Consider the following 81,158-nt stretch of genomic DNA (forward strand, 5'->3'; position numbering starts at 1 on the left):
CTAGAGGGCCCCATGGTCGCCAAAAAGCAGAAGCCCGCCCCCGCCCCCGGCCATCCCGTCCTGCAATGGGCGATGGCGGCGCTGGGCTTGATCGTCACGGTCGGGGTCGTCGCCGCCATTCTGTGGGAGGCCATGCTGCCCGACCAGCCGCCCGCGCTCAGCGCCCGCATCCTGCGTGTCGAAACCACCCCGCTGGGCCATGTGGCCGAGGTCCAGGTCACCAACGCCGGGCTCGACACCGCCGCGGCCGTCGACATCGAGGGCCGTCTGGGGGCTGAAACCGCCACCGCCACCCTGGACTACGTCCCCGGCCGGGGCCACGCTGTCGCCTGGCTGCGCTTCGACGCCGACCCGCGCGCGGCGCAGGTCACGGTCAAGGGCTGGTCCGCGCCCTAGAGCGCCAGCCGCATCTCGCAGCGATCCAGCCCCGGCGAATAGCCGTCCGTCTCCACCGACGTCACGACAAACCCGAACCGCTCATAGAAGGCCGTCGTCTTCTGACTGGTGTCGCAGCGTAGGGCCGTCGCGCCCAGCGCCCGCGCCGCCTCGATCCGCGCCTGGGTCAGCGCCCGCCCCAGCCCCTGTTTGTGCAGCCCCTGATCCACCATGCCCCAGCACAGCGAGGCGGTGGCCCCGTCCGGCTCCAGCTCCACCCCGCCGCAGGCCACGACCCGTCCGTCCCGCTCGATCACGCGATAGGTCGTCGGGTCCATGGTCATCAGCCAGTCCTCGAACCCCGGCCGCTCCCCCACCGTGAAATAGGTCGGCGTATTGCTGTCGAACAGCGCCAGACAGGCGTCGCGGTCACGGGCTTCATAGGGGCGGTCGGCGGTCATGATCCTCAGCCTAGCCGCAACCGCCGCTTGACCCCAACCCCGACCGGCGTCAGGGTCGCGCCGTTCTCCGGGGGGTCGCAATCGAGCGGCTGAGATTGGCGTAGCCGCCTGACCCGTCGAACCTGATCCGGGTCATGCCGGCGAAGGGATGGGAATACGTCGGCTCCACGCCCCGCTTCGGCGCCCGGAGACCGTCCTCGCCTCACGCCGGCGGACCCTCTTGCGAAGGAAGAGGCCGCCATGAACGTGCACATCACCGAGACCCCGCTGGCTGACGCCAAGAAGCGCGTCGAGCAGGCGACCGGCGCCGTTCCCGTCGGCCCGCGCCCCGGCGGCCGCAAGGTCTATCAGGCGGGCGAACTGTATCCCGACCTGCGCGTCCCCTTCCGCGAGATCGCGGTCCACCCCTCGGCGAACGAGCCGCCGGTCACCGTCTATGACCCGTCCGGCCCCTATACCGACCCCGACGCCAGCATCGACATCAACCAGGGCCTGGCCCAGGTCATCGCCCCCGACTGGCGCCTGGCGCGCGGCGACATCGCGCCCGAGGCCAACCCGCGCGAGGTCAAACCCGAAGACAACGGCCACGCCAGCGGCAAGCACCTGGCCCCCGCCTTCGACACCGCCCGCCACCGCGTCTTCAAGGGCGTGCCCGGCCGCCCCGTCACCCAGCTGGAATACGCCCGCGCCGGCATAATCACCCCCGAAATGGAGTTCGTCGCCATCCGCGAGAACCTGCGTCGCGAGCAGGTGAAAAGCGCTAGTGAGCAAGGGGCGAGCAACGCCGGCCCGCTCACCTCTTCGCTCACTAGCACTCCTCACTCTTCCCCCCGCGACGGCGAATCCTTCGGCGCCGCCATCCCCGACTTCGTCACCCCCGAGTTCGTCCGGCAGGAGGTCGCCCGCGGCCGCGCCGTCATCCCCGCCAACATCAACCACCGCGAAGTCGAGCCGATGGCCATCGGCCGCAACTTCCTGGTCAAGATCAACGCCAACATCGGCAACTCGGCCGTCCTGTCCAACGTCGCGGACGAGGTGGACAAGCTGGTCTGGGCCACGCGCTGGGGCGCCGACACGGTCATGGACCTGTCGACCGGCCGCAACATCCACAACATCCGCGACTGGATCATCCGCAACAGCCCCGTCCCCATCGGCACCGTCCCCATCTATCAGGCGCTGGAAAAGGTCGGCGGCGTGGCCGAGGACCTGACGTGGGAGGTGTTCCGCGACACCCTGATCGAACAGGCGGAACAGGGCGTGGACTATTTCACCATCCACGCGGGCGTCCGCCTGCCCTTCGTGCCGCTGACCGCCAACCGCGTCACCGGCATCGTCTCGCGCGGCGGCTCGATCATGGCCAAGTGGTGCCTGGCCCACCACAAGGAAAGCTTCCTGTACGAGCATTTCGCCGACATCTGCGAGATCATGCGCGCCTATGACGTGTCATTCTCCCTCGGCGACGGCCTGCGCCCCGGCTCCATCGCCGACGCCAATGACGAGGCCCAGTTCGCCGAGCTGCGCACGTTAGGGGAGCTCACAAAGATCGCTTGGGATAAAGGCTGCCAGGTGATGATCGAGGGCCCCGGCCATGTGCCGATGCACAAGATCAAGCAGAACATGGACGAGCAGCTCAAGCACTGCCACGAGGCGCCCTTCTATACCCTGGGGCCGCTGACCACCGACATCGCGCCCGGCTATGACCACATCACCAGCGCCATCGGCGCGGCCATGATCGGCTGGTTCGGCACCGCCATGCTCTGCTACGTCACGCCCAAGGAGCACCTGGGCCTGCCCGACCGTCAGGACGTCAAGGACGGCGTCATCACCTACAAGATCGCCGCCCACGCCGCCGACCTGGCCAAGGGCCACCCCGCCGCCCGCCTGCGCGACGACGCCCTGTCCCGCGCCCGGTTCGAGTTCCGCTGGGAGGATCAGTTTAACCTCGGCCTCGACCCCGAAACCGCCCGCCAATACCACGACGAAACCCTGCCCAAGGAAGCCCACAAGACCGCCCACTTCTGCTCCATGTGCGGCCCCAAATTCTGCAGCATGAAGATCAGCCAGGACATCCGCCGGGATGCACGTGCGCAGAACGACGCGGGGGGCAGCCTGGACGCCGAGGCGGGCATGCAGGCCATGAGCGAGAAGTTCAGGGCTGGCGGCGGGGAGATCGAGGTGAAGGTGTAGCGTTGCCTAATCGATGCAGCCGTCGCGAGTATATAGCGGGACCAAGGTTTCCATATCTCGGAGTGGTCCTGAAGCAAACTCCGAAAGCGTAAAGATGGTCACCTCTACTGGTTGAGCCGAACCCCAGTCGAGACGGCTGCAGACGTCACGAACGATGTCACTTACCGCAAGTAAGTGACTGGTCTCGCAATCCAAAACTGCAACCAAGTCTACATCTCGGTGGGTGGCTTCGCTCTTGAAGAACGACCCCATCCCATAGAGGGAGTGGAGCGAATCAACCCTTGATAGTTCTAAGAGTCTCTCCTTCCTCATCAAACTTCTCATAGCTCCAAAAGTCTTTTCTATAGAGGCCGCCAGATATTTCGCCGGCGTTGTAAAGCCCGATTTTCTTCGATACGCAGAAGTCAAAAGCTTCTCTCGTATAACCATTCCATTTTCCGCCCACGAATATGATATTCGCATTCGGGAAATCTGAAACGATCCGCATCACCTGCTCCAAAGAAGCCGTATAGGTGTCGATACAAACCACAGTTAGGTGGTCACCAAATTTTGGACGGTCGATTTCAAACACGATGTCATCGTGCCGACTGGTGATAACGACCGCATCATTGGATTCGATGATCTTCTGGAGAAACATTATCCTCCCGAAAGAAACGCCGTAATCGTTTTCTCCGTTATTAACGGTCATGAAAATTCCTTCTCAAACATAGCTGGAAAAAGTGGATACTCGTCACGTCGATCATAGACATGATCCTCGTAGGACTCGGCATGGTTTACAAATCTGGCAAACGCTGATCTTTGGGGCGGATTCAGAAGTTTAATATTCGCCCTAATGCTGTTGATAATCTTTCTGTTATTTGGAAGTATCTTATCAAGACGACGAAGTTGCCACAGCGTATGCGCGTTAGACATCGGATTGTTCTTAGCAATGTCTGAGTTTGGCCCCAGCGTTTCCCAGGTCGCGTGATTTTCTGCCAAGAGTAGTCCAATCGCGGTCTTCAGCTCATCATTTGTCGAATAGACATCTTCTGATCCGTAGGCGCGAATTTTCGCCTCGTGCTGATCCTTCCAAGAGTGCAGTAACTCAACTGGAAACGTGCCTTCCGGCGCTTTGTCGATGTCGCGATGGCAGGTCGGGCAAAGCAATATTAGGTTTGCGTAAGTATCTGAACCAGGCTCCTTGCCGCCACGAGGGCCTGCTTTGGAGTGCGCAATGACGTGGGCCATTTCGCCCACGTTGTAAGCTTGATCGGGATTCGCAATGCGAGTGAGATCGGCACCGCAGCCCGGCCTTGAGCAGAAGCCTGCCGCCCTGCCCCACAACGTCTTGATGTCTGCTTCGGATATCGCCAACGATCAAATCCCGCATTAGTTGAGACAGCATATAGCGCAGCCACACGCCATGCCCACCCTCGTCCTCCTCGCCGGGCCGAACGGCGCCGGGAAGACCACCTTCATCAACGGCTTTCTGCGTGAGCGGGCCGAGGCGTTTCAGTTCGTCAATCCGGACGAGGTGGCGCGGCATCTGCCGCCCGGCCCCGGCCGCGATCTGGCCGCCGGGCGTCTGGTGCTGGAGCGGTTGGAGGCGCTGACCGCCGCCCGCGCGGACGTGGTGCTGGAAACCACCCTGGCCACGCGCACCCACGCCCGCCGCATCCGCGACTGGAAGGCGGCCGGGTATCGGATCGAGCTGGTCTATCTGCGCCTGCCCCCTCTTTCGTCATCCTCCGGCAAGCCGCGTAGCGGCGCAGACCGGGGGACCCAGCGGCGCGCGGGAGCGCGAACCTGTCAAAGGCGCGGTTGTGTCCGAGGGTCGCCTTCGGCGCCGCTGGGTCCCCCGATCTCCCCCCGCTTTCGCGGGGGTCGTCGGAGGATGACGAAAGAGGGGAAACTGCTAGATTGGGGACCGCGATGACCAAGTCGATCTTCGATCACGAAACCATCCTGAAGGCGGGCAAACGCGCCGCCGAGATGGCCAAACACGGCACCCGCGAAGAGAAGTCCGGAAAGTTCCTGCCGCCCCCCGGCTGGAAGGGGCATCTGGTCACCGGCGACGACGCCCGGCCCGCGCCCAAACGCAAGCGCGCCTGATCCTTCTCCCCTTGCGGGAGAACGCAGCCGAGCGGAGCGAGGTCGGATGAGGGGTTGCGCAGGCGGTTGATCGTGCGGGCCGGGGCGCGCCGAGGTTTTGGGCGGGGCGCGACCCCTCATCCGAGCGCCTTCGGCGCCCACCTTCTCCCGCAAGGGGAGAAGGAAAGAACGCCCTCTCCTTTCGTCATCCTCCGGCAAGCCGCGTAGCGGCGCAGACCGGGGGACCCAGCGGCGCCGAAGGCGACCCTCAGATACGACCGCGCCCTCGACAGTTTCGCGCTCCCGCGCGCCGCTGGGTCCCCCGGTCTCGCCCCCGCCTTCGCGGGGGCTCGCCGGAGGATGACGAAAGAAAGGCCCACGTCCCATCCTGACGTGCCGCGCGGCTAGCCTGTGGCGAGGCTCCGATCCCGGGGCGAGGGAGAGGACCATGGACGAGTATGAATCGCCCGTCGTCGAACAGGGCGTGTGGACGCGGCACGCGAACGGCGACGTCACCTATTATCCGCCCGGCGGCGCCCCGCCCGGACCGGACTATGTCGCGCCCGACGACGAACGGGGCGACGACGCCCCCCTGACCAACGAGGATTTCGTCGCCCGCGACCGCTGGGCCGAGGACCGCTGGCCCAAGGATCGCTGGCAAGGCCACGACGCCCATTTCCGCGAGCGTGAGCCGGCGCGGGGCGGCCATCGGCGCGCCTCGGACGCGACCTGGGCGCGGGCGCGGGAAGACTATCTGGCGGGGGATTCGGCTGAGATGGTGTGCGCCCGCTATGACCTGCGTGAGGGGACGCTGCGCCATCGCGCCAAGGTCGAGCGCTGGCGCCGCAGCGACCAGCCCGATCCCGAGCCCGTCGATCTGGACGCCGAGATCGAGGCGGGCCTGCCCGACTATGGCCAGATGGCGCGCCACGCCCTGGTGCGGATGAACCGCGCCGTGCTGCGCGGCCGGGCGACCGAGGCGGCGTCGTGGATGCGCCTGCACCAGCGGCTGCTGGCCCTGGCGACCCAGAGCGCGGATCAGGCGGACAAGGACGCCCAGGCGGCGGAAAAGGCGGCGGACAAGGCTGACGAACAGCGGCTGGACCACCTGAACCGCCTGGCGAAGAACATCGGCGACCTGGCCCGCGACGCCGCCGCCACCGACGTCGACGACCCGCGCCAGCGCCGCCTGATCGACCTGCGGCTGGAGAAGATCCAGCAGTTCCACGCCGTCCTCTTCCCCGACGCCCCGCCGCCGGTTTCAGACAAATCAGACGATTCAGACCCTGTTTTTTCGGGCGACAAAAGTCCTTCTCCCCTCGGGGGAGAAGGTGACTTGCGGAGCAAGGCGGATGAGGGGGCGGCCGGCCCCACGCCCGACATTTGACGATGTGAACGCGGACAAAGCCCCCTCATCCGAGCGCCTGCGGCGCCCACCTTCTCCCCCGAGGGGAGAAGGACGATGCGTCACGCCTTGGCCGCGATCTCCCTCAGGGCCTGTTCGAACACGGCCGCCGGCTGGCCGCCGCTGATCAGGTACTGGCCCTCGACCACCACGGCGGGGACCGAGTTGATGCCCCGCGCGCGCCACAGGGCCTGGGCCTCGCGCACCGCCTTGGCGTGGCGGTCGGACGCCAGTACCTCGGCCGCCTCGGCCCGGTCCAGGCCCGCCGCCTCGGCCGCCGCGGTCAGCACGCCGGCGTCGGTCAGGTTGCGGTTGTCGGTGAAGTGGGCGGTGAACAGGGCCTGTTTCAGGGCCTGCTGCCGGTCGGGATACGCCTCGCCCGCCCAGTGCAGCAGGCGGTGCGCGTCGAAGGTGTTCCAGATGCGGCTGTCCGGCCCCATCCGCATGTCAAAGCCGACCTCGGCCGCGCGCTGGCGGATCATCTCGCGGTTCTGGGCCGACTGTTCGGGGGTGGCGCCGTATTTGCGGCCGATATGCTCGACGATGCCCTCGCCCTGGGGCGCCATGTCGGGGTTCAGCTCGAACGGCTGGAAGGTGATGTCGGCGGCGATCCCCTCGGCCTTCAGCGTCTCCAGCGCGGTCGTCAGCCCGCCCAGCCCGACCACGCACCAGGGGCAGACCACGTCCGAGACGAAGTCGATCTTCAGCGGGGGGCGAGCGGGGCCAGAGTCGGAAGGGATGGCGGCGTCGGTCATGCGGGGGGCTCCTGTAACGGTCGCCCCCAGATGGGGAGGGCCCCCAATTGATGAAAGGCGGCGGGGCGAAAGGCGGGCGGACTCTCCGTCGAATCGTTGTCGCAGATCGCCCCACCCGCCCGTACGGTTTTGTAAGGATCAGCGTCATGAAACATTTCGCCGCCCTCGCCCTCTCCTTCGTTCTGGCCACCTCCGCCCTGGCCACCCCGCCCCAGACGCCCGGGGTCATCGACCAGCACGGCTTCCGCCTGGTGAACACCCAGCGCTCCGTGGCCTTCGGCGAGGCCCAGGCCGACGTCATCGCTCATGTCAGCGGCGTCTTCGGCGGCCCGCCCACGCTCAGCCAGGAGCAGTGCCGCACCGGCGCGCTGACCCAGGCGGACTGGGGCAAGGGGCTGAAGCTCAGCTTCCAGGACGGCAAGCTGGTCGGCTGGACCGCCGATCCCCGCCTGGAGGGCGCCTATACCAACCGCGCCGGGACCGTCTTCGGGCGCACTGTCGCCGCCCTGCGCGCCGCCAGCCCCGGCTTCATGCTGATGGACGCGGTCAAGGGCCGCGAGTTCGCCTTCGACGGCGTCTATGGCCGTGTGCTGCGGTCGGGTCAGGACGCGACCATCGACCTGCTGTGGGCCGGCGCGGGCTGCTACCGCCGCTGAGCCGCCGCCCGGGACGGGGTCAGGCCTGCTTCTTGCCCATCAGCGGCGTGAGCATGGAGTTGACCTCGTCCATCGAGCCGTGGGCCGAGGCGCTCTCCAGCGCGTCGGCCGCGGCCAGCAGGGCGCGGGCGCGGTCCGCCCGGGGGTCGTCCTCGGGCACCGCCTCCAGCCGGGGGCGCCAGCTCTCGATCTCGGCCAGCAGTTCGTCGAACCGGGCCTGATCCAGGGTGTCGCCCTGCTCCATCATGGCCATGGCCTCTTCCAGGGCCGCCTCAAAGGCCAGTCCGCTGTCTGTTCCGGGCATGGACGCTCTTCCCATTCTGCTCGCCCGGATGAAAGCGCGGCCGGGGGCGCCGGGTTCCGTCACACCGCCGTGGTGGACCCCCGCCCCGCGCCGGGCTAGGCGTGCCGCATCCTCGCCTTTCCGGAGCGGCCTCTGATGCGCATCCGCCTCGCCTTGCTGACCGCCGCCCTGCTGACGCTCGGCGCCTGTGACGGCCTGCCTCCCAGGGCGGGCGCGCCGGTGATCGCTGAGGTCGGCGCGACCTGCGCCGTGCCTGCCGACCTGCGCCCGGCCCGCCCCTATACGCCGCCCGCCGAGGACATCGTCCGCGACGTGCCGACCGCCTTCAACATGCTGGCCGTCAGCTGGTCGCCCCAGGCCTGCCGCAGCGGCAAGGACTATCCCGACGCCGACCACCAGTGCCGCGACAACCGCTTCGGCCTGACCCTGCACGGCCTGTGGCCCAACGGCGGCGGCGACCGTCACCCGCGCTACTGCGCCGCTCCCGGCCCGGCGATGCGGGTCCAGACCGTCCGCGCCCACTTCTGCATGACCCCCTCGCCCAGCCTGCAACAGCATGAATGGGCCGCCCACGGGACCTGCGGCTGGGACAGCCCCGAGGCCTATTTCGAACAGGCCGCGACGCTGTGGAACGGGCTGAACAAGCCGGATCTGGAGGCCATCCCGGCCGCGCGCCTGACCGCCGGCGCCATTCGCGACGCCTTCGTCGCCGCCAACCCGGGCCTGCCGCGCGAGGGCGTCTTCATCGCCACCACCGACGGCTGGTTCCGCGAGGCGCGCCTCTGCTACTCGGCCGACTACCGCCCCATGCGCTGCCCGCGCGGCCGCGGCGCCCCGGATCATGAGCGGCTGAAACTGGCCCCCAGGGGGACCGCCGCAACCTCGCATTAACCGACACGGCCCAGCCTGCGTCCAGCCTTCGGGGAGCGCCGCGATGTCGACCATCCAGACCCAGAGCTATCGCCGCCAGCGGGACCATTTCGAGCCGCAGGACACCGATCCGCAGGAGCAGCGCCGCCTGCGCGGCCTGCTGGAGCAGATCGACTACGCCGCCTTCGTCTCGAACCGCGAGGTGATCGGCCAGACCTTGTCGCGGGTCGATCCGTCGACCTTCCAGAAGCTGGCCGTCCTGACCGCGCAGTCCCGCGCCCGCTGGGCGGCCGAGGCTGTCCGGCTGGCAGAGTCGGGCGCGCCCGCCACGGCCGACCAGATCGCCCGCCTGACCGCAGCGCGCACCGCCTATGAGGAACTGGCCGAGGCCTATGAGGCCCTGCGCCGCATGGTCGAGCGCGGCTACCTGACCCTGCCCCAGCGTTAGGGCCTTCAGTTGAGCGGCTGCGGCCGCGTGGCGATGGGCGCGTTCGGATCGGCTGGCGTCGCCTCGGCCGGGGTCGGCGGCGGGCCCGCAGGCGCGGCCGGCACGATCACGACTTCGGGCGGGGGCGCCGCGACGGCCGCCGGGGGCGGCGCTGTCGGCGTGGTCGCCGCAGCGGAGGCCGGGCGCGCAGGCGCGGCTCTCGTCGGCGTGGGCCTCGTCGCCGTTCGGGGCGAGGGCGGCGCGACCGGGACCGCTACCGGCTGGGCAGGAGCCGGAACCGCCTCAACGGGCGCCGGGGCTAGCTTTGCCGCGGGAACGATGGTCACCGGCTCCGAGACGGGCGAGGCTACGACGGGCGCAGGGGCAGGCCCGGCTGGACGGGTCGCCATCCAGACACCCACGGCCACGACAGCCAGAACCGCCACGGCCGCTCCGGCGTACAGCGGCGTGCGCGAGGCCTTGGGCGCGGCGCGGGTCAGGACGCTGGCGGTGACGGGTTCTTCCGGCGCGATGACGGGCGCGGCCGCCGCGATCGGCGTAGTGGGCGCGACCTTCGGTTCGGCGACGACAGGCGCGTCTGGCAGGGGGCGCGGCCTGGGGTCGGGCAGGCGCCGGGCCATTGTGGGCGCTTCCACCGGCGCCTCGGCGGGGATCGCCGGCGGCTCGACCTTTGTCGGTGCGGCTTGCGGCGCGGCCTCCAGCGGCAGTGGGTCCAGCGACAATGGCGGCGTCGGACGCGGCGCTGTGGGAATGGCCGAGCCCTGCAGCACGCCTGCGCTCCGGCGCTGCGCGACAGGCTTCGGCGGCTCTGGCAGGGGCGGCAACGTCCCGCCTTTCGGCAATGGTCCGGCCCGGAAAACGGTGGCGGGCGGGCGGCCCCATTCGATGGGACGGCGCGCGAAAGGCTTGGGATCAGAGGGCGACGACATACAGACTCCCGCGCCGGACGGCGTGCTTCAGAAACGCGAAGGCGCCGAAGCTGGCGGCGAACTGGGTCCGTTTTTTGACGCCGTCACGCCTTCAACCGATAGCCCGTCCTGAAGATCCACCCGATCACCGCCAGGCACAGGAAGAAGAAGCCCAGGGTCGCCGCGATGCTGACCCCCACCCCCACGTCGCTGGTTCCGTAGAAGGCCCAGCGGAAGCCCGAGATCAGATAGACCACCGGATTGAACAGGGTCACCGTGCGCCATGCATCCGGCAGCATGTCGATCGAATAGAAGGCCCCGCCCAGGAAGCTGAGCGGCGTCACGATCAGCATGGGAATGAACTGCAACTGCTCAAAATTACCGGCCCACACCCCGATGATGAAGCCGAACAGGCTGAAGGTCACCGAGGTCAGGATCAGGAAGGCCATCATCCAGAACGGGTGCAGGATCTGCAGCGGCACGAAGAAGGCCGCCGTCGCCAGGATGATCAGACCCAGCGCCGCCGACTTGGTCGCGGCCGCCCCCACATAGGCCAGGACGATCTCCAGCGGACTGACCGGCGCGGACAGGATCTCGTAGATGGTGCCGGTGAATTTCGGGAAATAGATGCCGAAGCTGGCGTTGAAGATCGACTGGGTGAACAGGCTCATCATGATCAGGCCGGGCACGATGAAGGCGCCGTAGGGGACGCCGTCGATCTCGGTCATGCGGCTGCCGATGGCGCCGCCGAAGACCACGAAATACAGGGCCGTGGTGATGACCGGCGTCACCACCGACTGCCACAGGGTGCGCAGGGCGCGCGCCATTTCAAAGCGATAGATGGCCCATACGCCATGACCGTTGAAGCTCATCACGCGGCCTCCCCCTCGCGATGCACCAGGCCGACGAAGATATCCTCCAGCGAGCTTTGGCGCGTGCGCAGATCCTTGAAATTGACGCCCAGCGTCTCCAGCCGCCGCAGCAGCAGCGGCACGCCGGTGTCCTCGGCGTTGGCGTCGAAGCTGTAGGCCAGGTCGTGCCCGTCGTTGTCCAGCTCCAGCGCCCAGTCCTCCAGACCGGCCGGCACGGCGGACAGCGGCTCGACCAGGGACAGGGTCAGGGTCTTCTTGCCCAGCTTCTTCATCAGGGCGGTCTTCTCCTCGACCAGGATCAGCTCACCCTTCAGGATCACGCCCACGCGGTCGGCCATCTCCTCGGCTTCTTCGATGTAGTGGGTGGTCAGGATGATGGTCACGCCCTGCTCGCGCAGGCGGCGCACCAGCGCCCACATGTCGCGGCGCAGCTCGACGTCCACGCCCGCCGTCGGCTCGTCCAGGAACAGGATGTCGGGTTCGTGGCTCAACGCCTTGGCGATCATGACGCGGCGCTTCATCCCGCCGGACAGGGTCATGATTTTGGCGTCCTTCTTGTCCCACAGGGACAGGTCGCGCAGCACCCGCTCGATATGGCCGGGGTTCGGCGCCTTGCCGAACAGGCCGCGGCTGAAGCTGACCGTGCTCCATACCGTTTCAAAGGCGTCGGTGGTCAGTTCCTGCGGCACCAGGCCGATGCGTTCGCGCGCCTTCCGATAGTCGTTCTGGATGTCATGGCCGTCCGCCCGCACCGTGCCGGTCGAGGGCGTCACGATCCCGCAGACGATGCTGATCAGGGTGGTCTTGCCCGCGCCATTGGGGCCCAGCAGGGCGAAGATCTCGCCCTTGCGGATGGTCAGGTCCACGGCCTTCAGCGCCTGCTGGCCGGATTTGTAGGTCTTGGTCAGACCCTGAATTTCGATGACCGGCGCCATTCGCCCTCCCCATATCGCCCGGCTGGCCGCCCGGCCGGGGCGAGCGCGACGTCCGGTCGCAGGCCCCCAGATATGGTGCGCCGGGCGACCACTCAAGGTCGCCCGGCGAAGGATCGTTCAGGAATGCGCCTGCCGCTTACGGCTGGATGACGATCGGGGCCGTCGTCGGCGTCGGTGCGGCGGTCGTCGTCGGCGTCACCACCACCGTCGGGGTGGTCGGCTGATAGGGGCGCGGACCCGCGGGTTCAGCGTTCAGCGCGGCCGTGGCTGGCGCCGGCTCAGCGACAGGAGCCGCGACTCGCGCAGCCGGACGAGCGGCCGGCGCGGCGCGACGGGCGACCGGGGCCGCAACCGGAGCGGGGGCCGGGGCAACGGCCACCGGTGCGGCTTCGATCGGCGCCACCGGAGCGGCGACGGGCGGGGCGACCGGGGTCAGCGGCGCAATCAGCGGGGCGCTGGCGGCTTCCGGCTCGACCAGCGGCGTCGTGTTCTCGCCGCCCATCAGCATCGCCACTGCGGCGCCGCCCAGCACGATCGCCCCGATGGGCGCCAGGATCATCCAGGTGCGGACCTTGCCGCGCTTGCGGACAGCGGTCCGGGCATAAGCCGGAACGAAGGGGCGGTCGTCGGCGCGGATGGTGTCAGGCTCGTTGGTGTAGCTGATGGACATGAACTGTCTCCCGTAACATTGGTCACGAGAACAACCGTCCGCGAGCGCGGTTCCGCTAATTCAGCCCCTGCCCCGACAAGGGTCCGGTCTCGCCATGATTGGCCGTGGGACGCCTCTTTTCCGCCCCGGAAACGCCGGTCAGAACGTCTGGACCTCGGAGATCGACACAACTTCGGTCTTGATCGCGCCGCTGGAGTAGGTGCCGACCCAGATTTCATATCGTCCGGCCGTCGCCTTGAGCGGGACGGACGGATTGGCGTCCTCGCCACTGTCGTCATCGCAGTACCAGTCGCCGTTCGGACCGTTGACCACCAGGGTCACATCGGCGTTCGAGATGGCCGAGATCCGCAACGGCAACGTCCCCTGCCCGTCCCAGTACAGTCGCACGTCGGGCGCTTCCGAAATAAAGCCGGTGCAGCCGCTCTCGCGCGTGCTGGCGTCGATCGACCCGCCCGCCTGCAAGGCCACCAGATGCGGATCAGGGGTGAAACCGGGCGACAGTCGCACGTCGCCATAAAAGGCCGAGGCGTTGTAATCCTGCGCCGCTGCGGGGGTGGCGAGGGCCAACAGGATGGCGGCGGTGAAGATGGCGCGCATTGTCGAACGGTCTCCGGGGTCGTGATCGCGACCCGTTGCCGCCGACCCTCCGATCACAGTTACGCTTGCGCAACCGTTACAGGCAAGACGGCGGCAGCCGACTTGATTGACGCCGCGTCACACGGGCAAAGGCGCCACTGTCCGGGCGAAAGGCGGATCCGGGCGGATTCAGATTCCCCTCGCGGTTGACCCGGCCCCGCCCCTTGTCCATCACGGTCAGGGCGACACAAGTAACAGGAGCGGACGCGGCTATGGGTCTGGTGGCGAACATTCGGCGCGATCTCCGTTTCATCGGGGGGCTGCGGCGACTGCTGAACCGCATCAAGCCGATCGCCCTCGACAGCCCCGTTCTGGTTTGTGACGACTTCGAGGAAGCCGTCGACAAATTCGCCGACAACATCGCGGTGCAGGACGAGCATCGCAGCCTGACCTATCGCGAGCTGGACGCCCTGGCGAACCGCTTCGCCCACTGGGCCAAGGGGCGGAACCTTCGCCGCTCCGACACGGTCGCTCTGGTGATGCACAACCGGGCCGAATATCTGGCCGCGTGGCTGGGCTTCTCCAAGGTCGGGGTGGCCACGGCCCTGATCAACAACAATCTGGGCGGCGCGGCGCTGGCCCACTGCCTCAGCATCTCGGGCGCCTTCAACATCGTCTCGGACGAGGATTGCTGGCGTCAGGTCGAGGAGGCCCGCCCCCACGTCGACCGGAACCTGATGCTCTGGGTGCTGGGCCTGAACGCGGTCGATGAGTCCAACGACCGGCGCGGGCTGGACAGCCCGGTGCGCAGCGCCTCGTCCGTGCGCCCCGACCGGGGCATCCGCGAGGGCCTGACCAATCGGGACACGGCCCTGTTCATCTACACCTCGGGGACGACCGGCCTGCCCAAGGCGGCCCGCATCCCGCACTCCCGCGCCCGGACCTATATGCGCGCTTTCGCCGGGGCCACCGCCTCGACGCCCAAGGACGCGCTTTATAACTGCCTGCCCCTGTACCACTCGACCGGCGGCCTGGTCGGGGTCGGAGCGATCCTGCTGAACGGCGGCCGACTGATCATCCGGCGGCGCTTCTCGGCCAGCAATTTCTGGCCGGACGTCAAGGCGTCGGGCGCCACCATGTTCGTCTATATCGGCGAGCTGTGCCGCTATCTGGTCAACTGCCCCGAGAACGAGGACGAGCGGGCGCACAAGCTGCGGCTGGCGTTCGGCAACGGCCTGCGCCCCGATGTTTGGCCCGACTTCCAGAAGCGGTTCGCCATTCCGCAGATCCTGGAGTTCTATGGCTCGACCGAAGGCAATGTCTCGCTGTTCAATTTCGACGGCAAGGCGGGCTCGATCGGCCGGGTGCCCGGCTATCTGAAAAAGCAGATCAACATCCGCCTGATTGCGCTGGACCCCGAAACGGGCGAGCCGATCCGCGGGCCCAACGGTCTGGCCCGTCTGGTCTCGACCGGCGAGACGGGCGAGGCGATCGGCCAGATCGCCTCGGACATCCGTCATGACTTCTCGGGCTATGCCGACAAGAAGGCCTCGGAAAAGAAGATCCTGACCGACGTCTTCAAGAAGGGCGACCGCTGGTTCCGCACCGGCGACCTGATGCGTCAGGACCGCGACGGCTATCTGTATTTCATGGACCGGCTGGGCGACACCTTCCGCTGGAAGGGCGAGAACGTCTCGACCGCCGAGGTCGAGCAACGGCTGGCCGATGCGCCGGGCGTTCAGGAAGTCATCGCGTACGGCGTCCCGGTTCCCGGCCAGGACGGCAAGGCGGGCATGGTCGGGCTGGTGCTGGACGGCAAGTTCGACGCGGCGGCCTTCGCCGCCTGGACCGACGAACAACTGCCCTCCTATGCCCGCCCCCTGTTCGTTCGCCTGATGAAGGCGGCCCAGACGACCGGCACCTTCAAATACCGCAAGGTGGATCTGGTCGAGGACGGCTTTGATCCGGCCCGGGTCGACGGTCCGCTGTATGTCCGCGGCGGCAAGGCGGGCTATCAGAAGCTGACCGAGAAGGCCCTGAGCGGCATCCTGTCGGGCGAGGCGCGTCTCTAGAAGGGCGGGTGAACGCTGATTTCGCGGCTGCAACCGGCCCTTAATCATTAACCCCCAGACTGGGCGTCCTCTGACTTGCCAGGACGCCCGGCCCACCCATGTTCCAGATCATCGGCATCGTCGTGCTCTTCGCGATGGTCTTCGGCGGCTACACCATAGCCGGGGGCAAGATGGGGGTGATCCTTCACTCCCTCCCCTATGAGATGATGATGATCGGCGGCGCGGCGGTGGCGGCCCTGCTCATCTCCAATGCGCCATCGACGCTCAAGGGCGTGGCGGGCGGCTTCGGCAAGGTCTTCGCCGGATCGAAATGGAAGAAGCAGGACTACAAGGACCTGCTGTCGCTGCTGTTCCAGCTGACCAAGACGATGAAATCCAAGGGCGTCATCGCCCTGGAAAGCCACATTGAACGCCCGGCTGAATCCACCATTTTCCAGAAATACCCCAAGGTGCTGAAGGACCACTTCGCCACCGACTTCATCTGCGACACCCTGCGGATGATGACCATGAACCTCGAGGATCCGCACCAGATCGAGGACGCCATGGAAAAGCAGCTGGAAAAGCACCATCACGAGGCGCTGGAGCCGGCCCACGCCTTGCAGAACATGGCCGACGCCCTGCCCGCTCTGGGCATCGTCGCCGCCGTGCTGGGCGTCATCAAGACCATGGCCGCCATCACCGAGCCGCCGGAAGTCTTGGGCGGCATGATCGGGGGGGCCCTGGTCGGCACCTTCCTGGGCGTGTTCCTGGCCTATGGCCTGGTCGGCCCGCTGGCCACGCGCCTGACGGGCATCATCAATGGCGACGGCGCCTACTACAAGATCATCCAGTCGGTGCTGGTGGCCCACCTGCACGGCAACGCCGCCCAGATTTCGGTCGAGATCGGCCGGGGCGACATCCCCTCATCGGCCCAACCGTCCTTTATCGAGATGGAAGAGGCCCTGTCGGCCGCCCCCACCGACGCCTGATCGCGGACCGTTCACGACCCCTCACGGGAACGTCAGCGCCCCTGGCCGGTTGTCTCTCCGACCTGAAGGAGGGACGTGATGCGCACTATCCTCGCCGGGGCCTCGGCCCTGTTCGCCCTGTCGCTGGCCGGGTGCAGCCCGCCGGACAAGTCGGCCGACGAATCCATGCCCGCCGATGCGGCCGCGCCTTCGACCGACGGCATGGCTATGACGCCGTCTCCGACCGAGTCGACCACCACCGCCGGCCCCGCCATGACGCCGCCGCCCACGGTCGCCCCGGGCGAGCCGACGCCGGGTGAGCCCATGCCGGGATCGCCCCCACAGAATCCGCCGCCGACCCTGCCCGAGGACACCCCTCCAGGCGCTCCCCCGGCCTGATCCCTTTACAGGAGACTGAAATGACGCCTCGCCGGACCCTTTTCACGCCCGCCGCCCTCGCCCTGGGCGCCGCCCTGACGCTGGCGGCCTGCCAACAGCCTGACAGCAATCGCACCGAGGAAATGACGGCCGACGCCGCCGCCGACACCGCGGCCATCGCCGCCAACCAGGCCGCGGACAATGCGGCGGCGGCCTCGACGTCGGCGTCCCAGGCCGCCTCGGAAGCCGGCGCGGCGATCGATCAGACGGCCATGCCGCCCCAGCAGGCCCCGGCCTCGACGTCGGACACGGCCATGCCGCCGCCCGCCAATCCGCCGGCCCAGTAAAAACACCAGACGGAACGCGTTTTCCTTCGACGGATAACGATAGATCACGAATGCGTGAGAATTTCGCTTGCGCTTCTTCTCACGATCCCGTTATCTCCGGGCTGCGGGGGTTCATGATCCCGCACACCCTTCTGAAGGAAAAAAACTATGCGCATCACCGCTCTGATCGCCGCTTCGGCCGCTGCTCTGGCCCTGGCCGCTTGCCAACCCGCCGCCACCGACAAGGCTGAAGACGCCGCCGCCGACGCTTCGGCCGCTGCCGACACCGCCGCTGACGCTGCTGCGACCGCCGACGCCGCCGCCACCGACGCTGCTGCCGCCGCTGGCGAAGCTGCCGCCGTTGCCCCGGCTGCCGACGCTGCTGCCGCTCCGGCCGCTGACGCCGCTGCTGCTCCGGCCGCTCCGGCTGCTGCTCACTAAGACTTCGGTCTTTCACGACCTCCGGGTCGTGGAGCGAGAAAGGGGTCGCCTCCGGGCGGCCCCTTTTTTCATGCGCGCAAGCTGCTAGAGCCCCCGCCATGACCGCTTCTGATGACGCCTCTCCGCAACTGGTCTGGGCCGACGACGGTTCGCCCCGCTCGGGCCGCTTCGGCGACGTCTATTTTTCAAAGGACGACGGTCTGGCGGAAACCCGCGCCGTCTTCCTGCAGGGCTGCGGCCTGCCCGAGGCCTGGGCCGGACGCGACCGGTTCACCGTCGCCGAGCTGGGTTTCGGCACGGGCCTGAACATCATCGCCCTGATCGACCTGTGGCGGCGCCATCGCCCGGCCGGCGGAGAGTTGCATGTCTTTTCGGTCGAGGGGTTCCCCCTGACGGCGGACGACGCACGCCGCGCCCTGGCCGCCTGGCCGGAAGTGGCCGAAGTCGCCGAGGCTTTGCTGGCCGTCTGGCCCCCGTCCACACCCGGCTTTCATCGCATCGACCTGCCGACGTTCGGCGTCACCCTGGATCTGGTTATCGGCGAGGTTGAATGGGCGCTGTCGCAGTGGGACGGAGCGGCCGACGCCTGGTTCCTGGACGGCTTTTCGCCCGCGCTCAATCCCGCCATGTGGTCGCCGCAGGTGATGGCCCTGGTCGCCGCCCGCTCGGCGCCCGACGCCCGACTGGCCACCTTCACCGTCGCCGGCTTCGTGCGCCGGGCTTTGGCGGACCAAGGCTTCACCGTCGAGAAACGCCCCGGCCATGGCCGCAAGCGCGAGCGGCTTGAGGCGCGGCGCGGCGGCGCGCCCCGCCTTCTGCTTCGCCGCCGCATCGCCGTCGTGGGCGCAGGCATCGCGGGCGCCGCCGCCGTGCGCGCTCTGACCGCCGACGGCCATGAGGTGGTGCTGATCGAGCAGGACCGCCCCGGCGCCGGCGCCTCGGGCTTTCCCGCCTCGCTGGTGACGCCGCGCCTGGACGCAGGCGACGCCGTCATCGCCGGCCTGCATGCCCAGGCGCTGGAGCGTGCGGGGCGGCTTTATCGCGATGTGCCCGGCGCAATCGTGGCGCAGGGCGTTCTGCAACTGGAGCAGGCGCCGCGCGACGCCGCGCGATTCGCCAAGGTCGCAGCCCAGGATATCTGGACGGACGGCGCCATGACCACGCTGGACGCCGTCGCCTGCGCCGAACGACTGGGCGAGTCCGCACATACGGGCGGCCTGTTCATGCGCGATGCGCTGGCCATCCAGGCCGCGCCGGTGCTTCAGGCCTGGCTGGCGGGGACCGCAAGCCGTCTCTCCGCTGAGGTCGCCCGACTGGAACGCCTCGACGCCGGCTGGCGCCTGCTGGACGCACAGGACGCCCTCATCGCCGAGGTCGAGGTCGTGGTGATCGCCGCCGGATGGGGCTCGGCCGTGCTGGCCGATCTGGGCCTGTCCCCGGTTCGCGGTCAGGCCGACTGGGTCGAGGGCGTGACCGCCCAGCCCGTCGCTTGGGGCGGATACGCCGCGCCGACGCCATCCGGCCTGCTGTTCGGCGCCACCCACGACCGGGATCAGACCGACTGTGACCCGCGCCCGGAAGACAGCGAGCGCAATCGCCAGACCCTGCGCGCCCGCCTGCCCGATCTGGCCGCGCGGATCGACGGCGCGGTCGCCCACAGCCGGGCCGCCGTCCGCGCCACCACGCCCGACCGCCTGCCCCTGGCCGGACAGTTGCAGGACGGCCTGTTCGTGCTGACGGGCCTGGGCTCGCGCGGTTTCTGCTTGGCGCCGCTGCTGGGCGAGCATGTCGCGGCCATGATCTCCGCCGCGCCGTCGCCCCTGCCCCGCGATTTCGCCGACCGCCTGCGCCCGGATCGCCACATGCCCTTGCGCAACCAACGGTGAAGGTGGACGCTTAGCTGCAATACGCCCCCGGGAGACGACGATGCGCGCCACGACCCTGACCGCCCTTGCGGCCCTCACCCTGCCCCTGCTGGGCGCCTGCGCGGCCAGCGCGACCGGCGACGCTGCCGTTCCGGCCGAAAGCGCGCGCCAGTGCTTTTCCTCGTCCCAGGTGACTAATTTCCGCACCGGATCGGTCCAGACTGTCTATCTGCGCGCCGGCCGGGACGATGTATTCGAGCTTCAGTCCACCGGCTTCTGTCGCGACCTGGACACGGCCAACGCCATCGTCATCAGCCCTCTGTATTCCGGCGGCGACCGGCTATGCGGCGGCGATGACGCGGCCATCACCATCGGCGGCTCGCGCGACGCCCCGTGCCGCGTCCGCGTCATCAAGAAGCTGACGACCGAGGAAGTGGCCGCCTTGCCGGGCCGCGAACGCCCCTGATCCCGGCGACGGCTACGCCTTCTGGGCGTAGCCGAGGCGCTGGTTCAGCTTTTCGATCATGTCGGCGGCCGTGTCGGCGATGATCGAGCCGGGCGGATAGACGGCGGCCGCGCCCATGTCGATCAGCGGCTGCACATCGCCCGGCGGGATGACGCCGCCCACCACGATCATGATGTCCGGACGGCCCAGCTTCGCCAGCTCGGCCTTAAGCTCCGGCACTAGGGTCAGGTGACCGGCGGCAAGCGATGAGGCGCCCACGGCGTGGACGTTCTTTTCCACCGCATCGCGCGCGGCCTCGGCCGGGGTCTGGAACAGGGCGCCGGCGGTGATGTCGAAACCCAGATCGCCATAGGCGGTGGCGACGACCTTCTGGCCCCGGTCGTGGCCGTCCTGGCCCAGTTTGGCGATCAGGATACGCGGCGGCCCGCCGTCGTTCTCGATGAAGGTCGCGACCATGTCGCGGGCGCGGGCGACCTTGGGATCGCGCCCCGCCTCCCGGCCATAGACGCCCGAGACCGTCTTCACCGTGGCGACGTGGCGACCGAAGGCGGCCTCCAGCGCGTCCGAGATTTCCCCCACCGTGGCCTTGGCGCGAGCAGCATGAACCGCCAGCTCCAGCAGGTTGGCGTTCCCGCGCGCGCCGTTGGTCAACGCTTCCAGCGCGGCGTCGGTCGCGACCTGATCCCGCTCGGCGCGCAGGCGCTTCAGCTTGTCGATCTGGGCGCTAAGGACGGCGGCGTTGTCGACCTTGAGCATCGGAATGTCGTCGGGCGTATCGTTCAGATAGCGGTTCACTCCGACCACGGTCTGCTTGCCCGTGTCGATCCAGGCCTGGGTGCGGGCGGCCGATTCCTCGATCCGCAGCTTGGGGATGCCCGCCTCGATGGCCTGGGCCATGCCGCCCGCCGCTTCGACCTCGGCCATCAGGGCGCGGGCCTTGTTGGCCAGATCGTGGGTCAGGCGCTCGACGTAATAGCTGCCGCCCCACGGGTCGATGACGCGGGTCAGGCCCGTCTCCATCTGCAGCAGGATCTGGGTGTTGCGCGCGATCCGGGCCGAAAAATCGGTCGGCAGGGCCAACGCCTCGTCCAGGGCGTTGGTGTGCAGGCTCTGGGTCTGACCGCCCGCTGCCGCCATGGCCTCGACCATGGTGCGCGGCACATTGTTGAACACGTCCTGGGCCGCGAGGCTCCAGCCCGAGGTCTGGCAGTGGGCGCGCAGCGACAGCGAGCGCTGGTCCTTCGGCGCGAACTTCTGCATCACCTTTTCGGCCCACAACAGGCGGCCGGCGCGCATCTTGGCCACCTCCATGAAGTAGTTCATGCCGATGGCCCAGAAGAAGCTCAGACGCGGCGCGAACCGGTCCACGTCCATGCCCGCGTCGACGCCCGCCTTGATGTATTCCAGCCCGTCCGACAGCGTATAGGCCAGCTCGATATCGGCCGAGGCCCCCGCCTCCTGCATGTGATAGCCGGAGATGGAGATGGAGTTGAACTTCGGTGTCTCCTGCGCGGTCCAGGCGAAGATGTCCGAGATGATCCGCATGCTGGGCGCAGGCGGATAGATGTAGGTGTTGCGGACCATGAACTCCTTCAGAATGTCGTTCTGAATGGTCCCGGTCAGGGCCGCGTGCGGCACCCCCTGCTCTTCGGCCGCCACGACATAGAGGGCCAGGATCGGCAGCACGGCGCCGTTCATGGTCATCGACACCGACATTTGGTCCAGCGGAATGCCGTCAAACAGGGTCCGCATGTCCAGAATGCTGTCGATGGCCACGCCGGCCATGCCGACGTCGCCCTTTACCCGCGGATGGTCGCTGTCATAGCCCCGGTGGGTGGCCAGATCGAAGGCGATCGACAGCCCCTTCTGCCCCGCCGCCAGGTTCCGCCGATAAAAGGCGTTCGATTCCTCGGCGGTCGAGAAGCCCGCGTACTGCCGGATCGTCCACGGATTGCCCGCATACATGGTCGGATACGGCCCGCGCATATAGGGCGCGAAACCCGGCAGGCCGTGGATGGCGTCCAGACCCTCCAGCGCCTCGGGACCATAGGCGGTCTGGACCGTCAGGCCCTCAGGCGTCAGCCACGGGTCCCGGCTCGGGCCTGCGCCCGTCGTGGTCAGGTCGAGGTCGACCTTGGAGAAGTCGGGGAAGCTCATGGGTTGGCCTCCTCGGACGCGATTTCAAAGGGCGCAGCGAACCGCACGGGGGTCAGGGCGCCGTCGCGCACGGGAACATAGGCGGGCTCGGCCGTCTCGACCGGCGCCGGGCGCGGATCGGGATCGACATACCGGGTCACGCCGACCATCTGGCGCGCGCCGTCCTTCAGCGCCGCCTCCAGCTGGCCGCGCGCGCGTTCGACGCGCGGCTGGATCAGGCCGTGCTTCAGCGCCTCAACGACGCCTCCTTCGGATTCAATCCACTGGAACTCGGCCCAGCCGGCCTCGGCCAGATCGCGCGTGCGGGCGTCCAGAAACCAGGAGCCGGCGGCGGGATCATCGACGCGGCCGATGTTCGCCTCTTCCATCAGCACCAGCTGGGTGTTGCGGGCCTGACGCCGGGCGAAGGCGTCCGGGCGGCCCTCGGCCCGGGTGAAGCCGTCCAGCACCACCACATCCGCCCCGCCCACGGCCCCGGCGAAACCGGCGGCGGTCAGGCGCAGCAGGTTGGGCCACGGGTCGCGCGCCGCCAGCATCCGCCGCGACGAGCGCGCCTCAATGATCGCCGGGGTCTCATGCCCGAAGGCGCGGGACAGGCTGGCCCAGATCAGGCGCATCGCCCGCACCTTGGCCATGGCGTCGAAATATTCGGCGTCGACCGCCACGCCCAGCACCACGCCCTTCAGCGCCCGCTCGACGCTCAGCCCGGCCTCAACGGCGGCCTTTACATAGGCGACGGCGCTGGCGGCGGCGAAGGCCAGCTCCTGCCCCGCCGAACCGCCCGCTTCGTGCACGACCCGGCCCGACGCCATGAACAGGCGCGCCTCGGGATAGGCGCCGGCGTGCCAGCTGGCCGTCTCGGCCGCCTTGGCGATCAGCGCCTCGACCGGGATCGGCGCCTCGCCCGCCCCGGCGAAGGCCGAGATCGGATCCATGTGAAACTGCAGTTGCGCGCGCGGCGAACCCTTGGCCACCGCCGCCAGGGCGTTGGCCGCCACATGCCCGTCGAACCCGGCGTCCAGCGCCACCGGCGCCAGCTCCAGCGCCACGCCTTCCAGCGCGCGGGCCAGCGCCTCCGCATCACGCACCACCGCGCCCGACAGCAGCACCGAGGCCGCGCCGTTCTCCAGGTCCGTCAGCACCGCCGCATTGACCGCGTCCGCCGCCTCGCCCTCGACCAGGGTGCGCAGATCCCAGGCCCGACCCTCGGCGTCGCTGGGGCGGGGCGCGCGCAGCGGCGTCACCCCCGTCTGGTCGCCATACAGCGGCCGGACCACCAGACCGTCGGCGTCCAGATGCAACAGGCTTTCGATGGCGCGGCCCTTCAGCGCCTTCTCGGCCTGGGCGCGCCAGTCGGCCGGGCCGGGCCGGGCGAACAGATCGGACATGGGACCTCCGCTTCAGTGGCGGTCCTTTTGCGTCCCCCGGCCGCCCGCGTCCAGTATCGAACAGTCGTCAGGTCGTGGGCGAGGGGTCGATCGCCTTGTGCGGCTCCAGCCCACCCGACAGCAGGCAGGCCCAGATTTCCTCGGCCGTATCGGCGAACCGGAACAGCTCCACATCCCCCGGCGCGATGAAGCCGTTGTCCACCAGCGCCTCGAACCCGATCACCGAGCGCCAGAACGCCTCGTCCACCAGCACGACCGGGATGCGCGGCGCCTTGTCCGTCTGGCGCAGGGTCAGGATCTCGAACAACTCATCAAAGGTCCCGAACCCGCCGGGGAACACCACCAGCGCGTTGGCCCGCATCGCCAGATGCATCTTCCGCATCGCGAAATAGTGGAAGCGGAACGTCAGCTCCGGCGTCGAATAGGCGTTCGGCTCCTGCTCGTGCGGCAGGGTGATGTTGTAACCGATGGACGGCGCGCCGACCTCGGCCGCCCCCCGGTTGGCCGCCTCCATCACGCCCGGGCCGCCGCCGGTGGCGATGACGTTGTCGCGCACCTGCCCGCCGTTCAGCAAGGCCCCGCCCTCCTTCGACGCCAGCGCCCCGAACTGCCGCGCTGTCTCGTACCAGCGCGGGTGCAGACCCGGCCCGTCGGGGCGAATACGGGCGCTGCCGAACACCACGATGGTCGAGCGCACCCCCCACCGGCGCAGCGCCTCCTCGGTCTTGGCGTACTCCAGCAGGAAGCGCACCCCGCGCATGGAATCGCCCAGCAGGAAATCCTGATCCAGCGCCGCCATGCGATAGGAGGGCGAGGCCATCTGGGGGGCGTTCGGCTTGATGTCGTCAGTCATGATCTCAGCCTAGCGGCGCTGGCGATCAGAGGCGACACCTCCGCGCTATACGGCGCGCGCGTGCCGGGCCGCCGACGGACGCAATGTCGTGTCGAACGCCGCGCAGGCCACCCGCACGAACGGCTTGCCCGCCTCGGTCATGCGGATGCGTGCGCCCTCGTGGACCAGCAGGCCGTCCGCTTGAACCGGCGCCAGTCGCGCCAGCGCCTCGGCCAGGTCGGACGGCGTCCGGCCGTGCCGCGCGCAGACCGCGTCCAGATCGACCGCGAAGTCGCACATCAGCCGTTCGATGAGCTCGCCCCGGAACCGGTCCTCGTCGCTCAACGCCACGCCGCGCGCGATCGGCAGTCGCCCTTCGCTGACCGCTTCGCGCCAGTCGCGCTCGACCGTGATGTTCTGGACATAGCCGCCGGGCGTCTGGCCGATGGACGAGGCGCCCAAGCCGATCAGCACCGGCGCCTCATCGACGACATAGCCCTGGAAGTTGCGCCGCATCCGCCCCTCGCGCGCCGCGACCGCCAGCGGGTCGTCCGGCAGGGCGAAATGATCCAGACCGATGGCCTGATAGCCGGCTGCGACCAGTCGGTCGGACGCCGCACGGCTCTGTTCGAACCGCGCCTCGGCGCCCGGAAGTTCGGCCTCATTGATCAGCTTCTGGTGCGGCTTCATCCACGGCACATGAGCGTAGCCGAACAGGGCGATCCGTTCGGGCCGCAGTGTCAGGATCTGCTCCAGCGTCGCCAGCACCTGATCGACCCCCTGACGCGGCAGGCCGTACATCAGGTCCAGATTGACCGAGCCGACGCCCGCCTCGCGCAGCCAGCCGGTCGCCTGTTCGATCACCACGAACGGCTCGATCCGGTTCACCGCCTGCTGCACCTGCGGCGACAGGTCCTGCACCCCCAGACTGGCGCGGTTCAGGCCGTGGCGGGCGGCGGCGCGGACCCAGTCGCGGGTCAGGACGGCGGGGTCCAGTTCGGCCGCGATCTGATCCACCGCGCCCATGTCGAACGCCTGGCCCAGCGCGCCGAACAGCCGATCCAGATCGGCGGGCGACAGCATGTTGGGCGTGCCGCCGCCCAGATGCAGTGAACCGATGCCCAGCCGTCGCCCGGCGACATTGGCGACCATCGCCGCTTCCTTCGCCAGCAGCTCGACATAGTCGCTGATGGTCTGCGCCCGGTTCACCGCCCGGGTGTTGCAGCCGCAGTACCAGCACAGACGCTTGCAGAACGGCAGATGGACATACAGCGACACCGGCCGGTCCAGCGGCGCCTCAGCCATCCAGCCGGTCCAGGTCGCCGGGCCGACGGCGGGCGTGAACTGCGCCGCCGTCGGATAGCTGGTGTAGCGCGGGACGTTGGCGTCGTGCCGGGCGATCAGGGCCGCGACATCGGCGCCGTCCGGATCAGACGTCGGCATCGACCGGGTCCGGCTCGGACGCCCCGACGTCGCCTTCGTCGAACAGGCGGAACTCGTGCCACAGGCCGTTCAGCACGCCGAACCCCACCGCCAGGCCCAGACCCAGGATCCAGGAGAAATACCACATGGGACGATCCTTCTTTCTCGGGCTCAATACAGGTCGGGATTGGAGCGCAGCGCGCCGGTCGTCGAACGGCCCCACAGCACCCGATAGACCCAGGCGGTGTAGACTAGGATCAGCGGCAGGAAGATCGCCGTCACCACCAGCATGATGAACAGCGTCGTCTGGCTGGACGAGGCGTTCCAGACCGTCAGGCTGGACTGCGGATGGATCGAACTGGGCAGGATGAACGGGAACATCGACAGGCCGACTGTCGAGATGATCCCCACCGCCGACAGCGACGACCCGCCGAACGCCAGCGGCTCGCTGCGTCGCCACAGGCCCAGCAGCGCCGCCGCTGCGCCGAGGAAGCCCAGCACCGGCGCGATCAGCATCCACGGATAGCGGCCATAGTTGTCCAGCCAGGCGCCCGAGGCGGCCTCGACCGTCGTGCGCAGCGGGTTGGACACGCCGTTGACGTCCAGCGCGCCGGTGATGCGGAAGCCGATGTCGCCATAGGCCACGAACAAACCACCCGCCGCGAACAGCACCAGACTGAGCAGGCCCGCGATGGTCCCGTACAGACGGGCGCGGTCGGCGACCGGCCCCCGTTCGGCCTTCAGCCCCAGCCAGGCCGCGCCGTGCAGCACCAGCATGGCGACCGACAGCAGGCCGCACAGCAGGGCGAACGGCGAGAACAGGCCCAGCAGATGCCCCTCGTAGAAGGAGCGCAGGTCGCTATCCAGACGGAAGGGCGCGCCCAGCATGACGTTGCCCACGGCCACGCCGAACACCAGCGCCGGCACGAAGCCGCTGACGAACAGGCACCAGTCCCAGAAGGTCCGCCAATGGCCGTGCGGCCGCTTGGACCGGTATTTGAACGACACCGGCCGCAGGATCAGCGCCGCCAGCACCAGGAACATCGCCAGGTAGAAGCCGGAGAAACTGACCGCATAGACGAAGGGCCAGGCGGCGAAAATCGCGCCGCCGCCCAGGATGAACCACACCTGGTTCCCCTCCCAGGTGGCGCCGACAGTATTGATCACCATGCGGCGCTCTTCATCGGTCCTGGCGACGAAGGGCAGCAGGGCGCCGACGCCCAGATCGAACCCGTCGGTCAGGGCGAAGGCGATCAGCAGCACGCCCAGCAGGCCCCACCAGATCAGGCGAAGCGTGGCGAAGTCGAGAGGAAGTTCCATCTTCGTATGTCCTTGATCTGAGGGGTCAGGCGACGGCCGGGGCGCCTTCGGCGGCCAGCTGGGCGTCGGTTTCCTGTTCGGCGAACGGCCCCTTCTTGATGGCCCGCAGGATCAGCCCCACCTCGACCACGGCCAGGGCGCCGTAGAACAGGGTGAAGCCGATGATGGTGGTCCATAGCTGCGGCACGGTCAGGCTGGACGCGCCCAGGAAGGTCGGCAGGACGCCTTCCACGGCCCAGGGCTGACGCCCCACCTCGGCCAGCACCCAGCCGAACTCGATGGCGACCCACGGCAGGGGAATGGCCAGTACGGCCAGCCGCAGGAACCACCGCGTCTCGTGCTTACGCAGGGTGCACAGCACGAAGGCGGTGGCGAACAGCCCGATCATCAGGAAGCCGATCCCCGCCATGATCCGGAAGGTCCAGAACATCAGCGGCACGTTCGGCACTGTCGACCAGGCGGCCAGCTGGATCTGGTCCGGCGTGGCCAGGCGCGGATCCTCGACATAGCGCCGCAGCAGCAGGCCATAGCCCAGGTCGTTGCGGACCGGTTCGAACCGGGCGCGGGCGGCCACGTCGTTGGGATTGGCCTTCAGGTCCTCCAGCGCGTCATAGGCGACCACGCCGCGCTCGATCCGGTCCTCGGCCACCGCGACCAGCTCCAGTATGCCGATCACCGGCTTGTCGATGCTGCGGGTCGAGATCAGGCCCAGCACATAGGGAATCTTGACCTCATAATGGGTGTGCCGGTCCTTCAGGCTGGGGATGCCAAAGGCGGTCAGGCCGGCGGGCGCCGGCTCGGTGCGCCACATGGCCTCCAGCGCGGCCAGCTTCATTTTCTGGTTGTCGGTCAGGGCGTAGCCGCTCTCGTCGCCCAGCACGACGACCGACAGCGACGAGGCCAGACCAAAGGCCGCCGCCACGGTCATCGACCGCTTGGCGAAGCCCTTGTGCTTGCCCTTCAGCAGATAGAAGGCCGAAACCCCCAGCACGAAGACCGAGGCGCAGACATAGCCGGCCGACACCGTGTGCACGAATTTGGCCTGGGCCACCGGGTTGAACAGCACGGCCATGAAGTCCGTGACCTCCATCCGCATGGTGTCCGGATTGAAAGCGGCGCCGACCGGGTTCTGCATCCAGCCGTTGGCGATCAGGATCCACAGCGCCGACAGATTGGTGCCCAGCGCGACCATGAAGGTGACGAACAGGTGCGCGTGCGGCTTCAGCTTGTCCCAGCCGAAGAACATCAGCCCGACGAACGTCGCCTCCAGGAAGAAGGCCATCAGGCCCTCGATCGCCAGCGGGGCGCCGAAGATGTCGCCGACGTAGTGGGAATAGTAGGACCAGTTCATCCCGAACTGGAACTCCATGGTGATGCCGGTCGCGACGCCCAGGGCGAAATTGATCCCGAACAGCACGCCCCAGAACCGGGTGATGGTCCGCCAGATCGGCCGTCGGGTCATCACATAGATGCTCTCCATGATGACCAGCATGAAGGACAGGCCCAGCGTCAGGGGCACGAACAGGAAATGGTACAACGCCGTAAGCGCGAACTGCAGACGGGACAGGTCGACGACCGCCATGTCGATCATGGAATCAGGCTCCGATTGGCCGGGCCGTCACGACCGGGCCGTGCTGCGTTACGCGAAGCCTACACCCGCAACCTTGATTTCGATCAAAGCCTTCGGTCGCAGCGACATTTAGGCCCTTGTCCATGACCCTGAGCGGCGCCTAGACCCTTGTCGATGACCCCCAGCGGCGCCGCACCGATCGATCCCCGCCGATGGCTGGCCGAGACGACGCGCCCGCTGCCGGGCCGCGACGGCCAGGCGGCCGGTCTGCTGGCCATCGCCGACGCCGCGCCCGCCGTCGCCTTCGCCGCCGGTCTGGCCGGGGCCATCGCGCACCTGCCTGAAGGACTTGTCGCCATCCTGCCGTGGCTGGCGCTGGCCGTCGTCGCGCTGGCGGCGCGCGGCCTGCTGGCGTGGATGACGGCGGCGACGGGCGCGCGTGCGGCCGGGTCGGTCAAGGACGGCCTGCGCCGCCGCCTGCTGTTCGCCCTGTTCGACGGCCGCGCCGGACCAGGCGGCCTCAGCGCCGTGGTCGAGGGGGTCGAGGCGCTGGACGGCCATGTTTCGCGGTTCGAGCCCGCGCGCCGCGCCGCCGTGATCGCGCCCCTGCTGATCATCGCGGCCGCCGCCTTCGCCAGTCCGGTGGCGGCGGGCGTCATGCTGTTCACCCTGTTGCCCTTCGCCCTGGGCATGGGGCTGGCGGGGGTCGCGGCCGCGCGCGAAAGCCGCCGCCAGTTCCAGGCGCTGGAGCGGCTGTCCGGCCTGTTCCTGGACCGCATCCGCGCCCTGCCCGCCCTGCTGGCCTTCCAGGCCCAGGACCGCGCCGCCGCGCGTCTGGCCACGGCGTCGGACGATCTGGAGCGGCGCACCGCCCGCGTGCTGCGCGTCGCCTTCCTGTCCTCGGCGGTGCTGGAGTTCTTTTCGGCCCTGTCGGTCGCGCTGGTCGCGGTCTATTGCGGCTTCAACCTGCTGCGGCTGCTGCCCTTTCCCGTGCCCGAGCAACTGGACCTGGCCCGCGCCTTCTTCGTCCTGGCCCTGGCGCCCGAGGTCTATGCTCCGATGCGCCGGCTGGCCGCCGCCTATCATGACCGGCAGGCGGCCGAGGCCGCGGCCCCGTCGCTGGCCGCCGCGCTGAACACAGCCGCGCCCGTCCGCGTCGGCCTGGCTCCGGTCCTGACCCGCGCGCCCGCGATCCGGTTCCGCGCCGTCTCCATCGCCTATCGCCCCGACACGCCGGTTATCGCCGGGTTCGACCTGGCCATACCGCCCGGCGGTCTGGTCGCCCTGACCGGCCCCAGCGGCTCGGGCAAGAGCAGCCTGCTGCATCTGCTGCTGGGCCTCGCCCCGCTGACGGACGGCAAGGTGATGATCGACGACCTGCGCCTGTCACAGACCGGGCCGCTGGCCGGCGTCGTCGCCTGGGCCGGTCAGGCGCCGGTGGTCGTGCCCGGAACCCTGGCCGACAACATCGCCCTGGCCTGGCGCGAGGCGTCGTCTCATCAGGTCGTGCAGGCGGCGGTGCTGGCGGGCCTGTCCGGCGACCTGTCGCGCCCCATCGACGAGCGCGGCGGCGGCCTGTCGGGCGGCGAGCGGCGGCGGCTGGGCCTGGCCCGCGCCCTGCTGAAACCCGCGCCCATCCTGCTGCTGGACGAGCCGACGGCCAATCTGGACGCCGCGTCCGAGGCCGCCCTGCTGCCCGTCATCCGCCGCGCGGCCCAGGGGCGAACCACCCTGATCGCCACCCATTCCCCGGCCGTCATGGCCCTGGCCGACACCGTGGTGACGCTGTGAGCAGCGCCTTCGACGCCCTGCTGGCCCAGCAGCGCCGTCGCCAGCGCGACCGGCTGCTGGCCGCCGCCGTCCTGGGCGCCCTGGTGTCCGCCGCCGCCGTCTGCCTGCTGGGGCTGTCGGGCTGGTTCATCACCGGCGCGGCCATCGCGGGCGTGGCGGGCGGGGCGACGCTGCAGGCGTTCAACTATCTGGTCCCCAGCGCGGGCATCCGCTTCCTGGCCATCGTTCGCACCGCCGCGCGCTATGGCGAGCGGGTCACCGGCCACGAGGCGGCGCTCAAGGCGCTGGCCGCCCTGCGCCCCGCCCTGTTCCGCGCCATCGCCGCCGCCCCCGTCTCGCGTGCGCTCTCGTTGTCGGGCGGCGAGGCCTCGGCCCGGATGGTCCAGGATATCGACGCGGTCCAGACCCTGTTCGTCCGCCTGTCGGCGCCGTGGAGCGCGGGCGCGGGTCTGCTGGCCGCCCTGGTCCTGGCGTCCCTGGCGGGCGGGGTGGCGGCCCTGACCGTCGTCGCCGCCGTGATCGCGGCCGTCATCGCCGCCGCCCTGATCGCCGCGCGCCTGGCGGCCCCGGCCGGGCGCCGCACCCAGGTCGCCATGGGCGCGCTGAAAGATGATCTGAGCGCGCTTCAGGCCGCCGCGCCCGAACTGCGCGCCTATGGCTTGCAGGACTGGGCGGTCGAACGCGCCGCCGCGCGGGGCCGCGATCTGGACGACGCCGTCGCCGCCGGCGCCCGCGCGGGCGGCTGGATCGCCGCCTCGCAAAGCCTGCTGACCGGACTGGCTGTCGCCGGGGTGCTGGTCGCTGGCGTCGGCGCGCCCTTGCCGCTGGCGGCGCTGGCCGCGCTGGCCGCCGTCACGGCGGTCGAGGCGGGGGCCTCCCTGGCCAACGCCCTGCGCCAGAACGGTCAGGCGAAGGAGGCCGTGGCCCGCCTGTCGCCCCTGTTCGACGCCCCGCCCGCCCCGGCCCGCGCGGCGCCCGCCGACGCGACGATCCGGCTGGGCGATCTGCGCCTGTCGCCGCCCGCGCGGCTGGCCCTCGGCGGCCATTCGGGCGCGGGCAAGACGACCCTGATCGAACGGCTTCTGGCCCTGCGCGATGCGGTGGCGAATGAGGCGTCGCTGGGCGGTCATGATCTGACCGGCGTCGATCCCGCCGGCGCCCGCGCCCTGTTCGCCTATGCGTCGCAGGACATCCGCCTGCTGGCCGGGACGGTGCGCGACAACCTGGCCCTGGCCGACCCCGCTGTGACCGACGACGCGCTATGGACCGTGCTTGAAACCGTCGATCTGGCCGACCGCATCCGCGCCGACCCGCGCGGCCTGGACGCCTGGCTGGGCGAGAATGGCGACACCCTGTCGGGCGGCGAGCGCCGCCGCCTGAACCTGGCCCGCGCCCTGCTGCGTCCCGCGCCCTGGCTGGTGCTGGACGAACCGACCGAGGGGCTGGACGCGGCGACCGAAGCGCGCGTCCTAGCCGGCCTGTCCGCCCACCTGGCCCGATCGGCTCAGGGCCTCATCCTGATCAGCCATCGCCCCGCGCCGCTGGCCCTGTGCGATCGCCGGATCGAGGCGACGGGCGTGGCCGCAGACGGCCGGGTGACGCTGAGGTCGCTCTAGGCTTCGCCGTCCGCCAGCGCGCGTAATTGCTCGGGCCGCTCGACCCGCAGCTCGTTCATCGTCATCAGCCGCACCACGCCCTGGGTCTTCAGCTTGCCCAGCACGCGGCTGACCGTCTCGATGGTCAGGCCCAGATAGTCGGCGATCTCGGCCCGCGTCATCGGCAGGCGGATGATGTCGGCGGGCGTCGGCCGCGCCGGGTCGTGCGAGGGCAAATCCAGCAGGAAGGAGCACAGTCGCTCCATCGCCGTCTTGCGGCCCAGCAGCAGCATCTGGTTCTGCGCCGCCGCCAGTTCGTGCGTCGCCCGGTCCAGCAGCGCGCCTTCCAGCGCCGGACAGTCGCGGATCAGGGCGCGGTATTCCGGCCGGCGGAACCGGCACACGGTCGCCGCCTCGATCGCCTCGGCCGAAAAGGCATAGGCCTCGCCCGTCGCCAGCCCCAGGAAATCCCCCGCGAACAGGAAGCCGGTGATCTGGCGCCGCCCGTCCGGCAACAGCTTGAACACCCGGATCGAGCCCGAGGTGACGTTGAACACATGGCCCGCCGGCTCGCCCTCGCGGATCAGCGGCTCGCCCGGCGCCAGCGTTACCGCCTCGGCCAGGTCGGTCAGTCGGTGCAGATCCTTGTCCGGAATGCTGGCGCAGACGCTCAGCGACCGCGCCCCGCAACTGCCGCAGGCGCTCTCGCGGCGGCGCCCGGCGCAATCGGGCGGCAGGGATTTCAGCGCCAGCATGAAGCGGTTCCGATGAATGACCCCGCCAGCATGGGCCGGGCCGGCGGGGGCGACAAGTCTTCGTCTTGACGCAGGTCAAGGCGGCCACACGCCTGCCGCCGCATCGTGCCTTTCATGCCGTCATCCGCCCCGCGATGCTCAAGCCTGCGCGCCCTGTCCGTCGCCGAGGTCGACACGGCCTTTGTGCTGATGCGGCTGGACACCCCGGACCTGACGCTGGACGACTGGCGCGCCGCCGCCGTCCGCCCGGTGGCCGAAGGCCGGGTTCTGGCCGCCTGGGACGGCGCCTTGCTGAAAGGCCTGGCCTTTCACAGTCCGGCCATCGCGCCGGACGGCGAGACCCTGACCCGGATCGACCGGCTGATCGCCTTCGACATGATCGACCCGCGCGCGGTCGCCGACGCCATGGTCGCCGAACTGGCCCGGCGCGGCCTGGCCGGGGGGCGCGAGGGACTGGGCGTCGTCGCCCGCTGCGATCTGCCCGATCAGGCTGTGACCCTGGCCCTCAGCCACGGCGCCGGCAGTCTGCACCGCATCTTCTGACGCTTGATCTCGATCAAGGCGCACGGCGCGACCGGCCGCCACCGTGCAGGCATCAACAGGAGACATTCCCATGCCCGCCTCGGCCGTGCCCTTCATCATCGCCACCATCAGCTTCTTCAGCCTGTTCATGCTGACGCTGGGCGGCGCCTGGATCGCCACCTCGCGGGACGACGAATAGGTCAGAGCCGCAGATAGCGAAAAGGCCGGCTCTCACGAGCCGGCCTTTTTCATGCGCGACCGCCGCAAGCGACGATGGGACCGGATGTGCTGGAAGGAAATGGTGGACGCGGCAGGGATTGAACCTGCGACCCCCTCGATGTCAACGAGGTGCTCTCCCGCTGAGCTACGCGTCCGCCGAAACGGCCCCTCGGTGTCCGGGGGGCGGGAAGGCGCGGTCTATAACCCGGTCAGATCAGGGACTGCAAGGGCCTTGGCTCAAGGTTTTTCACCTCAGGCCGCGACCATCCGTTCGACTTCGCTAACCAGGTCGCGCAGGTGCACGGGCTTGGACAGGACCTTGGCTTGGGGCGAGGCCTGGGCGGCCGACAGGGCGACGGCGGCGAAGCCGGTGATGAACATGATGCGCAGGCCCGGCTGGCGCGCGGCGGCCACGCGGGCGACCTCGATCCCGTCGGCGCCGGGCATGACGATGTCGGTCAGCAGCAGGTCATAGGGGCCGTGCTCCAGCGCATCGATGGCGTCATCGCCATTCTCGCAGTCGATCACCTGATGGCCGGCGCGCTCCAGCGCCCGGGTCAGGAATCCCCGCAGGGAGTCGTCGTCTTCCGCCAGCAGGATACGCGCCATTTGCGTCCGGTCTTCCTTGTTCGAGACGCGACCCTAGGACCGGAAGCGTAAATCCGCAGTGAAAGCCGCCGTTCGCCCAGACGCTGTTCCGCGCTGCTCTTGTGGACAAAACAGGCTAAGCCGCCGTCATGAACGCGCCCACCGTCGATTCCGAGGAGCCGACCTTCCAGGTCGTGACGCCGTCCGGCGCGCCGACGCCGCTGGTGTTCGCCTCGCCGCATTCGGGCGACCGCTACCCCGGCGATATGGGCATGCGGGCCGACCTGCCTCTGCTCAGCCTGCGCAGCGCCGAGGACGCCCTGGTGGATCGTCTGGTCGCGGCCGGGTCGGACCATGGCGCGCCCCTGATCCGGGGGCGGATCGGCCGGGCCTATGTCGACCTGAACCGGTCGCCCGACGATCTGGATCCTCTGTTGTTCGAGGACGCGGCCGCCCTGCCGCCGCCGGGGCCCAAGGTGGCGGCCGGCTACGGCGTCCTGCCGCGCCTGACCGGCGACGGCCTGGCCCTGTACGACCGGCGACTGACCCTGGCCGAGGCGCAGCGGCGTCTGGCCCGCGTCCACCACCCCTATCACCACGCCCTGGCCCGGCAGATGCAGGCGGCGCACGCGCGCCACGGCCGGGCCATTCTGATCGACTGGCATTCGATGCCGTCGCGGGCGGCAGGCGGGCCGCGCGGGCCGGACGTGGTGCTGGGCGACCGGCACGGGGCGTCGTGCGGCGCGGCGCTCAGCCGCCGGCTGCGGGCCCTGTTCGAATCGCTGGGGCTGAAGGTGGCGCTGAACCGGCCCTACGCCGGCGGTTATTCGACCCAGTTGTGGGGCCGCCCCGCGGAGGGGTACGAGGCGATCCAGGTCGAACTGAGCCGGGCCCTGTATCTGGACGAGGCGACCCTGACCCCATCCGACGCCTTCGAGCGCCGACGCGCCGCCCTGACCCGTCTGATCGCCGCCCTGTGCGCGGACTTCGCAGGCTGATCACCGGCCAAAAAAAACCGCGCCCGAGGGCGCGGTATGAAAGTCTATAGGGAGGAAACGCCCAGGAAGGGCAAGACGCCCGGAGGCGTCGAAGATCAAGCTACGTTGCAGCGCACAAAATTTCAAGCGCTGATTTTCGACCCGCGATCACAGGCTGTTACGGAAATCCTGACTCTCGACACGGAAATGTAACCGCTTCCAGCGCACGATCCATTCGCATCCGCAACTATTCCTGCTGCAAGCGCTCAGTTCTGGTCCAGCAAGCGCCGCGACGCCCGGATCGCCAGCGCCGCCGGCGAGGCCATCTGCCGCCAGATCAGCAGGGCGAAGGCGGACACCACCCCCACCGCCAGCCAGACCGGTCCGAACAGCCAGCCCGCCGCCGCCAGGGCGAAATAATAGCCCCGCACCCCCTGGCTGAATCCGCTCAGCGCCGGATTCAGCACCTGGGCCACGGCCGAGCCATAGGCCATGCGGTCCGCCTCGACGTGGATTTCCGGCGCCGCGCCGATCAGGGCCAGGGTGTAGTTCATCTGGCGCAGCGACCAGATGAAATCCAGGAACCCCCGCGCCAGACACAGCAGCACCAGCGCCAGTTTCCCTTCCAGCAGCTTCATCGACACCTCTTCGGCGCCCAGGGCGGCGAACCCTTTCAACGCCGTGTCCCCGCCGAACAGGATCCCGGCGACGGCGGCGATCAGCAGCAGGTTGGTCGAGGCGAAGAACGAGGCCGAATTGATCGAATGGCCCATCAGCTGGCTGTCGATCAGCCGCACCTCGCGATGGGTCATAGCCCGCATCCAGGAATCGCGCACGATGGTCATGTCCGCGTTCAGCGAGCCGCCACGCCGCGCGATCAGGCCCAGAAGCGGCCCGTAACCCAGCCAGCACAGAATGAAGAGGCCCAGCGCGGCCCAGTCCATGATCGTCATGGCGACCCAGTGTCGCCATCAATGCGGCCGAGGCAAGTCCCGCTTGCCTGAAACCGGCGAGACGCCTATCACCGCGCCCTCCCCGTTTCGCAGTGCACAACGAGCGCATCATGAACCTCGACGCCATTCCGGTCGGCCCGAACGCACCCTGGGACGTCAACGTCGTCATCGAGATCCCGCAGGGCGGCCTGCCGGTGAAGTATGAGATGGACAAGGCGTCGGGCGCCCTGTTCGTCGACCGCTTCCTGCACACCGCCATGTACTATCCCGGCAACTACGGCTTTATCCCGCACACCCTGTCGGACGACGGCGATCCCTGCGACGTGATCGTGCTAAACCCGACGCCGGTGGTTCCGGGCTGCGTCATCCGCTCGCGCCCGATCGGCGTGCTGATGATGACCGACGAGGCCGGCGGCGACGAAAAGATCCTGGCCGTGCCGGTCGACAAGCTGAACCCCTATTACACCGACGTGGCCAGCTATCGTCAGCTGCCCGCCATCCTGATCGAGCAGATCGAGCATTTCTTCACCCGCTACAAGGATCTGGAGAAGGGCAAGTCGGTCACGGTCAAGGGCTGGGGCGACGCCGGCGAAGCCGCCGAACTGATCGCCGCCGGTATGCGCGCCCACCAGGCCAAGCTGGCCAAGGCCGCCGAAGCCGCCTGATCCGGCCGACTCGATGAAATTAAGGGCGGCCTCCGTGCGGAGGCCGCCCTTTTTCATGCCCGGCGCCCAGGCGCGGCCACTTGGCCCTTTTCCCCGCCGTCCGGTCCGCTATGTGTCCCTGCATGGCCGCCAGCGAGACCCCCGCCGAAATCTTCAAGCGCGCCCTGGCCCATGCCGCGCGCGCCCTGGCCGAGTCGGACGAGCTGGAGGTCCAGTTCGGCTCTGACGGGCCGCGCCTGTCGAACCACGTCCTGACCCTGCCCCACCCGCCGCGCGATCCGGCGGCGCCCGAAGGCGCGGCCCTGCGCGGTCAGGCGGACCGGTTGGCGCTGCGGCTGGCCAATCACGACGACCGGCTGGATGCCCGCTTGCGCCCCGCCGACACCCGCGCGGCCGAGGTTTATGACGCCGCCGAACAGGCCCGGGTCGAGGCCTGGGGCTCGCAGGCCCTGGCGGGCGTGCGCCAGAACCTGGACGCCGCCCTGCTGACCAGGCTGGAAAAGACCGGCGCCCTGCGCGCCGAGGCCGAACGCGTGCCCCTGGCCGAGGCCGTCGGCCTGCTGGTGCGCGAGCGGATCAGCGGCCGCAAGGCGCCCGACGGCGCCGGCTCGATGCTGGACCTCGTCCGCGCCGAGCTTGAGGGCAAGGCCGGCGCCCCGCTGGACGCCTTGGCCGCCGTGGCTGGCGATCAGGCCGCCTTCGCCGCCCGCTTCCGCGACGTGCTGGGCGCGCTGGACCTGGATCCCGGCGACGGGCGCGGCGACGACGCCAATGACGAACCGGGCGAGGACGAACCCGACCCCACCGAACCCGACGCCCCGGAAGAGGACCAGGACGAGGATCAGGACGGCGGCGAGGGCGGCCAGTCCATGGACGGTGCCACCGACGACCAGACCGCCGAACAGGAGCGCGAACGCCGCCCCGACGGCTCGCCGGTCGAACAGGACGGCGACGCCTCCGACGACGGCCCCGAAATGGAGGAAGGCGCCCAGCCCAACCGCCAGCAGACCCAGGACGACGGCCGCGCGGTCGACGCCTACCGCGTCTTCACCACCGCCTTTGACGAGGTGATCGACGCCGCCGACCTGTGCGATCCGGCCGAGCTGGACCGCCTGCGCGCCCTGCTGGACCAGCAGCTGGTTCAGCTGTCCAGCGTCGTCTCGCGCCTGGCCAACAAGCTGCAGCGCCGCCTTCTGGCCCAGCAGAACCGCAGCTGGATGTTCGACCTCGAAGAGGGGATGCTGGACACCGCCCGGCTGACCCGGATCATCACCGATCCGACCGCCCCCCTGTCGTTCAAGGCCGAGAGCGAAAGCCCGTTCCGCGACACGGTCGTGACCCTGTTGCTGGACAACTCCGGCTCCATGCGCGGGCGGCCGATCATGGTCGCGGCGGTCTGCGCCGACATCCTGGCCCGAACTCTGGAAAGGTGCGGCGTCAAGGTCGAGATCCTGGGCTTCACCACCCGCGCCTGGAAGGGCGGCCAGTCGCGCGAGGCGTGGATCAGCGCGGGTAAACCCGCCAATCCCGGCCGCCTGAACGACCTGCGCCACATCATCTACAAGGCCGCCGACGCGCCTTGGCGCCGGGCCAAGAAGAACCTCGGCCTGATGATGCGCGAGGGCCTTCTGAAAGAGAATATCGACGGCGAGGCCCTGACCTGGGCCTATGACCGGCTGCGTGGCCGCAGCGAGGCGCGGCGCATCCTGATGGTCATTTCCGACGGCTCGCCCGTTGATGACTCGACCCAGTCGGCCAACGCCGCCCTGTATCTGGACAAGCATCTGCGTCAGGTCATCGCCCGGATCGAGGACAATTCCGGCGTCGAGCTCAGCGCCATCGGCATCGGCCACGACGTGACCCGCTGGTATCGCCGCGCCGTCACCATCGTCGATGTCGAGCAACTGGCCGGCGTCATGGTCGAGCGGCTGGCCGAACTGTTTGACGCCGACGCCGCCTCGTCTCCGCCCGCGCGCCGCAAGCGCGCCGCCGCCTGAGCCATAAGCCCGCCATGACCCTGCGCCGCCTGCTGACCGCCCTGCTGACCCTGTCCTTGGCCGCCTGCGCCGGCGCCGGCCGCGTCTCCGAAACCTGGGCCCCGCGCGACGCCACCGGCTGGACGGCGGTCGGCGTCTCGACCCGCGCCGTGGGGCTGGGCCTGCCCGGCGGCGCGGTCCTGGCGCCCGGCGTTCGCTTCGCCGGCGGGCTGAATGTGGTGGTCGAGCCGACTTCCCCCTTCCGCAGCCTGTCGGACCTGAAACTGACCGGGAGCGACGGCTTCGTCACCGTCTCGGACACCGGCGACCTGGCGCTGGCGGCCCTGCGGCTGGACCGCAGCGGCCGGCTGGTCGGGCTGGACAATCCGCGCATCCGCCGCCTGACCGGAATGGACGGCCTGCCCATCACCGACAAGGTCCAGGGCGACGCCGAAGGCCTGATCCTGACCCCGACCGGCGACCTGCTGGTCAGTTTCGAGCGCGACCATCGCATCTGGACCTATGGCCCGCTGGCCGCCCTGACGACGCCGCGCCCCGTCGCCTCGCCCGACTACGCCTTCGCCCTCAATGACGGGATGGAGGGTATCGCGGCCGCGCCCGGCGGCTGGCGCGTGACCGGCGAGTCCGGCGGCGTCTGGGACTGCGCGCCTGCGGGCGGCTGCCTGACCGTCGTCGCCCCACCCGAGCCCCTGCTGCAAGACGGCGATTACCGCATCACCGGCATGGACCGCGACCCGGCGGGCGACGGCTGGTTCGTGGTCCAGCGCCGCTACACCCCACCCATCGACGCCCGCGCCCGCGTCCGCCGCATGGCCCCCGACGGCGCGCTGGGTCCCGTCCTGATCGAGCTGAAACTGCCGGGCACGACGGATAATTTCGAAGGCGTCGCCGCCGAAACCCGCGCGGGCAGAACGCGCCTCTACATCCTGTCCGACGACAATTTCAGCCCGGCCCAAAGGACGCTGCTGCTGGCGTTCGATCTGTACTGAAACTCTCCCTCCCCGTCCCGGGGAGGGTGGCTGAGGCCGCAGGCCGAAGCCGGGTGGGGGCGGCAGGGCTGAGCATCCGCCGCGCCCGATATCGCCTGGCCCTCCCCACCCGGTCGCTTCGCGACCACCCTCCCCATGAAGGGGAGGGAGAACCTGAGCCTAAACCCGCTCGCTGATCTTGATCGCGGCCCGGCAGCCCAGCTTGATGACCCCGCTCAGCAGCCGATAGGCCGGCGCCTCGCGGCTGCCGTGGGCGATGGCGTGGTCGTGGTGGGCCAGTTCTTCCTCGCGGAATTTCGTCAGTTCGGCGGCCAGTTCGGGATCGCGCTCGCGCACCTCCTCGATCTGGTCGGCATAGTGTTCCTCGATCACGCTCTCGACCGCCTCGGTGCAGGCGTGGGCCGCCTTCTCGCCGATCAGGGCTGTCCCCGCGCCCAGGGCCGTGGCCGCCAGCTTCCACAGCGGGATCATCGCCGTCGGCCGCACCCGGTGCTGGTTCAGCAGCGCCTCGAACCGCGCCAGATGCACCGCCTCGTGCCCCTCCATCTCGGTCAGGTCGCCGGCGATCTTCTCCTTGCCCTGACGCCCCTCCAGCACCGCGCGCTGGGCGCGATAGATGTGGACGGCCGCGAACTCGCCCGCATGATCGACCCGCAGCATCTCGGCCAGGCGCGCACGGCCCTGCCCGACGCCGGGGCGTGGCAGGGGGATGCGGCGAGCGTCAGTTGCGGGGGGCACGGGCGTCCTTGGGGCGTTTGGCGGCGAGCAGGCTGAACACGGCCAATGCCGCGGCGATCAGGGCGTTCCATCCTGCCATCGAAAGCCCCAGGAAGCGCCACGTCACCGCGTCGCACATGGCCACGCGCGGCGCCGGACCCGTGCCCAGCGCCAGCGACGTCAGGCTGTTCAGGTCGAAATCACCCGGCGCGGCCCCGGCGCAGGTCGCCGGCAGCTCCCACCACTTCATCTCGCCGCCCATGTGGAAGACGGCGGTGATCGCGCCCGTGGCGAAGACGGCGGCCAGCAGGAAGGAGGCGATGCGCGGCGTGCCCCGGCTGGCGCGGCTGAACACGGCCCAGAAGGTCGCGGCCCCGGCGATGGCGACGGCGGCCCAGTACACCTCGCGCTGCTTGAGGCACAGATTGCACGGGCTCAGGCCCGCAAACCGCTCGAACGCGTGCGCGGCCCCCAGCAGGGCCAGCGAGGCCGCCAGGGCGTAGGCGGTCCACCACCGCGTCAGGACTCGATACAGACCGATCATCGCCCCTTCTTAACCTTGGCCGGGCCGCCCGTCGACTACAGCAGCTTGATCGCGAAGAAGGCCCCGATCAGCACCGCCAGCCCCAGCACCGTGAACAGCGCCAGCCGCTTCTCGACGATCTCCAGCATCGGCGGCCCCCAGCGCTTCAGCACGAACGCGACCAGGAAGAACCGCCCCGCCCGCGTGATCACGCACAGGGCGATGAACAGCGCCAGGTTGAACTGGAAAATTCCCGAGGCGATGGTGATCAGCTTGAACGGGATCGGGGTCAGCCCCTTGATCAGGATCACCCACGCCCCGTGCTGCTGGAACAGCGCCTTGGACGTCTCGAACGTGTCCGCCTTGCCCAGGAAGGCCAGGATCGACATCCCGACCGGCTCCAGAAAATAACCGATGGCGTACCCCAGCAGCCCGCCCAGCACCGAAGCGACGGTGCAGACCATCGCATAGAAATAGGCCCGGTCAGGCCGCGCCAGCACCATGGGCGCCAGCATCACGTCCGGCGGAATCGGGAAGAACGAGCTTTCGGCGAACGAGACGACGGCCAGCGAGCGCGTCGCATGACGGTGGCGGGCCAGCGAAAAGACCCAGTCATAGAGCTTGCGCAGCATTCAGGCGTCCCGGTTGATCCCATCGCCTCTAGCAGGGCCTTGGCCGTTGCGCATCGGGCTTCGCGCCGGATGCGACATCGGGGGCGTTCGACGACAATGCTGTGAACCGGCCGCCTGCGGGTTGGCGAAACGGCCTCGGGTGACTAGGTTCCGCGCCAATCGGCGGCCCGGTCGCCTGCATAAACAATCTCAGGAGACGACCCATGACCGACGTCCAGACCGACGCCGCCCGGATCGATCAGGAAAACCCCCTCGGCGTCGACGGCTTCGAGTTCGTCGAATTCACCGGCCCCGAGCCCGAGGCCATGGTCGCCCGGCTGGAGCTGATGGGCTTCACCCGGACCCACGTGAACCCGCTGACCGGCGCGGTGCGCCTGAAACAGGGCGACATCACCATGCTGGTGAACCGCACGCCGTCGGGTCAGGCCGCCGATTTCGCCCGCGACCACGGCCCGTCGGCCAACGGCATGGCCTTCCGCGTCGCCGACGCGAAATCCGCGTATGAGGGCGCCCTGGCGCGTGGCGCGGTCAAGGCCGATGGCGTCAACGGCGGCGCTCTGGGGAACGACTATCCCTACATCCTGCAGGGCATCGGCGGTTCGCTGCTGTACGTCATCGACCAGTACGGCGAGCACGGCTCCCTCTACGACGCCTGGGACGAAATCGAGGGTTGGGAAGAGGCCGAGCGCAAGAACTCCATGGGCCTCGAGGTGCTGGACCACCTGACCCACAACGTCCGTCGCGGCCAGATGCGGACCTGGTCCGGCTTCTACAACTCGATCTTCAACTTCGAGGAACAGAAGTATTTCGACATCAAGGGCAAGGCGACCGGCCTGTTCTCGCAGGCGATGATCGCGCCCGACCGCGCCATCCGCATCCCCCTGAACGAGAGCCAGGACGACAACTCCCAGATCGAGGAATTCCTGCGTCGCTATAACGGCGAGGGCATCCAGCACATCGCCCTGACGACCGAGAACATCTTCGAGACCGTCGAGGCCATGAAGGCGCGCGGCGTCGACTTCCAGGACACGATCGAGACCTATTTCGAACTGATCGACAAGCGTCTGCCCAACCACGGCGAGGACGTGGAGCGGATGCGCAAGAACCGCATCCTGATCGACGGCTCGGACGAGGAAGGCCTGCTGCTGCAGATCTTCACCCAGGACACCTTTGGTCCGATCTTCTTCGAGATCATCCAGCGCAAGGGCAACGAGGGCTTCGGCAACGGAAACTTCCAGGCCCTGTTCGATTCCATCGAGCTGGACCAGATCCGTCGCGGCGTCATCAAGGTCGACGCCTGAATGAAGATGCGGCCGCCGCACTGGCTGCCCTGGCTGGGCCCGGTCGTCGCGGCGCTGGTCGGGGCGGGCATCGGCGAATACGGCCTGGGGGGCGGTTTCTGGACCGTCCTCCTCGCCGCGCTGGTCTGCGGCTTTGCGCCCATCGTCGCCTACCGCCTGTGGAAATGGTCTCACCACCGACGGTGACCCATCGTCCTTCTCCCCTCGGGGGAGAAGGTGGCTTGCGGAGCAAGACGGATGAGGGGGCCGCCAGCTTCAGGCTCGACTCCTACCCGTCTGCCCGCTGACAGAGCCCCCTCATCCGAGCGGCTCCGCCGCCCACCTTCTCCCCCGAGGGGAGAAGGGCTAGGTCGCCCCCCACATCCGCCCCCGATTTCCGTCGCCAATTCAGCGCCCGTCCCCCTTCCCGACGCAATCGGGCTTACCCCCCGCGCGGCGCGGCTATAGTGTCGCCCCCTCACGCATCCGCAGGGGGACGCCACATGAACCGCCTCACCAAAAGTGCACTATGTGCACTATGTGCACTGTGTTTTTTCGTCGGCACGGCTCACGCCCAGGCCCAGGACGCGCCCCGCTGGTCGCTGGCCATCCACGGCGGCGCGGGCGTCATCGAGCGCGACAGCCTGCCCCCTGAACAGGACGCCGCCTATCGCGCCGCGCTGACGGTCGCGCTGGACGCCGGGTCCGCCGTCCTGGCGGGCGGCGGCTCGGCCCTCGACGCGGTCCAGGCGGCGGTTCAGGTGATGGAGGACGATCCCCTGTTCAACGCCGGACGCGGCGCCGTCTTCACCGCCGAGGGCCGGAACGAGCTGGACGCCGCCGTCATGAACGGCGCCGATCTGACCGCCGGCTCGGTCGCGGGCCTGACCCGCACCCGTCACCCCGTCGCCGCCGCCCGCGCGGTGATGGAGCGCTCGCCCCACGTCATGTTGATCGGCCCCGGCGCCGACGCCTTCGCCGCCTCGGTCGGGCTGGAACAGGTCGATCCCGCCTTCTTCTTCACCGAGCGCCGCTGGCAGGGGCTGGAGACCGCGCTGCGTCAGCGGGACCTGCCGATCCCCGCTCGGCCCGTGGGGGCCGAGCCGGGCGCCATGGCCGCCCTGCCCGCCCCGCCGCTGAACGAGAAGAAGTTCGGCACCGTCGGCGCCGTCGCCCTGGACGCCCAGGGCCGCCTGGCCGCCGCCACCTCGACCGGCGGCATGACCGCCAAACGCTGGGGCCGGGTCGGCGACGTGCCGGTCATCGGCGCGGGCACCTATGCCTCACGAAACTGCGCGGTCTCGGCGACAGGCAGTGGCGAGTATTTCATTCGCGCCACCGTCGCTCGCGATATCTGCGCCATCATCGAAACCTCGACTTTTCCTGCCGTTCAGGGAGAGCCTTGCAAGGAAGTCCCCGCCGGGATGCATTGCCTTGCAGACACCGCGACTCCCATTGAGTGGCAGGCCGCTCGCGACGAAATCAGTGAGGTGAACGCGCTTGGGGGAGAAGGAGGCGTCATTGTCATCGGTCGCTCGGGCCAGCCTCATTTCGTGATGAACACCTCGGGCATGTATCGCGGCGCGGTGTCCAGCACAGCCCCCGCCCGCGTCGCCATCTACGCCGATGAAGAGAAGGCCCGATGAGCAAGGACCATCCCGGCGTCATCGCCCCGCCGCCGCTGATCTATCTGGGCTTCCTGCTGACGGGCTGGGTGATCGAGCGGTTCAGCGCAGAGCTGACGCTGGGCCTGGCGACCGACTGGCGGCGCGGCCTGGCGCTGGTGCTGATCGTCGGCGGCCTGTTGATCGACGGCGTGGCGGCCGGTCAGTTCCGTCGCCTGGGCACCCCGCCCGAGCCGTGGAAACCCACCACCGCCCTGGCCACCGGTGGCCTGTATCGCCTCAGCCGCAACCCGATCTATGTCGGCTTCGCCGTGACCTATCTGGGCTTCGCCGTGGCGATGGACAGCCCGGTCGCCCTGGCCCTGCTGATCCCGTGCCTGATCGTCGTCGACCGCTTCGTCATCGCGCGCGAGGAACGCTATCTGGAGGGCAGGTTCGGCGACGCCTTCCGCGCCTATCGCACAGGGGTCCGCCGATGGCTGTGAACGACGACGAACTGTCCGAAATGGCGATCGAGGAGCTGGACGCCGCCTGCGACATGACCTGGGACGAGGTCAGCCGGATCACCCCTTGGGGCGACGTCTTCACCGGCATCGCCCCCTCGGGCCGCGAGGTCGAGGTCGAGCGCCGCTACCTCTGGTCCAACGAACCCGGCGGCGGCGTGGTGATCGAGGTCGAGGTCCGCGATCCCCTCGCTCGTCAGGGGGCCGAGGCCAGCGCCCTGCTCAGCGCCCCGCCCGCCGGATGACTCCCGGCGAACGGCGTTAACCTTTTCCTTGCTCCGGGCTGGGGCTGAGGCATGATACCGGCGTTCCGGGAGGCTTCGATGGGCGTGTCCAACTATCCGGCCGATTTCAGCGCGGGCGCCGACCTGGCGCCGGTCGAGCCGACGCTGATGCTGGGTCTGCCGCCGCTGCTGCTCGCGTTGCTGCTGGTCGTCGCCCTGGGCTTCCTGGCGCTGGGCTGGGCCATCGGCCGCCTGCGCCCGACCGAGGAGGACACCGCCCCCGGCCTGTGGAAGGCCATCGACACCCCCCTGCAGACCGCCATGAAGGCCAACAGCGACCATCTGCCGGGCGCCGCGCGCACAGTGAAAAGCGTCATCGAGGCCCGGCTGGGGCCGGTGCTGACCCTGGCCGGCGGCCTGTCCGCCCCCCTGCATCAGATATCCGCCGCCCTGGGCGACGCTCACGCCGGCCATGGGCATGGCGGCCATGACCACGATGGGGGCCACGACGACCACGGACATGACGCCGACCACGACCACGGCCACCACGACGCTGCGCCCACGCACAACACTCCTCACCCCGCCCCAGGCGTCACGGTGATCCAGACCGGGTCGGTCCTGCTGGCCCCCGCGCCGCCTCCGCACAGGCCCCCGCCCGCCAAGCCCGCGCCGACGCCGGCCCAGCGCTTGGCCGTCCTGCGTCAGGCGGTCTCGGACCTGAACGACCACTGGTGCCGCAAGGACGAGCGGCTGGCCGACCTCCGCGCCGCCCGCCGCGCCCTCAACCGCTAACGCTGAACCGCTGACCCTGTTTCCAGATCGGCCGAAAACGCCTAAGCCGGACAAATGAAACTCGCCTCGCTCAAGCACGGCCGCGACGGCCGCCTAGTGGTCGTCTCCAACGACCTGAACTGGTTCACGGACGCCTTCCTGATCGCCCCCACATTGCAGGCGGCGCTGGACGACTGGGACCGCTGCGAGCCCCTGTTGCGGGCCTTGGCCGAAAGCCTGGAGCATGAGGGCGTGCCGCGCGGCCGCTTCCACGAACGCGACGCCGCCAGCCCCCTGCCCCGCGCTTATCAATGGGCCGACGGCTCGGCCTATGTGAACCACGTCGAGCTGGTCCGTAAGGCGCGCGGCGCCGAGATGCCCGAAACCTTCTGGACCGACCCGCTGATGTATCAGGGCGGCTCCGACTCCCTGCTGCCGCCGCGCGACCCGATCCCGCTGGCCGACGAGGCCTGGGGCTGCGACCTTGAGGCCGAGGTCGTCGTCGTCACCGGCGATGTGCCCCAGGGCGTGACGCGCGAAGAGGCGCTGTCGCACATCCGTCTGGTCGGCCTTGTCAACGACGTCTCCCTGCGCAACCTGATCCCCGGCGAACTGGCCAAGGGGTTCGGCTTCGTCCAGTCCAAGCCCGCCAGCGCCCTGTCTCCCGTGCTGGTCACGCCCGACGCCCTGGGCGACCGCTGGAAGGACGGAAAGCTGCACGGCGAACTGTCGGTCCAGCTGAACGGCCAGCCCTTCGGCCGGGCCGACGCCGGCGTCGACATGACCTTCGACTTCGGAACCCTGATCGCCCACCTGGCCAGGACCCGCACCCTGGGCGCCGGCTCGATCATCGGCTCGGGCACCGTGTCCAACCGCGACGCCGACGGCGGCCCGGGCAAGCCGGTGGCCGAGGGCGGCCTGGGCTATTCCTGCATCGCCGAGGTCCGCACCGTCGAAACCCTCCTGCGCGGCAAGCCCGAAACCGGCTTCCTCAAGCACGGCGACACCGTCCGCATCGAGATGCTGGACGACAAGCACCACACCCTCTTCGGCGCCATTGAGCAGGTGGTGCGGCTGACCTCGTAGCCCTCCCGTATTAGGCGTTCAGGATCTTCCCCGGATGCAACTACAAGGTTACAAGCCCCACAGGCGTGCTGACGCCAGGGGAGGACTGAATGCCGAAGACAAAAGGGCTACTCGCTTCGCTATGCGCCACGGCGGTCGCCACGCTGGCGCCCGCAGCAAGCGCACAGGACGTCTGGACCATCGAACGGCCGGGTCGCAATCAGGTTTCCGCCTCCACCATCTTCAACAGCGGGCACGTCATCGCCCTTCGTTGCAGCGGGCGTCAGCCTGAGGTTGTCGTGATCGGCCTGCCTCCGGCCACCCGTCCGGAAACGCTGCACGCCAGCAATTTCGCACGAACGATCGAGGTCATCGTCGACGGCCGCAAACTGCCCTCGTCGTTGTGGCTGGTTCCCTCCGACCGGACAGCCGCCTTCTTCACAAACCCTGCGGCGTTGGCGCGGGCTCTGCGAACCGGTCAGGAGCTCACGCTACGCATCGTGCCCGAAAGCGGACCGGCAACCCGGATCGTGTTGAAATTGCCCGATGATCGTCAGGGCATCGAAGCCATTTTCGGCGAATGCGGCATACCGCTCACCGATCCCAGAGACGAAGCGACAGACCTGTCGGCCGCTGCAAAGCCCGGCGACCGACCGCTGCTTCAATGGGCCTCGCCCCCTCGGGCCGAGTACCCGCCCGTGGCCCAGATGAACAACGCAACCGAAGGGCTTGCGGTTATTTCCTGCTTCGCCGCCCCGAACGGCAGACTCAGCGAATGCCGCGCCGATTACGCGGCGCCTGCCGGCTATGGCTTTGATGAGGCCGCGCTCACAAGCATGCGGCGCGCCCGGGTCACGCCTCACGAGGACACGTCCCCCCGCCCCGTCGCTTTCACCATGCGCTTCAGGCTGCAATAAGGGCCGTTGACCCGGCGCCGCGCATCGCTAGATTGCGCGCCTTCCGACGGACCTGTGCGGGTGTGGTGGAATTGGTAGACGCGCTGGATTCAAAATCCTGTTCCGAGAGGAGTGCCGGTTCGAGCCCGGCCACCCGCACCAGTCGTCAACTCATGTTGCGGCGCAGCAAATAGTTGACCTGCAGGGTTGCGGCAGCGCGTCGCAGGTCGCATCTGCACCCGATGTTCTCTACCGCTGACACGTCCCCCGTTCCGCCTTCGATCACCAAGGGGCCCGGCTTTCCGGAGTTCGTCTGTCTGATCGCCATGATGATGGCGATGAACGCTCTGGCCATCGACGCCATGCTGCCGGCCCTGCCGCAGATCGGCGAGGCTCTGGGTGTCGCGCACGACAATGACCGGCAGTGGATCATCACAGCCTATCTGCTGGGCTTCGGCGGGGCGCAGCTGATCTATGGGCCGCTGGCCGACCGGTACGGTCGCAAGCCGGTGCTGATGCTGGGCGTCGGCCTGTACGTCGCCTTCGCCGCGCTGGCGTCGGCGGCCAGCAGCTTTGACCTGTTGATCCTGTCGCGCATCGGCATGGGGATCGGCGCGGCGGCGACGCGGGTGCTGGCCGTATCCATCGTCCGCGACCGCTACAGCGGCCGAACCATGGCGCGGGTGATGTCGCTCAGCTTCCTGGTCTTCCTGGGTGTGCCGATTCTGGCTCCCACGATCGGCCAGCTGATCCTGCTGGTGGCGCCATGGCGCTGGATCTTCGGCGTGCTGGGCCTGTTCGGCGCGGGCGTGGCGCTGTGGGCGGCGATCCGCCTGCCCGAGACCCTGCATCCCGAGGATCGCCGTCCGATCCAGGCCAGCCGCATCGCCGCCGCCTTCGGCGAGGCGCTGAGCAGCCGTATCGGCATGGGCTACACCCTGGCCATGACGGCGATCACCGGGGCCCTGTTCGGCTTCATCAACTCGTCGCAGCAGATATTCTTCGATGTCTTCAAGGCGCCGCAGCTGTTCACGACTGTCTTCGCCCTGATCGCGGGGGGCATCGCCGTAGCGTCATTGCTGAACGCCCGCCTGGTCGAGAAGCTGGGCTCGCGGATGATCGGACATACGGCGTTGCTGGGCTTCATCGTCTTCGGCGTGATCCATGCCGTCATCGCCATCAGCGGACATGAAACGATCTGGACCTTCACCATCCTGCAGACGCTCAAGATGTTCTGCTTCGGCATGATCGCGGGCAATTTCGGCTCGATGGCGATGGAGCCGATGGGCCATATCGCGGGCACGGCCTCGTCGGCCCAGGGCTTTATCTCAACCATCGGCGGGGCCTTGGCGGGCTTCTATGTCGGCCAGCATTTCGACGGGACGACCGTACCCTTCAATATCGGCTTCGCCCTGTTCGGCCTGCTGGCGTTGGGTGCGGTGCTGGTCGCCGAGCGCGGTCGATTGTTCAAGGCCCACCACCTGCCGCCCGCATCGCGAACCAGGCCGTCAGTTGGTCGCTGATCCGTCCCGCCAGATCCGTCAGGTCTTGATCTTTCAGGCGCGAGGGGGCGTTGTCCCTCGAAACTGAAGGAACGCTCGATGATCCGCACCATGGCCGGCCTGGTTTCCGCCCTCGCCCTCACCGCCGCGCTCGGCGCTTGCGCGACTACCGGCGCGATGCCCGTCACGCCCGGGACGCCGCCCGTGACCGCGCCCGCCGACTATGTGCGCGATGTTCACTCCTATGCCCGGCCCGAGATCGCACGCGTCACCCACGTCGATCTGGACCTGACCACCGACTTCGCCGCCAAGACGGTGTCGGGCGCAGCGACCCTGACCGTCACGGCCCAACTCGGCGCGACCGAGATCATCCTGGACGCGCGCAACCTGGACATCCACACCGTCCGCGACCAGGCGGGCGTCCCGCTGCAGTTCGTGCTGGGCGATGACGACCCGATCATGGGCCAGCCGCTGACGGTGCGCTTCCCCGCCTTCGCCGCGGGCGAGACGCGCAAGATCCGCATCGACTACGCCAGCCGCCCGGACTCGGCGGCCCTGCAATGGCTGACCCCGGCCCAGACGGCGGGCGGCCAGAAGCCCTATATGTTCAGCCAGGGCCAGGCGATCCTGACCCGCACCTGGGTCCCGACCCAGGACAGCCCCGGCATCCGTCAGACCTACTCCGCCCGCATCGTCACGCCCGCCGATCTGAAGGCGGTGATGAGCGCCGAAATGCTGAGCCCCGAGGGCGAGGCCGCTGGCCCGAACCAGAAGGCCTGGCGGTTCAGGATGGACCTGCCGGTGCCGCCCTATCTGATCGCCATCGGCGTGGGCGACGTGGCCTTCGGCGCCATCGACGAGCGCACCGGCGTCTGGACCGAACCCAGGAACCTGGCCCGTGATGTGTGGGAGCTGGAGCCCACCGCCCGCATGGTCGATGAGGCTGAGAAGCTGTACGGCCCCTATCGCTGGGGCCGCTATGACCTGCTGGTCCTGCCGCCCGCATTCCCATTTGGCGGGATGGAGAATCCGCGCCTGACCTTCGCCACCCCGACCATCATCGCCGGCGACCGCTCGCTGGTGTCGCTGGTGGCGCACGAACTGGCGCACAGCTGGTCGGGCAATCTGGTGACCAACGCCACCTGGGACGATTTCTGGCTGAACGAGGGTTTCACCTCCTATTTCGAAAACCGGATCATGGAGGCGATCTACGGCCGTGAGCTGGCGGTCCAGGAACAGGCCCTGGCCTGGGACGGCCTGTTGAACGACATCAAGGACATGCCGTCGGCCGACACCCACCTGCACCTGAACCTGGCCGGCCGCGATCCCGACGACGGCATGAACAGCATCGCCTATGACAAGGGCGCCGCCCTGCTGCGCACCATCGAGGAGACAGCGGGCCGCGAACGGTTCGACGCCTGGCTGCGCGGCTATTTCGACCGCAACGCCTTCCGTCCGATGACCGACGAACGCTTCCTGGCCGATCTGCGTCAGCACCTGATCAAGGGCGACGCGGCGCTGGAATCTTCGCTTCAGCTGAACGCCTGGATCTATGGTCCCGGTATTCCGTCGAACGCCAAGGCGCCGGTGTCGAACGCCTTTGAGCCGGTCGATGCGGCGGCCCAGGCCTTCTATGTCGCCAAGGGCCCGGCCTCGGCCGTGCCGTGGAAGGACTGGAACACCCAGCAGCGCCAGCGCTTCCTCAGCTGGCGCCCCCAAGGCGGAACCTCGGCCGACTGGCTGACCCCGGCCCAGCTGGCCGATCTGGAATCGACCCTGAAGCTGAAGGACGAGGGTAACGCCGAACTGGTCTTCGCCTGGCTGCAGATCGCCGTGGCCCACCGCTATCAGCCCGCCGTGCCGACGCTGGAGCATTTCCTGAAGAGCCAGGGGCGCCGCAAATTCGTCCTGCCGCTGTTCGTCAGCCTGTGGGGCGAAGAGGCCTGGGGCCGCGATCTGGCCAAACGCATCTACGCCGAGGCCCGGCCGCTGTATCACCCGGTGACCTTCAACTCGGTCGACGCCGTGGTCGGTCGCCCCTGATCGGATCGTGAGGGCGGCGGCCTAGAGGTTCACCACCTCGACGCCGTCGTCCTTCACCAGCCGTTCGGCCAGGATCGCGCGGTGGCAACCCGCGTGGTCCGCCTCGAAGCACAACAGCGCCACGCGCTTTTCCTCGACCAACGTCTTGAGCCGCTGATACTCCGCCTCGGCCGCCGGTTCCGCCATGTGGTCGGCGTAGATGGCGCGCATCGTGGCGACGTCGCCCTTGCGCGCCGCGTCGCGCCCCGCCTTGGGCGTGCCCAGTGCGCGCAGATGCAGATAGTCGATCCCCTCGGCCTTCAGGCTTTCGCCCAGCACCGTCTTGGAAAAACCCGCTCGGCGCGACGCCGCCACAGCCCGCACATCGACCAGCAACTCGACCCCGGCCGTCTTCAGCCGGTCCAGCACCTGGCCTTGGGTTTCGCCTTCGTATCCGATGGTGAACAGCTTCATCCGGCCAGTATGGGCGCCGTCCGGGCTTGACGCCAAGCGCGACCATGCGCACCCCTGCGCCTCAAAGGGAGACCGCTCATGATCCGCCTTCGTTCCGTCGCCTGCGTTTCCGCCGCCCTGCTGCTGACCTCGGTCGCCGCTCCGGCCCTGGCGCAGAACCTGATCATCACGGGCGGGACCATCCACACCGGCGTCGACGGCGCAGCCCCGGCCGAGGTCGTGATCGTGCGCGACGGGCGCATCGCCTGGGTCGGCGCCGCCGCGAACGCACCCTCATCCCTAGGACTGCTCGTGGACCTGAAGGGCGCAACCCTGTTCCCCGGATTCACCGACGGCCACGCGCACCTGGACGGCATCGGCTGGCGCGAGATGACGCTGAACCTCGAAGGCGCCGCCTCGATCGTTGAGGCCATGGCGCGACTGACCGCTTGGGCCGAGGCGCACCCTGAAGGCGTCATCGTCGGCCGCGGCTGGATCGAGACCCACTGGCCCGAAGGTCGCTTCCTGACCCGTGACGACATCGACGCCGCCGCCCCGGGCCGTGTCGTCCTGCTCAGCCGCGCGGACGGCCATGCCCTGGCCGCCTCGTCCGCCGCGCTGGATGCGGTCGGAATCACCGGCGCCACCGTGGCGCCCGCCGGCGGCGATATCCTGAAGGACGCGAACGGCCGCCCCACCGGCCTGCTGGTCGACGCCGCCCAGGATCTGGTCGATCCCCTGATGCCCCAGGAGGACGAGGCCGCGACCCGCGCCGCCTATCAGGCGGGCTTCGGCGTCTATGCCCGTTACGGCTGGACCGGCCTGCATTTCATGAGCGCGCCGTGGAAGGACGTGCCGCTGCTGGAGGCGATGGCCGAGGCGGGCGAGGCGCCCTTGCGCGTTTATAACGGCATTTCGCCCGACGGGGCCCGCGCCCTGTTCGCGTCCGGCCCGCGCAGCGTCGCCGACGGCCGCGTCATCACCCGGGCGGTGAAACTCTATGCCGACGGCGCCCTGGGCTCGCGCGGCGCGGCGCTGTTCGAGCCCTATGCCGACCGGGCCGACACGACCGGCCTGATGCAGACGACCGAGGCGGACATCCTGCCCCTGTATGAAGGCGCGCTGCGCAGCGGCATCCAGATCGCCACCCACGCCATCGGCGATCGTGGCAACCACTCGGTCGCCGCCTGGTACGAACAGGCGATGCGCGACGTGCCCCGCAGCGAGTGGAAACTGGCCGACCCGCGCTGGCGCATCGAGCACGCCCAGATCCTGCGGCCCGCCGACTATCACTACTTCAACGACCTGCCGATCATCGCCTCGATGCAGCCCAGCCACGCCATCGGCGACCTGCATTTCGCCGCCGCCCGCCTGGGCGACGCGCGGCTGGACGGCGCCTATGCCTGGAAGACTCTGGTGGATCGCGACGTCATCGTGGTCGGCGGCTCGGACGCCCCGGTCGAGCGGGGCGACCCGCTGATCGAGTTCTACGCCGCCGTCGCCCGCCGCGACCTGAACGGTTTCCAGGGCCCCGACTGGCGCCCGCAGGAGGCCGTTTCGCGCGAGACGGCGTTGAAGATGTTCACCCTGTGGCCCGCCTACGCTTCGTTCCGCGAGGCCGAGCTGGGCACCATCGAGGTGGGCAAGCGCGCCGACTTCACCGCCTTCGACATCGATCTGATGACCGTCCCCGCCGCCGACATTCCCAAGGGGCAGGCGGTGCTGACCGTGGTGGACGGCGAGGTGGTCTGGCGCCGCCCGTAAGGCGAGCGATCTGGTCAACGTCTCCCGCCTGGCCTAGAAGCCCCGCAGAACTTCGTTCGGGGGGACGAAAGCCATATGCTGGCGCGGACGAAGACCATCCTGTTTCTGGGCGCCGACGCTGCCTATCTGCACGCGTTTCGCGGGGCGCTGATGCAGGATTTCCGCGCGCGAGGCTGGCGCGTGCTGGCCGTCGCCGCGCCGCTGGGCGGGTTCGATCCGGCCCGCTTCACCGACATGGAGGTCGAGTTTCACCCCTGGCCGCTGGGCAAGGCGACGCTGGACCCCTTGGCCGATATCGGCCCGGTATGGTCGCTGTGGAGACTGCTGCGACGCGAACGTCCCGACGTCCTGTTCGCTCACACGATCAAGGCGGTGATCTATGGTCTGATCCTGGCCCGGCTGGCGGGGGTCAGGCGGCGCACCGCCATGATTCCTGGCCTGGGCTACGCCTTCGCCGAGGGCGGCGGGATCAAGCAGAAGATCATCGGCCTGATAGGGCGGCTGGGCTATCGCGCGGCCCTGTCCGGCGCCCAGATGGTGGTGTTTCAGAACCCCGACGACCGCGACCTGCTGCGGGCGACCGGCGCCATGGCGGCCTCGACACCGACCGGCCTGGTCAACGGCTCGGGCGTGGACATGAGCCAGTATGCGCCCGGCCCCTGGCCCGACGGGCCGCCGCGCTTCGTCATGGTCGCCCGCCTGTTGCGCGACAAGGGCGTGCATGAGTTCGTCGAGGCCGCCCGCCGCGTCCGCGCCCACATCCCCGACGCCCGTTTCGTGCTGGTCGGTGGGACCGACGCCAACCCCGCCGCCGTGCCCCAGAGCCAGATCGACGCCTGGGTGGCCGAGGGCCTGATCGAGGCGCGCGGCCGCGTGCCCGACCCCCGCGCCGAATACGCCGCCGCCCATGTCGCCGTCCTGCCCTCCTATTACCGCGAGGGCTGTCCCCGCGTGAATCTGGAGGCGATGGCCATGGCCCGCCCCCTGATCACCACCGACTGGGTCGGTTGCCGCGAGACCGTCGTCGATGGGGTCAACGGCCTGATGATCCCCGTCCGCGACGCCCCCGCCCTGGCCGACGCCATGCTGACCCTGGCCCGCGACCTACCCCGCGCCCGCGCCATGGGCCAGGCCGGCCTGCAACTATGCCGCCAGCGGTTCGAGCTGGGCGCCGTCACCCGCGCGACGGTGGATTTGATCGAGGGCAAGACGGTATGAGCGACGCCGCCTCCGGCCGACTGTCGCGCCTGACCGCCCTGATCGCCGGCAACGGCCTGCGCGCGCGGTTGCTGCGCGGTGGTATGGGCAGCCTGATGGTTCGCGTGACCTCAATGGGACTGACGCTGCTGCTGGCCATGGTGCTGGCTCGCGCGCTGGGGGCCGAGGGCTACGGAACCTATGCCTATGTCTTCGCCCTGGTGTCATTGCTGGCGACGCCCGCCCAGCTGGGCCTGCCGACGCTGGTGGTTCGGGAAACGGCGAAGGCTGAGGCTGTCGGCGACCTGGGGTTGATCCGGGGCGTGTGGCGCTGGTCGGGTCGGCTGGCGGCGGGGCTGTCGCTGAGCCTCGCGCTCACGGGCGGCTTGGCGGCGCTGGTCTTCGTCGGGCGGATACCGGCGAACGATATGGCGACCTGGGCCTGGGGTCTGGTGCTGGTGCCGGTGATCGCAGCCGCCAATCTGAAGGGCGCGGCCCTCCAGGGTCTGGGCCGGGTTGTGCTGGGCCAACTGCAAGAGTTCATCCTGCGGCCCGGCCTGCACATCGCCTTGGTGCTGGCCGCCCTGCTGCTGGCCGGATCGCTGTCACCCGCGCGAGCCATGAGCCTGCACGTCGCCGCCGCCCTGGTCGGCCTGATTGTCACCCTGTGGCTGCTGCGCCGAGCGCGGCCGCAGGGTCTGTCCGCTTCGCCCATAGACACCACGCAGAAGCCCCGATGGCTCGCCACCACCCTGCCGCTGGCGGCGCTGGCTGGCATGCAGACGATCAACCTTCATCTGGGCGTGCTGATGATGGGGCCCCTGGCGACGGTCGAGGATGTCGGCGTCTATCGCATCGTCATGCAGGGCGGGACGCTGCTGGCGTTCGGCGGTCACGCCATCGCCCTAGCCGTCGCGCCGACTCTGGCCCGGCTGCATGCGCTGGGTGAGACGCGTCGCCTGCAAAAGGTCGCCGCCCTGTGCTCGGCCGCCGTGACCATCCTTACTGTGCCCATCGCCATCGTCTTCGTAGTGTGGGGCGATCGCGTGCTGGGCCTGGCCTTCGGATCTGAGTTCGCCCGGGGCCATACAGCGCTGGCGATCGTCGCCGTGGGCCGCGTCGTCCATGCCGCTTTCGGCAGCGTCTCGACCTTGCTGACCATGACCGGCCATGAGCGCGAGGCCAGCCGCGGCCTGGCCATCTCGGTCGTCGCCAACGCCGTGCTGAACCTGGCCCTGATCCCGAGCTATGGCCTGGCCGGAGCCGCGGTCGCCTCGGTGCTGACGCTGATGATCTGGAACCTGCTGCTGTGGCGTGACGCCCGGCGACTGGTCGGCGTCGATTCCAGCCTGTTCGGCCTCATCGCCCTCCGCACCAGGAATCAGACATGATCATCTATTGGGCCATGTTTGCGGTCGCCGGACTGGCGGCGCTGGCCGATTTTCGCCCCGACGTGGCGCGGCGCGCCGGCGGTGAGGCGGGGTGGCTGCTGACCTGGGTCGCGCTGACCCTTATCATCGGCTTCCGCTTCGAGGTGGGGCCCGACTGGGTCTCGTATCTGCGCATCCACAACTATGCGGCGCGCATCGATCTGGTTGACGCCATTGGGTACAGCGACCCCGGCTACAGCGTCGTCAACTGGATCTCCGCCCGGCTGGGCTGGGGCATCTATGGGGTGAACCTGTTCTGCGGCGCGGTGTTCTCCGCCGGGCTGATCGCCTTCTGCCGGACCCTGCCGCGCCCGGCCCTGGCGCTGGCCGTCGCCGTGCCGTCGCTCGTGATCGTGGCGGCCATGGGCTATTCGCGCCAGGGCACCGCCATCGGCCTGGCGTTGTTCGCCCTGATCGCCCTGTCGCGAAAGCGGCCGCTGCGGTTCGTGATGTGGATCCTGTTTGCGTCGCTGTTCCACCGATCGGCGGTGATCCTGCTGCCGCTGGTGGCCATGGTCACGGGGCGCGGCCGTATCTGGAGCATCGCCGGCATCGTCATCATGCTGGGCCTGCTCTATACGACCTGGATCGCGGATCGGGCGGACCTGTACGTCCAGCGCTATGTCGTGGCCCGCAACTATTCGTCGGAAGGCGCCCTGATCCGGGTGGTGATGAACGCCGCGCCGGCCATCCTCTTCCTGCTGCTACGCCGCCGCTTTGCGCTGGAGCCGCAAGTGGAGCGGTTGTGGACCTGGATGAGCCTGCTATCGCTGGTGACACTGGTGGCGCTGTGGGTGTCGCCCTCGACCACCATCGTCGACCGGGTGGCCCTGTATCTGGTGCCGATCCAGTTGTTCGTCTTCGCGTCCCTGCCCGGCGTGATCCGCAGCGAGCGCACGGCCGCCCTGCCGATCATCGCGGCCATCATCGGCGGCTACGGATTGGTGCTGGGCGTCTGGCTGACGATGGCCGAGAACGCCATCGCGTGGCTACCCTACCGGTTCGCCCCGTTCATCGGCTGACGCCGACCGAACGGCCGCTTCGGACAGCCCGATGACGGCTCGCAGCTTGCCGCTGGGACCGCGTGGCAGACGCCGGGCATAGGGAACGAAGCGCACCTCCATCCGACCTAACCGCGCTTCGATCTCCTGCCGCAGACGATCCAGGTGTTCGGGACGGAACTGGGTTGGATCGGGCACATAGCGGACCTCGACCGCATCGGCGCTGATCTGCGCGATTTGCCCTTCGACGATGCTGGAGGGCAGCGCCTTGAACACCGGCGTCAGCCGCCCGACCGGGCCGCGCTCGGGCGAAACGATATAGTCCTCGCGCCGGCCCGTGATCGACAGTAGCCGGCGGAAACCCGGCCGCTGCGTGGTGCGCCCGGCCATCACACCCGTGTCGCCGATGCGATAACGGATCAGCGGATAGGCGTGGGTCGAAAAGCCGGTGACCAGCAGTTCGCCGTCGTCGCCCGGCGCCACGGGTTCGTCCGTGCCGGGGCGCACCACCTCGATGATTCCCGTCGTCGGGAACAGCGCCAGTTCCCCCCCCTCGTCCTCGCAGGCGAAAGGCGCGCCCTCGGATGAGGCGTACTGGTTGCTGACCGGGCAACCAAAAGCCTCGGCGATCACCTCGCGCTGATGGTCTTCCAGCGTCTCGGCGGTCGGCATGACCAGCAGGGGCCGGATACGGCGCTCGTCATTGCGCAGCATGCGTCGCGCAATCAGGGCGATGGATGAAGGATAGCCGTCGATCCGCGCCGGCTGGAACCGCGCCAACGCCTCGATATAACGATCCAGGTTCGCCTCGTGCAGGTGATACGAGGACATCAGCATCTGCGACGCCGCGTAATTGTGGCGCCAGAAGACGCCGTTGCGCTCCGCCTCCGGAAAGATCGTGTGGCCACTGAAACGGACGTTGCGGTCGAAGGGGCCGACGCCGAACCAGCCATAGGCGCGTTCCAGAACGGCGGTGCGGCGGCGCATGTCTTCCAGCGTGACGCCCACGGCCAGCGGCGATCCCGTCGTGCCGCTGGTGTGCATGGGCACCAGATAGCCGGGCGCGGCCGAGGACCGGTAGTCCCCGGTATGACCCCGCAGGGCCGCCTTCTCCAGCACCGGCAAGCGGCGCAGATCATCAAGGCTGTTCAGGCTGTCGGCGCTGACCCTGGCCGCGGCGAAAGCGCGCCCGTGCGCCAGGCTGGTGCGCGCGGCATGTTCAACGAAGGCCCGCAGCAGGCGCAGTTGCAAGGCATCCGCCTCATCCGCGTCCAACCGTTCGGCGGCCGCCAGCTCCGCATCCCGCGCACTATTGCCAAACCCACGCCGCTCCATCCGGAACTGCAGGCCTTTCGCCGTCAACAGTCCGTTCTGAAGCGGGATGGGCAGGCGGCGATAGACGGCGTCAACGGCGGACATGGCGGCTTTCGACTATCGCGCGCCGGAACCGGCGACCAGCGTCCAGGCTGTGCGCAGGATGATCTGCAGGTCCAGCATCAGGGACAGGTTCTTCACATAGTACAGGTCATAGCTCAGCTTGACCCGGGTTTCCTCCAGGTCGCCGGCGTAGCCGGAGCGGACCTGGGCCCAGCCGCTGATGCCGGGGCGGACCATGTTGCGATAGGCGTAGGTCGGCATCTGGCGGACATAGGCCTCGTTCAGGGGCGTCCATTCCGGGCGCGGGCCGATCAGGCTCATGTCGCCCTTCAGCACGTTCCAGAGCTGTGGCAGCTCATCCAGGCGGTAGCGGCGCAGCGCGCGGCCCAGCGGCGTGACCCGGTCGTCGCCGGCGCTGGTCGTGCGCACCTCGTCGCCCGCGGGGCGCATGGAGCGGAATTTGTACATCCGGAACGGGCGGCCGCCGCGCCCGACGCGCTCCTGAACGAACAGCACCGGCCCGCCCATGTTGACGCGAACGGCCAGGGCCGTCGCCAGCACGATGGGCACGACCACCGGGGCGAAGAAGACCACCAGAGCGATGTCCATGATCCGCTTGCCGGTCTCGTACGAGGCGACGGTGCGGTCACCCAGATGCTCGACATGGAAATGCTCGACCGAGGTGCGGCCGCGCGCCTCCTCGATATATTCGGCGACGTGGCGGACCTGGGCGCCGGACAGCATGGCGCGCGACATGGCGGCCGACCATTCCGCGTCCAGCGGCGCATGCATCGGCAGCAGCACCAGATCATAGGCGCTCAGATCCTGATGCGGCGAGGTCACGACATCGCCCAGGGCCGCGACCGAGACGCCGCCGACCACGCCGCCCGAACCTGACCGGTCGACCGCCGCCACCGCGACCCGCAACCCCTTGGCCTGATGGCGCAGGGCCACGGCGATCAGGCCCAGCGTCAGTGAGGCGGCGAAGGCCACCGCCATGATCGAGCGCGAGAAGAAGACCCGCGACCCCAGGATGAACAGGGCCAGCGCCCCATGGAAGAAGAAGGCGGCGTTCCAGCTGCGCGCCAGCTTCAGCCGCACCTGGCCATGGGCGCGCCATGCGGCGGCCAGGACCGCCAGATTGCACAGCCAGTTCAGCGCCAGATGCAGGGTGCGTTCGGCGTCCAGCGGCTCGCCATCGCGCGTCAGCAGCAGGACATAGGTCACGGGCAGCAAGCCCAGCAGCAGACCCAGCACCAGCCCGTGCCACGCCGGCGCCTCGACCCGGACCCGGCCCATCGCAGGGGAAGCCGCGCGGTTCAGCGCGAGCCCCAGCGTGGCATCGTTGCTTGTATCCATGAAGTCCCCCGCGGGCTCCTTGCATCAAGCTTAACGACTTATCAACGCCATAAATAACGCTGGCATCCAAACCGGACCTTAACCTTGGGCGTTTAGGGAACGATGTTGCACCAAGGGCTCACTCATGCGTCACGCGGCTTCGAAACCTTCGACCACCCCTGACACGACGTCCCCCGAGACGGCGACGGGGGCCGTTCGCCCGGCGCCGCGCCCGGCCGAAACCGGCGATGCGCCCCATGCCTCCCCCGCCCGACAGCGCGAAAGCCTGGCCCGGCGGCTGATGGTCGAGAATGAGGTTCAGCGGCCATCGTCGATGAAGATCGCCACCCGCATCCTGATCCTGCTCGGCGCAATCGCCGCCTGTGCGGTCTTCTGGGGATCAGCCGCAGGGATCGTCGGCGAATTGTTCGCGCGCTGAGCTCGCTTGGATTTTACGGGAAATCCGCCTAGATAGTCGGCGCGCCGCGGGCATGATGTAGTGGTAGCCTGGCAGCTTCCCAAGCTGCTCGTGCGGGTTCGATTCCCGCTGCCCGCTCCACCCTTTTCGACAGGGTGAACGGACGACGGGGAAGCGGCGGCGCCCCTCCCCCGATATTCATCCCTACAACCGTTCGGCCAGGACGCCCTGGCGCGCCAGCGCGGCCTGCACGCTGTCCTCGCCCACCAGGTGACCGGCGCCCACGGCGATGAAGGCCGTGCCCGAACCGTCCAGCATGGTTTTGATCTGGCGGGCCCAGTCGGCGTTGCGGCGAACCAGCAGAGCGTCATAGACCGGCCCCCAGGTCTTCATCTCATCGACGATCTCCCGCTTCAGCACGGCGTCGTCGCCGTTGGCCCAGGCGTTGACGATCGCGTCCAGCTTGGCGGGGCCTTCGTCGAAATCGGTCAGGGTCTGGCGCAGGAAATCGGCCTGCACCGCATCCGGCAATCCGGCCAGGAAGCCCAGCTGCTGCTCGACCGTCTCCAGCCCCATCACCGGCTTGCCCGCCTCGACCGCTGCGGCCTTGAGCAGGGGGTCGACGCCGGAGGTCGGGCTGTAGCCGGCCTGCATGATGCCGGCCACGGTGACTTGCAGCGCCGCCATCCACGGCCGCAGGGGCTCGAACGCCGCTCCGGTGGCGCCCAGGCTGCGGGCGACAGCGTCCAGACGCGTCATGTCCTGGGCCGTCATCAGGGTGGACAGACCGCGCCCAGCCTCGGCCATTCCGTATTTCATCATCAGCGGCTGGACCGTCGCCGCCGAGGCTGCATCGACCTCCTTGATCTCCAGATACAGGGTGTCGCTGGCGCGCAGGGCCTGTTCGATCCGCGGCGTCCGCCATTGAGTCTCGGGCCGCATCATGTGGACGGTGCCGAACAGGTACAGGGTCGAGTCGGCGTCGCGCACGACCCACAGCGCCGGCCCTGCCTCGGCCTGTGGCGATGCGGCTGCGGCGGACTGAGCATGGGCGGCCGGGGCCGCGACCACGGCGTAAAGCGCCAGTCCGGCGGCGATGCCGGCCCCCAGCTTGCCGATGACACTGACCGCGCGCGCGGGATTCAAGACGAGTTTCATCATCAAGTCCTTTCGACTCGTGGAGAAGGTTACAGACTAAAAGGCGGAGGGGAGGCTGGTCAGTCTTCGGAGAAGATCGCTTCGATCGGCTTCTCGAACAGCCGCCCGATCTTGAAGGCCAGCGGTAATGAGGGGTCATAGCGTCCCGTCTCCAGCGCATTGACGGTCTGGCGCGAGACACCCAGCCGTTCGGCCAGATCGGCCTGGCTCCAGCTGCGATCGGCACGAAGGCTCTTGAGGTGGTTGTTCATCGCCCGCCCCTCACAGCCGTCGCAGCCACCAGACGCACCAGGCGACGGAATAGCCGATCAGCTCGCAGATCAGGACGAAATAGCCGCCGCCCAGGATCAGATGCTCCGGCGGCGCGGCCCGGATCGAGGCGGGCAGCACGTCGTGAACAAAGCCGAACGCGATGAGCACCGCGGCGGCCAAGCCCATGGCGCAGCTGCCGCCCCACCACCAGGCCCATTTGTGCGCCTCGCGCGCAGCCTCATCGATCTGCCCCCACCACCAGACGCCGGTCGCCAGGGCCACGGCCATGAAGGCGATGCTGACCCCGCCCATCCGCAGCAGGTCCGAACTGTCGACGTCGTGCAGCATCCCCATGGCGACACCGGCCAGGGCGCCCAGGATCAGGGTGGCCACCACTACGACGCCAAAGGCGACGGGTCCGGAGGTGCGGGGCAGAAATCTGGAGGGCATGAAAGGCGCTCGCGGCTAAATGACAATGACGCTTTACATCAGTCAAGGCCTTCGTGTCAAGCAACCTTTCCTTTGATCAGTCTCCGGCGGGCAGAAGCTCGGGGCGGCTCAGGGTGCGCGGCGACTGTTCGACAGCGGGCAGTTCGGGCAGATCCTTGCCCTCGTGGTCAACCTGCAGGTCCTCGAACCGCCGGGCCGAGACCATGACCTGGCTCTCCAACGAGCCGACGAACTGGTTGTATTTGCCGACGGCGGTCTCCAGCGCGCGGCCCACGGCGGCGGCGTGGCCGCCCATGACTGACAGGCGCTTGTAAAGCTCCTTGCCCAGCTTCGCGACGTCCTCGGCGTTCCGGGCCTGCTCCTCGGCGCGCCAGCCATAGGCGACCGCCTTGCACAGGGCGAACAATGTGGTCGGCGTCACGATGACGACGCGCGACGCCATGGCCTGAGTCATCAGGTCCGGCTCATGATCCAGGGCGGCGGCCAGGAAGGCGTCACCGGGCACGAACATGGCGACGAAGTCGGGGCTGGGCTTGAACTGGTCCTGATAGGCCTTGGACGACAGCTGGCGGACGTGGGTCTTCATGCTCGCGGCGGTGCGCAGCGACATGGCGCGGGCCTGCGCCTCCTCGTCACCGTCCGCCTCGTCGGCAAAGGCCAGCGACACCTTGGCGTCGATCACGAACATGCCGCCGCCCGGCAGTTTGACGACGAAGTCCGGCCGCTGCTGGCGCCCCTCTTCGGTGGCCGAGGAGTTCTGCTCCTCGAAATCGAAGCGACCCGCCATGCCGGCGGCCTCCAGCACATTCCGGCAGGTCTGCTCGCCCCAGCGGCCCCGGCGCCCGGTATTGCCCTTCAGCGCCTCGGTCAGGCGGCGCGCCTCGTCACGGGTGGCGGTCGAGGCGGCCATCAACAGCCCCAGTTGCTCCTTCAGCCCACCGGTCTCCTCGGCGCGGGCCTTTTCCAGTGCGGTGACATGGGCCTGGAACTGGCTCAGCGTCTCGGCGACGGGTTTCAGCTGCGCTTCCATCCGCTCACGCGCGACGCGGTCCTGGGCCTGGAAGGTCTCGGTCGCACGGGCCACCAGCTTGGTCGCCACCGCCTCGGCCGACTGCGCCGCCTGGGCTTTCAGGAATTCGCCCATGGCGTCGCGGCTCTCTTCCATCAGCGCCAGCCGATGGTCCGCCGTCGCCAGTTCGCCCCGCGTCCGCTGCCAGCCCATGAAGGCCCAGACAAAACCGCCCCCGGCGACAACCGCGACGACCAGCAGGATCAGTTCAAGCGTGTTCATGCTCCGTTCCTAGACGGAGTCGCGCCCTGTTGGAAGGTTCGCCTCTAGGCCGGCCGTCTGGCTCGCAGCGCCTGAACGATGGTGCCGTCGTCCAGCCAGTCCAGTTCGCCGCCGACCGGCACGCCGCGCGCCAGACTGGTCACTTCGACCCCGGCGGCCGACAGGCGTTCGGCCAGATAGTGGGCCGTGGTCTGGCCGTCGACGGTGGCGGGCAGGGCCAGAACGACCTCCCGCGCCTGGCCGCTCCCCCTCTCGCCGCCTTTGACGCGGCCGATCAGCTCGGCGATCCGCAGCTGTTCCGGCCCGACGCCGTCCAGCGCCGACAGCAGGCCGCCCAGCACATGGTATTTGCCACGAAAGGCGCCCGACCGCTCCATCGCCCACAGGGCGCCCGCTTCCTCGACCACGCAGATCAAGGCGTTGTCGCGCGCGCCGTCGGCACAGATGGAGCAGGGATCGCGCGTATCCGGCGCGCCGCAGACCGAACAGCTGACGACCTTCTCGGCCGTCTCGGCCAGGGACGCCGCCAGCGGGACCAGCAGTTGCTCGCGCCGTTTCAGCAGCGCCAGCGCCGCGCGCCGGGCCGAGCGCGGGCCCATGCCCGGCAGCTTGGCCAGCAGGCTGATGAGCCGTTCGATTTCCGGCCCGGCGGACGCAGCCATCAGAAGAGTTTCGGCATTCCCGGGATGTTCATCCCGGCCATCGGCCCGGCGGCCTCGCGCATCAGGGCGCTGTTGATTTCGTCCAGCTTGCGCTTGGCGTCCGCATGGGCCGCGACAATCAGATCGGCCAGGATCTCGGTCTCGCCGGGGACCATCAGGCTGTCGTCGATCTTCACCGACGTCACTTCGCCCGGCCCCTTGAGCGCCAGGGTCACCAGACCGCCGCCCGAGGTGCCCTCGGCGGTGGTTTCGGCCATTTTCGCCTGGGCGTCCTGCAGCTTTTGCTGCATCGCCTGGGCCTGCTGCATCAGGGCGTTGAGATCTTTCATGTGCCCTAGATAGGCCGAACGCCGCGCCCGCTCCAGACCCTGATCGACCTTGCCGACACCCGTCGTCATCATTTGCAACAGTTTTTGTGTCTGATGGGGTTGAACCGCACCAGAAATCTCCCATTTTGCAACATAATCAGTTGCTGTTTGATCTGGAGGATTTCCCATGGCCTTTGACGCCCTGCCCGCCCGCGATGTCGCGGTGTCCAAACCCGTTCTGGCCCAGCTGTTCACCGAGGCGCGGACCCGCAACGCCTGGTCGGACCGACCGGTGTCCGAGGCCCTGATCCGCCAGTTGTACGACCTGACCAAATTCGGCCCGACGGCGGTCAACATGACCCCCGCCCGCCTGGTCTTCGTGACGTCGCAGGCCGCCAAGGACCGCCTGATCCCGCTGATGAGCGAAGGCAATCAAGCCAAGACGCGCCAGGCGCCGGTCAACGTCATCATCGGCTATGACATCGACTTCCACGACACCCTGCCGCAGCTGTTCCCGCACGCGCCGGGCGCCCGCGACTGGTTCGCCGACGAGGCCGGCCGCCGGGAAGCCGCCTTTCGCAACTCATCGCTACAGGGCGGCTATCTGACGATTGCCGCGCGGGCCCTGGGCCTGGATGTTGGGCCGATGTCCGGCTTCGATACGGCCTCGGTGAAGGCCGAGTTCTTCCCCGAGGGGAACATCGAGCCGAACTTCATCATGAACATCGGCTACGGCACGGACGAGAACCTGTTCCCCCGTTCGCCTCGCCTCGACTTCGATCAGGCGGCGAAGATTCTCTAGTCCTCGTCGTCCACGTCGCCGTCGTCGGGGATGGCGGGCATTTCGACCGACGGCGCCAGCGTCTTGATCTCGCCCAGGGTCGCGCCGGGGAAGGCCGTCATGATCGACACGACAAAGGGGTCCGCCTCGATCGCCGCGCGGCGGGCGACGCGAGCCTTCTTTTCCTGTTCGATCAGGGTCTCGCCGCCGCCCTGGCCGTTGGCGGCGATCAGCCAGGTGCGGCCCGTCCAGTCCGTGAGCCGTCCGGCCAGCCGCCGCGCCAGATCGTGCGGCGCGCCCTGGGCGGGCTCATAGGTGATGGCGCCGGGTCGGAAGGCGACCGGCTTCACATAGCGTTCGACATCCAGTTGCAGCGTGATCTCGCGCTTCTGACCGATCAGGGCGACCACCGCCTCGAACGTCTGGGGATCGGGCAGGGCCGGTTGGGCGATGGGTCGGGCCGCCAGCGCCGCCGAAGCGCCGCCGCCGCCGCGCGGCGCGGCGGAACCACCCCCGCCCACCGGTGAACCGCCAGACTGGATCGCCTTCAGCGCCTCTTCCGGCCCGGGCAGGTCGGCGGCGTAGGCCAGCCGCACGATCGCCATCTCCACCGCATCGGCGGGATTGGGCGCGCGCCGCACCTCGTCCAGCGCCTTTAGCAGCATCTGCCAGGTGCGCGATAACGTCCCGGCCGAGATGGCCGCCCCCAGCGCCGCCAGCTTCTGCGCCTGATCATTCGGCAGGCGGGTCGCGTTCGGCCCCAGCATCTTGGCCACCGAGGCCGCGTGGCAATGCTCCAGCAGGTCGTTGGTCACCTGCACCGGATCGGCGCCATAGCCGTACAGGGTGCGGAAACTCTCCAGCGCCTCGGGCGTCTTGCCCGCCATCACCTGTTCGAACAGGGCGATGGTCTGGGTCCGGTCGGCCAGACCCAGCATGTCGCGAACGACCGTCGTCTGGACGATCTCGCCGCGCTCGCCCTGCACCAGCGCCTGATCCAGCAGCGACAGGCCGTCGCGCACCGATCCCTCGGCCGCGCGTGAGATAAGGGCCAGCGCCTCCTGCTCGATCTTCATCCCCTCGCGGTCGGCGACGCGCGACAGGTGCTCGACCAGAACCTCGGGCTCAACCCGGCGCAGATCAAAACGTTGGCAGCGGCTCAGGATCGTCACCGGCACCTTGCGGATCTCGGTGGTGGCGAAGATGAACTTCGCGTGGGGCGGCGGCTCTTCCAGCGTCTTCAGCAGGGCGTTGAACGCCTGCGTCGACAGCATGTGGACCTCGTCCAGCACATAGACCTTGTAGCGCGCATCAACCGGGGCGTAGCGGACGCTCTCGATGATGTCGCGGATGCCGTCGATGCCGGTGTGGGACGCGGCGTCCATCTCGACCACGTCCATGTGCTGGCCCGCCATGATGGCGGCGTCATGCTTGCCGTGGGCGGTCAGCTCCAGCGAGGGCCGGTCGATGACGTCGGTTTCGTTGTTCAGCGCCCGGGCCAGCAGGCGCGCCGTCGTCGTCTTGCCGACCCCCCGCACGCCGGTCAGCATGAAGGCGTGGGCGATCCGGCCGGTGGCGAAGGCGTTGGTCAGGGTGCGGACCATCGCCTCCTGACCGATCAGGTCCTCAAACGTACGCGGCCGATATTTGCGCGCCAGCACGGTGTAGGCGGCGCCGTCTTCGGCCGGGGCGGGCTCAGCCGCCGCCTGGGTCGGAACGGCCTTGGCGGGGGCAACGGGCTTCGTAGCGGGCTCGGACGCGACGACGGCTTCAGGCTCCGGCGCGGCAGGCGGCGCGCCGAACATGTCGTCGGTGTTGGGGTCGCGCTCCTCGACTTCGGGCGCGTCCTCCTCCCACGGGGGACCATCGAGACTCGGATCGGCGTCGCTCATGCCCCTGTCTTAACGCGAGAGGGCGCAACTGCGCACCCCCTCGCGACGCGCGCCTACAGATCGCTGGGGATTTGCCCGCCGTTATCGCGAATCTTCTGAATCACCTGCTGGTGCAGCCAGATGTTCATGGCCGCGCTGTCGGACTTGTCGCCCGTATAGCCCAGTTCGTCCGCCAACTGCTTGCGCTCGGCCAGCGAGCTCTCAAAGCCCAGCAGCTTCATCAGATCGACGATCGAGGTGCGCCAGTTCAGCTTCTGGTCCCGCTGATCATTCATGAAGTCCAGAATGCCGGCGACATCGACGTTCTCGATCGTCGGCGCAGGCTGGGCCGCAGGCGCGGCTGCCGGGGTCGCCGACGGCGCCGCCGGAGCCGGAGCTGCGGGGGTCGCGGGCGCGCTCTTCTTCTTGAAGATGCCGCCAAGGATATTGCCGAGGATGCTCATGGGTCGCTCCTGTGTCCGAAGCGACAGGAGCGGTCGAACCGGTGTGACGGTTCCGAATACAGGGAGCACAAACGCGCTCAGGCAGTCCGACACCGCGTGTCGGACGATAGCGCCCTGACAATAAAGGAGGTGGAGACCGCGACCCGAAGGTGAATTCGTTGTGGCTGCTGCCTTCCGGCCCTGACCAGATTGGCGAAGCCTTCGCCCGCGATCTCCGAGAGGGGATATGACCGTCCCGGCCGCCGGAATCAAGACTCGCCGTTGCACACGAGGGATTCCACCCGCATCGGCGTGGGGTTGTAGACGACGTGGATCACGCCGCAGCCGCCGTCCAGCACGTCATAGGGCGGCGGTCCGGGCAACAGGACGCGCCCCGCCTCCAGCCCCTGAACCATCGACGGCTGCACCAGAAGGCCGTGCAGCAGGTGTCCGTCCATCCACCAGGCGCGGGCGTAGCTGTCCATCGGATCGGAGCCGGTCGGCAGGACCAGGCTCTGCTCCAGACGTTCAATCGTCGGCTTGAACGCCTCGACCCACGAGGTGGGGGTCCACGGCGCCGGTTCGGTCAATGACTGGCTCATGAGGGCGGCGATAAGAGCGGAACGCATATGGGCCTATCCTGTCCGGCGGTGCTATCAGGCGTCATGGTTCTTTCTCCCGTCAACACCTTCGCCGGCAATCCGCTGGATCGCGCCGGTGACCTGCGCAACGACGCGGCCTGGCTGGCCGAGCAGGAGGCCAATCCCGAGGCGCTGGCCATGGTGCTGTGGGAAGGGAGCCCGCTGATTGAGGACGGTCCCGATGGCCCTCGTCTGGCCTGGCTGTCCTTGGCCCATGCGCGTGACATGGTTCCCGATCGTGACCTGTATCTGGGCCAGTGGAAGAACGCACCGGTGTTCGCCGTCGAGTTCGAAGGGTCCATCGATCCCGGCAGCGGCCCGCTCGCGGGTCTGGGCGTGTTTCATGACATGCGAACGGCGGCCAGCCTGCTGCCGGGACCCGAAGCGGCGATGGCAGGCGGGGCCAAGAGTCTGTTCGACTGGCGACGTCGGCACGGCTTCTGCGCCGCCTGCGGTCAGGCCAGCGAGACCGCGAGCGGCGGCTGGAAGCGGATCTGCCCCGCCTGCGCGACCGAACATTTCCCGCGCGTCGATCCTGTCACCATCATGCTGATCGTGCACAGGGGCCCGGAGGGCGAGCGCGCCCTGCTGGGCCGTCAGGCGGCCTGGCCCGAGGGCCGGATGTCGGCCCTCGCCGGTTTCCTGGAGCCCGGGGAATCGATCGAGGAAGCCTGCGCCCGCGAGGTGAAGGAAGAGGCCGGCCTGAACGTCACCGCGGTGCGCTATCATTCCAGCCAGCCCTGGCCCTTCCCGTCGCAACTGATGATCGGCCTGATCGCCCGGGTCGATTCCGACGACGCGCGCCCGGACCAGACGGAACTGGAATCCGTCGCCTGGCTGACCCGCGACGAGATGCGCGCCGTGCTGGCGGACACCCACGCCATCAAGCCGCCGCCGCCCATCGCCATCGCCCGCACCCTGATGCAGGCATGGGTGGACGACCAGGATCAGTCCAGCTTGTAGACCTTGGCCTGGCTCAGGCAGGTCGCGGCGCCGCAGGCGGTCATGCCCAGGGTGGCGCGAAAGCCCGCGCCCGGCTCCGCCTGGAAGGTTACGACCGGGGTATCGTCGTCCAGAATGTCCTGGCCCACCAGTTCGCCATCGGCGGTGGTCAGGCGGATATCCAGATCGCCGCACGATTCATCGCAAACGCCCACGATCATGTAGGAGCCGCCGGCCACCTCGAAATCCAGATCGCCCGTCGTGCCCTGCGCCAGCTGATGGCCACCGGCGACCTCTTCGGCCGGATCGATCTGGTGCTCGGTGCGAACGGCCTCCTCGACCTTGGCGAACAGGGCGTCCAGCAGCGCCTGACCGGCCAGTTGCGCCGGCTGGGCCGACGGGGCGGCCGACTGAGGCGCAACCGCCAGAGACAGGGCGGCAAGGGCGGCGGCGAAAACTGTGGTCATGGGACCCTCCAATCGTAGGAATCCCGTTTGGCACATCGCCGGATCGCAGGGGGAAACCGTGCGTCCAGCTTGCGACCAGTTGCGGTTCAGGCCAGCGCGCGCGCCGCCTCCAGATCGGCCGGATTGTCCACGGACAGGGGGGCGGTTTCGATGACGGCGGCCCAGATCTGCAGACCCATCTCCAGCGCCCGCAACTGCTCCAGCTTCTCGCGCTGCTCCAGCGGCGACGGGGCGGCGGCGCAGAATTGCATCAGCGCCTCGCGGCGATAGCCGTACAGGCCGATATGGCGCCACACCGGCCCGTCGCCGTACAGGGTCGAGCGGGTGAAATAGAGGGCGCGGCCGTGATCGACGCCCGGCGCCAGGCTCAGCACCGCCTTCACCACATCCGGGTTGCTTCGGTCCGACACGTCGCTTTCTGCCGCCACCAGGGTCGCGATGTCGCAGGCCGGTTCCCGTTCCAGCAGTTGGGCGCACGAGCGGGCCAGATCCGGATCGGCGAACGGCATGTCGCCCTGAAGATTGATGATCGCCTCGTGCACGCCCTCGGGGTCGATGGCCTCGACCGCCGCGCGGATGCGGTCCGAACCGCTGGGCAGGGCCGGATCGGTCAGCACCGCCTGGCCCCCCGCCGCCTGAACGGCCTCGACGATCTCGGGATCGCCTGCCGCCACGGCGACGCGGAAGCCGGACTTCATCGCCTGTTCCCAGGCCCGCACGATCATCGGCTTGCCGCCGATATCCGCCAGCGGCTTGCCCGGCAGACGGGTCGCGGCCATGCGAGCGGGTATCAATATCAACGGATTCATCGGCTTCTCGACGTCCTGCGACGCCCGGACGTGTCCGGGCCGGTTGCGAAGGTCGCGCTAGCGTGTAAGAGACGCCCACGCAAGGATACGCCCGAGCGCCGCCTGCGCGGCCAGGGCCTCAGAGACGGGATGCGACGACGCGATGAGCGGCGATCTGAAGTTGAACAAGATCATGGGCGCGGGCCTGGCGACGGCTTTCGTCATCCTGGTGGTCCAGCAGGTGTCTGGCGCGGTCTATCACACCAAGGCCCCTGAAAAGATGGGCTACTTCGTTGATGCGCCGGACGAGGCTGCGGCGGGCGCCGAAGTCGTTCTGCCGACCGACTGGGGCACGGTCCTGCCGGTCGCCGACGTGGCCGCCGGCCAGGCCGCCTTCGCGCGCTGCCAGGCCTGCCACACCGTCAACTCGGGCGGCGCGGACGGCATCGGTCCGAACCTGTTCGGCGTCGTTGGCGGCCCGGTCATGCACCGCGCGGGCTTCGCCTATTCGGACGCCATGTCCAAGCACAAGGCCGAGGCGCCGACCTGGGGCTATGACGAGCTGGATCATTTCCTGACCGCACCGGGCCGCTATGTTCCGGGCACCAAGATGTCGTTCGCCGGCATCCGCGACACCAACACCCGCACCAACCTGATCGCCTGGCTGCGCCAGCAAGGCTCGGGCGGTTACGCCGTTCCGGCGCCGGATCCCGCGCGCCAGCCGGGCGCCGTCGCGCCGGCCGAGGGTGCGGTTCCGGCCGAAGGCGCCGCCGCCACCGAAGCAGGCTCGGCTCCGGCTCCCGAAGCCGCCGCCCCGGCCACGACCGAAACGACCACGCCGTCGGCCGACCACTAGGACCTTCGGACATTCGATTATGGGAAGGGCGGCCTGCGGGCCGCCTTTTCTGTTTGGGGTTCAGCCGATGACGCGGCGGAACACCGGGGCGTCGAACCCGTCGGCGCGATAGCGGGCGTCGGCCTCGGCCAGATTTTCGACCGCCACGGCGCCGTGCGCGCCGCTGGCATGGATCAGGCGATTCGCATCCAGCATGACACCGGCATGCCCGCCCCACGGCTGCACCGCCGCCGCGCTCCAGACGATCAGATCGCCGCGCGCAGGCGTCCGGGTCGCCCGGCCCAGCAGCGCCTGCTGATGGGCATAGCGCGACCCGGCCAGGCCACAGGCATAGAGCGCCTGTTGCACCAGACCCGAACAGTCCGTCCCCTCGCCCGAACGCCCGCCCGGAACATGGGCCACGCCTGTCAGCCGTTCGGCCGCCGTGGCCAGGTCGGTGTCGAATTCGTTGAAGTCCGCCAGATCGGCGGCGGCGATCCAGCCCAGCCCCTCGACCTGAACCACGCCCTGACGGTCGGCCGTCCGACGCACCAGGGCGTTGAGGCTGAGCGTCGCCAGCGGGCGCCCGCCATCGGGCGTCGCGAACACCTCGGCCCGTGCGACCGTGATGCGATGTGTCGGCAGGGCGGTGGACGGGCCAAGGGCGGCGCGGCTGACCCAGCCGATCACGCCGTCGCGGCGCGCCCGGCCCCAGACGACGTCGCCTTGCGCGTCCAGCACGTCGAAAATCTCGCCAAAAACCAGTTGGTCGATCCGCTCGCCCTGCGGCGCATCGAGGATTTCAGTCATCGCCACGACGCAGCGCAGCGCCTCGGTCGCCCGATAGGCGTCGGCGCGCACAAGGCCTTCCACGGCCAGTTCGGCCAGGTCGGGCCGGGCCAGGGCGGCGCCGGGATCAATCAGGGCGAGGGCGTCGGACAAACGGCGTCTCGTGCGGTTGAGCCCACCGTCCTACGCCTGCGATCCCCAAGGGGGCGTTAACAGCCTTGGCTATTGGACGAAACGATCGCTCAGATAGCGGAACACCGCCCGCAAACCCTGCGCCTCGCCGCCCTCGGGCCAGCCCGGCCGGGTGCGCGGGTTCCAGGCGAAGATGTCCAGATGCGCCCAGGCGCCTGTGGTCGGCGCGAACTTCTGCAGGAACAGCGCCGCTGTCACCGACCCGGCCTGCGCCCAGGGCGCCGAATCGTTACGCACATCAGCGATCTCGCTGTCGATCGAGGCGCGGTAACCGGCCCACAGGGGCATGCGCCACAGCGGATCGCCCACCTCGCCCGCCGCCTTCAGCAGGCCGGCCGCCAGCGCCTCGTCATCGGTATACAGGGGCGGCAATTCCGGCCCCAGCGCCATGCGCGCGGCGCCGGTCAGGGTGGCGAAATCGATGGTCAGGTCCGGCGCATGCTCGCCAGCCCGCGTCAGGGCGTCGGCCAGGATCAAACGTCCCTCGGCGTCGGTATTGCCGATCTCGATGGTCAGGCCCTTGCGGCTGTTCAGGATGTCGCCCGGCCGGAAGGCGTCGGCCGACACCGCATTCTCGACCGCCGCCACGATCACCACCAGCCGCACGGGCAAGTCGGCCTGCATCACCAGCCGCCCCAGCGCCAGGGCGTGGGCCGAACCGCCCATGTCCTTCTTCATATTGCGCATGCCGGCAGCCGGTTTCAGGTCCAGCCCGCCGGTGTCGAACACCACCCCCTTGCCGACCAGTGCCACCAGCGGCAGTTCGGTCCGGTCCAGCTTCCAGCCGATCTCGATCAGGCGCGGCGCCCGATGCGGCGCGGCGGCGCGGCCGACGGCATGCACCGCAGGATAGTTCTCTTCCAGCAGGGCGTCGCCCGTCGTCACGGTGATATGGGCGCCGGCGCTCTCGGCGATCTCGCGGGCGATGGTCTCGATCTGCAGCGGCCCCATGTCGGCGGCCGGGGTATCGACCATTTCGCGCGCCAGGGCGCAGGCGGCGGCGATCCGCAGCGTCGCCGCCCCGTCCACGCCGTCCGGCGCGACCAGCCGCACCGCCTCGCGATCAGGCCGGGCCTTGTAGCGGTCGAAGCGATAGGCCCCCAGCACAAAGGCCTCGGCCACCCGCGCCGCCGCCTCGCCGTTCACGCCGTCCAGCCGGTACAGTCCCCCCGGCAGCCGCGCCGCCAATCCGCGCGCACTGGCCGGATCGAACCGTTCACCCGCCCCGAACAGCACTTCGGACAGCACCCCGTCCGCGTCCGGAACCAGCAGCACCTGCCCCGCCTTGCCGGTGAAGTCGTTGGCGCGGGTCCAGGCGGTCTCGGGCGCGCCGTCGCCCGCGATCACCACGCGCACAGGCACGGCGCCGCTGCTGTCGCGGGCCAGGATGTCGGGGTGCAGGGCGGACATGGCGACCTTTCCGGCCCTGTCGGACCGATTAACCAATGCTTGACGCAGACCGGCGACCCTGACGGCCACGAAATGGGCTCGCCAGAGACCGGTCCGGATACCTCCATGTCGCGCACGACCGCCTGCATCGCAACCACCGCCGCGATTCTGATGGGCCTGGCCGCGCCCGCACGAGCGGCCGATCCTGCGCCCGTCGCTACGCCGTCAGTTCGCCAGCCGGCCTCGGCCGAACAGCGCACGCTGTACGAACGGATGGACCCGCTGGCCCGCTCGGTCTTCTGGAGCACCGAGGTCGAGATCAATCCGGCCGACAGCATCGCCGGGGTCAAGCTGTCCCAGGCCCTGCGTGACCTGGGCCGTCACGATCAGGCCGCCGAGGCCGCCCAGCGCGTGCTGATCGCGGCACCCACCAACATCGACGCCCTGCTGGAGCTGGGCCGCGCCCACATCGCCCGGGGCCAGGCCTTCTATGGCGTCGCCCCACTGGAACAGGCCCGCGCCCAGGCGCCGAACGACTGGCGGCCGCTGTCCCTGCTGGGCGTCGCCTACAAACAGGTGCGCCGCGACGACGACGCCCGCGCCGCCTGGGCCGAGGGTCTGCGCGTCGCGCCCGACAATCCGACCCTGCTGACCAACGCCGCCATGGCCTTGGCCACCGACGGCAACGCGGCCGGGGCCGAAACCCTGCTGCGCCGCGCCGTGGCCCAGCCGGGCGCCACGCTGCAGACCCGTCAGAACCTGGCCCTGGTGCTGGGCCTGCAGGGCAAGACGGCCGAGGCCGAACAGATGCTGCGCCGCGACCTGCCGCCCGAACTGGCAGATCAGAACCTGGCCTGGCTGCGCGCGCGCACCACGCCCGGCCAGACCGCGGCCGTCGATGCGCCGCCCACCTCGCCCACCGCCCGCACCTGGTCGTCGTTGCAGGGCGGCTGAGCCCACCCTTCTCGCCGGGCGTCGAAACGCCTATCTTCATCCCATGATCGACGAGCTTTACAGCACGCGCATCCTGACGCTGGCGGCCAATCTGCCGCACAGCGGCCGCCTGCCTGCGCCGCTGGTCAGCGAAAAGGGGGGCACCGCCGAGCGCGTCGCCAAACTGTGCGGATCGAAAGCCATCGTCGATGTCGTGCTGGACGCCGACGGCCGAATCGCCGACTTCGCCCAGACGGTAAAGGCCTGCGCCCTGGGCCAGGCGGCGGCTGGCGTGCTGGGCGAGGCCGTCATCGGCGCCTCGATCCCCGAGCTTGAGGCCGCGCGCGACGCCATGCTGGCCATGCTGAAATCCGGCGGCGAGGGCCCGGCCGGGCGTTTCGAGAGCCTGCGCGTGCTGAAACAGGTCGCCGACTATCCCGCCCGCCACGCCTCGACCATGGTCGCCATCGAGGCGACGCTGGAGGCCGCGCGTCAGGCGCTGTCCAAACACCACAGCGACACACGAACTCGTCTCGCCGGCGCGGCCTGAGGGCCCGTCCGGTTGATCCCCCCGGCCATAGGGGGGATAAGCGGCCAACCCTCAACATGCCCCCGGCGAAGGGACGTATGTCTCTCTATGAACGCGGCGTGCGGCTGGCCCATCGGGGCTACAAGCTGACGCTGTCCCCCTTTTTCGGCCAGTCGTGCCGATATCTGCCGACCTGTTCGGACTATGGGCGCGACGCCCTGCTCCAGCACGGCCCGGTCAGGGGGGGATGGCTCACCGTGCGCCGGCTCTGTAAATGCCATCCCTTCGGTGGTTCGGGTTACGATCCCGTCCCGCCCCGCGAGACCGCCCCGCGAGACCGCCCCGGCGGCGAACGCGATAGAAAAGCCAAAGACGAAACGATGATCGAACTGAAATTTCCCGACGGCGCCGTGCGCCAGTACCCGGCCGGCTCGACGGGTCGCGACGTGGCCGCCGCCATCTCGCCCTCGCTGGCCAAGAAGGCGGCCTTGGTCGTCTGGAACGGCGAGCAGCGCGACCTCGACCGTGTCATCGACGGCGACGGCGATTTCCGTCTGCTGATGCGCGACGATCCCGAGGCGCTGGAGACCATCCGCCACGACGCCGCCCACGTTCTGGCCCAGGCGGTGCAGGAACTGTTCCCCGGCACCCAGGTCACCATCGGCCCGTCGATCGAGGACGGCTTCTATTACGACTTCGCCCGCGACGAACCCTTCTCGACCGAGGACTTCCCCAGGATCGAGAAGAAGATGGCCGAGATCATCGATCGCGGCGCCCCGCTGGAGCGTCAGGTCTGGGATCGCGACGAGGCCATCAGACATTTCGAGAGCGTCGGCGAAACCTACAAGGCCGAACTGATCCGCGACCTGCCGGGCACGGAGACGATCACCGTCTACAAGCAGGGCGACTGGGCCGACCTGTGCCGGGGACCGCACTTCCCGACCACGAAATTCGTCGGCAAGGCCTTCAAACTGACCAAGCTGGCCGGCGCCTACTGGCGCGGCGATTCCAGCCGCGCCCAGCTTCAGCGCATCTACGGCACCGCCTGGGCCTCGAAAGAGGATCTGGACGCCTATCTGCTGCGTATCGAAGAGGCCGAGAAGCGCGACCACCGCAAGCTGGGCCGCGCGATGGAGCTCTTCCACATGCAGGAAGAGGGCCGCGGCATGGTCTTCTGGCACCCCAAGGGCTGGGTGCTGTGGCAGGTGATTGAGGCCTATATGCGCCGCCGCCTGACGGCCGCCGGCTATGTCGAGGTCAAGACGCCCCAGGTTCTGGACCGCAAATTCTGGGAGGCCTCGGGCCACTGGGAAAAGTACCGCCCCAATATGTTCGTCTGCGAGACGGTCGAGGGCGAGACCCTGTCTCTCAAGCCGATGAACTGCCCCGGCCACGTCCAGATCTTCGACCACGGCCAGCGCTCGTATCGCGAACTGCCGCTGCGCATGGCCGAGTTCGGCGCCTGCCACCGCTATGAACCGTCCGGCTCCCTGCACGGTCTGATGCGGGTGCGCGGCTTTACGCAGGACGACGCCCACATCTTCTGCCGCGAGGACCAGATCGTCGACGAGACGCGCCGCTTCGTCGAACTGGCTCGCAGCGTCCACGGCGACCTGGGCATGGAGACGGCCTACATCAACCTGGCCACCCGCCCCGAAATCCGCGCCGGCTCGGACGAGTTCTGGGACAAGGCCGAGGCCATGCTGCTGGAAGCCTCGCGCGCGGCGGGTGTCGAGCCTGTCATCGCCGAGGGTGACGGCGCCTTCTACGCGCCCAAGCTGGACTTCATCGTCAAGGACGCCATCGGTCGTGAATGGACCTGCGGCACGCTGCAGCTGGACTATGTCCTGCCGGATCGCCTGGGCGCCGAATACGTCGGCGAGGACGGCCAGAAGCACCGCCCCGTCATGCTGCACCGGGCCATCCTGGGCAGCTTCGAGCGCTTCATCGGCATCATGATCGAGAACTACGCCGGGGCCTTCCCCCTGTGGCTGGCCCCGACGCAGGCGGTGGTGGCGACCATCACCTCCGACGCCTCGGACTACGCCGAAGAGGTCGCGGCCAAATTCCGCGCCGCGGGCCTGCGGGTCGAGACCGACCTGCGCAACGAGAAGATCAACTACAAGGTTCGCGAACACTCGGTCGGCAAGGTCCCCGCCATCGCCGTCGTCGGCCGCAACGAGGCCGAGGAAGGCAGGGTCGCCATCCGCCGCCTGGGCTCCCAGGCCCAGACCATCGTCACGGTAGAAGAAGCCATCGCCATGCTGACGGAAGAAGCCACCCCGCCGGATCTGCGGGGCTGATCAGGACGATGGGCTAGCAGTCGATATCGGTCGAATAGCCCATCGCTTCCACCCACGCCTTCAGGCGGGCGTAGTCGAATTCCAGGTCCTGGACCTTCGCCCCTCTTGGGAGCGGTGCTGAAATATGGGGATCGGCGCGTATACCCGTGCAGCAGAAGCAGACCTGAAACTCACCGATCACCCGGTCGCTGGCGTCGTAGTAGCGAACGAAGTGGTGTGGAATGAAGCAGGCGGCTGCGTAGCCCAGCTCGCGATCGTAGTTGGCCAGTCGCAGGGTGGCCTCGAATGCCGACCTTTGATCAGCGGTCAGCATTTGACCCTTCGGCCTGACATATTCGTCTGCGCCCGCCCTTACCTCGGCGAAGGGGCGCGCCACGAATAGCCTGACCGTCTTGGCTTCAGGATACGGCGTGACAGGCAGGGCCGAGATCAACTTCTGCTCGGCCCTTTCGACCGGCTCAGCCTCTCGCGAGGTGCGTTCCGCGGGCTGGCACGCCGCGACGGCCGCCAGCAGGACGATCAGAACCCATTTCCGCATCGGCTATCCTCACCCCTGAACGGCGCGACGCGCCTCCGCACGCACAGGTAGAGGGAGCCCCCGCCGAACAGTCAAGGTTCAGATGTGGATGGCGTGCCCCAAGGCCCTCAGGCTGGCCTCGTGGAAGGCTTCGCCCAGGGTTGGGTGGACGTGGATGGTGCCGGCGACATCTTCCAGCACCGCACCCATCTCCAGCATCTGGGCGAAGCTGTTGGACAGTTCGCTGACATGCTGGCCGACGGCCTGGATGCCCAGCAGGCGGTGATCCGATTTCGACGCCAGCACCCGCACGAAGCCGCCGTCCTCGCTCGCCTCGATCGCCAGCGCTCGGCCGATGGCGGCGAAGGGGAAGACGGCCTGGATAACGTCGTCGCGGCCCTGGACGTCCTGCGGCCCCAGACCGGCCGAGACGATCTCAGGCTCGGTGAAGCAGACGGCGGCGATGGTGGTCGGGTCGAACACGCGGTCGTGGCCCGCCAGGATTTCGGCCACCACCTCGCCCTGGGCGCTGCCCTTGTGCGCCAGCATCGGCTCGCCGGTCAGATCGCCGACGGCCCAGACGTTCTTCATCGAGGTGGCGCAGCGGTTGTCGATCTTCACGAACGGCCCGGCCATGGCCACGCCCATGTTCTCCAGACCCCAGCCCTTAGTGCGCGGGCGGCGGCCGACGGTGACCAGCACCTTGTCGGCGGCGATCTGGATCGGCTTGCCGTCCCTGGTCGTGACCGACAGCTTGCCCTTCTCGAAGCCCCCGGCGCGCGCACCGAGGTGCAACTCGACGCCGTGACGCTCCAGCCATTTGGCGACCGGGTCAGTCAGGGCCTTGTCATAGAGCGGCAGCAGGCGGTCGGCCATTTCCACGATGGCGACCTGGGCCCCCAGCTTGCGGAAGGCGATGCCCAGCTCCAGCCCGATATAGCCGCCGCCGACGACCACCAGCCTCTTCGGCACCTCCGGCAGGCTCAGCGCCTCGGTCGACGAAATCACGTCGCCGCCGAACGGCAGGAAGGGCAGTTCGACCGGCTCGGACCCGGTGGCCAGGATGACGTGTTCGGCGGTGATGACGATGTCGCCGTCGTCGGTCTTCACCGTGCAGGTCTTGGCGTCCGAGAACTCGGCCCAGCCCTTGATGACCTTGACCTTGGCCTTCTTCAGCAGGGCCGCGACCCCGGCGTTCAGCTTCCTGACGATGCCGTCCTTCCATTCGATCGTCTTGGACAGGTCGATGGCCGGGGCGGAAGCCGTGATGCCCAGCGTGCCGTCGCCGGCGGCCTTGGCCACCGTCTCATACTTGCCCGCCGCGTGGATGATGGCCTTGGACGGAATGCAGCCGACGTTCAGGCAGGTGCCGCCCAGCCCATCGCCCCCGTCCACCAGAATAGTCTCGAGGCCCAACTGGCCACAACGGATCCCCGCGACATAGCCGCCGGTCCCCGCGCCGATGATCAGGACTTTGGTCTTCAGGGTCTGGGTCATTCAGCTACATCAAGTTGGGGTTTCTTCGACTTTTTGAAACCAGCCTTAATTGCGAAGGCGCCAGCTACGGCGGCGAGGGTCGCCAGCGGACCGAGAATGGGATTGGCATTTGCGCCAAGGCTGACGGCAAGACCAATCATACCAGCCGCGATGATTGTCGAAGCAATCCAGACGCCTTTCCAGGATTGAACCAAGGCGCCCGCTAGAATGCTGGGAACGAGGCGTATTGGGTCCAGCAGGCAAGCTAGGAACACAATGAGGACGGTGTCCATCAGTTGCCCATCCACAACGTCGCCGGATGCTCCAGCAGGCCCTTGATGCGCTGCACGAAGACCGCCGCGTCATGCCCGTCGACGATCCGGTGATCGAAGCTGGACGACAGGTTCATCATCTTGCGCACGACCATCTGGCCGTCCTTGACCACCACGCGTTCGGCGATCTTGTTCGGGCCGACGATGGCGACCTCGGGGTGGTTGATGATCGGGGTATGGACCACGCCGCCCAGCGTCCCCAGCGAGGTGATGGTGATGGTCGAGCCGGACAGCTCTTCCCGCTTGGCGCTGCCGTCCTTGGCCGCGCCGGACACCCGCGCGATCTCCTGCGCCGTGTCATAGGGATCGCGCGCCTCGGCGTGGCGGACCACCGGCACCATCAGGCCGTTCGGCGTCTGGGCCGCGATGCCCAGATGCACGGCGGCGTGCGTCGTCAGCATCCCGGCCTCGTCGTCATAATGGCTGTTGATCGTCGGCTGGTCGCGCAGGGCCACCACGATCGCGCGGGCGATGAAGGGCAGGACGTTCAGCTTGGGCTGGTCCTTGGCCTTGGTCGCGTTCAGGTGCGCCCGCAGTTCTTCCAGCGCCGTCATGTCGATTTCCTCGACATAGGTGATGTGCGGGATGCGACGCACGCTCTCGGCCATCTTCTCCGCGATCTTGCGGCGCAGGCCGATGATGCGGGTCTCGGTCACGCGCTCGGCGCGGGCGTAGGTCGAACCGGTCAAGGCAGGCGTGCCGCCCGCGCTGCCGCCGCGCGCGACGAAGGCGTCCAGGTCGGCGTGCTCAATCCGGCCCGCCGGGCCTGATCCGGCGACATAGATCAGATCCACGCCCAGATCGCGGGCGCGGTTGCGCACGGCGGGTGAGGCCAGGGCACGCTCGCCCGGCTGGCGGCCGGTGACGGCGGGAACGGGGCGCTGAGAGCCCTCCCCCTTTATGGGGGAGGGTTGGGTGGGGGTGACGGCGGGAGATGCTTTCGCGGAAGCGTTCGATACGGACGCGGCATCACCCCCAACCCCGGCCCTTCCCCCATCAAGGGGGAAGGGAGAGGAGGCAGGAACGACATTGCCCTTGCCCTCGACCTTGAAGCTGACCAGCGGTCCGCCGACCGGGACCTGCTGTCCAGCCTCCCCGTGCAGGGCGACGACCACGCCCGCGACGGGGCTGGTGATCTCGACCGTGGCCTTGTCGGTCATGATGTCGGCGATGATCTGGTCTTCCTCGACCGCGTCACCGACCTTGACGTGCCAGCCGACCAGTTCGGCCTCGGCCGTGCCCTCGCCCACGTCGGGCAGTTTGAAAACGTGGTTGGCGCTACCTGAGCCCTCCCCCTTGATGGGGGAGGGCTCAGGTAGCGCCAACCACGTTTTCAAACTGCCC

The 81,158-nt window shown here is 68.8% G+C and carries 86 protein-coding genes, 3 tRNA genes, 1 other RNA gene and 1 riboswitch; of the genes, 45 read left to right on the forward strand and 45 right to left on the reverse strand.

Annotated features, from left to right (window positions below; all coding sequences use genetic code 11):
• Nucleotides 1-396, forward strand: a 396-nt coding sequence (locus tag EON91_RS00430) for a hypothetical protein (protein ID WP_292090835.1), incomplete at its 5' end; no start/stop codon positions are given.
• Here EON91_RS00430 and EON91_RS00435 read toward each other — a convergent pair.
• Nucleotides 393-836, reverse strand: coding sequence for a GNAT family N-acetyltransferase (locus EON91_RS00435; RefSeq protein ID WP_292090836.1), 444 nt, complete (start codon nt 834-836; stop codon nt 393-395). The genes EON91_RS00430 and EON91_RS00435 overlap by 4 nt on opposite strands.
• Nucleotides 837-894: 58 nt before the next feature.
• Nucleotides 895-1,002, forward strand: a riboswitch (TPP riboswitch).
• A gap of 74 nt (nt 1,003-1,076) precedes the next feature.
• Between EON91_RS00435 and thiC the strand changes: the two genes are divergently transcribed.
• Nucleotides 1,077-3,023, forward strand: a complete 1,947-nt coding sequence (gene thiC, locus EON91_RS00440) for a phosphomethylpyrimidine synthase ThiC (RefSeq protein ID WP_292090838.1) — start codon at nt 1,077-1,079, stop codon at nt 3,021-3,023.
• A 274-nt stretch (nt 3,024-3,297) separates the two neighbouring features.
• Here thiC and EON91_RS00445 read toward each other — a convergent pair whose 3' ends face one another.
• A complete protein-coding gene (locus EON91_RS00445; RefSeq protein ID WP_292090840.1) occupies nt 3,298-3,711 on the reverse strand; it encodes a hypothetical protein in 414 nt (137 codons plus the stop codon).
• Nucleotides 3,708-4,376 (reverse strand): HNH endonuclease signature motif containing protein, encoded by a 669-nt coding sequence (locus EON91_RS00450; protein WP_292090841.1) that lies wholly within the window; start codon nt 4,374-4,376, stop codon nt 3,708-3,710. The genes EON91_RS00445 and EON91_RS00450 overlap by 4 nt, the downstream gene beginning before the upstream one ends.
• Nucleotides 4,377-4,425: 49 nt before the next feature.
• Here EON91_RS00450 and EON91_RS00455 point away from each other — a divergent pair, with 49 nt between their 5' ends.
• The 3 genes from EON91_RS00455 to EON91_RS00465 all read left to right on the forward strand — a co-directional run bounded on the left by EON91_RS00455 (nt 4,426) and on the right by EON91_RS00465 (nt 6,480).
• Entirely contained in the window at nt 4,426-4,938 is a 513-nt protein-coding gene (locus tag EON91_RS00455; RefSeq protein WP_292090843.1) for a zeta toxin family protein, read from the forward strand.
• On the forward strand, nt 4,935-5,114 hold the full coding sequence (locus EON91_RS00460; RefSeq protein ID WP_292090844.1) for a hypothetical protein: 180 nt from the start codon (nt 4,935-4,937) through the stop codon (nt 5,112-5,114). Before EON91_RS00455 ends, EON91_RS00460 begins: the two co-directional genes overlap by 4 nt.
• A 427-nt stretch (nt 5,115-5,541) precedes the next feature.
• Nucleotides 5,542-6,480 (forward strand): hypothetical protein, encoded by a 939-nt coding sequence (locus tag EON91_RS00465; RefSeq protein WP_292090845.1) that lies wholly within the window; start codon nt 5,542-5,544, stop codon nt 6,478-6,480.
• An 80-nt stretch (nt 6,481-6,560) separates the two neighbouring features.
• Here the strand turns inward: EON91_RS00465 and EON91_RS00470 are convergent, their stop codons facing one another.
• On the reverse strand, nt 6,561-7,253 hold the full coding sequence (locus EON91_RS00470) for a DsbA family oxidoreductase (RefSeq protein ID WP_292090846.1): 693 nt from the start codon (nt 7,251-7,253) through the stop codon (nt 6,561-6,563).
• 146 nt (nt 7,254-7,399) lie between these two features.
• Between EON91_RS00470 and EON91_RS00475 the strand changes: the two genes are divergently transcribed.
• A complete protein-coding gene (locus tag EON91_RS00475) occupies nt 7,400-7,909 on the forward strand; it encodes a hypothetical protein (protein ID WP_292090847.1) in 510 nt (169 codons plus the stop codon).
• 19 nt (nt 7,910-7,928) lie between these two features.
• Here the strand turns inward: EON91_RS00475 and EON91_RS00480 are convergent, their stop codons facing one another.
• Complete coding sequence (locus EON91_RS00480; RefSeq protein WP_292090848.1) at nt 7,929-8,213, reverse strand: hypothetical protein; 285 nt, start codon at nt 8,211-8,213, stop codon at nt 7,929-7,931.
• A gap of 135 nt (nt 8,214-8,348) precedes the next feature.
• On the opposite strand from EON91_RS00480, the gene EON91_RS00485 reads away from it, so the two are divergent.
• Nucleotides 8,349-9,104 (forward strand): ribonuclease, encoded by a 756-nt coding sequence (locus tag EON91_RS00485; RefSeq protein ID WP_292090849.1) that lies wholly within the window; start codon nt 8,349-8,351, stop codon nt 9,102-9,104.
• Nucleotides 9,105-9,147: 43 nt separating this feature from the next.
• The gene (locus EON91_RS00490; RefSeq protein ID WP_292090850.1) at nt 9,148-9,531 is read left to right on the forward strand and encodes a hypothetical protein; all 384 of its coding nucleotides are present in this window, start codon (nt 9,148-9,150) and stop codon (nt 9,529-9,531) included.
• A 5-nt stretch (nt 9,532-9,536) separates the two neighbouring features.
• On the opposite strand, the gene EON91_RS00495 is transcribed toward EON91_RS00490, so the two are convergent.
• From EON91_RS00495 to EON91_RS00515, 5 genes are all read right to left on the reverse strand, one after another.
• Nucleotides 9,537-10,301 (reverse strand): hypothetical protein, encoded by a 765-nt coding sequence (locus tag EON91_RS00495; protein ID WP_292090852.1) that lies wholly within the window; start codon nt 10,299-10,301, stop codon nt 9,537-9,539.
• 242 nt (nt 10,302-10,543) lie between these two features.
• The gene (locus EON91_RS00500) at nt 10,544-11,311 is read right to left on the reverse strand and encodes an ABC transporter permease (RefSeq protein WP_292090855.1); all 768 of its coding nucleotides are present in this window, start codon (nt 11,309-11,311) and stop codon (nt 10,544-10,546) included.
• Nucleotides 11,311-12,246 (reverse strand): ABC transporter ATP-binding protein, encoded by a 936-nt coding sequence (locus EON91_RS00505; RefSeq protein ID WP_292090856.1) that lies wholly within the window; start codon nt 12,244-12,246, stop codon nt 11,311-11,313. Before EON91_RS00505 ends, EON91_RS00500 begins: the two co-directional genes overlap by 1 nt.
• 136 nt (nt 12,247-12,382) lie before the next feature.
• On the reverse strand, nt 12,383-12,916 hold the full coding sequence (locus tag EON91_RS00510; RefSeq protein ID WP_292090857.1) for a hypothetical protein: 534 nt from the start codon (nt 12,914-12,916) through the stop codon (nt 12,383-12,385).
• A gap of 138 nt (nt 12,917-13,054) precedes the next feature.
• Entirely contained in the window at nt 13,055-13,513 is a 459-nt protein-coding gene (locus tag EON91_RS00515) for a peptidase S1 (RefSeq protein ID WP_292090859.1), read from the reverse strand.
• Nucleotides 13,514-13,764: 251 nt separating this feature from the next.
• On the opposite strand from EON91_RS00515, the gene EON91_RS00520 reads away from it, so the two are divergent.
• The 7 genes from EON91_RS00520 (at nt 13,765) to EON91_RS00550 (ending at nt 19,987) form a co-directional block, all read left to right on the forward strand.
• Nucleotides 13,765-15,564, forward strand: a complete 1,800-nt coding sequence (locus tag EON91_RS00520; RefSeq protein ID WP_292090860.1) for a long-chain-acyl-CoA synthetase — start codon at nt 13,765-13,767, stop codon at nt 15,562-15,564.
• Between the two features lie 98 nt (nt 15,565-15,662).
• Nucleotides 15,663-16,532, forward strand: coding sequence for a flagellar motor stator protein MotA (gene motA / locus EON91_RS00525; RefSeq protein WP_292090861.1), 870 nt, complete (start codon nt 15,663-15,665; stop codon nt 16,530-16,532).
• A gap of 78 nt (nt 16,533-16,610) precedes the next feature.
• Nucleotides 16,611-16,910 carry a hypothetical protein gene (locus tag EON91_RS00530; protein ID WP_292090862.1) on the forward strand — a complete coding sequence of 100 codons (300 nt, stop codon included), beginning with the start codon at nt 16,611-16,613 and terminating at the stop codon, nt 16,908-16,910.
• A gap of 20 nt (nt 16,911-16,930) precedes the next feature.
• Entirely contained in the window at nt 16,931-17,236 is a 306-nt protein-coding gene (locus tag EON91_RS00535; protein ID WP_292090864.1) for a hypothetical protein, read from the forward strand.
• A 147-nt stretch (nt 17,237-17,383) separates the two neighbouring features.
• Nucleotides 17,384-17,656 (forward strand): hypothetical protein, encoded by a 273-nt coding sequence (locus tag EON91_RS00540; protein WP_292090865.1) that lies wholly within the window; start codon nt 17,384-17,386, stop codon nt 17,654-17,656.
• Between the two features lie 98 nt (nt 17,657-17,754).
• Nucleotides 17,755-19,542 carry an FAD-dependent 5-carboxymethylaminomethyl-2-thiouridine(34) oxidoreductase MnmC gene (gene mnmC, locus EON91_RS00545; protein ID WP_292090867.1) on the forward strand — a complete coding sequence of 596 codons (1,788 nt, stop codon included), beginning with the start codon at nt 17,755-17,757 and terminating at the stop codon, nt 19,540-19,542.
• Between the two features lie 40 nt (nt 19,543-19,582).
• A complete protein-coding gene (locus tag EON91_RS00550; protein ID WP_292090868.1) occupies nt 19,583-19,987 on the forward strand; it encodes a DUF6491 family protein in 405 nt (134 codons plus the stop codon).
• 12 nt (nt 19,988-19,999) lie between these two features.
• Here EON91_RS00550 and scpA read toward each other — a convergent pair whose 3' ends face one another.
• From scpA to EON91_RS00585, 7 genes are all read right to left on the reverse strand, one after another.
• Nucleotides 20,000-22,144, reverse strand: coding sequence for a methylmalonyl-CoA mutase (gene scpA / locus EON91_RS00555; protein WP_292090870.1), 2,145 nt, complete (start codon nt 22,142-22,144; stop codon nt 20,000-20,002).
• Nucleotides 22,141-23,532, reverse strand: a complete 1,392-nt coding sequence (locus tag EON91_RS00560; RefSeq protein WP_292090872.1) for a methylmalonyl-CoA mutase family protein — start codon at nt 23,530-23,532, stop codon at nt 22,141-22,143. Before EON91_RS00560 ends, scpA begins: the two co-directional genes overlap by 4 nt.
• Nucleotides 23,533-23,599: 67 nt before the next feature.
• Nucleotides 23,600-24,385, reverse strand: a complete 786-nt coding sequence (locus EON91_RS00565; RefSeq protein WP_292090873.1) for a TIGR00730 family Rossman fold protein — start codon at nt 24,383-24,385, stop codon at nt 23,600-23,602.
• 45 nt (nt 24,386-24,430) lie between these two features.
• Entirely contained in the window at nt 24,431-25,807 is a 1,377-nt protein-coding gene (gene hemN / locus EON91_RS00570) for an oxygen-independent coproporphyrinogen III oxidase (RefSeq protein WP_292090875.1), read from the reverse strand.
• A complete protein-coding gene (cydX, locus tag EON91_RS00575) occupies nt 25,794-25,934 on the reverse strand; it encodes a cytochrome bd-I oxidase subunit CydX (protein ID WP_292090877.1) in 141 nt (46 codons plus the stop codon). The genes hemN and cydX overlap by 14 nt, the downstream gene beginning before the upstream one ends.
• Nucleotides 25,935-25,957: 23 nt before the next feature.
• Nucleotides 25,958-27,106: a cytochrome d ubiquinol oxidase subunit II gene (gene cydB / locus EON91_RS00580; RefSeq protein ID WP_292090878.1), complete on the reverse strand. Its 1,149-nt coding sequence runs from the start codon at nt 27,104-27,106 to the stop codon at nt 25,958-25,960.
• 25 nt (nt 27,107-27,131) lie between these two features.
• Entirely contained in the window at nt 27,132-28,694 is a 1,563-nt protein-coding gene (locus EON91_RS00585) for a cytochrome ubiquinol oxidase subunit I (RefSeq protein WP_292090949.1), read from the reverse strand.
• 156 nt (nt 28,695-28,850) lie between these two features.
• Here EON91_RS00585 and cydD point away from each other — a divergent pair, with 156 nt between their 5' ends.
• Complete coding sequence (gene cydD, locus EON91_RS00590) at nt 28,851-30,467, forward strand: thiol reductant ABC exporter subunit CydD (protein WP_292090879.1); 1,617 nt, start codon at nt 28,851-28,853, stop codon at nt 30,465-30,467.
• Nucleotides 30,464-32,083: an ATP-binding cassette domain-containing protein gene (locus tag EON91_RS00595; RefSeq protein ID WP_292090880.1), complete on the forward strand. Its 1,620-nt coding sequence runs from the start codon at nt 30,464-30,466 to the stop codon at nt 32,081-32,083. The genes cydD and EON91_RS00595 overlap by 4 nt, the downstream gene beginning before the upstream one ends.
• On the opposite strand, the gene EON91_RS00600 is transcribed toward EON91_RS00595, so the two are convergent.
• Nucleotides 32,080-32,817 (reverse strand): helix-turn-helix domain-containing protein, encoded by a 738-nt coding sequence (locus EON91_RS00600; RefSeq protein WP_292090881.1) that lies wholly within the window; start codon nt 32,815-32,817, stop codon nt 32,080-32,082. The two genes, EON91_RS00595 and EON91_RS00600, sit on opposite strands and share 4 nt — an antisense overlap.
• Before the next feature lie 114 nt (nt 32,818-32,931).
• Between EON91_RS00600 and EON91_RS00605 the strand changes: the two genes are divergently transcribed.
• Nucleotides 32,932-33,360 carry a hypothetical protein gene (locus EON91_RS00605; RefSeq protein ID WP_292090883.1) on the forward strand — a complete coding sequence of 143 codons (429 nt, stop codon included), beginning with the start codon at nt 32,932-32,934 and terminating at the stop codon, nt 33,358-33,360.
• A 278-nt stretch (nt 33,361-33,638) separates the two neighbouring features.
• Here the strand turns inward: EON91_RS00605 and EON91_RS00610 are convergent.
• Together EON91_RS00610 and cpdR are read right to left on the reverse strand one after the other, a co-directional pair.
• Nucleotides 33,639-33,713: transfer RNA gene (locus EON91_RS00610), tRNA-Val, on the reverse strand.
• A gap of 97 nt (nt 33,714-33,810) precedes the next feature.
• Nucleotides 33,811-34,167 carry a cell cycle two-component system response regulator CpdR gene (gene cpdR, locus EON91_RS00615; RefSeq protein WP_292090884.1) on the reverse strand — a complete coding sequence of 119 codons (357 nt, stop codon included), beginning with the start codon at nt 34,165-34,167 and terminating at the stop codon, nt 33,811-33,813.
• 128 nt (nt 34,168-34,295) lie between these two features.
• Here cpdR and EON91_RS00620 point away from each other — a divergent pair, with 128 nt between their 5' ends.
• Nucleotides 34,296-35,144 (forward strand): N-formylglutamate amidohydrolase, encoded by an 849-nt coding sequence (locus tag EON91_RS00620; protein WP_292090885.1) that lies wholly within the window; start codon nt 34,296-34,298, stop codon nt 35,142-35,144.
• A 245-nt stretch (nt 35,145-35,389) separates the two neighbouring features.
• Here the strand turns inward: EON91_RS00620 and EON91_RS00625 are convergent, their stop codons facing one another.
• Complete coding sequence (locus tag EON91_RS00625; RefSeq protein WP_292090887.1) at nt 35,390-36,076, reverse strand: DUF599 family protein; 687 nt, start codon at nt 36,074-36,076, stop codon at nt 35,390-35,392.
• Nucleotides 36,077-36,186: 110 nt separating this feature from the next.
• On the opposite strand from EON91_RS00625, the gene ppa reads away from it, so the two are divergent.
• The 3 genes from ppa to EON91_RS00640 all read left to right on the forward strand — a co-directional run bounded on the left by ppa (nt 36,187) and on the right by EON91_RS00640 (nt 39,727).
• The gene (ppa, locus tag EON91_RS00630) at nt 36,187-36,741 is read left to right on the forward strand and encodes an inorganic diphosphatase (protein ID WP_292090888.1); all 555 of its coding nucleotides are present in this window, start codon (nt 36,187-36,189) and stop codon (nt 36,739-36,741) included.
• A 122-nt stretch (nt 36,742-36,863) separates the two neighbouring features.
• Nucleotides 36,864-38,738 (forward strand): cobaltochelatase subunit CobT, encoded by a 1,875-nt coding sequence (cobT, locus tag EON91_RS00635; RefSeq protein WP_292090890.1) that lies wholly within the window; start codon nt 36,864-36,866, stop codon nt 38,736-38,738.
• A 14-nt stretch (nt 38,739-38,752) separates the two neighbouring features.
• Entirely contained in the window at nt 38,753-39,727 is a 975-nt protein-coding gene (locus EON91_RS00640) for an esterase-like activity of phytase family protein (RefSeq protein WP_292090892.1), read from the forward strand.
• Between the two features lie 159 nt (nt 39,728-39,886).
• Here EON91_RS00640 and EON91_RS00645 read toward each other — a convergent pair whose 3' ends face one another.
• The 3 genes from EON91_RS00645 to EON91_RS00655 all read right to left on the reverse strand — a co-directional run bounded on the left by EON91_RS00645 (nt 39,887) and on the right by EON91_RS00655 (nt 41,599).
• Nucleotides 39,887-40,387: a demethoxyubiquinone hydroxylase family protein gene (locus EON91_RS00645; protein WP_292090950.1), complete on the reverse strand. Its 501-nt coding sequence runs from the start codon at nt 40,385-40,387 to the stop codon at nt 39,887-39,889.
• A gap of 61 nt (nt 40,388-40,448) precedes the next feature.
• Nucleotides 40,449-40,988: a disulfide bond formation protein B gene (locus EON91_RS00650; protein ID WP_292090894.1), complete on the reverse strand. Its 540-nt coding sequence runs from the start codon at nt 40,986-40,988 to the stop codon at nt 40,449-40,451.
• 35 nt (nt 40,989-41,023) lie between these two features.
• Nucleotides 41,024-41,599: a YqaA family protein gene (locus EON91_RS00655; protein ID WP_292090895.1), complete on the reverse strand. Its 576-nt coding sequence runs from the start codon at nt 41,597-41,599 to the stop codon at nt 41,024-41,026.
• A 203-nt stretch (nt 41,600-41,802) separates the two neighbouring features.
• On the opposite strand from EON91_RS00655, the gene hppD reads away from it, so the two are divergent.
• From hppD to EON91_RS00710, 11 genes are all read left to right on the forward strand, one after another.
• Nucleotides 41,803-42,900 (forward strand): 4-hydroxyphenylpyruvate dioxygenase, encoded by a 1,098-nt coding sequence (hppD, locus tag EON91_RS00660; RefSeq protein ID WP_292090897.1) that lies wholly within the window; start codon nt 41,803-41,805, stop codon nt 42,898-42,900.
• Nucleotides 42,901-43,086 (forward strand): hypothetical protein, encoded by a 186-nt coding sequence (locus EON91_RS00665; protein ID WP_292090898.1) that lies wholly within the window; start codon nt 42,901-42,903, stop codon nt 43,084-43,086.
• Nucleotides 43,087-43,382: 296 nt separating this feature from the next.
• Nucleotides 43,383-44,525 carry an isoaspartyl peptidase/L-asparaginase family protein gene (locus EON91_RS00670; protein ID WP_292090899.1) on the forward strand — a complete coding sequence of 381 codons (1,143 nt, stop codon included), beginning with the start codon at nt 43,383-43,385 and terminating at the stop codon, nt 44,523-44,525.
• Nucleotides 44,522-44,989 carry an isoprenylcysteine carboxylmethyltransferase family protein gene (locus EON91_RS00675; RefSeq protein WP_292090900.1) on the forward strand — a complete coding sequence of 156 codons (468 nt, stop codon included), beginning with the start codon at nt 44,522-44,524 and terminating at the stop codon, nt 44,987-44,989. The genes EON91_RS00670 and EON91_RS00675 overlap by 4 nt, the downstream gene beginning before the upstream one ends.
• Nucleotides 44,980-45,252 carry a hypothetical protein gene (locus EON91_RS00680; protein ID WP_292090901.1) on the forward strand — a complete coding sequence of 91 codons (273 nt, stop codon included), beginning with the start codon at nt 44,980-44,982 and terminating at the stop codon, nt 45,250-45,252. The genes EON91_RS00675 and EON91_RS00680 overlap by 10 nt, the downstream gene beginning before the upstream one ends.
• A gap of 78 nt (nt 45,253-45,330) precedes the next feature.
• Nucleotides 45,331-46,023, forward strand: coding sequence for a hypothetical protein (locus EON91_RS00685; RefSeq protein WP_292090902.1), 693 nt, complete (start codon nt 45,331-45,333; stop codon nt 46,021-46,023).
• Between the two features lie 54 nt (nt 46,024-46,077).
• Entirely contained in the window at nt 46,078-47,088 is a 1,011-nt protein-coding gene (locus tag EON91_RS00690; protein WP_292090903.1) for a fumarylacetoacetate hydrolase family protein, read from the forward strand.
• An 89-nt stretch (nt 47,089-47,177) separates the two neighbouring features.
• A complete protein-coding gene (locus tag EON91_RS00695; protein ID WP_292090904.1) occupies nt 47,178-47,984 on the forward strand; it encodes an energy transducer TonB in 807 nt (268 codons plus the stop codon).
• Between the two features lie 56 nt (nt 47,985-48,040).
• Nucleotides 48,041-48,125, forward strand: a tRNA-Leu gene (locus EON91_RS00700).
• An 80-nt stretch (nt 48,126-48,205) separates the two neighbouring features.
• Nucleotides 48,206-49,486 carry a multidrug effflux MFS transporter gene (locus tag EON91_RS00705; RefSeq protein WP_292090906.1) on the forward strand — a complete coding sequence of 427 codons (1,281 nt, stop codon included), beginning with the start codon at nt 48,206-48,208 and terminating at the stop codon, nt 49,484-49,486.
• A gap of 78 nt (nt 49,487-49,564) precedes the next feature.
• Complete coding sequence (locus tag EON91_RS00710; RefSeq protein ID WP_292090908.1) at nt 49,565-51,508, forward strand: M1 family metallopeptidase; 1,944 nt, start codon at nt 49,565-49,567, stop codon at nt 51,506-51,508.
• A gap of 21 nt (nt 51,509-51,529) precedes the next feature.
• On the opposite strand, the gene EON91_RS00715 is transcribed toward EON91_RS00710, so the two are convergent.
• Nucleotides 51,530-51,961 carry a DUF488 domain-containing protein gene (locus EON91_RS00715; protein WP_292090952.1) on the reverse strand — a complete coding sequence of 144 codons (432 nt, stop codon included), beginning with the start codon at nt 51,959-51,961 and terminating at the stop codon, nt 51,530-51,532.
• 78 nt (nt 51,962-52,039) lie between these two features.
• On the opposite strand from EON91_RS00715, the gene EON91_RS00720 reads away from it, so the two are divergent.
• The 4 genes from EON91_RS00720 (at nt 52,040) to EON91_RS00735 (ending at nt 57,353) form a co-directional block, all read left to right on the forward strand.
• The gene (locus EON91_RS00720; protein WP_292090909.1) at nt 52,040-53,704 is read left to right on the forward strand and encodes an amidohydrolase; all 1,665 of its coding nucleotides are present in this window, start codon (nt 52,040-52,042) and stop codon (nt 53,702-53,704) included.
• Nucleotides 53,705-53,779: 75 nt separating this feature from the next.
• A complete protein-coding gene (locus tag EON91_RS00725; protein ID WP_292090911.1) occupies nt 53,780-54,922 on the forward strand; it encodes a glycosyltransferase family 4 protein in 1,143 nt (380 codons plus the stop codon).
• On the forward strand, nt 54,919-56,292 hold the full coding sequence (locus EON91_RS00730; protein WP_292090912.1) for a flippase: 1,374 nt from the start codon (nt 54,919-54,921) through the stop codon (nt 56,290-56,292). Before EON91_RS00725 ends, EON91_RS00730 begins: the two co-directional genes overlap by 4 nt.
• Nucleotides 56,289-57,353, forward strand: coding sequence for an EpsG family protein (locus EON91_RS00735; RefSeq protein ID WP_292090913.1), 1,065 nt, complete (start codon nt 56,289-56,291; stop codon nt 57,351-57,353). Before EON91_RS00730 ends, EON91_RS00735 begins: the two co-directional genes overlap by 4 nt.
• Here the strand turns inward: EON91_RS00735 and EON91_RS00740 are convergent.
• Nucleotides 57,321-58,751 carry an AMP-binding protein gene (locus tag EON91_RS00740; protein WP_292090914.1) on the reverse strand — a complete coding sequence of 477 codons (1,431 nt, stop codon included), beginning with the start codon at nt 58,749-58,751 and terminating at the stop codon, nt 57,321-57,323. The genes EON91_RS00735 and EON91_RS00740 overlap by 33 nt on opposite strands.
• A 12-nt stretch (nt 58,752-58,763) precedes the next feature.
• Complete coding sequence (locus tag EON91_RS00745; RefSeq protein ID WP_292090915.1) at nt 58,764-60,068, reverse strand: sugar transferase; 1,305 nt, start codon at nt 60,066-60,068, stop codon at nt 58,764-58,766.
• 124 nt (nt 60,069-60,192) lie between these two features.
• Here EON91_RS00745 and EON91_RS00750 point away from each other — a divergent pair, with 124 nt between their 5' ends.
• Together EON91_RS00750 and EON91_RS00755 are read left to right on the forward strand one after the other, a co-directional pair.
• Nucleotides 60,193-60,486, forward strand: a complete 294-nt coding sequence (locus tag EON91_RS00750) for a hypothetical protein (protein WP_292090917.1) — start codon at nt 60,193-60,195, stop codon at nt 60,484-60,486.
• A 46-nt stretch (nt 60,487-60,532) separates the two neighbouring features.
• Nucleotides 60,533-60,606, forward strand: a tRNA-Gly gene (locus tag EON91_RS00755).
• A 63-nt stretch (nt 60,607-60,669) separates the two neighbouring features.
• Here the strand turns inward: EON91_RS00755 and EON91_RS00760 are convergent.
• The 6 genes from EON91_RS00760 to EON91_RS00785 form a co-directional block, all read right to left on the reverse strand.
• The gene (locus tag EON91_RS00760) at nt 60,670-61,623 is read right to left on the reverse strand and encodes a TraB/GumN family protein (protein ID WP_292090919.1); all 954 of its coding nucleotides are present in this window, start codon (nt 61,621-61,623) and stop codon (nt 60,670-60,672) included.
• Nucleotides 61,624-61,682: 59 nt separating this feature from the next.
• The gene (locus EON91_RS00765) at nt 61,683-61,874 is read right to left on the reverse strand and encodes a helix-turn-helix transcriptional regulator (RefSeq protein ID WP_292090920.1); all 192 of its coding nucleotides are present in this window, start codon (nt 61,872-61,874) and stop codon (nt 61,683-61,685) included.
• A 10-nt stretch (nt 61,875-61,884) separates the two neighbouring features.
• The gene (locus tag EON91_RS00770; protein WP_292090922.1) at nt 61,885-62,325 is read right to left on the reverse strand and encodes a hypothetical protein; all 441 of its coding nucleotides are present in this window, start codon (nt 62,323-62,325) and stop codon (nt 61,885-61,887) included.
• 76 nt (nt 62,326-62,401) lie between these two features.
• Complete coding sequence (locus tag EON91_RS00775; protein WP_292090923.1) at nt 62,402-63,616, reverse strand: DNA recombination protein RmuC; 1,215 nt, start codon at nt 63,614-63,616, stop codon at nt 62,402-62,404.
• A 44-nt stretch (nt 63,617-63,660) separates the two neighbouring features.
• Nucleotides 63,661-64,278 (reverse strand): recombination mediator RecR, encoded by a 618-nt coding sequence (recR, locus tag EON91_RS00780; RefSeq protein ID WP_292090924.1) that lies wholly within the window; start codon nt 64,276-64,278, stop codon nt 63,661-63,663.
• Complete coding sequence (locus EON91_RS00785; RefSeq protein ID WP_292090953.1) at nt 64,278-64,607, reverse strand: YbaB/EbfC family nucleoid-associated protein; 330 nt, start codon at nt 64,605-64,607, stop codon at nt 64,278-64,280. Before EON91_RS00785 ends, recR begins: the two co-directional genes overlap by 1 nt.
• A gap of 166 nt (nt 64,608-64,773) precedes the next feature.
• Here EON91_RS00785 and EON91_RS00790 point away from each other — a divergent pair, with 166 nt between their 5' ends.
• Entirely contained in the window at nt 64,774-65,388 is a 615-nt protein-coding gene (locus EON91_RS00790) for a malonic semialdehyde reductase (RefSeq protein WP_292090926.1), read from the forward strand.
• On the opposite strand, the gene EON91_RS00795 is transcribed toward EON91_RS00790, so the two are convergent.
• From EON91_RS00795 to EON91_RS00810, 4 genes are all read right to left on the reverse strand, one after another.
• Entirely contained in the window at nt 65,385-67,259 is a 1,875-nt protein-coding gene (locus tag EON91_RS00795; protein WP_292090928.1) for a DNA polymerase III subunit gamma/tau, read from the reverse strand. The two genes, EON91_RS00790 and EON91_RS00795, sit on opposite strands and share 4 nt — an antisense overlap.
• Nucleotides 67,260-67,312: 53 nt before the next feature.
• Nucleotides 67,313-67,702: a DUF3597 domain-containing protein gene (locus tag EON91_RS00800; protein WP_292090929.1), complete on the reverse strand. Its 390-nt coding sequence runs from the start codon at nt 67,700-67,702 to the stop codon at nt 67,313-67,315.
• Nucleotides 67,703-67,827: 125 nt separating this feature from the next.
• An RNA gene (gene ffs, locus EON91_RS00805) (signal recognition particle sRNA small type) lies at nt 67,828-67,921 on the reverse strand.
• Between the two features lie 29 nt (nt 67,922-67,950).
• Entirely contained in the window at nt 67,951-68,310 is a 360-nt protein-coding gene (locus EON91_RS00810; protein ID WP_292090930.1) for a hypothetical protein, read from the reverse strand.
• A gap of 36 nt (nt 68,311-68,346) precedes the next feature.
• Here EON91_RS00810 and nudC point away from each other — a divergent pair, with 36 nt between their 5' ends.
• On the forward strand, nt 68,347-69,285 hold the full coding sequence (gene nudC / locus EON91_RS00815; RefSeq protein WP_292090931.1) for an NAD(+) diphosphatase: 939 nt from the start codon (nt 68,347-68,349) through the stop codon (nt 69,283-69,285).
• Here the strand turns inward: nudC and EON91_RS00820 are convergent.
• Nucleotides 69,270-69,731 carry a hypothetical protein gene (locus EON91_RS00820; RefSeq protein ID WP_292090932.1) on the reverse strand — a complete coding sequence of 154 codons (462 nt, stop codon included), beginning with the start codon at nt 69,729-69,731 and terminating at the stop codon, nt 69,270-69,272. The two genes, nudC and EON91_RS00820, sit on opposite strands and share 16 nt — an antisense overlap.
• Nucleotides 69,732-69,817: 86 nt before the next feature.
• On the reverse strand, nt 69,818-70,540 hold the full coding sequence (locus tag EON91_RS00825; RefSeq protein WP_292090933.1) for a 3-deoxy-manno-octulosonate cytidylyltransferase: 723 nt from the start codon (nt 70,538-70,540) through the stop codon (nt 69,818-69,820).
• Between the two features lie 142 nt (nt 70,541-70,682).
• Here EON91_RS00825 and EON91_RS00830 point away from each other — a divergent pair, with 142 nt between their 5' ends.
• Nucleotides 70,683-71,375, forward strand: coding sequence for a cytochrome c family protein (locus EON91_RS00830; RefSeq protein ID WP_292090934.1), 693 nt, complete (start codon nt 70,683-70,685; stop codon nt 71,373-71,375).
• A 60-nt stretch (nt 71,376-71,435) separates the two neighbouring features.
• On the opposite strand, the gene EON91_RS00835 is transcribed toward EON91_RS00830, so the two are convergent.
• Both EON91_RS00835 and EON91_RS00840 read right to left on the reverse strand, forming a co-directional pair.
• Nucleotides 71,436-72,296 carry an NlpC/P60 family protein gene (locus tag EON91_RS00835; RefSeq protein WP_292090935.1) on the reverse strand — a complete coding sequence of 287 codons (861 nt, stop codon included), beginning with the start codon at nt 72,294-72,296 and terminating at the stop codon, nt 71,436-71,438.
• A 69-nt stretch (nt 72,297-72,365) separates the two neighbouring features.
• Complete coding sequence (locus EON91_RS00840) at nt 72,366-73,745, reverse strand: leucyl aminopeptidase family protein (RefSeq protein ID WP_292090937.1); 1,380 nt, start codon at nt 73,743-73,745, stop codon at nt 72,366-72,368.
• A 105-nt stretch (nt 73,746-73,850) separates the two neighbouring features.
• Here EON91_RS00840 and EON91_RS00845 point away from each other — a divergent pair, with 105 nt between their 5' ends.
• The 3 genes from EON91_RS00845 (at nt 73,851) to thrS (ending at nt 77,489) form a co-directional block, all read left to right on the forward strand.
• Nucleotides 73,851-74,678, forward strand: coding sequence for a tetratricopeptide repeat protein (locus EON91_RS00845; RefSeq protein WP_292090939.1), 828 nt, complete (start codon nt 73,851-73,853; stop codon nt 74,676-74,678).
• A gap of 43 nt (nt 74,679-74,721) precedes the next feature.
• Nucleotides 74,722-75,207: an iron-sulfur cluster assembly scaffold protein gene (locus EON91_RS00850; RefSeq protein WP_292090941.1), complete on the forward strand. Its 486-nt coding sequence runs from the start codon at nt 74,722-74,724 to the stop codon at nt 75,205-75,207.
• A 77-nt stretch (nt 75,208-75,284) separates the two neighbouring features.
• On the forward strand, nt 75,285-77,489 hold the full coding sequence (gene thrS / locus EON91_RS00855; protein WP_292090942.1) for a threonine--tRNA ligase: 2,205 nt from the start codon (nt 75,285-75,287) through the stop codon (nt 77,487-77,489).
• Nucleotides 77,490-77,502: 13 nt separating this feature from the next.
• Here thrS and EON91_RS00860 read toward each other — a convergent pair whose 3' ends face one another.
• The 4 genes from EON91_RS00860 to EON91_RS00875 form a co-directional block, all read right to left on the reverse strand.
• Nucleotides 77,503-78,027 carry a hypothetical protein gene (locus EON91_RS00860; RefSeq protein WP_292090943.1) on the reverse strand — a complete coding sequence of 175 codons (525 nt, stop codon included), beginning with the start codon at nt 78,025-78,027 and terminating at the stop codon, nt 77,503-77,505.
• A gap of 78 nt (nt 78,028-78,105) precedes the next feature.
• On the reverse strand, nt 78,106-79,503 hold the full coding sequence (gene lpdA / locus EON91_RS00865) for a dihydrolipoyl dehydrogenase (RefSeq protein ID WP_292090945.1): 1,398 nt from the start codon (nt 79,501-79,503) through the stop codon (nt 78,106-78,108).
• Nucleotides 79,500-79,775, reverse strand: coding sequence for a hypothetical protein (locus tag EON91_RS00870; RefSeq protein ID WP_292090946.1), 276 nt, complete (start codon nt 79,773-79,775; stop codon nt 79,500-79,502). The genes lpdA and EON91_RS00870 overlap by 4 nt, the downstream gene beginning before the upstream one ends.
• Nucleotides 79,775-81,158: dihydrolipoamide acetyltransferase family protein (locus tag EON91_RS00875; RefSeq protein WP_292090947.1), on the reverse strand; the 1,384-nt coding region annotated here is incomplete at its 5' end. The genes EON91_RS00875 and EON91_RS00870, both read right to left, overlap by 1 nt.

This window comes from Brevundimonas sp. (assembly GCF_004210735.1).
In the GTDB taxonomy this organism is placed as follows: domain Bacteria; phylum Pseudomonadota; class Alphaproteobacteria; order Caulobacterales; family Caulobacteraceae; genus Brevundimonas.

Coding starts and splice junctions, on each gene's coding strand:
- EON91_RS00435 (WP_292090836.1), bottom strand. CDS start 836: ATGACCGCCGACCGCCCCTATGAAGCCCGTGACCGCGACGCCTGTCTG.
- thiC (WP_292090838.1), top strand. CDS start 1,077: ATGAACGTGCACATCACCGAGACCCCGCTGGCTGACGCCAAGAAGCGC.
- EON91_RS00445 (WP_292090840.1), bottom strand. CDS start 3,711: ATGACCGTTAATAACGGAGAAAACGATTACGGCGTTTCTTTCGGGAGG.
- EON91_RS00455 (WP_292090843.1), top strand. CDS start 4,426: ATGCCCACCCTCGTCCTCCTCGCCGGGCCGAACGGCGCCGGGAAGACC.
- EON91_RS00460 (WP_292090844.1), top strand. CDS start 4,935: ATGACCAAGTCGATCTTCGATCACGAAACCATCCTGAAGGCGGGCAAA.
- EON91_RS00465 (WP_292090845.1), top strand. CDS start 5,542: ATGGACGAGTATGAATCGCCCGTCGTCGAACAGGGCGTGTGGACGCGG.
- EON91_RS00470 (WP_292090846.1), bottom strand. CDS start 7,253: ATGACCGACGCCGCCATCCCTTCCGACTCTGGCCCCGCTCGCCCCCCG.
- EON91_RS00475 (WP_292090847.1), top strand. CDS start 7,400: ATGAAACATTTCGCCGCCCTCGCCCTCTCCTTCGTTCTGGCCACCTCC.
- EON91_RS00480 (WP_292090848.1), bottom strand. CDS start 8,213: ATGCCCGGAACAGACAGCGGACTGGCCTTTGAGGCGGCCCTGGAAGAG.
- EON91_RS00485 (WP_292090849.1), top strand. CDS start 8,349: ATGCGCATCCGCCTCGCCTTGCTGACCGCCGCCCTGCTGACGCTCGGC.
- EON91_RS00490 (WP_292090850.1), top strand. CDS start 9,148: ATGTCGACCATCCAGACCCAGAGCTATCGCCGCCAGCGGGACCATTTC.
- EON91_RS00500 (WP_292090855.1), bottom strand. CDS start 11,311: ATGAGCTTCAACGGTCATGGCGTATGGGCCATCTATCGCTTTGAAATG.
- EON91_RS00505 (WP_292090856.1), bottom strand. CDS start 12,246: ATGGCGCCGGTCATCGAAATTCAGGGTCTGACCAAGACCTACAAATCC.
- EON91_RS00510 (WP_292090857.1), bottom strand. CDS start 12,916: ATGTCCATCAGCTACACCAACGAGCCTGACACCATCCGCGCCGACGAC.
- EON91_RS00515 (WP_292090859.1), bottom strand. CDS start 13,513: ATGCGCGCCATCTTCACCGCCGCCATCCTGTTGGCCCTCGCCACCCCC.
- EON91_RS00520 (WP_292090860.1), top strand. CDS start 13,765: ATGGGTCTGGTGGCGAACATTCGGCGCGATCTCCGTTTCATCGGGGGG.
- motA (WP_292090861.1), top strand. CDS start 15,663: ATGTTCCAGATCATCGGCATCGTCGTGCTCTTCGCGATGGTCTTCGGC.
- EON91_RS00530 (WP_292090862.1), top strand. CDS start 16,611: ATGCGCACTATCCTCGCCGGGGCCTCGGCCCTGTTCGCCCTGTCGCTG.
- EON91_RS00535 (WP_292090864.1), top strand. CDS start 16,931: ATGACGCCTCGCCGGACCCTTTTCACGCCCGCCGCCCTCGCCCTGGGC.
- EON91_RS00540 (WP_292090865.1), top strand. CDS start 17,384: ATGCGCATCACCGCTCTGATCGCCGCTTCGGCCGCTGCTCTGGCCCTG.
- mnmC (WP_292090867.1), top strand. CDS start 17,755: ATGACCGCTTCTGATGACGCCTCTCCGCAACTGGTCTGGGCCGACGAC.
- EON91_RS00550 (WP_292090868.1), top strand. CDS start 19,583: ATGCGCGCCACGACCCTGACCGCCCTTGCGGCCCTCACCCTGCCCCTG.
- scpA (WP_292090870.1), bottom strand. CDS start 22,144: ATGAGCTTCCCCGACTTCTCCAAGGTCGACCTCGACCTGACCACGACG.
- EON91_RS00560 (WP_292090872.1), bottom strand. CDS start 23,532: ATGTCCGATCTGTTCGCCCGGCCCGGCCCGGCCGACTGGCGCGCCCAG.
- EON91_RS00565 (WP_292090873.1), bottom strand. CDS start 24,385: ATGACTGACGACATCAAGCCGAACGCCCCCCAGATGGCCTCGCCCTCC.
- hemN (WP_292090875.1), bottom strand. CDS start 25,807: ATGCCGACGTCTGATCCGGACGGCGCCGATGTCGCGGCCCTGATCGCC.
- cydX (WP_292090877.1), bottom strand. CDS start 25,934: ATGTGGTATTTCTCCTGGATCCTGGGTCTGGGCCTGGCGGTGGGGTTC.
- cydB (WP_292090878.1), bottom strand. CDS start 27,106: ATGGAACTTCCTCTCGACTTCGCCACGCTTCGCCTGATCTGGTGGGGC.
- cydD (WP_292090879.1), top strand. CDS start 28,851: ATGACCCCCAGCGGCGCCGCACCGATCGATCCCCGCCGATGGCTGGCC.
- EON91_RS00600 (WP_292090881.1), bottom strand. CDS start 32,817: ATGCTGGCGCTGAAATCCCTGCCGCCCGATTGCGCCGGGCGCCGCCGC.
- EON91_RS00605 (WP_292090883.1), top strand. CDS start 32,932: ATGCCGTCATCCGCCCCGCGATGCTCAAGCCTGCGCGCCCTGTCCGTC.
- cpdR (WP_292090884.1), bottom strand. CDS start 34,167: ATGGCGCGTATCCTGCTGGCGGAAGACGACGACTCCCTGCGGGGATTC.
- EON91_RS00620 (WP_292090885.1), top strand. CDS start 34,296: ATGAACGCGCCCACCGTCGATTCCGAGGAGCCGACCTTCCAGGTCGTG.
- EON91_RS00625 (WP_292090887.1), bottom strand. CDS start 36,076: ATGACGATCATGGACTGGGCCGCGCTGGGCCTCTTCATTCTGTGCTGG.
- ppa (WP_292090888.1), top strand. CDS start 36,187: ATGAACCTCGACGCCATTCCGGTCGGCCCGAACGCACCCTGGGACGTC.
- cobT (WP_292090890.1), top strand. CDS start 36,864: ATGGCCGCCAGCGAGACCCCCGCCGAAATCTTCAAGCGCGCCCTGGCC.
- EON91_RS00640 (WP_292090892.1), top strand. CDS start 38,753: ATGACCCTGCGCCGCCTGCTGACCGCCCTGCTGACCCTGTCCTTGGCC.
- EON91_RS00645 (WP_292090950.1), bottom strand. CDS start 40,387: ATGCTGCGGGTCGATCATGCGGGCGAGTTCGCGGCCGTCCACATCTAT.
- EON91_RS00650 (WP_292090894.1), bottom strand. CDS start 40,988: ATGATCGGTCTGTATCGAGTCCTGACGCGGTGGTGGACCGCCTACGCC.
- EON91_RS00655 (WP_292090895.1), bottom strand. CDS start 41,599: ATGCTGCGCAAGCTCTATGACTGGGTCTTTTCGCTGGCCCGCCACCGT.
- hppD (WP_292090897.1), top strand. CDS start 41,803: ATGACCGACGTCCAGACCGACGCCGCCCGGATCGATCAGGAAAACCCC.
- EON91_RS00665 (WP_292090898.1), top strand. CDS start 42,901: ATGAAGATGCGGCCGCCGCACTGGCTGCCCTGGCTGGGCCCGGTCGTC.
- EON91_RS00670 (WP_292090899.1), top strand. CDS start 43,383: ATGAACCGCCTCACCAAAAGTGCACTATGTGCACTATGTGCACTGTGT.
- EON91_RS00675 (WP_292090900.1), top strand. CDS start 44,522: ATGAGCAAGGACCATCCCGGCGTCATCGCCCCGCCGCCGCTGATCTAT.
- EON91_RS00680 (WP_292090901.1), top strand. CDS start 44,980: ATGGCTGTGAACGACGACGAACTGTCCGAAATGGCGATCGAGGAGCTG.
- EON91_RS00685 (WP_292090902.1), top strand. CDS start 45,331: ATGGGCGTGTCCAACTATCCGGCCGATTTCAGCGCGGGCGCCGACCTG.
- EON91_RS00690 (WP_292090903.1), top strand. CDS start 46,078: ATGAAACTCGCCTCGCTCAAGCACGGCCGCGACGGCCGCCTAGTGGTC.
- EON91_RS00695 (WP_292090904.1), top strand. CDS start 47,178: ATGCCGAAGACAAAAGGGCTACTCGCTTCGCTATGCGCCACGGCGGTC.
- EON91_RS00705 (WP_292090906.1), top strand. CDS start 48,206: ATGTTCTCTACCGCTGACACGTCCCCCGTTCCGCCTTCGATCACCAAG.
- EON91_RS00710 (WP_292090908.1), top strand. CDS start 49,565: ATGATCCGCACCATGGCCGGCCTGGTTTCCGCCCTCGCCCTCACCGCC.
- EON91_RS00715 (WP_292090952.1), bottom strand. CDS start 51,961: ATGAAGCTGTTCACCATCGGATACGAAGGCGAAACCCAAGGCCAGGTG.
- EON91_RS00720 (WP_292090909.1), top strand. CDS start 52,040: ATGATCCGCCTTCGTTCCGTCGCCTGCGTTTCCGCCGCCCTGCTGCTG.
- EON91_RS00725 (WP_292090911.1), top strand. CDS start 53,780: ATGCTGGCGCGGACGAAGACCATCCTGTTTCTGGGCGCCGACGCTGCC.
- EON91_RS00730 (WP_292090912.1), top strand. CDS start 54,919: ATGAGCGACGCCGCCTCCGGCCGACTGTCGCGCCTGACCGCCCTGATC.
- EON91_RS00735 (WP_292090913.1), top strand. CDS start 56,289: ATGATCATCTATTGGGCCATGTTTGCGGTCGCCGGACTGGCGGCGCTG.
- EON91_RS00740 (WP_292090914.1), bottom strand. CDS start 58,751: ATGTCCGCCGTTGACGCCGTCTATCGCCGCCTGCCCATCCCGCTTCAG.
- EON91_RS00745 (WP_292090915.1), bottom strand. CDS start 60,068: ATGGATACAAGCAACGATGCCACGCTGGGGCTCGCGCTGAACCGCGCG.
- EON91_RS00750 (WP_292090917.1), top strand. CDS start 60,193: ATGCGTCACGCGGCTTCGAAACCTTCGACCACCCCTGACACGACGTCC.
- EON91_RS00760 (WP_292090919.1), bottom strand. CDS start 61,623: ATGAAACTCGTCTTGAATCCCGCGCGCGCGGTCAGTGTCATCGGCAAG.
- EON91_RS00765 (WP_292090920.1), bottom strand. CDS start 61,874: ATGAACAACCACCTCAAGAGCCTTCGTGCCGATCGCAGCTGGAGCCAG.
- EON91_RS00770 (WP_292090922.1), bottom strand. CDS start 62,325: ATGCCCTCCAGATTTCTGCCCCGCACCTCCGGACCCGTCGCCTTTGGC.
- EON91_RS00775 (WP_292090923.1), bottom strand. CDS start 63,616: ATGAACACGCTTGAACTGATCCTGCTGGTCGTCGCGGTTGTCGCCGGG.
- recR (WP_292090924.1), bottom strand. CDS start 64,278: ATGGCTGCGTCCGCCGGGCCGGAAATCGAACGGCTCATCAGCCTGCTG.
- EON91_RS00785 (WP_292090953.1), bottom strand. CDS start 64,607: ATGAAAGATCTCAACGCCCTGATGCAGCAGGCCCAGGCGATGCAGCAA.
- EON91_RS00790 (WP_292090926.1), top strand. CDS start 64,774: ATGGCCTTTGACGCCCTGCCCGCCCGCGATGTCGCGGTGTCCAAACCC.
- EON91_RS00795 (WP_292090928.1), bottom strand. CDS start 67,259: ATGAGCGACGCCGATCCGAGTCTCGATGGTCCCCCGTGGGAGGAGGAC.
- EON91_RS00800 (WP_292090929.1), bottom strand. CDS start 67,702: ATGAGCATCCTCGGCAATATCCTTGGCGGCATCTTCAAGAAGAAGAGC.
- EON91_RS00810 (WP_292090930.1), bottom strand. CDS start 68,310: ATGCGTTCCGCTCTTATCGCCGCCCTCATGAGCCAGTCATTGACCGAA.
- nudC (WP_292090931.1), top strand. CDS start 68,347: ATGGTTCTTTCTCCCGTCAACACCTTCGCCGGCAATCCGCTGGATCGC.
- EON91_RS00820 (WP_292090932.1), bottom strand. CDS start 69,731: ATGACCACAGTTTTCGCCGCCGCCCTTGCCGCCCTGTCTCTGGCGGTT.
- EON91_RS00825 (WP_292090933.1), bottom strand. CDS start 70,540: ATGAATCCGTTGATATTGATACCCGCTCGCATGGCCGCGACCCGTCTG.
- EON91_RS00830 (WP_292090934.1), top strand. CDS start 70,683: ATGAGCGGCGATCTGAAGTTGAACAAGATCATGGGCGCGGGCCTGGCG.
- EON91_RS00840 (WP_292090937.1), bottom strand. CDS start 73,745: ATGTCCGCCCTGCACCCCGACATCCTGGCCCGCGACAGCAGCGGCGCC.
- EON91_RS00845 (WP_292090939.1), top strand. CDS start 73,851: ATGTCGCGCACGACCGCCTGCATCGCAACCACCGCCGCGATTCTGATG.
- EON91_RS00850 (WP_292090941.1), top strand. CDS start 74,722: ATGATCGACGAGCTTTACAGCACGCGCATCCTGACGCTGGCGGCCAAT.
- thrS (WP_292090942.1), top strand. CDS start 75,285: ATGTCTCTCTATGAACGCGGCGTGCGGCTGGCCCATCGGGGCTACAAG.
- EON91_RS00860 (WP_292090943.1), bottom strand. CDS start 78,027: ATGCGGAAATGGGTTCTGATCGTCCTGCTGGCGGCCGTCGCGGCGTGC.
- lpdA (WP_292090945.1), bottom strand. CDS start 79,503: ATGACCCAGACCCTGAAGACCAAAGTCCTGATCATCGGCGCGGGGACC.
- EON91_RS00870 (WP_292090946.1), bottom strand. CDS start 79,775: ATGGACACCGTCCTCATTGTGTTCCTAGCTTGCCTGCTGGACCCAATA.